96 protein-coding genes and 1 tRNA gene (1 of these 97 running past the window's edge) are annotated in these 115,343 nt (G+C 63.9%); 57 read left to right on the top strand and 40 right to left on the bottom strand.

Annotation, left to right across the window (positions count from 1 at the left end; genetic code table 11):
• The 3 genes from dnaA to gyrB all read left to right on the top strand — a co-directional run bounded on the left by dnaA (position 1) and on the right by gyrB (position 5,547).
• Positions 1–1,542 (top strand): chromosomal replication initiator protein DnaA, encoded by a 1,542-nt coding sequence (dnaA, locus tag AB870_RS00005; RefSeq protein WP_047908597.1) that lies wholly within the window; start codon positions 1–3, stop codon positions 1,540–1,542.
• A 240-nt stretch (positions 1,543–1,782) separates the two neighbouring features.
• Positions 1,783–2,889 (top strand): DNA polymerase III subunit beta, encoded by a 1,107-nt coding sequence (gene dnaN / locus AB870_RS00010; RefSeq protein ID WP_047906436.1) that lies wholly within the window; start codon positions 1,783–1,785, stop codon positions 2,887–2,889.
• Between the two features lie 180 nt (positions 2,890–3,069).
• A complete protein-coding gene (gyrB, locus tag AB870_RS00015) occupies positions 3,070–5,547 on the top strand; it encodes a DNA topoisomerase (ATP-hydrolyzing) subunit B (protein ID WP_047906437.1) in 2,478 nt (825 codons plus the stop codon).
• Between the two features lie 302 nt (positions 5,548–5,849).
• On the opposite strand, the gene AB870_RS25430 is transcribed toward gyrB, so the two are convergent.
• Together AB870_RS25430 and fmdA are read right to left on the bottom strand one after the other, a co-directional pair.
• Positions 5,850–6,188, bottom strand: a complete 339-nt coding sequence (locus AB870_RS25430) for an FmdB family zinc ribbon protein (protein ID WP_047906438.1) — start codon at positions 6,186–6,188, stop codon at positions 5,850–5,852.
• Between the two features lie 24 nt (positions 6,189–6,212).
• The gene (gene fmdA, locus AB870_RS00020) at positions 6,213–7,451 is read right to left on the bottom strand and encodes a formamidase (protein WP_047906439.1); all 1,239 of its coding nucleotides are present in this window, start codon (positions 7,449–7,451) and stop codon (positions 6,213–6,215) included.
• A 48-nt stretch (positions 7,452–7,499) separates the two neighbouring features.
• Between fmdA and AB870_RS26205 the strand changes: the two genes are divergently transcribed.
• Together AB870_RS26205 and gdhA are read left to right on the top strand one after the other, a co-directional pair.
• Positions 7,500–7,889, top strand: coding sequence for a hypothetical protein (locus AB870_RS26205; protein WP_157112180.1), 390 nt, complete (start codon positions 7,500–7,502; stop codon positions 7,887–7,889).
• On the top strand, positions 7,886–9,229 hold the full coding sequence (gene gdhA / locus AB870_RS00025) for an NADP-specific glutamate dehydrogenase (protein WP_047906440.1): 1,344 nt from the start codon (positions 7,886–7,888) through the stop codon (positions 9,227–9,229). Before AB870_RS26205 ends, gdhA begins: the two co-directional genes overlap by 4 nt.
• 30 nt (positions 9,230–9,259) lie before the next feature.
• On the opposite strand, the gene prpR is transcribed toward gdhA, so the two are convergent.
• Positions 9,260–11,320, bottom strand: coding sequence for a propionate catabolism operon regulatory protein PrpR (prpR, locus tag AB870_RS00030; protein ID WP_084663153.1), 2,061 nt, complete (start codon positions 11,318–11,320; stop codon positions 9,260–9,262).
• Positions 11,321–11,580: 260 nt separating this feature from the next.
• Between prpR and AB870_RS00035 the strand changes: the two genes are divergently transcribed.
• The 3 genes from AB870_RS00035 (at position 11,581) to AB870_RS00045 (ending at position 14,709) form a co-directional block, all read left to right on the top strand.
• Positions 11,581–12,462, top strand: a complete 882-nt coding sequence (locus AB870_RS00035; RefSeq protein ID WP_047906441.1) for an isocitrate lyase/PEP mutase family protein — start codon at positions 11,581–11,583, stop codon at positions 12,460–12,462.
• Between the two features lie 107 nt (positions 12,463–12,569).
• Positions 12,570–13,910 carry an MFS transporter gene (locus tag AB870_RS00040; RefSeq protein ID WP_157112414.1) on the top strand — a complete coding sequence of 447 codons (1,341 nt, stop codon included), beginning with the start codon at positions 12,570–12,572 and terminating at the stop codon, positions 13,908–13,910.
• A gap of 262 nt (positions 13,911–14,172) precedes the next feature.
• Positions 14,173–14,709 (top strand): hypothetical protein, encoded by a 537-nt coding sequence (locus tag AB870_RS00045; protein WP_157112181.1) that lies wholly within the window; start codon positions 14,173–14,175, stop codon positions 14,707–14,709.
• A gap of 102 nt (positions 14,710–14,811) precedes the next feature.
• On the opposite strand, the gene AB870_RS00050 is transcribed toward AB870_RS00045, so the two are convergent.
• Together AB870_RS00050 and AB870_RS00055 are read right to left on the bottom strand one after the other, a co-directional pair.
• Positions 14,812–14,896 (bottom strand) — tRNA-Leu (locus AB870_RS00050).
• 194 nt (positions 14,897–15,090) lie between these two features.
• Entirely contained in the window at positions 15,091–16,977 is a 1,887-nt protein-coding gene (locus AB870_RS00055; protein ID WP_047906443.1) for a methyl-accepting chemotaxis protein, read from the bottom strand.
• Positions 16,978–17,472: 495 nt separating this feature from the next.
• Here AB870_RS00055 and AB870_RS00060 point away from each other — a divergent pair, with 495 nt between their 5' ends.
• On the top strand, positions 17,473–18,696 hold the full coding sequence (locus AB870_RS00060; protein WP_047906445.1) for a hypothetical protein: 1,224 nt from the start codon (positions 17,473–17,475) through the stop codon (positions 18,694–18,696).
• Between the two features lie 177 nt (positions 18,697–18,873).
• On the opposite strand, the gene AB870_RS00065 is transcribed toward AB870_RS00060, so the two are convergent.
• Positions 18,874–19,305: a low affinity iron permease family protein gene (locus AB870_RS00065; protein WP_047906446.1), complete on the bottom strand. Its 432-nt coding sequence runs from the start codon at positions 19,303–19,305 to the stop codon at positions 18,874–18,876.
• 222 nt (positions 19,306–19,527) lie between these two features.
• On the opposite strand from AB870_RS00065, the gene AB870_RS00070 reads away from it, so the two are divergent.
• The 4 genes from AB870_RS00070 to AB870_RS00085 all read left to right on the top strand — a co-directional run bounded on the left by AB870_RS00070 (position 19,528) and on the right by AB870_RS00085 (position 22,070).
• A complete protein-coding gene (locus AB870_RS00070; RefSeq protein ID WP_047906447.1) occupies positions 19,528–20,058 on the top strand; it encodes a hypothetical protein in 531 nt (176 codons plus the stop codon).
• Positions 20,048–20,491 (top strand): hypothetical protein, encoded by a 444-nt coding sequence (locus tag AB870_RS26715; RefSeq protein ID WP_047906448.1) that lies wholly within the window; start codon positions 20,048–20,050, stop codon positions 20,489–20,491. Before AB870_RS00070 ends, AB870_RS26715 begins: the two co-directional genes overlap by 11 nt.
• 296 nt (positions 20,492–20,787) lie before the next feature.
• Positions 20,788–21,255, top strand: a complete 468-nt coding sequence (locus AB870_RS00080; protein WP_047906449.1) for a hypothetical protein — start codon at positions 20,788–20,790, stop codon at positions 21,253–21,255.
• Between the two features lie 350 nt (positions 21,256–21,605).
• The gene (locus AB870_RS00085) at positions 21,606–22,070 is read left to right on the top strand and encodes a hypothetical protein (protein ID WP_047906450.1); all 465 of its coding nucleotides are present in this window, start codon (positions 21,606–21,608) and stop codon (positions 22,068–22,070) included.
• A 50-nt stretch (positions 22,071–22,120) separates the two neighbouring features.
• On the opposite strand, the gene AB870_RS00090 is transcribed toward AB870_RS00085, so the two are convergent.
• Positions 22,121–22,777 carry an ABC transporter ATP-binding protein gene (locus AB870_RS00090; RefSeq protein WP_335645725.1) on the bottom strand — a complete coding sequence of 219 codons (657 nt, stop codon included), beginning with the start codon at positions 22,775–22,777 and terminating at the stop codon, positions 22,121–22,123.
• Complete coding sequence (locus AB870_RS00095; protein ID WP_047906451.1) at positions 22,774–23,043, bottom strand: metal/formaldehyde-sensitive transcriptional repressor; 270 nt, start codon at positions 23,041–23,043, stop codon at positions 22,774–22,776. Before AB870_RS00095 ends, AB870_RS00090 begins: the two co-directional genes overlap by 4 nt.
• Positions 23,044–23,152: 109 nt before the next feature.
• Between AB870_RS00095 and AB870_RS00100 the strand changes: the two genes are divergently transcribed.
• From AB870_RS00100 to AB870_RS00110, 3 genes are all read left to right on the top strand, one after another.
• Positions 23,153–24,037, top strand: coding sequence for a nickel/cobalt efflux transporter (locus AB870_RS00100; RefSeq protein ID WP_047906452.1), 885 nt, complete (start codon positions 23,153–23,155; stop codon positions 24,035–24,037).
• A 154-nt stretch (positions 24,038–24,191) separates the two neighbouring features.
• On the top strand, positions 24,192–25,052 hold the full coding sequence (locus AB870_RS00105; protein WP_047906453.1) for a class I SAM-dependent methyltransferase: 861 nt from the start codon (positions 24,192–24,194) through the stop codon (positions 25,050–25,052).
• A 133-nt stretch (positions 25,053–25,185) separates the two neighbouring features.
• Complete coding sequence (locus AB870_RS00110) at positions 25,186–25,758, top strand: DUF1993 domain-containing protein (RefSeq protein WP_047906454.1); 573 nt, start codon at positions 25,186–25,188, stop codon at positions 25,756–25,758.
• Positions 25,759–25,820: 62 nt separating this feature from the next.
• Here AB870_RS00110 and AB870_RS00115 read toward each other — a convergent pair whose 3' ends face one another.
• Positions 25,821–26,699, bottom strand: a complete 879-nt coding sequence (locus tag AB870_RS00115) for a LysR substrate-binding domain-containing protein (RefSeq protein ID WP_047906455.1) — start codon at positions 26,697–26,699, stop codon at positions 25,821–25,823.
• A 218-nt stretch (positions 26,700–26,917) separates the two neighbouring features.
• Between AB870_RS00115 and AB870_RS00120 the strand changes: the two genes are divergently transcribed.
• The 7 genes from AB870_RS00120 to metC all read left to right on the top strand — a co-directional run bounded on the left by AB870_RS00120 (position 26,918) and on the right by metC (position 33,715).
• On the top strand, positions 26,918–27,751 hold the full coding sequence (locus AB870_RS00120; RefSeq protein ID WP_047906456.1) for a transporter substrate-binding domain-containing protein: 834 nt from the start codon (positions 26,918–26,920) through the stop codon (positions 27,749–27,751).
• Positions 27,752–27,766: 15 nt separating this feature from the next.
• The gene (locus AB870_RS00125) at positions 27,767–28,459 is read left to right on the top strand and encodes an amino acid ABC transporter permease (RefSeq protein ID WP_047906457.1); all 693 of its coding nucleotides are present in this window, start codon (positions 27,767–27,769) and stop codon (positions 28,457–28,459) included.
• Positions 28,460–28,461: 2 nt separating this feature from the next.
• The gene (locus AB870_RS00130; protein WP_047906458.1) at positions 28,462–29,154 is read left to right on the top strand and encodes an amino acid ABC transporter permease; all 693 of its coding nucleotides are present in this window, start codon (positions 28,462–28,464) and stop codon (positions 29,152–29,154) included.
• A gap of 52 nt (positions 29,155–29,206) precedes the next feature.
• Complete coding sequence (locus AB870_RS00135; RefSeq protein WP_047908601.1) at positions 29,207–29,974, top strand: amino acid ABC transporter ATP-binding protein; 768 nt, start codon at positions 29,207–29,209, stop codon at positions 29,972–29,974.
• A 107-nt stretch (positions 29,975–30,081) separates the two neighbouring features.
• The gene (locus AB870_RS00140; protein ID WP_047906459.1) at positions 30,082–30,678 is read left to right on the top strand and encodes a cysteine dioxygenase family protein; all 597 of its coding nucleotides are present in this window, start codon (positions 30,082–30,084) and stop codon (positions 30,676–30,678) included.
• A gap of 195 nt (positions 30,679–30,873) precedes the next feature.
• Positions 30,874–32,475: a rhodanese-like domain-containing protein gene (locus AB870_RS00145; protein WP_047906460.1), complete on the top strand. Its 1,602-nt coding sequence runs from the start codon at positions 30,874–30,876 to the stop codon at positions 32,473–32,475.
• A gap of 40 nt (positions 32,476–32,515) precedes the next feature.
• Positions 32,516–33,715: a cystathionine beta-lyase gene (metC, locus tag AB870_RS00150; protein WP_047906461.1), complete on the top strand. Its 1,200-nt coding sequence runs from the start codon at positions 32,516–32,518 to the stop codon at positions 33,713–33,715.
• Between the two features lie 43 nt (positions 33,716–33,758).
• Here metC and blaPNC read toward each other — a convergent pair whose 3' ends face one another.
• The 3 genes from blaPNC to AB870_RS00165 all read right to left on the bottom strand — a co-directional run bounded on the left by blaPNC (position 33,759) and on the right by AB870_RS00165 (position 37,022).
• The gene (blaPNC, locus tag AB870_RS00155; protein WP_053059502.1) at positions 33,759–34,982 is read right to left on the bottom strand and encodes a PNC family class C beta-lactamase; all 1,224 of its coding nucleotides are present in this window, start codon (positions 34,980–34,982) and stop codon (positions 33,759–33,761) included.
• A 271-nt stretch (positions 34,983–35,253) separates the two neighbouring features.
• Positions 35,254–35,727 (bottom strand): DUF3331 domain-containing protein, encoded by a 474-nt coding sequence (locus AB870_RS00160; RefSeq protein WP_084663159.1) that lies wholly within the window; start codon positions 35,725–35,727, stop codon positions 35,254–35,256.
• Between the two features lie 2 nt (positions 35,728–35,729).
• A complete protein-coding gene (locus AB870_RS00165) occupies positions 35,730–37,022 on the bottom strand; it encodes an NAD(P)/FAD-dependent oxidoreductase (RefSeq protein WP_047906463.1) in 1,293 nt (430 codons plus the stop codon).
• 178 nt (positions 37,023–37,200) lie between these two features.
• On the opposite strand from AB870_RS00165, the gene AB870_RS00170 reads away from it, so the two are divergent.
• The 3 genes from AB870_RS00170 to AB870_RS00180 all read left to right on the top strand — a co-directional run bounded on the left by AB870_RS00170 (position 37,201) and on the right by AB870_RS00180 (position 39,563).
• The gene (locus tag AB870_RS00170; RefSeq protein ID WP_047906464.1) at positions 37,201–37,860 is read left to right on the top strand and encodes a TetR/AcrR family transcriptional regulator; all 660 of its coding nucleotides are present in this window, start codon (positions 37,201–37,203) and stop codon (positions 37,858–37,860) included.
• Between the two features lie 101 nt (positions 37,861–37,961).
• Positions 37,962–38,315, top strand: a complete 354-nt coding sequence (locus tag AB870_RS00175; protein ID WP_047906465.1) for a RidA family protein — start codon at positions 37,962–37,964, stop codon at positions 38,313–38,315.
• A 15-nt stretch (positions 38,316–38,330) separates the two neighbouring features.
• Complete coding sequence (locus AB870_RS00180) at positions 38,331–39,563, top strand: NAD(P)/FAD-dependent oxidoreductase (protein WP_047906466.1); 1,233 nt, start codon at positions 38,331–38,333, stop codon at positions 39,561–39,563.
• 16 nt (positions 39,564–39,579) lie between these two features.
• Here the strand turns inward: AB870_RS00180 and AB870_RS00185 are convergent, their stop codons facing one another.
• The 4 genes from AB870_RS00185 to AB870_RS00200 all read right to left on the bottom strand — a co-directional run bounded on the left by AB870_RS00185 (position 39,580) and on the right by AB870_RS00200 (position 45,555).
• Positions 39,580–41,193, bottom strand: a complete 1,614-nt coding sequence (locus AB870_RS00185; RefSeq protein WP_053059503.1) for a C40 family peptidase — start codon at positions 41,191–41,193, stop codon at positions 39,580–39,582.
• 135 nt (positions 41,194–41,328) lie between these two features.
• Entirely contained in the window at positions 41,329–43,806 is a 2,478-nt protein-coding gene (locus AB870_RS00190; RefSeq protein ID WP_047906467.1) for a TonB-dependent siderophore receptor, read from the bottom strand.
• A gap of 124 nt (positions 43,807–43,930) precedes the next feature.
• Entirely contained in the window at positions 43,931–45,022 is a 1,092-nt protein-coding gene (locus tag AB870_RS00195; RefSeq protein ID WP_053059504.1) for a FecR domain-containing protein, read from the bottom strand.
• Entirely contained in the window at positions 45,019–45,555 is a 537-nt protein-coding gene (locus AB870_RS00200) for a sigma-70 family RNA polymerase sigma factor (RefSeq protein ID WP_237170013.1), read from the bottom strand. The genes AB870_RS00195 and AB870_RS00200 overlap by 4 nt, the downstream gene beginning before the upstream one ends.
• 297 nt (positions 45,556–45,852) lie before the next feature.
• Between AB870_RS00200 and uvrA the strand changes: the two genes are divergently transcribed.
• From uvrA to AB870_RS00220, 4 genes are all read left to right on the top strand, one after another.
• Complete coding sequence (gene uvrA / locus AB870_RS00205; protein ID WP_174554710.1) at positions 45,853–51,780, top strand: excinuclease ABC subunit UvrA; 5,928 nt, start codon at positions 45,853–45,855, stop codon at positions 51,778–51,780.
• A gap of 585 nt (positions 51,781–52,365) precedes the next feature.
• Complete coding sequence (locus AB870_RS00210) at positions 52,366–52,674, top strand: DUF4148 domain-containing protein (protein WP_071386812.1); 309 nt, start codon at positions 52,366–52,368, stop codon at positions 52,672–52,674.
• Positions 52,675–53,560: 886 nt separating this feature from the next.
• Positions 53,561–54,886, top strand: a complete 1,326-nt coding sequence (locus AB870_RS00215; protein WP_047906469.1) for an O-acetylhomoserine aminocarboxypropyltransferase/cysteine synthase family protein — start codon at positions 53,561–53,563, stop codon at positions 54,884–54,886.
• 237 nt (positions 54,887–55,123) lie between these two features.
• Positions 55,124–55,975: an undecaprenyl-diphosphate phosphatase gene (locus AB870_RS00220; protein ID WP_047906470.1), complete on the top strand. Its 852-nt coding sequence runs from the start codon at positions 55,124–55,126 to the stop codon at positions 55,973–55,975.
• 35 nt (positions 55,976–56,010) lie between these two features.
• On the opposite strand, the gene AB870_RS00225 is transcribed toward AB870_RS00220, so the two are convergent.
• Positions 56,011–56,901 (bottom strand): LysR substrate-binding domain-containing protein, encoded by an 891-nt coding sequence (locus AB870_RS00225; protein ID WP_047906471.1) that lies wholly within the window; start codon positions 56,899–56,901, stop codon positions 56,011–56,013.
• A gap of 149 nt (positions 56,902–57,050) precedes the next feature.
• Between AB870_RS00225 and psrA the strand changes: the two genes are divergently transcribed.
• Positions 57,051–58,148 carry an iron-containing alcohol dehydrogenase PsrA gene (gene psrA, locus AB870_RS00230; RefSeq protein ID WP_047906472.1) on the top strand — a complete coding sequence of 366 codons (1,098 nt, stop codon included), beginning with the start codon at positions 57,051–57,053 and terminating at the stop codon, positions 58,146–58,148.
• Between the two features lie 222 nt (positions 58,149–58,370).
• Positions 58,371–59,678 (top strand): MFS transporter, encoded by a 1,308-nt coding sequence (locus AB870_RS00235; protein ID WP_047906473.1) that lies wholly within the window; start codon positions 58,371–58,373, stop codon positions 59,676–59,678.
• 138 nt (positions 59,679–59,816) lie between these two features.
• Here AB870_RS00235 and AB870_RS00240 read toward each other — a convergent pair whose 3' ends face one another.
• Positions 59,817–60,071 (bottom strand): hypothetical protein, encoded by a 255-nt coding sequence (locus tag AB870_RS00240; RefSeq protein WP_071386813.1) that lies wholly within the window; start codon positions 60,069–60,071, stop codon positions 59,817–59,819.
• 775 nt (positions 60,072–60,846) lie between these two features.
• Here AB870_RS00240 and AB870_RS25435 point away from each other — a divergent pair.
• Positions 60,847–61,164, top strand: a complete 318-nt coding sequence (locus AB870_RS25435) for a DUF4148 domain-containing protein (RefSeq protein WP_047906475.1) — start codon at positions 60,847–60,849, stop codon at positions 61,162–61,164.
• Positions 61,165–61,582: 418 nt separating this feature from the next.
• The gene (locus tag AB870_RS00250) at positions 61,583–62,782 is read left to right on the top strand and encodes a hypothetical protein (protein ID WP_084663168.1); all 1,200 of its coding nucleotides are present in this window, start codon (positions 61,583–61,585) and stop codon (positions 62,780–62,782) included.
• A gap of 24 nt (positions 62,783–62,806) precedes the next feature.
• Here AB870_RS00250 and AB870_RS00255 read toward each other — a convergent pair whose 3' ends face one another.
• The 4 genes from AB870_RS00255 to AB870_RS00270 form a co-directional block, all read right to left on the bottom strand.
• Positions 62,807–64,267 carry a hypothetical protein gene (locus AB870_RS00255; RefSeq protein WP_053059506.1) on the bottom strand — a complete coding sequence of 487 codons (1,461 nt, stop codon included), beginning with the start codon at positions 64,265–64,267 and terminating at the stop codon, positions 62,807–62,809.
• 3 nt (positions 64,268–64,270) lie between these two features.
• Positions 64,271–64,756, bottom strand: a complete 486-nt coding sequence (locus tag AB870_RS00260) for a hypothetical protein (RefSeq protein WP_157112183.1) — start codon at positions 64,754–64,756, stop codon at positions 64,271–64,273.
• 270 nt (positions 64,757–65,026) lie between these two features.
• Complete coding sequence (locus tag AB870_RS00265) at positions 65,027–66,136, bottom strand: adenosine deaminase family protein (protein ID WP_047906477.1); 1,110 nt, start codon at positions 66,134–66,136, stop codon at positions 65,027–65,029.
• Positions 66,137–66,207: 71 nt separating this feature from the next.
• Complete coding sequence (locus tag AB870_RS00270; protein WP_047906478.1) at positions 66,208–67,557, bottom strand: NCS2 family permease; 1,350 nt, start codon at positions 67,555–67,557, stop codon at positions 66,208–66,210.
• Positions 67,558–67,810: 253 nt separating this feature from the next.
• Between AB870_RS00270 and AB870_RS00275 the strand changes: the two genes are divergently transcribed.
• Positions 67,811–68,839, top strand: coding sequence for a LysR family transcriptional regulator (locus AB870_RS00275; protein WP_084663171.1), 1,029 nt, complete (start codon positions 67,811–67,813; stop codon positions 68,837–68,839).
• A 40-nt stretch (positions 68,840–68,879) separates the two neighbouring features.
• Here AB870_RS00275 and AB870_RS00280 read toward each other — a convergent pair whose 3' ends face one another.
• Both AB870_RS00280 and AB870_RS00285 read right to left on the bottom strand, forming a co-directional pair.
• Entirely contained in the window at positions 68,880–69,971 is a 1,092-nt protein-coding gene (locus AB870_RS00280) for a nucleoside hydrolase (protein ID WP_047908610.1), read from the bottom strand.
• A gap of 86 nt (positions 69,972–70,057) precedes the next feature.
• Positions 70,058–71,188, bottom strand: coding sequence for a porin (locus AB870_RS00285; RefSeq protein ID WP_047906479.1), 1,131 nt, complete (start codon positions 71,186–71,188; stop codon positions 70,058–70,060).
• Positions 71,189–71,631: 443 nt separating this feature from the next.
• Between AB870_RS00285 and AB870_RS00290 the strand changes: the two genes are divergently transcribed.
• Positions 71,632–72,597, top strand: coding sequence for a hypothetical protein (locus AB870_RS00290; protein WP_157112184.1), 966 nt, complete (start codon positions 71,632–71,634; stop codon positions 72,595–72,597).
• 8 nt (positions 72,598–72,605) lie between these two features.
• Positions 72,606–73,313 (top strand): hypothetical protein, encoded by a 708-nt coding sequence (locus AB870_RS00295; RefSeq protein ID WP_157112185.1) that lies wholly within the window; start codon positions 72,606–72,608, stop codon positions 73,311–73,313.
• A gap of 50 nt (positions 73,314–73,363) precedes the next feature.
• On the opposite strand, the gene AB870_RS00300 is transcribed toward AB870_RS00295, so the two are convergent.
• Together AB870_RS00300 and AB870_RS00305 are read right to left on the bottom strand one after the other, a co-directional pair.
• On the bottom strand, positions 73,364–74,650 hold the full coding sequence (locus AB870_RS00300; protein WP_047906482.1) for a DUF445 domain-containing protein: 1,287 nt from the start codon (positions 74,648–74,650) through the stop codon (positions 73,364–73,366).
• Positions 74,651–74,782: 132 nt separating this feature from the next.
• A complete protein-coding gene (locus AB870_RS00305) occupies positions 74,783–76,963 on the bottom strand; it encodes a malate synthase G (protein ID WP_047906483.1) in 2,181 nt (726 codons plus the stop codon).
• 440 nt (positions 76,964–77,403) lie between these two features.
• Between AB870_RS00305 and pepE the strand changes: the two genes are divergently transcribed.
• Positions 77,404–78,117: a dipeptidase PepE gene (gene pepE / locus AB870_RS00310; RefSeq protein WP_084663174.1), complete on the top strand. Its 714-nt coding sequence runs from the start codon at positions 77,404–77,406 to the stop codon at positions 78,115–78,117.
• Positions 78,118–78,445: 328 nt separating this feature from the next.
• Positions 78,446–79,378, top strand: coding sequence for a DMT family transporter (locus AB870_RS00315; protein WP_237170014.1), 933 nt, complete (start codon positions 78,446–78,448; stop codon positions 79,376–79,378).
• Positions 79,379–79,471: 93 nt separating this feature from the next.
• Here the strand turns inward: AB870_RS00315 and AB870_RS00320 are convergent, their stop codons facing one another.
• Positions 79,472–79,894, bottom strand: a complete 423-nt coding sequence (locus AB870_RS00320; protein WP_047906484.1) for a hypothetical protein — start codon at positions 79,892–79,894, stop codon at positions 79,472–79,474.
• A gap of 185 nt (positions 79,895–80,079) precedes the next feature.
• Between AB870_RS00320 and AB870_RS00325 the strand changes: the two genes are divergently transcribed.
• Complete coding sequence (locus AB870_RS00325; protein WP_047906485.1) at positions 80,080–80,415, top strand: DUF2288 domain-containing protein; 336 nt, start codon at positions 80,080–80,082, stop codon at positions 80,413–80,415.
• Between the two features lie 13 nt (positions 80,416–80,428).
• Here AB870_RS00325 and AB870_RS00330 read toward each other — a convergent pair whose 3' ends face one another.
• Both AB870_RS00330 and AB870_RS00335 read right to left on the bottom strand, forming a co-directional pair.
• Positions 80,429–80,812: a hypothetical protein gene (locus tag AB870_RS00330; protein WP_047906486.1), complete on the bottom strand. Its 384-nt coding sequence runs from the start codon at positions 80,810–80,812 to the stop codon at positions 80,429–80,431.
• 48 nt (positions 80,813–80,860) lie between these two features.
• Complete coding sequence (locus AB870_RS00335; protein ID WP_047906487.1) at positions 80,861–81,766, bottom strand: LysR family transcriptional regulator; 906 nt, start codon at positions 81,764–81,766, stop codon at positions 80,861–80,863.
• A gap of 315 nt (positions 81,767–82,081) precedes the next feature.
• Between AB870_RS00335 and AB870_RS00340 the strand changes: the two genes are divergently transcribed.
• Positions 82,082–83,467: an MFS transporter gene (locus tag AB870_RS00340; protein WP_084663178.1), complete on the top strand. Its 1,386-nt coding sequence runs from the start codon at positions 82,082–82,084 to the stop codon at positions 83,465–83,467.
• A 75-nt stretch (positions 83,468–83,542) separates the two neighbouring features.
• On the opposite strand, the gene AB870_RS00345 is transcribed toward AB870_RS00340, so the two are convergent.
• The gene (locus tag AB870_RS00345; RefSeq protein WP_047906488.1) at positions 83,543–84,454 is read right to left on the bottom strand and encodes a LysR family transcriptional regulator; all 912 of its coding nucleotides are present in this window, start codon (positions 84,452–84,454) and stop codon (positions 83,543–83,545) included.
• 209 nt (positions 84,455–84,663) lie between these two features.
• Between AB870_RS00345 and AB870_RS00350 the strand changes: the two genes are divergently transcribed.
• Positions 84,664–85,857 (top strand): MFS transporter, encoded by a 1,194-nt coding sequence (locus tag AB870_RS00350; protein WP_047906489.1) that lies wholly within the window; start codon positions 84,664–84,666, stop codon positions 85,855–85,857.
• A gap of 67 nt (positions 85,858–85,924) precedes the next feature.
• Here AB870_RS00350 and AB870_RS00355 read toward each other — a convergent pair whose 3' ends face one another.
• Entirely contained in the window at positions 85,925–86,755 is an 831-nt protein-coding gene (locus tag AB870_RS00355; protein ID WP_047906490.1) for a TOBE domain-containing protein, read from the bottom strand.
• 311 nt (positions 86,756–87,066) lie between these two features.
• Here AB870_RS00355 and AB870_RS00360 point away from each other — a divergent pair, with 311 nt between their 5' ends.
• The gene (locus tag AB870_RS00360; RefSeq protein ID WP_047906491.1) at positions 87,067–87,303 is read left to right on the top strand and encodes a hypothetical protein; all 237 of its coding nucleotides are present in this window, start codon (positions 87,067–87,069) and stop codon (positions 87,301–87,303) included.
• Positions 87,304–87,425: 122 nt separating this feature from the next.
• On the opposite strand, the gene AB870_RS00365 is transcribed toward AB870_RS00360, so the two are convergent.
• Positions 87,426–89,036 (bottom strand): EAL domain-containing protein, encoded by a 1,611-nt coding sequence (locus tag AB870_RS00365; protein WP_047906492.1) that lies wholly within the window; start codon positions 89,034–89,036, stop codon positions 87,426–87,428.
• A 391-nt stretch (positions 89,037–89,427) separates the two neighbouring features.
• Between AB870_RS00365 and AB870_RS00370 the strand changes: the two genes are divergently transcribed.
• Positions 89,428–90,663 (top strand): MFS transporter, encoded by a 1,236-nt coding sequence (locus AB870_RS00370; RefSeq protein WP_047906493.1) that lies wholly within the window; start codon positions 89,428–89,430, stop codon positions 90,661–90,663.
• 148 nt (positions 90,664–90,811) lie between these two features.
• Here AB870_RS00370 and AB870_RS00375 read toward each other — a convergent pair whose 3' ends face one another.
• Entirely contained in the window at positions 90,812–91,225 is a 414-nt protein-coding gene (locus tag AB870_RS00375) for a hypothetical protein (RefSeq protein ID WP_047906494.1), read from the bottom strand.
• Positions 91,226–91,400: 175 nt separating this feature from the next.
• The gene (locus tag AB870_RS00380; RefSeq protein ID WP_047906495.1) at positions 91,401–92,780 is read right to left on the bottom strand and encodes an aminotransferase-like domain-containing protein; all 1,380 of its coding nucleotides are present in this window, start codon (positions 92,778–92,780) and stop codon (positions 91,401–91,403) included.
• Between the two features lie 148 nt (positions 92,781–92,928).
• On the opposite strand from AB870_RS00380, the gene AB870_RS00385 reads away from it, so the two are divergent.
• On the top strand, positions 92,929–94,161 hold the full coding sequence (locus AB870_RS00385; RefSeq protein WP_047906496.1) for an MFS transporter: 1,233 nt from the start codon (positions 92,929–92,931) through the stop codon (positions 94,159–94,161).
• Here the strand turns inward: AB870_RS00385 and AB870_RS00390 are convergent.
• On the bottom strand, positions 94,115–95,032 hold the full coding sequence (locus tag AB870_RS00390; protein ID WP_047906497.1) for a MurR/RpiR family transcriptional regulator: 918 nt from the start codon (positions 95,030–95,032) through the stop codon (positions 94,115–94,117). The two genes, AB870_RS00385 and AB870_RS00390, sit on opposite strands and share 47 nt — an antisense overlap.
• A 249-nt stretch (positions 95,033–95,281) precedes the next feature.
• Between AB870_RS00390 and AB870_RS00395 the strand changes: the two genes are divergently transcribed.
• The 10 genes from AB870_RS00395 to AB870_RS00440 all read left to right on the top strand — a co-directional run bounded on the left by AB870_RS00395 (position 95,282) and on the right by AB870_RS00440 (position 107,500).
• Positions 95,282–96,625 (top strand): aspartate aminotransferase family protein, encoded by a 1,344-nt coding sequence (locus tag AB870_RS00395; RefSeq protein ID WP_047906498.1) that lies wholly within the window; start codon positions 95,282–95,284, stop codon positions 96,623–96,625.
• Positions 96,622–97,476: a beta-keto acid cleavage family enzyme gene (locus AB870_RS00400; protein ID WP_047906499.1), complete on the top strand. Its 855-nt coding sequence runs from the start codon at positions 96,622–96,624 to the stop codon at positions 97,474–97,476. Before AB870_RS00395 ends, AB870_RS00400 begins: the two co-directional genes overlap by 4 nt.
• A gap of 217 nt (positions 97,477–97,693) precedes the next feature.
• Positions 97,694–99,343, top strand: coding sequence for a methyl-accepting chemotaxis protein (locus AB870_RS00405; protein WP_047906500.1), 1,650 nt, complete (start codon positions 97,694–97,696; stop codon positions 99,341–99,343).
• Positions 99,344–99,388: 45 nt separating this feature from the next.
• Positions 99,389–99,895 carry a chemotaxis protein CheW gene (locus AB870_RS00410; RefSeq protein ID WP_047908614.1) on the top strand — a complete coding sequence of 169 codons (507 nt, stop codon included), beginning with the start codon at positions 99,389–99,391 and terminating at the stop codon, positions 99,893–99,895.
• Positions 99,892–101,310: a CheR family methyltransferase gene (locus AB870_RS00415; RefSeq protein WP_047906501.1), complete on the top strand. Its 1,419-nt coding sequence runs from the start codon at positions 99,892–99,894 to the stop codon at positions 101,308–101,310. The genes AB870_RS00410 and AB870_RS00415 overlap by 4 nt, the downstream gene beginning before the upstream one ends.
• A complete protein-coding gene (locus AB870_RS00420; RefSeq protein ID WP_053059507.1) occupies positions 101,307–101,966 on the top strand; it encodes a chemotaxis protein CheW in 660 nt (219 codons plus the stop codon). Before AB870_RS00415 ends, AB870_RS00420 begins: the two co-directional genes overlap by 4 nt.
• Positions 101,963–104,533: a hybrid sensor histidine kinase/response regulator gene (locus AB870_RS00425; protein ID WP_047906502.1), complete on the top strand. Its 2,571-nt coding sequence runs from the start codon at positions 101,963–101,965 to the stop codon at positions 104,531–104,533. The genes AB870_RS00420 and AB870_RS00425 overlap by 4 nt, the downstream gene beginning before the upstream one ends.
• A complete protein-coding gene (gene cheB / locus AB870_RS00430; RefSeq protein ID WP_047906503.1) occupies positions 104,530–105,537 on the top strand; it encodes a chemotaxis response regulator protein-glutamate methylesterase in 1,008 nt (335 codons plus the stop codon). The genes AB870_RS00425 and cheB overlap by 4 nt, the downstream gene beginning before the upstream one ends.
• A gap of 154 nt (positions 105,538–105,691) precedes the next feature.
• The gene (locus tag AB870_RS00435; RefSeq protein ID WP_237170015.1) at positions 105,692–106,735 is read left to right on the top strand and encodes a response regulator; all 1,044 of its coding nucleotides are present in this window, start codon (positions 105,692–105,694) and stop codon (positions 106,733–106,735) included.
• 15 nt (positions 106,736–106,750) lie between these two features.
• Entirely contained in the window at positions 106,751–107,500 is a 750-nt protein-coding gene (locus AB870_RS00440; RefSeq protein WP_047906504.1) for a glutathione S-transferase, read from the top strand.
• Positions 107,501–107,509: 9 nt separating this feature from the next.
• On the opposite strand, the gene AB870_RS00445 is transcribed toward AB870_RS00440, so the two are convergent.
• From AB870_RS00445 to AB870_RS00460, 4 genes are all read right to left on the bottom strand, one after another.
• Positions 107,510–108,127 (bottom strand): GNAT family N-acetyltransferase, encoded by a 618-nt coding sequence (locus AB870_RS00445; protein WP_084664037.1) that lies wholly within the window; start codon positions 108,125–108,127, stop codon positions 107,510–107,512.
• 135 nt (positions 108,128–108,262) lie between these two features.
• Positions 108,263–109,684 (bottom strand): TAXI family TRAP transporter solute-binding subunit, encoded by a 1,422-nt coding sequence (locus AB870_RS00450; RefSeq protein ID WP_047906505.1) that lies wholly within the window; start codon positions 109,682–109,684, stop codon positions 108,263–108,265.
• A gap of 45 nt (positions 109,685–109,729) precedes the next feature.
• Positions 109,730–110,785: an IS481 family transposase gene (locus tag AB870_RS00455; RefSeq protein WP_047906141.1), complete on the bottom strand. Its 1,056-nt coding sequence runs from the start codon at positions 110,783–110,785 to the stop codon at positions 109,730–109,732.
• 199 nt (positions 110,786–110,984) lie between these two features.
• Positions 110,985–111,908: a LysR family transcriptional regulator gene (locus tag AB870_RS00460; RefSeq protein ID WP_237170016.1), complete on the bottom strand. Its 924-nt coding sequence runs from the start codon at positions 111,906–111,908 to the stop codon at positions 110,985–110,987.
• Between the two features lie 172 nt (positions 111,909–112,080).
• On the opposite strand from AB870_RS00460, the gene AB870_RS00465 reads away from it, so the two are divergent.
• Together AB870_RS00465 and AB870_RS00470 are read left to right on the top strand one after the other, a co-directional pair.
• Entirely contained in the window at positions 112,081–113,271 is a 1,191-nt protein-coding gene (locus AB870_RS00465) for a M20 aminoacylase family protein (protein ID WP_047906506.1), read from the top strand.
• Positions 113,268–114,611, top strand: a complete 1,344-nt coding sequence (locus tag AB870_RS00470; protein WP_084663180.1) for an MFS transporter — start codon at positions 113,268–113,270, stop codon at positions 114,609–114,611. Before AB870_RS00465 ends, AB870_RS00470 begins: the two co-directional genes overlap by 4 nt.
• 118 nt (positions 114,612–114,729) lie before the next feature.
• Here AB870_RS00470 and AB870_RS00475 read toward each other — a convergent pair whose 3' ends face one another.
• Positions 114,730–115,343, bottom strand: the 3' portion of a protein-coding gene (locus tag AB870_RS00475; protein WP_047906507.1) for an acetyl-CoA C-acyltransferase. 571 nt of this gene lie beyond the right edge of the window; 614 of the gene's 1,185 nt are visible here — the last part of the coding sequence; the start codon falls outside the window, past its right edge; its stop codon occupies positions 114,730–114,732.

A 115,343-nucleotide genomic window follows, 5' to 3' on the forward strand; every position in this document is an offset into this window, starting at 1 on the left:
ATGAACGACTTCTGGCAACACTGCGCGACTCGCCTCGAACAAGAGCTGACGCCCCAGCAATTCCGCACGTGGATCAAGCCGCTGGCGCCGCTCGACTTCGACGAACAGGCGCGCACGCTCAAGATCGGCGCGCCCAACCGCTTCAAGCTGGATTGGGTGAAGAGCCAGTTCTCCGGGCGTATCCAGAGCATGGCGTCGGATTATTGGAATGCCCCGATCGAAGTGACGTTCGTTCTCGATCCGAAGGCTGGCGTGCGCGTGCCCTCCTCCACCCCCGCCCCTGCACCGGTGGTCAGCCCGGCCCCCGCGCCCGTGCCGGCGAACGTGGCGCGAGCGAACCCCACGGCGGCTGCCGCGCACGTTGCGGTGGCCGGCGCGAATGGCAATCATGCGGCGGATACCGCGTCGCTCGATGGAGAACGTCCAGATATCGAAGCGAGCGAAGCCGAGGCCGTTCGCCGCAACTGGCGTGTGACCCCGCAGGAGCCGGTGCCGGTCGGCGAAGTCGAGTCGATCTACGAGCGCTCGAAGCTCAATCCGGTGCTCACGTTCGATAACTTCGTGACGGGTAAGTCGAACCAACTGGCCCGCGCGGCGGCGATTCAGGTCGCGAACAACCCGGGTACGTCGTACAACCCGCTGTTTCTGTATGGCGGCGTCGGCCTGGGCAAGACACACCTGATTCACGCGATCGGTAATCAATTGCTGGCCGAAAAGCAGAATCCGCGCATTCGCTATATCCATGCCGAGCAGTACGTGTCCGACGTGGTCAAGGCCTATCAGCGCAAGGCATTCGACGAATTCAAGCGTTATTACCATTCGCTCGATCTGCTGCTGATCGACGATATTCAGTTTTTCTCGGGCAAGAGCCGTACGCAGGAAGAGTTCTTCTACGCGTTCGAAGCGCTGATCGCGAACCGCGCGCAGGTGATTATCACGAGCGACACGTATCCGAAGGAAATCACCGGCATCGACGACCGTCTGATTTCCCGTTTCGATTCGGGACTGACGGTGGCCATCGAGCCGCCCGAACTCGAAATGCGCGTGGCAATCTTGATCAAGAAGGCGCAGGCCGAGGGCGTGGGGTTGTCGGAGGACGTGGCGTTCTTCGTCGGTAAGCATCTGCGCTCGAACGTCCGCGAACTGGAAGGCGCGCTGCGCAAGATCCTCGCGTATTCGAAATTCCATGGTCGCGAAATCACCATCGAACTGACGAAGGAAGCGCTCAAAGATCTGCTGACGGTTCAGAATCGTCAGATTTCCGTCGAGAACATTCAAAAGACGGTCGCGGATTTTTACAATATCAAGGTCGCCGACATGTATTCGAAAAAGCGGCCTGCCAATATTGCACGGCCGAGGCAGATTGCGATGTATCTGGCAAAGGAACTGACGCAGAAGAGCCTGCCGGAAATCGGCGAGCTGTTCGGCGGTCGCGACCATACGACCGTGCTGCACGCGGTACGCAAGATTGCGGAAGAGCGAGGCAAGGACGCGCAACTCAATCACGAGTTGCACGTGCTGGAACAGACGCTCAAGGGGTAACAGCCGGCGGATACGCAGGGGCGCGGGCGGGGTTGCCTGGCTCCCTGTGGATAAGCTGGGTGCGGTTTGGGGGAAACTGGCGTTTTCGGGCACAATAGCGGATCGGCGCACAATGCGTCCCCGACTCGTCCACAGCGTTTTCCGCCCTGTTATCCCGTCAGCAAGCGATTGATTGATAAGGGAATCTTCGGGTTTTCAGCTGAAACTGGCACCCGTTAACAGTTACTACGAAGGATAAATATGCAATTGGTCAAAACTCAACGAGACAATCTGCTGCGGCCGCTGCAAATTGTGAGTGGCATCGTCGAGCGTCGCCATACGTTGCCGATTCTGGCCAATTTGCTCATTCGCAAGCACGGACAGGACATTTCCTTCCTGTCCACAGACCTTGAGTTGCAGATCACGACCACCGCCGACTGCGGTGCCGGCGCCGACGATGTGGCGACGACCGTGGCCGCGCGCAAGCTGCTCGACATTCTGCGCAACATGCCGGACGCCGAAGTGGCGCTCTCGCTGTCGGATAAGCGTCTGACGGTGCAGGCCGGCAAGAGCCGTTTCCAGTTGCAGACGCTGGCAGCGGAAGATTTCCCGACGGTGGCCGAGGCCAACGACTACGCCGCGAGTTTCGCGCTGCCGCAGCGTGCGTTCCGTCAATTGCTGGGCATGGTGCACTTTGCGATGGCGCAGCAGGACATCCGTTACTACCTGAACGGCATGCTGCTTGTCGTCGAAGGCGAGAAGATTGAAGCGGTGGCAACGGACGGTCACCGTCTGGCGTACTGCAACACGACGATTGCGGGCGAGAAGTTTGCGCGTCAGGAAGTGATCATTCCGCGAAAGACGATTCTCGAGTTGCAGCGTCTGCTCGAAGACATCGACGATCCGGTGCAGATCGACGTGGCGCCGAGCCAGGTCAAGTTCCGTTTCGCGAATGTCGAGCTGGTCTCAAAGCTGGTCGAGGGCAAGTTTCCCGACTTCAACCGTGTGATCCCGAAGGGTTACAACAAGAGCTTCGTCATCGGCCGTGAAGAGTTGCATCGTTCGCTGCAACGTGCGGCCATCGTCACGTCGGACAAGTTCAAGGGTGTGCGTTTCCTGGTGAGCGAGAACCAGTTGAAGATCAGCGCGAACAACACCGAAAACGAAGAAGCGCAGGAAGAAATCGAGATCGATTACACGGGCGAGTCGGTGGATATCGGCTTTAACGTGACTTATCTGCTCGACGTGTTGTCGAACCTCAAGGTCGAGCAGGTGAAGGTGAGCCTCGGCGACGCCAATTCGAGCGCGCTGATCACCCTGCCGGACAACGACGAATTCAAGTACGTCGTCATGCCGATGCGCATTTGAGCGGACATTCCGCCATACGCGCCGTCACACATGCGCGAAGGGGCCGAGCGCCCCTTTGGCGTTTCTAGAGAATTATCCTTTTGCGGGATAAGCGGCCTTCGGGGTGCCAAACGTGCGCTGGAGGCGGCAGGTCATGAAGCAGTAATTCGTCAGAAATGACGCAGTAACCGGAAGATTGTCATGAGCGAACAGCAAAAGCAGGCCGAAAGCGGCTATGGTGCAGCCTCCATTCAGATCCTCGAGGGTCTGGAGGCTGTGCGCAAGCGTCCCGGCATGTACATTGGCGACACGTCGGACGGCACGGGTCTGCATCACCTGGTATTCGAGGTGCTGGACAACTCGATCGACGAGGCGCTGGCGGGTTACTGCGACGATATCCACGTGGTCATTCACGCGGACAACTCCATCTCCGTGACGGACAACGGTCGCGGCATTCCCACGGGCATCAAGTTCGACGACAAGCACGAGCCGAAGCGCAGCGCTGCGGAAATCGTGATGACGGAACTGCATGCGGGCGGCAAGTTCGACCAGAACAGCTACAAGGTGTCGGGCGGTCTGCACGGCGTGGGCGTGTCGTGCGTGAACGCGCTGTCGTCGTATCTGAAGCTGACCGTGCGTCGCGACGGCAAGAAGCACTTCATGGAATTCCACCGTGGCGTGCCGCAGAATCGTGAGATCGACGTGGTCGACGGCGTCGAGACGTCGCCGCTCAAGGTATTGGGCGACACGGACAAGCGCGGCACCGAAGTGCATTTCCTGGCCGACGAAACGATCTTCGGCAAGGTCGAATTCCACTACGACATTCTCGCCAAGCGTATGCGCGAGTTGTCCTTCCTGAACAACGGCGTTCGCATTCGTCTGACGGATCAGCGCACGGGCAAGGAAGACGATTTCGCATTCGGCGGCGGCGTGAAGGGCTTCGTCGAATTCATCAACAAGTCGAAGACGGTGCTGCACCCGACCGTGTTCCACGTGGTGGGCGAGCGCGACGGTATCGGCGTGGAAGTCGCCATGCAGTGGAACGACAGCTACAACGAATCGGTGCTGTGCTTCACCAACAACATTCCTCAGCGCGACGGCGGCACGCACTTGACGGGTCTGCGGGCGGCGATGACCCGCGTGATCAACAAGTACATTTCCGAGAGCGAGATCGCCAAGAAGGCGAAGGTCGAGACGACCGGCGACGACATGCGCGAGGGGTTGACCTGCGTGTTGTCGGTGAAGGTGCCGGAGCCGAAGTTTTCGTCGCAGACGAAGGACAAGCTGGTGTCGTCGGAAGTGCGTGCGCCGGTGGAAGAGTATGTGGCGAAGGCGCTCGAGGACTTTCTGCAGGAGACGCCGATCGACGCGAAGATCATTTGCTCGAAGATCGTGGAAGCGGCGCGTGCGCGCGACGCGGCACGCAAGGCGCGCGAAATGACGCGTCGTAAGGGCGTGCTCGACGGCGTTGGCCTGCCGGGCAAGCTGGCGGACTGCCAGGAGAAGGATCCGGCGCTGTGCGAAATCTACGTGGTCGAGGGCGACTCGGCAGGGGGGTCCGCAAAGCAGGGTCGCGACCGCAAGTTCCAGGCGATCCTGCCGCTGCGTGGCAAGGTGCTGAACGTCGAGAAGGCGCGTTTCGACAAGCTGATTTCGAGCGAGCAGATCGTGACGCTGATTACCGCACTGGGTTGCGGTATCGGCAAGGACGATTACAACATCGACAAGCTGCGCTATCACCGCATCATCATCATGACCGATGCGGACGTGGACGGTGCGCACATCCGGACGCTGCTGTTGACGTTCCTGTACCGCCAGGTGCCGGAGCTGATCGAGCGAGGCTACGTGTACATTGCGCAGCCGCCGCTGTACAAGGTCAAGCACAACAAGGACGAGCGTTACATCAAGGACGAGAGCGAGCTGGCGCAGTACATGCTGAAGCTCGCGCTGAACAATGCAGAGTTGACGCCGATGGCGGGCGCCGCACCGATTTCGGGCGATGCGCTGGGCGAGCTGACGCGCAGCTATCAGTTGTCCGATGGTGTGATCGAGCGTCTGAGCCGCGTGTATGAGGCGTCGGTGCTGACCGCGGTGACCGAGGGCGTGGACATCGATCTGACGAGTGAAGAAACGGCGAAGCAGTCGGCTGCAGCGTTGGAAGCCGCGTTGAGCAACGATCCGCTGGCACCGGAGATCACGATCCGCGCGGTGACGGAAGACGTCGAGAACGCCGACCCGGTGGTCTCGCTGCGTGTTGAGCGACGCCATCATGGCAACGTGAAGGTGTCGGTGATCGATCCGGACTTCTTGCAGACGGCGGATTACGCACAATTGCAGAAGACGGCGGAAACCTTCAAGGGCCTGATCGGCGAAGGGGCGACGATCAGGCGCGGCGAGCGCTCGCAATCGGTGACGAATTTCAAGTCGGCGATGAAGTGGCTGATGGCCGATGCCGAGAGCAAAGTCTCGAAGCAACGCTACAAGGGCTTGGGCGAGATGAACGCCGAGCAGCTGTGGGAAACGACGATGGACCCGACGGTACGCCGTTTGCTGCGCGTTCAGATCGAAGACGCGATTGCCGCAGACGGCATCTTCACGACGCTCATGGGCGACGACGTCGAACCGCGTCGCGCGTTTATCGAGACCAATGCGCTGCGGGCGGGGAATATTGATGTTTGATGGTGTTTGTTGAATCGATGGCCTATAACGCGAAGACCGATGAGGCTATGTACACCGTTCAACAATTCCATTTCGAATCGCGTCTATTCCCCGACCAGTGCAAAGCCTGATGGAGTGCGCAACAGACGTCGAAGAATCGACCCGAGACGTTGAGTGAGACGGCTCTGCGGGTCCGCACGTGGTCTGACATGGCAAGGCCCATCAGTCGGAAGACTGATGGGCCTTGTCATTTGATGGAGGAAATTTTCGCGATACCCAAACGAACCTTACGGGCATTACGGGTACCGGAAGCCAACCGGAAGTCAATGACTAATCATCCACGGCCGCCCCTCCGGCCGTTTCAGCCGCCTGGGTGTTTCCGCGCCCGCCAACGTCACCTTCCCCCCGGCGCAACAACGGCACCCCGCACCGTGCCCGCGCGGGGGATCGTCGGCGGACTGCCGTGGCACATTCGCGGCCCGTTCATTCGTCGCGTGTGCCGAGCGGCTCGCGCTTTCCACTAACGCCAGCGACGGCGCCGTGATCACTCTCGATCCCTGTGTCCCGCAATCGGGGCAATGACACGGATTGTCACGATCGGCAATCCGCCGCATCACCGCAAATGTCCCGCAACTCGCGCATTCGAAGTCGTATATCGGCATGGCTTTCTCCTTGGCGGCGGTGTGTCAGGTCTTCGCCAAATCCGGCGAGCAAGGCATATCGACCCCCGCCTTCACATGACGAATCGGCCCATCGGCATTCGGGCGAATATCAAAGTCGAAGATCTGCGTCGGTAACCACAGCGTCGCGCACGCATTCGGAATATCCACCACGCCGCTGATATGTCCCTGTACCGGTGCGCAACCCAGAATCGAATACGCCTGCGCACCCGAATAACCGAATTTCTTCAAATACTCGATGGCGTTCAAACATGCCTGACGATAGGCCACCGTCACGTCGAGATAATGCTGCCCGCCATTTTCGTCGACGGAGATACCTTCGAAAATCAGATAGTCGTTGTAGACCGGCGTGATCGGACTCGGCTGGAACACGGGATTACGAATGCCGTACTTCGCCATTCCGCCCTTGATCACATTCACGCGCATATGCACCCACCCAGCCATTTCGATGGCACCACAAAACGTGATTTCGCCATCGCCCTGACTGAAGTGAAGGTCGCCAACCGAGAGTCCGGCGCCATCCACATACACCGGAAAGAAAATCTTCGAGCCGCGCGACAGATCCTTGATGTCGCAATTCCCCCCATGCTCGCGTGGCGGCACCGTCCGCGCGCCTGAAGCCGCCGCTTTTTCACGCGCGGCACCCGTCAGTTTTCCCATGTGCGCCGTCGCGGCGAACGGTGGATTCGCCAGAGGCGGCACCCGATCCGGCGCTTTCGCGATCAGGCCGGTTTCGCGCGCATTCCACGTCTCAAGCAACGCCGGATCGGGCAGACACCCGATCAACCCCGGATGAATCAGCCCTGCGAAATTCACGCCAGGGATATGGCGCGAACTCGTATAAAGCCCGTGGAAATCCCAAATCGATTTCTGCGCGTGCGGAAAGTGATCCGTCAGAAACCCGCCACCATTCGTCTTCGAGAAAAAGCCGTTGAAACCCCACTGACTATCCGCTTTGGCGCCGATGTCGAGAAGATCCACCACGAGCAAATCGCCCGGCTCCGCCCCTTTCACTCCCACCGGTCCCGACAAGAAATGGACGATGGAAAGATCGATGTCGCGGACGTCGTCCGCACTGTCGTCGTTTTTGATGAAGCCGCCGGTCCAGTCGTAGGTTTCGAGAATGAAGTCGTCGCCAGGTTTTACCCAACACGCCATCGGAATGTCCGGGTGCCAACGGTTGTGCACCTGTTCATTTTCGTAAGCGGATTGGTTCAGATCGACTTTGATGAGAGTTTCAGCCATTGCACTCGCTCCTGGTTGCACACGCCAGTGGGGGGCACCAGCGATTCAATGAACGCCGATTGGCGTCGGGTCACGCAGAGAGATATTCGAGAACGAACTGACATCGACGGTAGCGATACCGTCACAACCACCACACCAACACAACGACGTGCGCTGCGCGAAACGGACCTCACGGCCGGCGCACGGGACTTCGGCCAACCTCGAAATACAGACAAGCTTCGTACAAGAGCCGCCCATCATGGCAATGCGCAACAACAACGATCAACGTTGTCTCACAAACCGCACCGGCAGCACAATTACTTTGCAGTACGTCGAATTTCAGCACGAACTACCGTGTTTGCCCTGATTTTTTTCTTTTTCGATCATATCGCGATCCTAATTGGTGCAAAATACTTTCCCTGCACAAGAATAAGCACCACCGACGGGCATCCGAGATGAAATATCAATCGCTTGACGACTTTCTGCGCGCCACCGGCGAGCGCAACCCTGGCCAACCGGAGTTCCTGCAAGCTGTCACGGAAGTGATGGAAAGCCTCTGGCCCTTCATATCGAAACATCCGAAATACGCCGAACATGGCTTGCTCGACCGTCTCGTCGAACCGGAGCGCACCGTCATGTTCCGCGTGTCGTGGGTCGACGATCATGGCGACGTGCAGGTCAATCGCGGCTATCGCATCCAGCACAGTTCGGCCATCGGCCCGTACAAGGGCGGGCTGCGTTTCCACCCGTCGGTGAACCTGTCCATTCTCAAATTCCTCGCCTTCGAACAGACGTTCAAGAACGCACTCACCACATTGCCCATGGGCGGCGGCAAAGGCGGTTCCGACTTCGATCCGAAGGGCAAGAGCCCCGGCGAAGTCATGCGCTTCTGTCAGGCGTTCGTGAGCGAGCTGTTCCGCCACGTTGGCAGCGATACGGATGTGCCCGCCGGTGACATCGGCGTCGGTGGCCGCGAAGTCGGCTTCATGGCCGGCATGATGAAAAAACTCTCGAACCGCGCGGATTGCGTCTTCACCGGCAAGGGGCTGTCCTTCGGCGGATCGCTGATCCGGCCGGAAGCCACCGGCTACGGTACGGTCTATTTCGCCGAAGAAATGCTCAAGCAATCCGGACGCAGCTTCGACGGTCTGCGCGTGAGCGTCTCCGGTTCGGGCAACGTCGCCCAATACGCCGTCGAAAAAGCGATGGCACTCGGCGCGAAGGTCGTTACCGTCTCCGATTCGAGCGGCACCGTCGTCGACGAAGACGGTTTCACTACCGAAAAGCTCGCCGAGTTGATGGACGTGAAGAACCACCACTACGGGCGCGTGAGCGACTACGCCAAACGCACCGGCAGCAAATTCCTGGCGGGCACGCGCCCCTGGCATGTCCCGGTGGACGTTGCTCTGCCCTGCGCCACGCAGAACGAGCTCGACGCCGACGATGCGCAAATGCTGATCAGCAACGGCGTGATCTGCGTCGCGGAAGGCGCCAACATGCCGTCCACGAACGAAGCCGCCAGACGCTTCGAGAGCCACGGCATTCTCTACGCGCCAGGCAAGGCCAGCAACGCGGGTGGTGTGGCAACCTCAGGGCTGGAGATGAGCCAGAACGCCATGCGTATCTCGTGGCCGCGCGAGGAAGTCGATGCGCGCCTGCACGACATCATGCGCAGCATCCATGACGTCTGTGTGCATCACGGTCGTCGCGCGGATGGCTCGGTGAGCTACGTCAACGGTGCGAACGTTGCCGGCTTCGTGAAGGTGGCAGACGCCATGCTGGCGCAAGGTGTGATCTGAGCGAGACGATCGGCACCGCTTTCCCTCCGCTCACGTCGCGGATTTCATCAACCGCCAGAGTGTCGTGCGGCCGATGCCCAGTGCTCGCGCAGCGGCCGCGCGATTGCCGCCCGACGCCTGCAATGCCGCGATGGCTGTCTCGCGCGTGACGACGTCGCGCCCGAGGCCATCACCGTGCATCGCTTCCCTTCGCACTTCCCGACGCACTTCATGCGAGGGCATCGACCCCGGCCGCAGGCGTTGCAACTCCGGAAACACTTCGTGCAACGTCTGCGCATGGCGCACGGCATCGTTATCGAGATAGATCGCCGCGCGCACGAGCAGATTTTCCAGCTCCCGCACGTTGCCCGGCCAGTCGTAACGCTCGAACAGTGGCGAGAGCACCTGAAGGATCGGCCCGGACGCCCCCATATCCAGCTTGTATTGCGCGGCGTTTCTCGAGAGCAGCGTCGCCGCCAGCAGACGAATGTCGTCACGCCGCTCGCGTAGCGCGGGCAGCGTCACCTGCAAGAGATTGAGCCGGAAATAGAGGTCGGCGCGAAAGCGTCCTTCAGCGACCAGTGCATTGAGATCGCGATGGGTGGCGGCGATCACGCGCACGTCCACCGGCACCGCACGCCCCGAGCCCAGCCGCATGACCTCGCGTTCCTGCAAGACACGCAACAACCGGGTTTGCATCGCCGCCGGCATCTCGCCGATTTCGTCGAGAAAGATGGTGCCGGTGTGCGCGATCTCGAACAGCCCCGCCTTTCCGCCGCGACGCGCGCCGGTGAACGCGCCCTCGTCGTGCCCGAACAACTCACTCTCGATCAGTCCTTCGGGCAGCGCCGCACAGTTGAACGCGACGAACGGATTGCCGCGCCGGGCGCTCGCGTTGTGAATGCCCTGGGCGACCAACTCCTTGCCCGTGCCGCTCTCGCCCGTCAGCAACACCGTCGCATCGTGCGGCGCGCCGGCGCGCGCCAGACGCCGGACCTTCTCGATCTGCGGCGAATCGCCGACAAGCTCCGAGAGTTCGTGCCTCGCAACGAGATGCTTCGGACGCTGCGTGGTGCGCAGCGAACGGTCGATGCGTTGCGCCATCTGGGCGTCCTGCACCGTGACCACGGCCCCCGCGCGCATGCCATGCTCGTAGATCGGCACGCAGCTCGTGATGAAGGCGCGCCCGTCGATATGCGCCAACCGCTCCTCGATGGCAACACCGCTCTCCGACAACTCGCGCAACATCGGCCCGAGCTTGCGCGTGAGCTCGAACTGGCGTGCACCCTGCGTGGCAACGCGCTCCGCATCCACGCCCAACAGCGTGAACATCGCCGGATTGACGGCTTCCAGTTGACCGTTGTCGTCGAAGGCGGCGACGCCATCGCGCATGTGCGCGACGATGGTGTTCAGCCGCATGCGCTTCGATTCCTTTTCGCGACTCACGCGCGCCAGTTCCACGGAGCGCTCGAAGGCCTCTTCCACCGCGCCAAGCGAATACAGGAAGACGTGTTCGAGTCCGGCCTGCTGCGCAAAGTCGCACGCCATGCCCGGACCGATGATGACCTTGCAGCCCTGTTCGGCAAGCGTGTCGACGGCGTGCTGCACTTCGTCCGCCGAGCGGTACGCGCGCTGATGAATACGGATCTTCAGTAACTGGCCGAGATCGTCCAGTTCGCGCGACACCGTCTCGTGCAACACCAGCCCAAGCGGCTGATCCGGCCACGTGGTCGTCGCCCGCGTAATGGCGCTGAGAACGTCGAAGCCGTTGACCTTCACCGTCACCACAGGCACGGACAGATTCTCGCGCAGATACGCGCCATTCGATCCGGCGGCCAATACGACATCGACCGCCCCCGACTCCACGTACGTCTGCAACGCGGCGACCGCCGCGCCATAGCCTTCGCGCACGGCGTAAAACCGTGCACGGTCGGTGTAGCGCGGCGCGACAGTCTCGCACAGCGTCTGCAAGCGGCTGATGCTCACGAGTGCAATGCCGGGACGACGGGCGCGCGGATCCGGCGATGCGGGCGCGATGTGACCGGCATGTAACGTGTGCTGTGCATGACGTGCATGCAGCGGCGGCGGATCGTCGGAAAGGTCGGGGTGCATGACGGTGTCTACGGTATTTGAGCGCGCTGACCACTGGGCGGATCCGTTTCACACTATCGTTTTCGATGTGTTTCAAAAGTGTTTCGTGAAACGTTTCAAGCGCGATTCGCGAATTTTGCCACATCCGCGAGAGCCGGGCAGTTCAGCGCAAGCCCATGATTGCACGGCGGATTTTTTAACATTCTCGAATGGGAACGGAGCTGGCACATACATTGCGAATAGGGTCTCCGCCACCGATAACTCAACTGGAGACCGTCGCCATGACGACCGCGACCGCAAAACGCCGCGCCGAATTCCGCCGCACAGTCGAGGCCCGCCGCGGGCTGCTCGTGCCCGGCGCCTTCAATGCCCTCTCGGCCCGTGTCATCGAAGACGCAGGTTTCGAAGCGCTTTACCTCACCGGTGCCGGCGTCACCAACATGTCGCTCGGCCTGCCCGATCTGGCATTCGTCGGGCTGGCGGAGATCGCCGAGCACACCGCACGTGTGCGCGATGCAGTCTCGTTGCCGATCGTCGTCGACGCCGACACGGGCTTCGGCAACGCACTGAACGTGCGCCACACGGGGCGCGTGCTGGAGCGCAGTGGCGCCGATGCCATTCAGTTCGAAGATCAGGTGCTGCCCAAGAAGTGCGGCCACTTCAACGGCAAAGCCGTGATCGGCGCCGACGAGATGGCCGGAAAGATTCGCGCGGCGGTCGACGCACGCGAAGACGGCAATCTGCAAATCATCGCCCGCACCGATGCGGCGGCTGTCGAAGGCATCGAAGCGGCCATCGAGCGCGGCCACCGTTTCATCGACGCGGGTGCCGACATTCTTTTCATCGAAGCGACGGAAACGCTGGCCGACATCGAACGTTTGCCGGCACTGTTCGAGCGTCCGCAACTCATCAACATCGTCATCGGCGGAAAAACGCCGACGCAGCCACAGCCACGTCTGGCCGAACTCGGCTACGGCATCGTGCTGTACGCGAATGCCGCGCTGCAGAGTGCCGTGCTGGGCATGCAAAAGGCACTGGGCACGCTGCGCGAGAGCGGGCGGCTGGACGAAGACCCGTCGCTGGTCGTGCCGTTCGCGGAGCGTCAGCGTCTGGTGAACAAGCCGTTCTACGACGCCCTCGACAGGCAATACGCCGCCGACTGAGCGCAACGCCCCCCGTTTTCACCGGTAACACCGCATTGCCGCCTTGCCGCATTGTCGAAGTACGGCAACGCTGCACTACGGCATCGAACAACAAGTATTGGAGACAGATTGTGACGCCCCCCTCGGATTCGCTTGCCGCACGTCGATCCCCCACCTCGCCCGCCCCGAACACCTCCGCCGCCGCTCAGCGCGCGCCCGTCAAGCTGGGCTCCATCGTCGGCGGTCTCGCCGGCAATCTGATCGAGTGGTACGACTTTCTCGCGTACAGCATCTTCTCGATCTACTTCGCGAAGGCCTTCTTCCCCGGCGACAACCCCACCGTCCAGTTGATGAACACGGCGGCGATTGCCGCGGTGGGCTACGTGGCGCGTCCGCTGGGTAGCTGGCTCATCGGTCTGTATGCCGACCGGCGCGGCCGCAAAGCCGCGCTCACGGGATCGGTGCTCGCAATGAGCGTGGGGTCGATGATGATCGCGCTCACGCCCGGTTACGCCAGCATCGGCATCTTTGCGCCGATCGTGCTGATCGCCGCGCGCCTGTTGCAAGGGCTGTCGATGGGCGGCGAGTACGGCACGAGCGCAACCTATCTGAGCGAAGTCGCGCCGGAGAATCGCAAGGGTTTTTTCCTGGGCTTCCTGCAAGTGAGTGTGGTGGCGGGGCAACTCGTCGCGCTTGGTCTGATGCTGGTGATGCAGCGCTGGCTGCTCACCGCCGAGCAGATCGAACATTGGGGATGGCGCATCCCGTTCGTGTTCGGCGGCGTGCTGGCGCTCTTCGCGTTGTACATGCGCCGCAATGTGGCGGAGAGCGAGGCGTTCGTCGATAGCGCGAAGAAGCGCGAGACGTCAATTACGCGCGAAGTCCTTGCCCACTGGCGACAGATTCTGCTGGCCATCGGAATTACCATCGGCGGCACCGTCGCGTTCTACACGTTCACCGTCTATATGCAGAAGTTTCTGGTCAATTCCGTCGGATTGTCGAAGGAATCGTCGACATTCGTCTCCACAATGGCGTTGCTGCTGTACATGCCGCTGCAACCGCTCTTCGGGTTGTTGTCGGACGTGATCGGCCGCCGCAAGGTGCTGATGATCTTCGGCGTAAGCACCACGCTCTTCTCCGTGCCGCTGTTCACCGCGCTGAGTCACACCAGGGATCCGCTGACGGCGTTCGCCCTGTCGTTCGGCGGACTGGTGATGCTCTCGGGCTTCACGTCGGTCCACATGCTCGCGAAGACCGAACTCTTCCCGCCGCGCATCCGCGCGCTCGCCGTCGGTTTTCCGTATGCGCTGACCACGGCGATTCTCGGCGGCACGACGGAATTTGTCGCACTGCGCTTCAAGGCCAGCGGCCACGAGTCGTATTTCTACTGGTATGTCACGATCTGCGCGGCCATTTCGCTGCTCGTCTACCTGAAGATGCCCGAGACACGTGGGCGCAAATTCGACTGACGGTCCGATAACGTAGCTGATGTCGCTAAGCTCGCGCGAGGCGATTGCGCGATCTCCCATCGGTAACGCGGGATCGCGCCTGCGCGGGCCCGGAATCCGAAAGCCGCGGGCGTGTATTGCAAAGAATGGCGTGAAATGGGTGACAGGATGGGGTTTTCCATCCCGGATGCCCGCTGCCACGGCGATGCAACGCCCGCGTGTCGAATGCGGCGTGCAGGGCGCTGTGGCGCGTCATACCGTTCGTTGCCACGGAGATGCTTGCATGCTGTTGCCGCTCATTCCGGAACCCGGTCTGGTCCTTCCCTCCGACATGGACGAGGCGTCGCGCGCCAGCGCCACGCCCGATATTGCGCAAGACCTCGCTGGCGTCGTCAATTTCGCCGAGCCGCCCAGCGTCGTGCCGTTCTCGCTGGTCCCGCCTCACCCGGACACGGCCTTCCGGTTCCAGTCGGACTTTCTCGGCATATGCGAAGACTTGTCGGCCGACATCGTGACGGAGTGGGCCAAGGCGGTGCAAGGTGGCGGACGTACGCCGCAATGGCAGGCATTCGTGGTGCGGTGGCAGGCGAAAATGTCCGGCAAGCACAGGCGCTACGCGCTGTTCCATCTGCTCGTGCACTACTTCGGCCGACTGGACCCGAGGCTGCGGCTGCTGGCGTTGGAATGCCTGTTGACGGACGGACCCGAAGGGCATGCCGCCGTGCAGAGAAACTGGAAACGGATCGGATTGGGGAAATTCGCGCGCACGCAATGGCCGTCGGTGCAGCGCGCGCTGCGTGAGGCCGGATTGCTGCGTTGACAGTGATGGCGGGCGGGACGTGGCGGCAAGCGGCGAGGCCGCATTCCTGTGACGTCAACGAAAAAGGCAGAAGATCTTTCGATCTTCTGCCTTCTGAAACCTTGGTGCCGACGGCGAGACTCGAACTCGCACAGCTTTCGCCACTACCCCCTCAAGATAGCGTGTCTACCAATTTCACCACGTCGGCTTTGTCCTGCAAGGGAGCGCGATTGTAACGGGAAAATCGGGTTTTGTGAATGCTTCACTCACGAAACGTCCCCTGTTCGTCCCTTGCGCCCCTTACTCCCCTACGCTCCTACGCCCCTACGCTCCTACGCTCCTTACGCCCGCATTCGCGCGACGCCTTGCGTGCCGCCGGGTGTTGCCACCACGCGCTTGCCTTCAGGCCGCGCGCCGCTGGGCGCCCCCTACCACCGACAGGGCGGGCGGGTGGACGTCGCCGAAGCCGTGAGCGTGCGCGGGATGACCCTCGCGAAGACGGAAGCGTGCCACCGTTTCCGCCAGCATGCGGGCCTGCTCGCTGAGCATCGCCGAGGCGGCGGCCGATTCCTCCACCAGCGCCGCATTCTGCTGCGTCGCCTGATCCATTTCCGACACCGACCTGTCGATCTGGCTGATGCCCGCGCTTTGTTCGGTCATTGCTCCGTGAATCTCGCTCACCAGACGCTGTACGCGGGTGATGCCGTCAACGATCTCGTTCATCGTCGTGCCTGCCGCCTGCACGCGCTCGGTGCCGCTCTTTACGTTCTGTACCGACGTCTCGATCAGCGCCTTGATTTCCTGCGCCGCCGCCGCACTGCGCTGCGCCAGCGTGCGCACTTCGCCGGCGACCACGGCGAAGCCGCGGCCCTGTTCGCCCGCGCGCGCCGCTTCCACGGCCGCGTTGAGCGCGAGAATGTTCGTCTGGAAGGCGATGCCGTCGATCACGCTGATGATCTCCGTGATGCGCTCCGAAGATTGCGTGATCGCTGCCATCGTGCTCACCGCATCGGTGACGACCTGACCGCCGCGCGCCGCCGCCGCGCTGGCGTCGTTCGCCAGCCGCGTCGCATGCTCGGCGGTGTCCGCCGTTTGCTTGACGCTGGAGGTCAGCTCCGTGAGGGCCGACGACGTCTCCTGCAACGACCCGGCGGACGCTTCCGTGCGCTGCGACAGGTCGCGGTTGCCCATCTCGATCTCACTGGTGGCGGAGGTCATCGACGACACGCCGGTTCGCACGTCGAGCATGACGGAGCTGATCTTGTCGACGAACGCGTTGAACGACTTCGAGATTTGCGCCACTTCGTCGTGACCGATAACGTCCAGCCGCTGCGTCATGTCGCCATCACCGGAGCCGATGGTGTCCATCGCATCGCGCACGATCGACAGACGCTTGAACGCGCGTGAGGTGAAGACCGTGGCGATGAGCAGCGCGGCGAGGGTGAGGACCACCAGCGCGATGACGGTTGCCGTGAGGATGTCCGAGAGGCCGGCCGTGGCTTCCGCGCGGTCGAGCGCCACGACCAGATACCAGTCGGTGCCCGGAATGCGTCGGGCCTTGAGCAGCTTGGGCGCGCCGGAGAGTTCCATCGACACCGGTGCCGCGCCGTCGGCGGACATGGCGGCCAGGGAGTCGGCGGTGAGCGTGGGCGACACGTCGGTAGACGGCTTGAGCGAGTACTTGCTGTCCGGGTGAGCGATCACCTGACCGTCGCTGGCGACCACAAGGGCAAGGCTCGACGGCGTGGGGTGCACGGCCTTGATGATGTCCTGCACGCCCGTGAGGGCGACGGCGCCGCTGATAGCGCCGATGGTCTGCCCGTCGCGCACGAGCGGCGCAGTGAAGGCCACGTAAGGAATGCCCGTCGACGAGTCGCCGTAAGGCTTGGTGACGGTCAGCTTGCCGGCGGCCACGGCGCTCTTGTACCAGGGGCGCGCGGTCGGATCGTAGTCGGGCGGCGTGGGCGCCGTGGAGAAGAAGGTTTTGTCCGACCAGCCGACGCTGGTGATCGGGAAGTCGTTGGTTTTGCCCATGAGCTTGACGAGGCCGGCAGGATCGCCCTTCTCCACGACCTGCGACGTCGCCACGACGGCTTGCGCCTTGTCGGCCGACCAGCGCTCGACGGTACCGGCGTTGCCGTTGGCCACGGCCGAGAGCGTGTGTTCGATGCTCGACATCATGCTGGCGCGCACGATCACGTAGGTCGTCACGCCTGAGAGGATCAGTGCGCCGACGACCGTCAGGCAGGTGATGAGCAAAATCCGGGTTCGTAACGAAGTGACTTTCATGGCTTTCGTCGAGAGGCCCCTGAGCGGGCCGTGGATTGGGGGGCGGTTGCGCGGGAGGTCTGCGGGCACCGTTGCAGCGAAGCGGGGACGCCGTTGCATCCTCACTCTCTGCGCTTACGGCGCAACGCGGCGCTAACTTTAATGAGCGCAGATCAATGCCCGTGCGTTGTGCTTCAACGCATGGCCCCATCCCGTTCCGGGGCGGAGCGGCGACGATTTCGGCTCGTGAAACCCGGACTTGCCGCACTGGGCGCCGTCGCCCCTCCCCCCTCCTCCCTCCTCCCTTTCCATGGTTGCCGATGACGCCCTCGACGAATGGCGAATCGGTATCGGGATTGCGCAGCGGGGCGCTTTCCCAACCAGTGGCGGTACGAACTTCACAAGCGCCTTGACGGGGCTGCCCGGCACCAAAGCGGTGTGTCACAAAGCCAAAGGGCACCTCGCTATCGGTGCCAATCTGGAACTCCGATCAACGGAATTTGAAGGAGTCGAATCATGATCAACCGGCTTCATGTCGATGCGGGCGCATTGGCGCGCACCGCACGGATTGCCCCTTTGCAGACCGAATCTGAAAGTCGTCGCCCGAACGCGACGCCAATGGGCAATGACCTGACGGGCGCCAGGCACAGCCCCGCCGATTCCATGGCGCCCGCGCCCGCGGGACGCCGGCTTGCTGCCGCGCCGGCCGGATACCTCCGGTTCGCCTCTGCTGCGGTGGCCGCTGCCGCCAGCGACTTGTGGGAGGCGGCGTGCAAAGGTTACGAAAAAAATTACGACGCGAGAACGCCTGCATCCTTTCATGGGTTGACCGAGTTCGAGAAACGGCTGGTGGTCAAAAGTGCAGTCGATAAGGTATTCGAAAAGGACGCGTGGACAATCGATGGATATTTCAATCGGCTCACGGCAAATGGAGACGTAAAGAAATATCTTGAAAAAACGCTATCGCGGGTAAAACGCGATGAGGTTGAGCAAGTGCTTCTCAAGGATGACAAAATATTTTTCGATAAACGTCGTCATCTCATGCAGCGAATAGATAAATATAAAATGGTATTTGGCGCGGAAACGTGGGAGATGGAAAACGCAAGGAACGACCTATGGAGCGAGGTTCGTGAAGCCGTTTATGAAAATAGAAGCATTACGGTGCCGGAGTCGTTCTTGCAGCTGACCGAAGAGGACAGACGAAAAGTAGCAAAGCTAACGGTGGATTGGATATTCAGCCCGGTGAACGACGAAACGGGAAAGTGGTTCGATCCAGTCGTCGAAATCGAAATGATGCGACCGTATTTGACAAGGACGGTGCCTCATGGAACTTATCAACGAGTGGCCGGACGGGAGAGTCTGAAAAACGTCAAGGAACGTATCATTGCCTACGACATGCGGGAAGCGGACCCCCAGGCAGAGATTAAAAGTGCGAAAAATGAGGTATGTAACGCGGTTCGGAAATCCGTTGCCGACCGGAAAAATCCAATCGGGCCTGCGTCATTCATGAGCCTGACCGAAGAAGGAAAGAAAGAGGTCGCCAGATTATCTGTCAACTGGACGTTAAGTCCGGTGAATGATGAAACGGAATTCTGGTTCTTCGCGCTTGTCGAGAAAGAATTCATTCGGGAATATCTGGAGCATACCGTTTCTCAACGCAAGTATGACGAGGTCGCGCGATCAGGCAGGTTGGAAAGCGTCAGGGAAGCCATTCTGAAACGCGGCATGTTGGCTGGGTGAGGAAGACTGCACATCGCCCGGCGGCACGCCAATGTATCGATTTCGAGGTCGTGGCGTAACTCGCCGGGTACAGCGGTCGCGCCGGCCCATCGATTCGATACGCCGCTAACGAGACACCTCGATGGCCAGGTGAAACTGACGTGCTTTCGCGCCGCGCTTTTCGCCTTCCCGTTGTCTTCACCGTCGCTCGTCATTCGTGCCGTCGACGAGTGGCGAGTCGGTATCGGGATTGCCCTGCCGCAACGCCAGACGCGCCGCGTCGGCCAGCGCTTCGTAGCGTTTGCGAAAGCGCGCCAACTCCTTCTCGTCGAGTTCTTCCAGATCAAGCAACGCGTTGTGCGCCCCTTCCATGGCGCGGATCAACTCGTCGAGCTTGATGTGCATGGCCGCCGTGTCGCGATTCTGCGTGTTCTGGATGAGGAAGACCATCAGGAAAGTGACGATGGTGGTCGAGGTGTTGATGACCAGTTGCCACGTGTCGCTATAACCGAACAGCGGCCCGGTGGCCGCCCATATCAGCACCAGCGCGACCGCCAGCACGAACGACACCGGTCGTCCGGTCAGCGTGGAAAGGTAGCTCGAGAACTTCGAAAACCATTTGCCGTTCATGACCGTCTCCCGTTTTGAAACGATAGACGGATGATGGCACAGGCGTTGCCAGAGGAGGTTCGCCACCCATCGAGGCTATTCCCCATGCGGCTGTGCTATGAACGCCCCAAGTTCCCTCTCGCTGATTCACGGTACCAAAGCTGCAAGTCAAAAAGCGCAAGTGCGCCGCGTTATCGGTGCCAATCTGGAATTCCGATCAACGGAATCTGAAGGAGTGGGAACATGCATCCGATTTCAAACGCGAACGTGGTGACGTCCGCCCTAACGAATGTCGTTCCGGAGGAAGTGAGACGGAACGATACCGTGTTGCTGAGTCGCGACCTCAATGTCGCCGCTCAGGCGACTGCCGGTTCGTCGTTGCCTGCGGCAGAGTCTACGCATGTCTATTCACACGCCAATATCGCGACATGTGCGGTAGGTCGAGTGGATAGCGAGGCGAAGGTTGAAAATGCGAAGCAACAGATGTGGGAAGTGGTTCGTGACGGCGTGGCCGCAGAACACACCATGATCATGCCGCACTCGTTTATTGAGCTAAATGAGGCAGGGCGCAAGCGGGTAACCAAGCTCACCGTCGACTGGGTATTTTCTCCGGTCAATAGTAGTACGGAAAAGTGGTTCGATTGCCTGACGAATAATGCAACGATCAAAGAGTATCTAAAAGACACGGTTTCCGAGGAAATCAAAAATGAGGTCAAAGCCGCCAAATTGTTGAGTGTTCTCGGGGGGCATTTATTACTACGACATGTTTCGTGAAAATGCGAGCCAGAGCGTGGCGACAGGTCCGGTGCCACCTGCGAATCCCGCATCGAAGCCGGTAACGGGTGAGGATAGTGAGGCGCGGGTCGAAAACGCGAAACAGGAGATGTGGCAGTCGATTCGTGATGGCGTGGCGAGGGGTCACGACATGATCATGCCAGCTTCGTTCATGTCGCTGGGTGAGAGCGGGAGGAAGAGGGTCGCCAGGCTGACGGTCGAATGGGTATTTAACCCTGTCAATCCTGGGTGTGAAGAATGGTTTAACAGGTTGGTCGGAAATGAGCAAGTCAAGCCATATTTAAAAGGAACCGTATCTCGTAGTATTTACAGTGGCGTTAACAACTATTGCTCACGTATTATCCCTCACCGCAAGCCGCCGTTGTGGTACGTCCGCGAGAAGTTTGGGCAGCTTGAAATGTTTAGGAAGTGAGTAAGAGCAAGAGGGGCGCTGGCGTTTCATTCAGCAAACCTCTTGCATCGCTTACCTGTCAGGCGTTCAGCTAACGTTAATGATAAAAAACGTTTGAGAGCGCGGAAAAGTCAAGCGTCGTCGCTCGGCTCGCCCGCAAGGAAGACGCGCGGTGCGCCCCCAAGCGCTTTCCTCTCGCTTTGCGTGGGATCGCGCCACGTGATTCCCGAATAGCAAAGACGGCAGGTTGTCTCGCAAAGGGTGGCGCTATATGAGTGCCAAGATGAAGGCTCCATTCACTCAAGGAGTCGAAGGTCATGGACAACATCAACCCGGCGGGAACCACCGGATTGCAGCCGATCAGCTTACCAGAGTCGTCGCCGCAGCAGTCCAATGCCCCCATCGCTACCGATCTCGACAAGGCGCGATCCGCACCGGCGTCGACGTCGATTACCGCTTATTCATCGTCGCCGTTGCCCGACTGGGCTTATTCGACCTGGGCTGCCATGCACGAATCCCAGGATGGTAGAACCTACCGTCACCTGGTCGGAAAGTTGGCGGATGAGCGAAACTGCGACCCGAACGACATATCGGTTGAACTATTGAAGAACATCCATCGCCTCGAATCATCCGTCCGATTCGGCGCATTCAACGCGCTCACGAATTCGCGCCCGATCGACGACCGGTTCCTCGCTATTGGCACTGACGAGTGGCTGAAAAACTTCGCGGAAAAGGACCGGATCGAGGTACTGGATGCGCTTGACCGAATGGTAATCCACGTCTAAGCGCGGATCGACGTCAGCCGGTACTGGTCCCCGTCAGATCGGCAAAGCCGAGGGCCGTCGCCCGGCAGCTTTCGGCCAATTCGTCGTCGTGCGCTGAGAGGAAAACGCAGTGGTCTCTGCAAAGCGTAATGAAAAGGTCGATGGGGCACCGCCCGGGAAGAGCCGTCGAGGCCGTCGCTCGGCTCGCCCGCAAGGATGACGCGCGGTGCGTCCCCAAGCGCTTTCCTCTCGCTTTGCGTGGGATCGCACCACGTGATTCCCGAATAGCAAAGACGGCAGGTTGTCTCGCAAAGGGTGGCGCTATATGAGTGCCAAGATGAAGACTCCATTCACTCAAGGAGTCGAAGGTCATGGACAACATCAACCCAGCGGGAACCACCGGATTGCAGCCGATCAGCTTACCCGAGTCGTCGCCGCAGCAGCCCAATGTCCCCATCGCTGCCGATCTCGACAAGGCGCAATCCGCACCGGCGTCGACGTCGATTACTGCTTGTTCATCGTTGTCGTTGCCCGAATGGGCCTATACGGACTGGGCTGCGATGCATGGATCCCAGGATGGTAATAGCTACGATGAGCTGGTCGAACGGTTGGTATACAAGCGAGATTGTCTTCCGAACGACATATCGGTCGAACTATTGAAGAACATCGCTCGCCTCGCGCCATCGGTCCGATTCGGTGCATTCAAAGCGTTCGTGAATTCGGACCCGGTTGACGACCGGTTCTTGAACATTGCCACTGACGAGTGGCTGGAAAACTTCGCGGAAAAGGATCGGATTGCGGTACGAGATGCGCTTAACGGAATGGCAAGCCACTGATCCGCCTGGATTTCTGAGCCAGATCGGCCATATCTGAGCGCGGATCAACGTCAGTCTGCGCGGGATCCCGTCAGATCGGCAAAGCCGAGGGCCGTCGCCCGGCAGCCCTCGGCCAGTTCGTCGTCGTGCGTCGAGAAGAAGACGCAGCGGTCTTTGCCGAGCGTGATGAAAAGGTCGATGAGCACGGCGCGCGACGGTCCGTCGAGGCCGCCGCTCGGTTCGTCGGCGAGGATCACGCGAGGCGAGCCAAACAGCGTGGCCGTCAGATAGAACTTGCGTCGCGTGCCCGTCGACATCTGGTCGAAGCGCTTTTCCAGGTGCGGCATCAGACTGAAGCGCTCTGCCAGATCCAGCACGTCGGCGCCGAGGGTGGTGCCGCGTTGCGCCGCGCGCTGCTCAAGGAAGCCCAGCCCCGTTTGCGACGGCTCCGTCAGGCAATCGAAAGGCACGACCGCCAGCGCGGCTTTCGCCGCCTCGGGGGCGCTGCGCAACGAATGACCGTCGATCCACACCTTGCCGTCACCGGCATCGATCGTGCCCGCCAGCATGCCGAGCAGCGTGGTCTTGCCGCCGCCGCCTTCGTCGCGCAACGCAAAGCAACCGGCGCCGGCGCGCAGGCCGAGGTTCTCGAAAAGGATGAAATCGTCGAAACGACGTGTGAGTCCTTCGAAGCGGAGCAGCGCTTCCCGATGCATGACGTCGTTCATTTGAGATAAGCCTTGATGACGTGAAGCAGGGGCGCCAGTTCGGCCTCGCGTTGAGCCTGATCCGCCTCGTTGATGACATGATCGACGAGATGGCCCTCGATGACCGCGCCCATCAGGCCATTGATCGCGCCACGAATGGCCGCGATCTGCTGAAGGATCTCGACGCAGTCGCCCTCCTCGCTCAACTGGCGCTCCAGCGCCTGCGCCTGCCCCTGAATGCGACGCACGCGTGCCAGCAATTTGTTCTTGTCCCGGATCGTGTGCACGGTTCGCCGCACTCCTGTCTGTCACGAATTAGATGCGAAAAATGCTAACACGAATATACTGGGGTGGAGTATATTGCGCGGACGACGTTTTTCCATCGAGCGATGTGCCATGACCGACTTCTCCACCCTCCTGCAGCAGGGCAACGCCTGGCTGTTCATTCCGAGCGCGATTCTGCTCGGCGCGCTGCACGGCCTTGAGCCGGGACATTCGAAGACGATGATGGCGGCCTTCATTGTCGCGATACGCGGCACCGTTGCGCAGGCGGTGTGGCTCGGGTTGTCGGCGACGGTCTCGCACACGGCAGTGGTCTGGCTCGTGGCGATGGCCGGGTTGTACTTCGGACGCCACTGGAATGCGCAGGCGACCGAGTCGTACTTTCAGATCGCGTCGGGCGTACTGATCCTCGCCGTTGCCGGATGGATGCTGTGGCGCACGTGGCGTGACAACGCCCACGCCCACCACGCCCACCACGCCCACCACGCCCACCACGCCCACCACGCCCACCACGACCACCACGACCACCACGATCCTCACGCTCCTCACGCTCACGCCCCGTCGGCAAGGGCATTCTCGCGTGCCTCCTTGCAAATGGCCGTCTCGCCGGGCGAGTATCGGGACGCTCACGAACGCGCCCACGCCCGAGACATCGAAAAGCGCTTTTCCGGACGCAATGTCACCACTGGCCAGATCGTCGTGTTCGGTCTGACCGGCGGACTGGTGCCATGTCCCGCGTCGATCACCGTGTTGTTGCTGTGCCTGCAATTGAAGCGTTTCGCGCTGGGCGCGGGGCTGGTGCTGTGCTTCAGCATCGGGCTGGCCGCGACAATGGTGGCGTCCGGCACGTTGGCGGCGCTCAGTGTGCGGCACGTGTCGCGTCGGTGGCGCGGGTTCGGAGAGTTCGCGCGTACGGCGCCGTACTTCTCCGGCGCGCTGATCGTGCTGGTCGGCCTGTATGTGCTGTATCAGGGCCTTTCACACATTTCACCCGTCTGAGGGACTCGCGCGCGCATCGATTTCATGGCGGAACGCTATCGCACGTCGCAAGCAATTGATTCGACGCCGGACGACGCAAAGATACGAACGCACGAGCCTCATGTGAAAATTGCGGATCCGACGGCATCTTCCGTCTCGATTCGCGAGGCACTTCATGACCCATCCGAGCGACATTGCACCCGAAAGCACGGCAGCGCGCGTGGCACTGTGGCGAGCGCTGCATCTTGAAGCCGACGCCGAGCCGCACGTATTCGTCGATAACGTCGGATTGCGATTGCTCGATCCGCCGGACGACTGGCGCGAACGCGGCGACATGCATCCGGAATTCACGCGACCGTTCCGGGCGTCCATCGTTGCGCGGGCCCGTTACATCGAAGATCTCGTCATCGCGCAAATGCGCAACGGCGTGCGTCAGTATGTGATTCTGGGTGCGGGACTCGACAGTTTCGCGCAGCGCCATCCGGAACTCGCCGGATCGCTCACGATCTTCGAGGTCGATCAGCCCGGTCCGCAGCGCTGGAAGCACGATCGCCTCGTCGCATTGGGGTATGGCGTTCAGGACTGGCTGCACTTCGTCCCCGTGGATTTCGAAGCCGGGCAATCGTGGCGTCACGCGTTGCTGGCGAGCGGCTTCGATGCGCAGCAGCCTGCGGTGATCGTCTCCACCGGCGTGAGCATGTATCTGACGCGTGAGGCCAACGCCGCCGCGCTGCGCGAAGTGGCGTCGCTCGCACCGGGCTCGACCTTCGCGATGACGTTCCTCCTCCCACTGGAGATGGCGGATGCCGACGTGCGCCCCGGGCTGGAGATGGCCGCGAAAGGCGCACAGGCGAGCGGCACACCGTTCATCAGCTTCTTCACGCCGCAGGAGATGATGGACTTCGCCAGGGAGCAAGGTTTTTCGAAGGCCCGGCACGTTTCGGCAGCGGCGTTGACGCAGCAGTATTTCGCGAACCGCACCGACGGCCTGCACCCGCCCGCCAATGCCGAAGAACTGTTGATCGCCACGACCTGAGACGTCGCGCGGTGGCATGCCCGCTGTCACGGGCCTCGCGCGTCCTGTCCTGCGAAATGCGGCGTACCACGATAAGCTGCCCCGGCGGCGCGGTTTGCCGCGCCTATCCAGAAAAATCCGCCGGAGGGACCGCATGACGCTGACCGAACTTCTCATCCCCACTTTCATACAGATGCTGCGCGGCCAGTCGGCGTGGCTCGACAAGGCCGCCGCCTACGCCAAGACGCAGGGCAAAGAGGCCGACGCGCTGATGACGCTGCGTCTTGCGCCCGACATGTATCCGCTGGCCGCGCAAGCGCGCTTCGCGAGTTATCTGTCGATGGAGCCGGTGTTCCGCCTGCGCGGCGAAGCGATTCCGCCCAGCGTCAGTGCCATCCAGCGTGAGGGGTGGAACAGCGCTCAGCGTCCCGGGACGTTTGCCGAAGCGAAGGCATGCCTGGCCACGGCCATCTCCTTTCTCGAAGGGCTTCCCGGCAACGCGCTCGACGCCGGCGAATACATCGACATCGCCCTGGAGCTGCCCAACGGTTTGATCTTCGACATGACTGGCGAGCAATATGCGCGCGACTGGGCATTGGCGCAGTTCTATTTCCACACCAACACGGCGTACAGCATCCTGCGTCAGTACGGTGTCGAGCTTGGCAAGGGCGAATACGTCGCGCATGCCCTCGCTTATCTGCGTCCGGGCACGGCGCCCAAGGGCTGAACGGGCCTCGACATGCGCTTGTCCGGCTTGCCGCGGGCGCGGCGCCTTGCGTGGCTATCGCTTCACTCGCCCATGAGAAACGGCGGCCCGAAACGCGTGGCGATGTGTTCCGTCGATTCGAACAACTCGCGCAACACCTGACTCGTGCATGTGGGCTGAACGTAGAGATAGAACGCCACATCGGGCAGCCGGGGCAGGCCGTCCGCTTCGGACAGCACGCGCATGTTCGCGTCGAGCAATTCGGTCGTGCGGGCCGTGACACCCAGGCCCGCGCTGATGGCCGCCTTGATGCCGGTGAGCGTGGGCGAGATGAAACTCGTGCGCCACGCGATGCCCGCGGCGTTGAGCCGCTCGATGGACAGGCGACGGAACAGGCTCAGTTCGTCGGCCATCACGAGGGGCACGGGCGCTGCCGCGTTGAAAATGAAATCGTCCGCACAGATCCACACCATGGGCGAGGTGCGCAGCTTGATGCCGGGAAAGCCCTCGTCGTAACGCGTCGAGATGGCGAGATCGAGTTCGTTCTCGCGCAGGGCGTCCATCAGGTGCGGGCTGCGCCCCACGATGATCTCCAGTTGCAATTCCGCCGACAGTTTCGACAACCGTCGCAACATGCTCGGCAGGATCGACTCCGCCACGTCGTGCGGTGAGCCGATGCGCAACTTCTCCGCCGGCCCGCGCGTTTGCATGACCTGTACCGCCTGATCGTTGAGCGCGAGGATCTTGTTTGCGTACGCGACGAGACGCACGCCATCGGCCGTCATTGTCTTTTGCCGCCCCTGCTTTTCGAACAGCGGGCAACCCATTTCCTGTTCGAGCCGTTGCATCTGCTGCGTGATGGCGGACTGCGTGCGACCCACGCGCGTGGCGGCGGCCGCGAAGGTCTCATGCTGTGCAATCGCCACGAAGGTCCGCAGTAGATCGATATCGAGATTCCGCATGGTCGTCGACGTCAATACTTCAGAGACGTTAATGTTTCTCAGATAAAAATTAAATTGTTCTGGAGGATTTTGGTCGATAACCTGCCTGACACTCAAGCAATATTTATGTGACTGGGGGTGGAAGCCAGCGTTGACTGGTCCCCCGCTAATCGATTTGCGTCATTAGCTTTCCCGCAAATCGATGCACCCTTCGGTCGAACCCAAGGAGACTCAGCATCATGTGGCAACGACACCTCGCCGCCGCCCTGTTCGCGACGCTCGCCATGACGGGCCAGATGAGCGCGGCGCACGCGGATCAACTGGCCGACATCAAGGCGCGCGGCACGCTCGTTTGCGGCACGCAAAACGCCAGCGAACCGTATGCGTTCCCCGACGCCGCCACGCGCAAGATCGTCGGCTTCGACGTCGATGTGTGCAACGCCCTGGCCAAGGGGCTCGGCGTGAAGCTCGAACACCGGGCGCTGTCGACCGATGCCCGCATTCCCGAACTCAAGACGCGTCGCGTCGATGTCCTCGCGGCCGCCGTCGCCTGGATGCCGGCGCGCGCCGCGCAGGTCGATTTCAGCGACCAGTACTTCGTCGCACCGATTCGCGTGCTGGTGCGCGCCGACTCGCCGGTGCAAACGCTCGAACAGCTCTCCGGCAAGAAGATCGCGGCGTCCGAGGGCTCCAGCTCGGCGGCCGTGTCGGTGACCCGTCTGCCCGATTCGAACCTGCTCACCTTCCATGACATCTCGTCGGCATTTCTGGCGCTGCAACAAGGCAAGGTCGAGGGGCTCGTGGCAGGGCAACTGATCCTTGCGCGCTTCGCCAACGAAGCCGCGGCCAAGGGGGGACAGCAGTACCGTCTGCTCACCAGGCCGGTATTCGAAGAACGTTGGGGAGTGGTGATGAACAAGGGCGAACCGGCGCTGCGCGATGCCGTGAACAGGATTCTGGTTGACTACGACAAGTCGAACGGCTTGCAGGAGAGCTTCGAGAAGTGGCTCGGCAGCAAGTCGGTCTACAAGTTCACGCGCGACTACAAGGTCGAGCCGATCAAGGTGCAGTGAGCGAGACGTCGCGCAATGTTCGATCTCTCGTTTCTGCTCGAAGACGGTTACCTGAAGCTGTTTCGCGACGGCGTACTGACAACGTTGCGGCTGTTCGCGGTCTCCGGTCTGCTGGCGATCGTGGTGGGTGTGCTGCTCACCACGTTGCGCGCCTTGCCGGTGAAGCTCTTCAAGGGCTTCGTGATCGTGGTGGTGGAGTATCACCGCAACGTGCCGGTGCTGGTGCAGATCCTCGTGTGGTACTTCGGTGTGCCGCAACTGCTGCCGGAAGGCGCGCGTGACTGGATCAACGCCGGCAACACGGAGTTCTTCTTCGCGACGGTGGCGCTGGCGCTCAATGCCGGGGCCTTCATCTCGGAAGACCTGCGCTCCGGCCTGCGCGCGATTCCGCACACGCAGCAGGAAGCCGCATGGTCCATCGGCCTCACGTACTTGCAGTCGTTGCGCTACGTCATTCTGCCTCAGGGCATTCGTGTGGCGTTGCCCGCGCTGCTCAACCAGTCGCTGCTGCTCTTCAAGAACAGTTCGCTGGCGATGGCGATCGGCGTGCACGAGCTGCTGTATCGCACGCGTCAGATCGATAACCTGACGTTTCGCACCTTCGACGTGTTTCTCGTGGCGACGATCCTCTACCTGATCGGCACGCTGTCCCTGATGGCGCTCTCCGAGCACTTCGCCAAACGCCGCACGGCGCCCTCGGGAGTCTGACGATGTACGAGATTCTTCACGACTATCTCGCGCTGTTTGTCGTCGGCAGCTGGCCTAACGGTCCGCTGGGCGGGGCGGCCATCACGCTGATTCTGTCGGCGCTCGGCCTGTTGATTTCGTTTCCGATCTCGGTCCTGATCGGTCTTGCGCAGGTCTCGCCGTGGCGCTGGATGCGGCGTATTGCCGGTATCTGGACACGGCTCGTGCGCGGCGTTCCGCTGCTGATGATCATTTTCTGGGCGTACTTCGCCGTGCCCCTGCTCGTCGGTGCCGAGGTATCGGCGTTCACGACGGCGGTGTGCGCGATCATCGTCTACGAAAGCGCATTCCTGTTGCAGATCGTACGAGCGGGCCTCGAAGGCTTGCCGCGCGGCCAAATGGAAGCGGCACGCTCGAACGGCCTGTCGTGGCTGCAAAGCATGCGTTACGTGCAGCTGCCGCAGGCGCTGGCGAACATGCTGCCGTCCATCGTCAATCAGTTCGTGTCGATCATCAAGGCGACGTCGCTCGCCTATGTGATCGGCGTGCCGGAACTGACGTATTCGGCCGCGCAGGTCAACACGATCACACTGACCAAACCGCTGCAAACGTTCCTCGTCCTCGCAGCTTTCTATTTCGTGTTGTGTTTCGCCATTTCGCGCTTCGCCGGCTGGCTGGAGCGTCGCATCGCCCGCCAGCGCGCCGGTATGGCGTGACGGCATGGACGACACAACCGCAGGGTTCAAGAAGGAGAACGCGATCATGAGCATGCTCGCATTCGAGAAAGTCGATAAGTTCTATGGCGAACACCATGTCCTCAAGGGCATCGACGCCACCATCGGGCGCGGCGAAGTCGTCGTTGTGTGCGGCCCGTCGGGTTCGGGAAAGTCGACGCTGATCCGCACCGTCACGCGCCTCGAAGCCATTCAGAAGGGATGCATCCGCTTCGAAGGCAAGGACGTCAATGCGCGCGACGTAAAACTCAATCAGTTGCGCGCGCGCATCGGATTCGTCTTCCAGAGCTTCAATCTGTTTCAGAACCTGTCGGTGCGCCAGAACCTGATGCTCGGGCCGACGAAGGTGCTCGGCATGTCGCGCGACGAAGCGCTCGCGCAGGCGGAGTCGCTGCTCGCGAAGGTCGGCCTCGCGCACAAGATCGACGCCATGCCCGCGAACCTCTCGGGGGGCCAGCAACAGCGCGTGGCGATTGCACGGGCCCTCGCGATGAAGCCGCCGCTCATGTTGTTCGACGAGCCGACGAGCGCACTCGACCCCGAGATGGTGCAGGAAGTGCTGCAAGTCATGCGCTCGCTGGCCGACGATGGGCTCACCATGATGATCGTCACGCACGAGATGGGATTTGCCCGTGACGTGTCGAGCCGGGTGTGGTTCATGGATCAGGGGCAGTTGCTCGAAGACGCGCCGCCGTCCGAATTCTTCAGCCGGCCGAAACATGCGCGCGCCCAGCGCTTCCTGCAGGACGTATTGCGCCCATCACCCGTGATCGGCGTGCCGCGCGAAGCGATGCCCGCATGAGCGTATCCGGCGCCGGTCCCCGTTAGCGTTAGCGAGCCCCTACCGATACACGACAGTGCCTCACCCGGCATCTCACATAACAACGCACTCCGGAGAACACTTCCACCATGTCCACGCCCCAACTTTCCGAACAGCGCAAGGCCGCTGTCAGCGAGGCCATTGCCGCCATGAAAGCCGCGCTGGCGCCCGCGGGCGAAACGCGCCCGGCCCTCGCCGCAGTCCTCGAACAGGTCAAATCGCTCGCGGCACGCACGGCGCTGTGGAGCGAGGCCGATTTTCCGCCCCCGTCGGACGGCGAATTGCAGGCGCGCTATCTGATTCACGAAGACGCCGACAAGACTTACGCGCTGTACCTGAACGTCATGCGTCCCGGCAAGAAGATCACGCCGCACAACCACACGACGTGGGCATGCATCGCGGCCGTGGACGGCGTCGAATACAACTACGTCTACCGGCGCACCGACGACGGCAGCACGCCGGGCGTGGGCACGCTCGAAGTGAGCGACACGGTCGTGGTCGATCCGGGCAACGGCATTGCGCTGGCGTCGGACGACATCCACGCCGTGGAGATCCAGGGCGACGCGCCGATCCGCCACCTGCACATGTATGGCCGCGCGCTGGAAACGCTCACCGAGCGTATCACCTTCGACCTCGCCAAAGGCACGTATCAGGTGATGGACATCGGTGTGAAGACACGCCGCTGACGACGCCGATGCCCAAGTGGCCGCCAACGCGCGCGTCGGCGGCCACCGGCAGTACACGACAGCCCTGACGGCGCGAAGTCCCTTCGTGCCACCCGCAACACACCGCCCTCGCCGGCGGTGCGGGCGAACTCATCCCTGCGCTTTGGCTCCGGCCAGGCGGGAACCGACAACCGACTTAACGTTACGACATCGGCCATGACATCGTTCACTCCTCATCTTGTGCCACCTGCCCGACTCAAGGAATGGCTGCACGACGGCGCCGAGATCGCCGTTTTCGACGTGCGCGAGCACGGCCAGTACGGCGAAGCGCATCTTTTTTACGGCGTGACGCTGCCGTATAGCCGGCTCGAAATCGACATCGTTCGCCTCGCACCGCGCCGCAATGCGCGGGTCGTCGTGTACGACACCGATCAGAGCGTGGCCGTGCTGGCGGCGCAACGCCTCGATGCGCTCGGATACACCGACGTGTCCGTTCTCGAAGGCGGCACCGACGCCTGGCAGGCGGCGGGTTTCACGTTGTTCGCCGGCGTGAACGTGCCGTCGAAGACGTTCGGCGAACTGGTGGAGCTGACGTATCACACGCCGCGCGTGACGGCGCGCGAACTGGCCGCCATGCGCGAGCGCGGCGAGAATGTGGTGATCCTCGACGGCCGGCCCGTCAACGAGTATCTGAAGATGACGATTCCGTCGTCGATCTGCTGCCCGAACGGCGAACTTGGTTACCGCATTCGCGAACTGGTGCCGGACACGACCACGCCTGTCGTGGTGAATTGTGCCGGCCGCACGCGCAGCATCATCGGCGCGCAGACGCTCATCAACCTCGGTATTCCGAATCCGGTGATGGCGCTGGAGAACGGCACGCAGGGCTGGTATCTCGAAGACTTGCCGCTGGAGCACGGCAGCACGCGCCGCTATCCCGATGCGGTGGCCCCGGCCAGCCTCGCGCAGATGCGCGAAGCCAGCGGCGCGCTGGCCGAGCGTTTCGCGGTTCCGGACGTGGACACCGCAACGTTTGCGCGGTGGGCGCAAGATACGTCGCGCACGTTGTTCCTTTGCGACGTTCGCACGCCGGAGGAGTTCGCCGCGGGAACGCTGCCGGGCGCGCAGCATACGCCGGGCGGCCAGTTGATTCAGGCGACGGATCAGTACGTGGGCGTTCGACATGCCCGTGTGGTGCTGTTCGATAACGACGGCGTGCGCGCCCCGATCGTTGCGAGCTGGTTGCGTCAACTGGGGCACGATGCCTATGTGCTGCGCGGCGGCCTCGCCAGTGGCGCGTGGTTGGCCCTGCCGGACACCGGCGTACGCGCGACCCTGCCGGAGGTCGACGTTGCAACGCTCGCGTCTGCCCTGGCGGACGGCCGCGTGAACGTGATCGACCTGCGTCCGAGCATGAGTTTCCGCCGTGAGCACGTTCCGGGTTCGCAATGGGCGATTCGTCCGCGTCTCGCGAATTTGCCTGCCGGGGCGGACGTTGTCGTGATCGCGGACGAGCGCGGTGTGGCCGAGCTGTTCGTGGCGGACTGGCGGCGCGAACATGCGCAGGACACGCGCGCCTTCTCGCTGCTCGCGGGGGGCTTCAAGGCCTGGTCGGCGGCGGGACAACCGGTCGAGACGTCGCCCGATTCGCCGCCGGACGCCGAGTGCATCGACTATCTGTTCTTCGTGCACGACCGTCACGATGGCAACAAGGCGGCAGCGCGTCAGTATCTGGCGTGGGAGACGGGTCTGCTCGCGCAGCTCGACGAGCGCGAGCGCGGTGCTTTTCGTGTTGGTGCCCCCGCCGCGGCGAAGTAAGCTGTGAATCCGTTTTCCTGAAGCCCCGACCTTGAAGACCATGTCCCGACAAACGCCCCCTGTCCGTCATCTTCGCCTCGCCACGCGTCTCGCCAAGGGCGGTACCGATACCACCGTCGCCGGCGGCCGTGCCGTCAATCCGCCAGTCGTGCGCGCGTCCACCGTGTTGTTCGACTCGATGGACGATCTGAACGACGCGCGCCGCCGCCGCGGCACCGAGCGCATGTTCACGTACGGCGCGCGCGGCAACCCGACGGGCTTCGCGCTGGAAGATGTGGTCGCGGGGCTGGAGGGCGGGTATCGCACGCGTCTTTTCCCCACGGGGCTGGCCGCGATCTCGATGGTGTTTCTCGCGTACGTGCGCCCCGGCGATCACGTGCTGATCGCGGACTGTGTGTATCAGCCGCTGCGCCATTTCGTCGAAACGTTCCTCAAACCGTGGGGCGTTCACGTCACGTTCTTCCGCGCGGACGGCAGCGACGCCGCCGAGCACATGACTGCGCGCACGAAGCTGATCTACGTCGAAGCGCCGGGCTCGCTCGTCTACGAGATGTGCGACATCCCCGCGCTGGCCGACCTGGCGCATCGCCATGGGGCGTTGCTGGTGGCGGACAACACGTGGGGATCGGGCGTGCAGTGCCGTCCGCTGATGCTGGGCGCCGACATCTCGGTGATGGCCGCGACGAAGTACCTGAGCGGCCACTCGGACGTGATGATGGGGACTGTCACCACGACGGAGGCGGTCTGGCAGACGCTCGCGACGATGGCCGACGCACAGGGCGTTGCCGTGAGTCCGGACGACGCATACCTCGTGCTGCGCGGCACCCGCACGTTGGCCGCGCGGTTGCAGATGCATGAGCGCCATGCGCTGGAGGTCGTGCATTGGCTCGACGGTCTGCCCGACGTGGCGCGCGTGTTCTGCCTCGCGTTGCCGACCGACCCGGGGCATGCGCTTTGGCAACGCGATTGTCTGGGCACGAACGGTCTGGTGTCGTTCGAATTCGCCAATGCGACGCCTGCGCAGGCGGATCGTTTCGTCGACGCGCTCACGCTGTTCGGCATCGGTGCGTCGTGGGGCGGCTTCGAGAGTCTGGCAACCGTGTCGAACGTGGCGGGAACCCGCACCTGCGAGGACTGGTCCGCCGCTGGCCCGATCGTGCGGCTGCATATCGGTCTGGAAGACCCGCAGGATCTGATCGACGATCTGGCCGCAGCGTTCGGGAAGGTGTTTGGCGGGTGACCGGCGTGCCGCCTGTCCAGCGCCGTCAGTGCCGTCGGTGCCGTCACTTCGCCGGGGCTGGCGCGGGGCGCGTACCGTCAAGGGTCGTGAGGATGACGTGAGCGGCGCGAATGCGTTCGTCCATCGCGTAGTTCTTGTTGGCGAGCAGCACGATGCCCATCTGCTTGGACGGCACGAAGGCCACATAGGCACCAAAGCCGTTCGTCGAGCCGGTCTTGTTCACCCACGAGACCGGTGACGGCGCCATCGGCGGCGTGAGTTCGCGCGCGGGCGTCGGCTCGTATGCCATGCGCGACGAGTTACCGTCGAGCAGCGTGTCTACGGAGACCGGGAAGGGATATTGCTCCCAGATCAGGTCCTGGGTCATCGGTGTGTCGAAGAAATAGCTTGTGCGCGTGGCATAGATGGCGTGACGCAGGCGCCGCTCGTACACCGTTTCGCCGAGATTCGCGCGCACGAAACGCAGCAGATCGCTTGCGGTCGTTTTCACCCCGTAAGCCTCCTGCTCGAATACGCCGGGGTTGACGCGCACCGGTTGCCCATCCTTATAGCCCCACGCGTAGTTCGCTTGCTGATCCTCCGGCACGCGCAGGAACGTATGTTTCAGACCGAGCGGCTTGAAGACGTGGTCGCTCATCAGCGTGGCGAATTCGCCGTGCATGGCGCGCGCGGTGAGCCAGCCGAGCGCGCCGATGCTGACGTTCGAATACGTTCGCACGGTGCCGGTCGGCTTCGCCGGTTTCCACGCCTTGAGGTATTGCGTGATCTCGTCGAGGTTGCCGGCGTTGTCCGGCACCTGGAGCGGCATGCCGCCCGTGGTGTGGGTGGCAAGGTTGAGCAGCTTCACGTCGCCGAATGGTGTGCCTGCGAATTCGGGGGCGATGCGGCTGGTCTTGTCGGTGAGCGAGAGCATGCCGGCCGCCTGTGCGTAAGCGGCGAGCGTAGCGGTGAACGTTTTGCTCACGGAGCCGATTTCGAACAGCGTGTCGTTCGTGACGGGTGTGTTGGCGGCTTTATCGGCGAGCCCGTAATCGAAAACATACGACTGCCCGTCGAAAACGATCCCGACGGCCATGCCCGGAATGTCCTGACGCGCCATGAGCGGCACGATGGTCTTGTCGACCAGCGACCTGACCGCTTCCTGTCGGGGGTTCGCCGGCACTTGCGCGCCGGTCTCGGCGGCGTAGGCGCGCGCGCTGAAACCCATCCAGCCGATCGCGGCGGTCGCGGCGAGCGCCGCGCAGAGTGTGAGGTAGGGCTTGATCATCGAGGGTCGTCTCCGTATGAGGGCATATCGGGGCGTACATTCTGAACCCCTGCGAGCCATGCCCGAAGCGTAAACCCAAATGGGAGCCGACTTGCGAGAGTGCGATGTAACCGACGTAACCCATGGAACGCTCGGAACGAGCGCGACGAACCCACGTCGCCCGCGGCAAAAAAACCGCCCTGAGGGGGCGGCAACACGCTGAAATCTAACGGGGGGAGGGGGACTGCATTTCAGCGCGTGGGTGTTTCTGCGCGGTGACGCAACGCGCGTGTTACAACGCCGGTTCCAGCTCGCGGTTTTCCGATTCGCGCATTGCACGAATGGCTTCCGCCGAGATCATTGCGTCCGCATTGAGCGGGGGGATGTCGCCGAACAGCGGACGGTAGACGAAGTCGCCGACGTCGATCGCCTCGTTCGTCAACGCACACACGCCTGGGTGATGCGCTTTGCGGATGCGCCAGATCTGCGCCCCGTAGTTGCCACCGGTGGCGTCGTTCCACGACACCGTGATCGTCAATTCGCTGGAGATCTCCAGGACGCGCACGATCGGTGCGCGGCGCGTGTAGGGAATCACCGGCCGGCACACTACCGGCTCGGCGTCGAGCATGGCAACGGTGTGCTGCCAAACGCCCTGGTCGCGTGCCGCGCGCGACGAGCGCGAGGCACGGGAAGTCGTGGACGTGGGGCTTCCAGGGGCGCGGCTGCTGCCGCTTCGGTTCGGGCAATTGGTTCGGTCGCTTCGCATGATCAGGCCAGCCGGATGCGCGGCCCGCGAAGGCCGCCGAGTTTTTCAGCGCTCAACAACACCGTCGCACGGGCGAACCCGTGCAGGGCGTGCTGGTGACGCCGATACAACATGGCGTGGCTCCACTGCGCAAAGCGTCCGCGCACGATGCCACCTTTGAAAAAGCCGAATCGCCCGAGCGCGCCGGACGCGTTGTAGCCAGACAGCGACAACGACGCGCCGGGATCGCGATAAGCGAACGGCGGAATTGCGCGGCCTTCAAGCCACGCACCGAGATGACGGCCCAGATGCGCCGCCTGTTGTGTTGCCACCTGTGCCGTGGGCGGCAATGCGCGTTCACCCTGTCCCGGCGTGAGCGACGCACAATCGCCAAGCGCGAAAATGCGCTCGTCCTGCGCCGTCTGCAACGTGGCGCGCACGACGACCTGATTCGCCTCGTTGGTCGTCAGCCCGCCAATGCCGCGCAAGCAATCCGGTGCCTTCACGCCTGCGGCCCACACCAGCAGGTCGCCCGGAATGAGCTGGCCGTCGTCGCGATAAAAACCATCGCGATCGGCACACACCACGCGCGTATCCGTCAGCACACGAAAGCCCAACTGTTCGAGCTGGCCGTGCGTGCGCGCCGAGACGTCCGGCGGAAAAGCGCCCAGCAGCCGTGGCCCGCGTTCGACGAGCGTGAGCTTCAGCCGCTCGCAGATCCGCGGATCGCCATAGCCGGTCGCGAGCGCGAATGTACGGCTCAACTCCGCCGCGAGCGCCACACCCGTGGTGCCGCCACCGGCAATCACGATGCGCAGGGCGTCGTCGTTCACCGCGCTGCGCAGCGATTCGCAATGCAACGCCGCGTTGAATGCTTCGGCCTGGGGCTGACTGTCGATGAAATGACAGACGTCGCGCACGCCCGGTACGCAGGCGTCGTCGGCCTGCGAGCCCAGGGCCAGCACCAGCGCGTCGTACGGCACACGGCGCTCGCTCAGCAGGCGCTTGCCGTCATGACCCTCCATCTCCTCCAGCACAATCTCGCGACGTGTCCGATCCAGCCCGCTCATGCGTCCCGCCTGATACGTGAAACCATGGCTGCACGCATGAGCGAGATACGCGATCTGCGTGTGAGCCACGTCGCGCGTGCCCGCCGCCACAGTGTGCAGCATGGGTTTCCAAAGATGGGTGGGATGACGGTCGACAAGTGTCACGCGCGCAGCACCGGCACGACCGAGCGTTCTACCCAGACGCGTTGCCAGCACCAGGCCGGCGATACCGCCACCGACGATCACGATTCGGTTTGCGCGAGACATTTGGGGGGAAATGTCAAATTCAACAAGTGATGAATAAGCGCATAATAACGAGCGTGTACCCGGCATGTCAAATAGGAAGTCTCTGGGCAGGCAGGCGCGTCCGGGTCGGGTAGACTTGGCGCATTGCCCCGACGTGCTTGCGGCAATACTCTCGCAAATTCGACCAACCCATCACTCAATGACTCCGACAAAAGCCATCTCGCAACCCGAACCGCCCCGCAAACGCACGCGTGGGCGTCCAACGTGCGACTGCACGCATGGTGCCGACGCGTTGCTGCTCAACGCCCGCCGCATCTTCGCGCAGCGAGGGTTCTATGCGAGCAGCGTGAGGCAGATTGCGGAGGCGTCGGGCGTCGACGCTGCATTGATTTCGCACCATTTCGGCTCGAAAGAGGCGCTGTGGATCGCCGTTGTCGACCAGATTGCAGGATTGACGCGTTCGATGGTCGAGCAGACGATCGCACTGCGCGACGCACCGCTGGCACCGTTCGAGCGCATCGAGCAGGCGGTGCGTGTGTTCGTGGAGGCGGTATTCGAGAACCCCGACGTCGGCATGTTCTTCTCGACCGCGGCTACCGAGGAAGGCGAACGGCTGGACATTCTCACGCAGCGGCTCGTGCGTCCGTATCGCGACGCAATGGTGCCGCTCGTCGCCGACTGGCTCGCCGCGCAGCAGCGTCCGGTGTCGGACGCGGACGTCATGTTCTTCATGCTGACCTCGGCGATCAGCAAGACCGTGTCGTATCGCCACATGATGGGCCCGTTTCTGCCGCCCGAAGGCATGGCCGACCTCAAGCGCACCGTGCTCGACTGCGCGATGGCGCTGATCCGGCAGTGATGCCGCATTGATGCTGTCGATGGAGGGCGTCCGCAAGCGTCGTATAAGATAGCGGCACCCGGGCCGGCCCCGGCCCGTTTCTTTCTCTTACGGTGCCCCCTATGTCGAACGAAATCAAACGTCTGCACACCAACGCTCGCATGAGCCAGATCGTGATCGCCAACGGCGTGGTGTATCTGGCCGGTCAGGTCCCGGATACGGCCAACGTGTCGGTCACGCAGCAGACGACTGAAATTCTCACCCGCATCGACTCCCTGCTCGCCGAAGCCGGTGTGAGCAAGTCGCGTCTGCTGACCGCCAACATCTGGCTATCGGACGCCAGGCACTTTGCCGAATTCAACGCCGTGTGGGACGCCTGGGTGCCCGAAGGCCACGCTCCGACGCGGGCCTGCGTGCAGTCGCCGCTCATGCGCGCCGGCCTCGAGGTCGAAATCGCCGTGACCGCGCTGGCGTAACCACACCGCACGCCCATGACGTTCGACGCGCTGGTGCTTGGTGCCGGTATCGTTGGCGTTTCCGTCGCCGTGCATTTGCAGCGACGCGGCATGTCGGTCGCGCTCATCGACCGCAAATCGCCCGGTAACGAAACTTCCTTCGGCAACGCCGGGCTGATTCAACGCGAAGGCGTGTATCCCTACGCGTTTGCGCGCGACGTCGGCACGATACTGCGCTTCGCTGCCAACCGTTCCACGGACGTGCGTTATCACCCCTCGGCCATGGGAGCGTTCGCGCCTTTTCTCGCGCGGTACTGGTATCACTCGGAGGCCTCGCGCCACGCGGCGATTGCGCGCGACTACAGCACGCTGGTCGCGCATTGTGTGACCGAACATCGGACGTTGATCGCGGCGTGCGGTGCGCAACATCTGCTGCGCACCGGCGGTTGGGTGAAGGTGTTTCGCACCGCCGCCGCGATGGACGCCGCGCAGCGCGACGCCGAACGCTGGCGCAGCGAATACGACGTGCCTTTCGAACGCCTCGACGTGCAGCGATTGCGCGACGAAGAGCCGTCTCTCGCGCACACGCTCGTGGGGGGCCTGCGTTACACGGCATCGGATTCCGTCAGCGATCCGGGCGCGCTCGTGACCGCGTACGCGCGATACTTCGAATCGTTGGGCGGACGTGTGTTCACGGGGGATGCCACCACCTTGCAGCCGCATTGGTCGGTGCAAACGGAAGCGGGACGTCTCGAAGGCCGCCGCGCCGTCGTGGCGCTCGGCCCGTGGGCCGATACGGTAACGCGCCCGTTGGGATACCGGTTCGTGCTGGCCGTCAAACGCGGCTATCACATGCATTATCGGGCACAACCGGAAGCGACGCTCAATCAACCGGTGCTCGACGCGGAACATGGTTTTCTCATCACGCCGATGACGCGCGGCATTCGCCTCACGACGGGTGTCGAACTGGGATTGCGCGACACGCCGCCCACGCCGGTGCAACTGACAGCCGTCGAACCGCTGGCGCGGGGCACGTTTGCGTTGGGCGAGCGCATCGACCCGGTGCCGTGGCTTGGGTGTCGCCCATGCACGCCCGACATGAAGCCGGTCATCGGTCCCGCGCCCCGCCATCGCGATCTGTGGTTCGCGTTCGGCCACGCACATCATGGATTGACGCTCGGTCCGGTGACGGGACGCCTCATCGCCGAAATGATGACGGGCGAGACGCCGGTCGTCGATCCTACGCCGTTCGGCGCCGAGCGCTTTTGAAACGGCTGCCGCAGCGTTACTGCGGCATCTCCTCCTCGGAGTCGACGCTCGGCGAATGCGCGGTATTGCCTGCGTCGTCAACCTCGCCGCCGATCACACTGATCTCGAACAACGGCTTGCTCGCCTGTGAACGCACTTCGGGGTCCTCGGGGAAGGTCTTGAGCAGCGGCAGGATGACAGCGCCGCCGATCACGTTGCGACGGCTGTTATCGGCTGGCGACAGACCCCAGAGGTTCTGGTAGGTCATCGGCACGCTCGCGCCCGCGGGCCCGGCCGGCGTCGCATTTCCCAGATACAGCATGATGTGCCCGTTGATGTGGATCAGCGTCATGAGCGCACGGCCACGTTCGGCGAGCGTGCGCAGGCGCGTGTCGATGTCGGCGGCGCGCAGGTCGGTGCGCCGCCCCGCGCGCAACTGGTCGGACGAGTGACGCGGCAGCCACACGCCGAACGGTGCGAAAAGACTGCGTGTCTCGGCGGAGCAGTCGTTGTAGAACAGTGTGTTGCCCCAGCCGTACGGCCGCCCGATCTGCTGCTTCATCACCTGCGCCAGATGCCTCGGTGTCAGTGTCCAGGGCATCGGCACGACGCTCGACGCGTCGAGCGCCGTCATGCGGATCTGTGCCCGGCGTCGCACATCGGCCACCGCAAACATCGCCATCTGGCGACCGTCACGCGCCCGTGCGAGCGGCACGTTCGCGCGCACGATGGCGCCCAGATTGCGCGTTGCCGCCTCGCGCCAGACGGCTACGAACCGCTCGTCGACGGAGGCCACCGTGCGCGCGTCGACCCAGCCGATCAGATCGGGCGAATAGACGAGCAGCCACGCGCCGTCGCGGCTGTGCGCCAGCGTGTAGACGGGGGTGCCCGGACGCAGCGCGGAGTCTTGCAGGGCATCGAATGGATAGCCCTCGCCCGCCTCGCGAAAATCGTAGAACGCCGGGTCGTTGGTTGGCAGCAGGCGCACCAGTGCATTGTCGACGGTGATGCCGCGACGTCGCGGATCGTATGCCCAGTTGGCGTGATCGGCATTGAGTTGTGCGAGCGCCATGTTCGTTTCGATGGCGCGAATCCATGCGGACGTATGGGGCTGGAAGTTCTCGCCGTACGTCTTGCGAACGCCCGGACGATCGTTGTCGAAGCGCCGGACGCGGCGGCCTTGCGAATCTGCGAGCTGTGCGGCGCCGGCGGCATCGAGCAGCGAGGTCGCCAGCCACGCGCCGTTCCAGGGCGAAGCGTCGCGCGGCCCGACACCGAAATAGCGCGCGCGAAAGGCGTCGAATCGCTTCGCCTGTTCCTGCGTGGACAGCAACGGCCGATCGTAGCCGGGGGCGTCGGGCGGGATCCATCGATCGACGTTCTGATCGTAATGCTCGATGGGGAAGCGGCCCACGTTGTAGCGCGCGGCCGGCGAGGGGGGCGCCGATGACGACGGCGCGGGCGGTTGCCCGGGCGTACCCGCGCAGGCCGCGAGTACGAGTAAAGACAGGAGGGGCGCGACAGCGGCCGCGCGGCGGCGGTGCCTGCGCGTCGTGGCCGCGCCGGTTGCCCCGGTATTGCGCTTCACGAAAAAGATCACGGCGAAGATGGCGCGCCGCATCGTGCCGCGTACCGTGAGAATTGCGCCCATGTCGTGCAAAGGAGAGCCCGAATTTCGTCATGCTACTCCATCGACATGGGCGCCGGATTGAGCGCCGGATTCAGCGCGGTGTTGACGTCTTGCCGGTATGCAGTACCAGCAGGTCGTGCGCGCCGTCCCCCCGCATCACCAGCGAGCCGTGACGCTTCCGAGCACCGTGCGGCCCGTGCCGTAATAGCACTGTACGGTGGTGTTGCATCCCGCGACGTAGGTGCGGTCGAACAGATTGCTCGCATTGAGTTGCACTCGCCAGCGCCAGCCGATGTCGGCGTGCAGCGACGCGTCGACGAGCGTCACGCTGGCCACCGAAAACGAGTTCGCGCTGTCGCCGGCCGTCTGTCCGATGTAACGGATGCCCGCACCTGCGCCGAGCTTCGCGTCGCCTACGCTGCCGAAGTTGTAGTCCGCCCACAGCGACGCCATGTTGCGCGGCACGCCATACGGGCGTTTTCCCAAATCGGTGTTGTTGCTGCGCGTCACCTCCACATCCTGATACGTATAGCTCGCTACCATGTTGAGCCGGGACGTCAGGCTCATGCGTGCTTCGAGTTCCACGCCGCGTGAGCGCACTTCGCCGGTTTGAATCGTGTTGCGTGTGTTTGCCGGGTCGGCGGTCGAGACGTTCTGCTGGGTCAGGTTGAAGAGCGACGCCGTGAAGATCGCGTCGGTATTGCGCGGCTGGTACTTCAGGCCGATTTCGTACTGCTCGCCCGTCGTCGGCAGCAGCGGCGCGCCCGCCAGGTTGGTCGAGAGCGTGGGCAGGAACGACGTCGAGTAGCTGAAATACGGCGACAGACCGATGGCCGATTCGTACAGCAGGCCGGCGCGCCATGTGAACTTGTTCGGCGTTTGCTCCACCGATGTCCGGGCGATATTGTTGTCGGTCGTCGACCAGGTGAAGTCTTCCCGGCCGCCGAGCGTGAGATACCAGCGATCCCAGCGAATCTGGTCCTGCAGGTACAGGCCGAGCTGCGTTTGCGTCTGGTCGGTGCTGGTCGTCGGATTCGCGGGCAGCACGCCTTTCACGCCATAGACCGGTGCGTAGAGGTCGAGCGACGGCGCACTGCCCGTCCACACGCGGTTCAGGAAGCGTTGCGTCTGAAAGTCCACGCCGCCCACCAGCTTGTGCGCGACGGGGCCGGTTCTCAGGTCGTACTGCACGTTGTTGTCCAACTGCCAGCCGTTGAGGATCGGCGCGGCCTGATACGCGGTGCGCTGGTACGTGCGCTGGTCGGCGAGCAACGCGGTTCCGTAGATCGACTTGTAGTCGAGATCCATGTGCGTGAAGCGTGCGGTCGAGCGCAATTGCAGGGCGTCGTTCACGCGATGTTCGAAGCGGTAGCCGGTGGCGACCTGTGTCTTGCGGTAACGGTCGAACGACGGATCGCCCGTGAGCAGTTCGCGATCGATGCGTCCCCAGCGCGACGGGTTCACCATGCCGAGCGCCGGGCCATAGCTGACCGATGACCCCATGTTGTCCTGCATGTAATTGACGAACCACGTAAAGCTCGTTTGCGCGTTCGGCCGCCAGGTGATCGAGGGCTGAATCATGAGCCGGTCGTCGCTCACGTTATCGGTCTGGGCGTTCGACATCCGGCCGAGTCCCGTGATGCGATACAGCAGGGTGCCGTCTTCATTGGCCGGGCCGGTCATGTCGACGCGCAACTGCCGGCGATCGAACGTGCCGTAATCGATGCCGATCTCACGATACGGCTCCGCGCTCGGGGCCTTGCTCACCAGGTTGACGAGGCCGCCGAGGTTGCCCGCGCCGTAGAGAATCGAGCTTGGGCCGCGCAGCACTTCCACGCGTTCGAGCGTGTACGGATCGACACGCACGGCCGCATAGCTGCCCGGGCGGTTGGCGATCTGCGGCACGCGCAGTCCATCCCAATAGACGTCGGCATTAAAGCCGCGAATGTAGAACCAGTCCGCTCGCGTGTCGCTGCCATAGGGGTCGGCGTTCACGCCGGCGGCGTACTTCAGTGCGTCGGTGACGGTCTGCACGGCCTGATCGTTTATCTGATCGCGCGGGATCACACTGATCGACTGTGACGTCTGCATGATCGAGGTGTCCGACTTCGTCGCGGTGTCGCTGCGGGTGGCCACGTAACCGACGACCGGGCCGCGTGCCACGTCGCGTTCCGCGCGGGCGTTCACGGTGGTCTGCGGCAGGGCGACGGCAGGCCCCGAGTCCGCACTGCCGGCAGCGTTGGGGCCGGGCGCGACGATGTAGCCGCCGTTGGGCTGGCCGGTGGCCTGCAGGCCGGTCCCTTCGATCAGAAGGGCGAGCGCGAGCGACGGCGTGTAGGTGCCCGACACGCCTGCGGTGCGCTTGTCGGCGATTTGCGCGGCGTCGTAGGAAATCATCAGGCCGGTCTGCTGCGCGAAGGCGACGAGTCCCTGTTGCAGCGAGCCTGCGGGAATATGCAGCGACTGCGCGGCGCGCGCGGTGGTGGCGGACGACGCGGGCGTGCCAGGCTGGGCCTGCGCCTGCGACGCGGTGATCGCTGCAGCGGCGAACCATGTGCCGGCGGCGAGCGCGATCGCCCGGCGGGCGGTGACGGTTTCAGCACGCACGCGCGTGGGGCTGACGTGAGAAGACATGACGGCGGATTCCTTTCGTTGGAGCATCGAAACATCGAAATGGGCTTTCCTGTCTATGCCCCGCGAGATTCGAAAACCCCTCATTCGACGTCACAATTTCCGGCGTGCCGACGCCTCGGCCGTTTCAGGTGTGTGTGCGCTCGCCGCCGATGGCGCGCAATGTGGGTGAGCCGGACGAGTTCGGCAGGCCATCCGCCGATCGGCCGGTGCGTGTGCCGGGCTGAAGGCGCACGAACCAGCGGGTGTAGCGCTGGACTGCCACCGGCAACGTGCGCGCGAGCATGTCGAGGACACGGTCGGTGTCGTCGACCGGATAGATGCCGGACACGCGCAGCCCCGCCACTTCTGGGGCGCATCCGAGGTGGCCGCGCCGGTATCGGCCCAGTTCGGTGAGGAAATCGCCGAGCGGCATCGCGTGCACGACGAGCATGCCCTGCGTCCATGCCGCTGCGGCGTTGGCGACGCCCGCATCGTCGAAGCGTGAGCGAAGCGCCGTGGCGTCGAAGGTCGCGCCCTGCCCCGCGGATAGCACCGCGGCGGCATCGGCGCGTTTGGCCGGCACGACTCGCACGGCACCCTCGAGTACCGCGACGGCGGCGCTGTCGTCATGCTCGCGCACCACGAAACGCGTGCCGAGCGCCTGAAGGCTGCCGTGCGATGTATCGACGAAGAACGGGCGGTGTCCATGATCGGCGTCGGCACCGGTGGTGATGGCGATCTCGCCGCGCACGAGGCGCAGGCGGCGCACGTCCTGCGAGAACTGCATGTCGACGGCGGAATCCGTGTTGAGTGCGAGAACGGTGCCATCGGCAAGCTGTACGGTACGTCGTTCGCCGATGCCGGTGTTCAGATCCGCCCGCCACGCGCGCACGGCATTCGAATCGCTCGCCGACCAGACGGCGCCGGTCACGCCTGCGACGGCCATCAGTCCGAGCAGGCGGCGCCGGCCCGGATTGGCGCGTGCGCGTATGAGCGTTCGGTGTGCGAGCAGCGGGGGAATCGTCCGAAGATGCGTGCCGAATTCGACGAGACGCTGCCACGCGAGGGCGTGTCGCGGGTCGGCATCGTGCCAGTGTTGCCATTCGGCCCGGGTCGCGGCGCGCGCCCGGACGTCGACGTCGGGGTCGGCATCGGCGGCTTGCAGACGCACGAACCATTCGGTTGCCGCCAGCGTAATGGCTTCCGGCAGCGGGGCCGGGGGGATCGCGTGACTCATGCGGACGTTCCCCCGAAGCAACAGGCGTGGAGCGCTTTGACGATATGGCGCTGCACGGTGGCGATGGAGATGCCGACGGACTGCGCGATCTCGCGTTGGCCGAGGCCGTCGAGCTGCGACATGAGAAAGACACGGCGCACGACAGGCGGCAGGCCGTCGAGGCGGCGGTCGATGTCGATGAGCGTCTGAAGCACGATGGCGCGGGTTTCGGGATCGGGCGCGACGGCCTCGGGCTGGGCGGCGAGCGCTTCGAGATAGGCGGCTTCGATCTTGCGATGGCGGTGCAGGTTGGCGACGAGTCCTTGCGCGACGACGGTGAGAAAAGCACGCGGCTCGCGAGGGCAGACCGGCGTGTCCTTGCTGAGCAGGCGCACGAAGGTGTCATGGGCGAGGTCTGCGGCGTCGCCGTGGTTGCCGAGTTTGCGGTGCAGCCAGTTGCGCAGCCAGCCGTGATGGTCGTGATAGAGCGCCGTCACGCCGGATGCCTCGGCGCGTGCATGGTCTTGGCGTCCCCCGTTGTCGTCACGCATCATGGTGGTGGCTTGGCTGCTTCGGCACGCAACCGTCGCTGATCTAGCCGCTTTTCAGGTTAATGATAATCATTCGCATCATATCATGACCTATCGTGCGGTGACGCTTTCGGAGGGATCTGGCCGGGGGCGTGGAATTAAAACCACCCCGAGCATGGGAATGGATGGGTGCTGTACAAACATACAGTACAATCGTTGCGTGCCGGGCGACGTATGGATGCTGTCAGCGACTGTCGTATCGGCCTGATAGAGTAGTGACCCCAAGGCGCGTATGCGCTCTCCCGTCTGCCCAGAGACCAAGTGGATAAGCCCTCCAAACCCGATCCGTCGGCCGGCCACGCCATCCGTATTCGTGGCGCCCGCCAGCACAACCTCAAGAACCTCGACGTCGATCTCCAGACCGGCGAGATGACGGTCGTGACCGGTCCGTCCGGTTCCGGCAAGTCGAGTCTGGTGTTCGACACGCTGTTCGCCGAAGGCCAGCGGCGCTATGTCGAGACCTTCAGTGCCTACGCGCGTCAGTTCCTCGACCGCATGGACCGTCCGCAGGTCGACCATGTGGAGGGCGTGCCGCCCGCCATTGCCATCGATCAGACCAACCCCGTGCGCAGCTCGCGCTCGACGGTCGGTACGATGACCGAACTCAACGACCACCTCAAGCTGCTGTTCGCCCGTGCGGCCGCATTGTTCGATCGCGAGACGGCGCAGCCGGTGCGTCACGACACCCCCGAGACGATCTACGCCGATCTGATGGCGCGCACCGCGCAGAGCGATCCGCGCCTGGTCCTCACGTTTCCGGTGGAACTGCCCGGCACGGTCACGCCAGACGAAGTCGAGCAATGGCTTTCGGCGTCCGGCTACACGCGCGTGCAGGCCGAGCGCGAAGTCGCGACCGCGCAGGGCTCGCGCAAGGTGCTCGACGTCGTGGCCGACCGGTTTCGTTTGCAGAACACCGAGAAGGCACGAGCGATGGAAGCCATCGAGTCGTCGCTCAAACGCGGTCGTGCGCGCCTGAATGTCTACGTGCTGGCCGACGAGGGCGAGCCGGAAATCTGGCGCTATTCGCAGGACCTGCATTGTCCCGACAGCGATCTGCACTACGCCGATCCGCAACCTGCGCTCTTCTCGTTTAATTCCGCCTACGGCGCCTGCGAAGCCTGCCGCGGTTTCGGCCGGGTGATCGGCGTCGATCTGGGGCTGGTGATTCCCGACGAGCGCAAGACGCTGCGCGGCGGCGCGGTCAAGACCATTCAGACGCCCGCGTGGAAGGAGATTCAGGACGACTTGCTGGAGTATGCCGGCAAGGCCGGGATTCCGCGCGATACGCCCTGGTCGAAGCTCTCGCCCGAGCATCGCGAGTGGGTCATTGAAGGCGACCCCGACTGGCGCGGCGAATGGAACAAGCAGTGGTACGGCATTCGTCGCTTCTTCGGCTATCTGGAGTCGAAGGCGTACAAGATGCATATCCGTGTGCTGCTCTCGAAGTACCGCAGCTACACCACGTGTGAGACTTGCGGCGGTGCGCGCCTGAAAACGGAAGGTCTGCTGTGGCGACTCGGCTCGAAGGAGAACGCCGATGCCGTTCTGCCTCCCGCACAACGCTTCATGCCGCGCGGGGTGTCCTGGTCGCGCGAGCAGCTCGAAGCGCTGCCCGGCCTGACCATGCACGACCTGATGCTCATGCCGATCACACGGGTGCGTCAGTTCTTCGATTCGCTCACGCTTGCGTCCGGCCTGCTCGACGACGCGCTCAAGCTGTTGCAGGAGGAAGTCGGCACGCGTCTTAAGTATCTGTGCGACGTCGGCATCGGCTATCTCACGCTCGATCGCCAGAGCCGCACGCTCTCGGGCGGCGAGGTGCAGCGTATCAATCTGACGACGGCGCTCGGTACGTCGCTCGTCAACACACTGTTCGTCCTCGACGAGCCGAGCATCGGCCTGCATCCGCGCGACATGGATCGCATCGTGGCCGCCATGCACCGTCTGCGCGACGCGGGCAACACGCTCGTCGTGGTCGAGCACGACCCGGCGGTGATGCTCGCTGCGGACCGCGTCATCGACATGGGGCCCGGGCCGGGCGAGCGCGGTGGCCAGATCGTTTTCGACGGCACGCCGGAAGACGTGCGCCGGGCCGACACGCTCACCGGCAGCTATCTCGGGGGGCGCAAGCACGTCGCGAATGCGTCGAACTGGCGCGCCCGGCCCGTCGATGACGCCACCCCGCGCCTCACGCTGACCGGCGCGCGCGAGCACAATCTCAAGCGCGTCGACGTCGACATTCCGCTCGGCCGCCTCGTGTGTGTGACCGGCGTTTCCGGTTCCGGCAAGTCGACATTGGTGCAGGACATTCTGAGCCCCGCACTGGCCCGTCACTTCGGCGACCCCACCGAAGCGCCGGGTGCGCACGACGAACTGATCGGTGCGGAGCAATTGTCGGGCGTGGTGTTCGTCGACCAGTCGCCCATCGGCAAGACGGCGCGCTCGAACCCGGCAAGCTATGTCGGCGCGTTCGACGAGATTCGCAAATTGTTCGCCGCCGAACCGCTCGCGCTGCAACGCGGCTACAACGCGAGCACGTTCAGCTTCAACTCCGGTAACGGGCGTTGCCCGACGTGCGGAGGCTCGGGCTTCGAGCACGTGGAGATGCAATTCCTGAGCGACGTGTATCTGCGCTGCCCGGATTGCGACGGCAAGCGGTATCGCGCCGAAGTCCTGGATGTGAAGATTCAACGTGCCGTGCCCGGCGAGGCGATGCGCGAACTGAGCGTGTCGGACGTACTCGAACTGACGGTCAACGAAGCCGTCAAGCTGTTCTCGTCGGATCGCGACGTGCGGCGCGTATTGCAGCCGATCGTCGACGTCGGCCTCGAATACGTGAAGCTCGGCCAACCCGTGCCGACGCTCTCGGGCGGCGAAGCGCAGCGTCTCAAGCTCGCCGGTTTTCTCGCGGAGGCCGCGCAGAAGAAGACGGCGAGCGGCCAGAAAGTGGCGCATCGCGGTCGTCTCTTCATTTTCGACGAACCCACGACCGGCCTGCACTTCGACGACATCGCCAAGCTGATGCGCGCCTTCGGCAAGCTGCTCGACGGCGGCAACTCGCTGCTCGTCATCGAACACAATCTGGACGTGGTACGCGCTGCGGACTGGATCATCGATCTGGGACCGGAGGGCGGCGAAGGCGGCGGCGAAGTGCTGTGCGCCGGCACGCTCGCGCACGTTCTCGCGTGCGAGGGCTCGCACACGGGGCGGGCGCTGGCCGACTACGAGCGCACGGTGGTGGCGCCGGCGCTGGCCGCAGCATCGGGCCGGACCGGCGGCAACGCGGGCATGCCGCTGCAAACCGCATTGCGCGCCGAGCGTGCCCGTCGCAAGCCGGCGGGCGGCGACGACATTCGTATCGTCAACGCCCGCGAACACAACCTCAAGTCGCTCGACGTGGCGATTCCGCGCGGCAGGTTCAGCGTGATCACCGGGGTGTCCGGCTCGGGCAAATCCACGCTCGCGTTCGACATTCTGTTCAACGAAGGACAGCGGCGGTATCTCGAATCGCTCAACGCTTATGCGCGCTCCATCGTACAGCCGGCGGGGCGTCCGGAAGTGGATGCCGTGTACGGCATTCCGCCCACCGTCGCCATCGAGCAACGTCTGTCGCGCGGCGGACGCAAGAGTACCGTTGCCACGACCACGGAAGTCTGGCATTTCCTGCGTTTGCTGTACGTGAAGCTCGGGATTCAGCATTGCATTCATGACGGCGCGCCCGTCACGGCGCAGAGTCCCGATTCCATCGTGGCGCAACTGATGCGCGACCGTCGTGGCCAGCATGTCGGTCTGCTGGCGCCGCTCGTCGTCGGACGTAAGGGGATCTACACGGATCTGGCGAAATGGGCCAAGGCTCGCGGACATTCTCACCTGCGGGTGGACGGCGTCTTTCTGCCGGTGGACCCGTGGCCGAAGCTCGATCGCTTCCGGGAGCACACCATCGAATTGCCGGTTGGCGACGTGGTGATCGTGCCGGAGAACGAAGGTATGCTGCGCACGTTGCTCGCGGCGGCGCTGGAGCTGGGCAAGGGTGTGATGCACCTGCTCGCCCCGCTCGACGGCCTTGGCGACACGATGGGCGACGAACAGCCGGGTGAAGGCGTGGGCGAGATCGAGGTGTTCTCGGTCAAGCGTGCCTGCCCGGTATGCGGCACGAGCTACCCGGACCTCGATCCGCGCATGTTTTCGTTCAACAGCAAGCACGGCTGGTGCGCCACGTGTGTGGGGACCGGGTTGGCGCTCACGCGCGAGCAACGCGAAGCGTTCGACGACACCGTTCTCAATCAGGACAATCGCGGGCGCGAGCATTCGTTGCCCTCGCAGGATCAGGAACCGGAAGACGTGGGGGATCAGCCGTGTCCGGATTGCCATGGCGCACGTCTGAATGGCGTGGCACGTGCCGTCACGTTCGACGGCCACGCGATCTCCGATGTCGCGCAATGGACCGTGACGGACACGCGTCAGTGGATTGAGCGCCTCGCACTGAAGGGCCGCGACGCGAGCATCGCGCGCGATCTGATCAGTGAAATTCAGGGGCGTCTGGCATTTCTCGAAGAAGTCGGACTCGGCTATCTCACGCTCGACCGGGCCGCGCCCACGCTCTCGGGCGGCGAATCACAGCGCATCCGTCTTGCGGCGCAGCTCGGCAGCAACTTGCAGGGCGTGTGCTACGTGCTCGACGAGCCGACCATCGGCCTGCATCCGCGCGACAACGGTATCTTGCTCGGCGCGCTGCGCAAACTCGGCGATCAGGGCAATACGCTGGTCGTGGTGGAGCACGACGAGGATACGATTCGCCGCGCCGACCACATCATCGACATCGGCCCGGGGGCGGGCAAGCGCGGCGGTACGCTCGTCGCGCAGGGCAATGTAGCGGATCTCGCGTCGCATCCCGATTCGTTGACCGGCAAGTTTCTCGCGCATCCGTTGCAGCATCCGATTCAGCCGCGCCGCGAAGTCGTTGCGCCGGCGAAGGGAGTCGACGCGGTGCCGCCGAACTGGCTGACGGTGCATGGCGCAACGCTTCATAACCTGAAGAACGTGACGGCCTGCCTGCCGCTTTCCCGTCTCACGGCCATTACCGGCGTGTCGGGATCGGGCAAGTCGACGCTCGCGCGCGACGTGCTGATGACGAACCTGCTCGATGCGGTGGGCCGTTCGGTGCTGTCGTCGCCCGCCGAGCGACGCGCACGCAAAGGGACGGTTCGCCATGCCGTGAAAGCCGACGGCAAGCCGCGGGTGAAGTCGGAAGCACCGGCGCAGGCGCGTCAGCCGGTGGTACATGCCTGGCACGGGTGCGAGTCGGTGACTGGCTGGGAGATGATCGACCGCGTGCTGGAAGTCGACCAGACACCGATCGGCAAGACGCCGCGTTCGTGTCCTGCCACGTACATCGGCTTCTGGGATACGATCCGACGGCTCTTCGCCGACACGCTCGAAGCGCGGGCGCGCGGCTATTCTGCGTCGCGCTTCTCGTTCAACACCGGCGAAGGCCGTTGCCCGGCATGCGAAGGACAAGGCGTTCGGACCATTGGCATGAGTTTCCTCGCGGACGTGAAGGTGCTGTGCGATGTCTGTCATGGGCAGCGCTTCAATGCCGAGACACTGGCCGTGACATGGCGCGGCAAGAGCATCGGCGACGTGCTGACGATGGAAGTGGACGAAGCCGTCGAGTTCTTTGCGTCGATGCCGAGCATTGCACATCCGCTGCAACTCATGAAGGACGTCGGGCTCGGCTATCTCACATTGGGGCAGCCGTCGCCGACGTTGTCGGGCGGCGAAGCGCAGCGCATCAAGCTGGTGACTGAACTGACCAAGGTGCGCGACGACATCACGCGACGCGGGCAGAAGTCGCCGCACACGCTGTACGTGCTCGATGAGCCGACGGTCGGTCTGCACATGGCGGACGTGGCGCGTCTGATCAACGTGCTGCACCGGCTGGTGAACGGCGGGCATACGGTCGTGGTCATCGAGCACAACCTCGATGTGATCGCCGAAGCCGACTGGATCGTCGACATGGGACCGGAGGGCGGCAAGGACGGCGGGACCGTGGTTGCCGCGACCTCGCCCGACGCGCTGGCCAGGGTCAAGGCGAGCCACACCGGTATTGCGCTCAAACCCGTGCTTGCGCAGACGGCAGCGTCCGGAGCGACGGCGGCAACGCCGCAGGAAGCTGCCACGGCGAAGTAAGGGATACGGGCGCAAGCGTGAGGCGGGTAGCGTTGGAGAAGGCGCCGCCCGCCGCATCGACTCCACGGACCTCGGTGGCTCGAACCGAACCGGGCCAATGCTGCGTGCCGCGCTCGTCGTGGGCGCCGACGGCGCGCACCCGTGGGTGCGCAGCACCGCCGGGCCATGCTGCCGATAGCGGAATACGCCGACGACTTCACGGGACGCCTGACGCGAGCATCCCCGTTTTTTGTTGGCGCATCATCTCATGGCACGCAGCGCCCTACTTTCCACAGCCCGACGTAGCCCGTTTACCCATCTCATTGCGCTGATCGTTCGGTGCTTTGGTCGATTTTAAAATATATTAATCAATATATTGTTCGGTTGGATCTAGATCATTAAATCTCCACGAACGCACCGAATGTGAGTGCTCGCTTGCAAGTGTGAGCAGCCAACCGAGGTTCTCTCGAAATCTTTCCAATTATTTCTAAATCGGAAATTAGAAATAGACAATTATCGACTTTATTGCGATTGATGAGAGCAATAGACTGCAACTGTCGACGATGAATTGAACATCGCCTCTTTCAGACAGACAGGAGAATCATCATGAAGCGCACTCTTATTACCTCGGCTCTGGTTTCCGCAATGCTGGCTGTTTCGGCCGGTTCGGCTTTCGCCAGCGACGCGTTCGACGGTCCCTCGGAATTCTCGTGGGTCCCGCAAACCAGCGTGCTGACCCGCGCACAGGTTCGTGAAGAACTGGTGCAGGCCCAACAGGCCGGTCTGGTCGTGCAACACGACGCCGTCTACCCGAAGGCAGCGCCGAGCGCTCAGCCGGCTGCGGCGAGCGCCCCGGTGACCATGGGTTCGGTCGGTGGCCTGCAACGCGCCGGTACGACCTACTTCGGCAATTAAATCGGTACCCATCGCTTTCGCGAATCGCTGCACTTGCCGTAACACCGTAAGCCTGCGCCGATAAGGTGCATCGCCTCCGGATCGCAGTCTCCGATACCAGATCGGCCGCCTCGTTTGCGGCCGATTTTGTTTTGGGCGCTCGCATTTCGTGGGCGCCGGAAAACTGAACGGCGCTTACCGTCCGCCGCGCGAACGTTGTATTCGGGGCGGGGACCGACCGGATGACGTTCGCTCGCGTTGCCCCCGAAGTCGACGGGTGTGAATAACCCTGTCGATAACGCTGTGAACAAGCTGTGTTGTAGTTGTGGGCAACCCTGTGGACGATCAGGGGATAGCTGGTGGATAGCCAGTGGAAAGGCGGTGGAAAATACGGGAAAACGACGGGGATAACCTGTGGATATGTGGTAAGCATACGGTGAACAAGTCCTGCATAACCCGGGGCAAGCCAGTGGATTTCCTGTGGAGATCTGCCGTTTTTCTGTGGGCAAGTTTGTGGATTAGCAGTGGACAGATTCGATTCGGCTGGTGCGGTTGCCACCTCCAGCATGCCTGCCCGGCGAGACGTCCTCTCAATAACACCGGACGCACCCAGAAATCCGCTGGCCGACTGTCTGCGCCAAAAATTCGATGATGCGTACGATGGCGTTGTCGCATGCTTCGGGCTGGGGACCCATCATCGGTGCGCCCCTGGCGGTGACGTCTTGCACGAAGGTTGCTGCCCGGCGTGGCTTTGGCCCGGACGTCGATCACAAACATTTGTCACTTAGCATTCGCCAATCGGAGATAAGGCGTGATGCCGTCACCGCTTAGAATGTCATCGGATACCGAATCAATCCATCCGAGCGTTCCTCCCGTGGAACGTAATGCCCGTCCGGAGACATTCGACATGAGCGACAAAAATAATGGCAACGAAGGCACGCCCGGCAGTCCGGCAACCCCGCCATGGCGGCTGGAGACGTTGGCCGTGCACGGCGGCTACCGTCCGGATCCGACCACACGCGCCGTGGCCGTTCCGATTTATCAGACGGTGGCCTACGCCTTCGACGACACGCAACACGGCGCCGATCTGTTCGATCTGAAGGTGCCGGGCAACATCTATACGCGCATCATGAACCCCACGCAGGACGTGCTGGAGCAGCGGGTCGCGGCCCTCGAAGGCGGTGTGGCGGCGCTGGCGCTGGCCTCCGGTCAGGCGGCGGTGACCTATGCAATCCAGACAATTGCGGAAGCGGGCGACAACATCGTCGCGGCCAGCACGCTCTATGGCGGCACCTACAACTTGCTGGCGCACACGTTGCCGCTATCGGGCATCACCACGCGTTTTGCCGATCCCCGTGAACCGGAATCGTTCGAGCCGCTCATCGATGACAGGACCAAAGCCATTTTTGCCGAGTCGGTCGGCAACCCGCTGGGCAACATCACGGATATCGCGAAGCTCGCGGAGATCGCCCATCGTCACGGCATTCCGCTCATCATCGACAACACTGTGCCGTCGCCCTACCTGCTGCGCCCGTTCGAGCACGGCGCGGACATCGTCGTCCACTCGCTGACCAAATATCTCGGCGGTCACGGCACGAGCATCGGCGGTGCCATCGTGGATTCGGGCAAGTTCCCGTGGGCGGAGCACAAGACGCGCTTCAAGCGTCTGAACGAACCGGACGTGAGCTATCACGGCGTGGTGTACACGCAGGCATTCGGCCCGGCGGCGTACATCGGCCGCGCGCGCGTGGTGCCGTTGCGCAATACCGGCGCGGCCATCTCGCCGTTCAACGCGTTCCAGATCCTTCAGGGCATCGAGACGCTCGCGCTGCGGCTCGAACGCATTACGGATAACGCGCTCAAAGTCGCGCAATTCCTGAAGACGCACCCGAAAGTGGAATGGGTGAACTATGCAGGGCTGCCGGAGCACCCCGAACACGCACTGGTGGACAAGTACCTGTCGGGCCGCGGCCCAGGCATTCTCACCTTCGGTGTGAAGGGCGGACGGGCGGCCGGCGCCGCATTTCAGGACGCGCTGCAACTCTTCACGCGGCTGGTGAACATCGGTGACGCCAAGTCGCTTGCCACGCACCCCGCGTCCACCACGCACCGCCAACTCTCTCCGGACGAACTGCGCAAGGCCGGCGTGAGCGAAGAGACGGTGCGCCTTTCCCTCGGTATCGAGCACATCGACGACCTGCTAGCCGACCTCGATCAGGCACTTCGCAAGTAATCGCCGACGCGCCGGGCGGCCGTCGTTCCAACTGGCGCAACGCCAGGCGGCACGAGGTGTTCCGCTCCGGGCCGCGACTCGCCGAGACGCTTCACGTCCTCATTTTCCGCCAAGATTGCCGGAGTATCATGCGCCGCATCCGGCTGGGGGCAGGCAGCCGGTGCCGCCGCCATGTGACTGTCACTAAACGGTCACAATAACGGCGTACTGTCCTTGCCCATTTCTCAAGGATTACGCATGGACTATTTGCAAGTGCTCGTGCTCGCCGTCGTACAAGGCGTGGCGGAGCTGCTTCCGGTGTCGAGTTCGGCACACGTCATCATGGCCGAGAAGCTAATGGGGCTCGATCCGTCGACGCCCGCCATGACGCTGTTGCTCGTCATGCTGCACACCGGCACGATGCTCGCGGTCATCGTCTACTTCTGGAAGTCGTGGCGCGAGCGCTACTTCTCGTCGAAGCACGATTTCATCCATAACGCGAAGCAGGTCGTCGTTGCGACGGCCTTCACCGGCGTGATCGGTCTCGCGCTGATGTTTTTCATCGAGAAGGTGCTCATGCGCGGCACCGGCCATGCGGAAATCGAGCACCTCTTCGGCAACCTGTACATCATCTCCGCTGGCCTCGCGATGGCGGGCATTCTGATTCTGATCTCGGGCAGCAGGCGTGCGCCGATGGGCGACCGTCCGATGCGCGGCGCGGATTCCGCGTGGATCGGCGCGGTGCAGGGCATCTGCCTGCCCTTTCGTGGTTTTTCGCGTTCGGGTTCGACCATTTCGACGGGCATGCTGCGTGGCCTGGACAAGCGGCGCGTGGAGGAATTCAGCTTTGCGCTGGCGGTGGTGCTCACGCCGCCGGTGATTGCCAAGGAAGCGTACCGTCTGTACAAATCGGGCGGCGCGCAATCGCTCTCGGGGCATTTCATGTCGGTGCTCACGCCGAGTCTCGTGGGCATGGGCTTCAGCTTCCTCGCCGGTCTCGTGGCGCTGCGCTGGCTGTCGCGCTGGCTCGAACACGGCCGGTGGTACCTGTTCGGCATCTACTGCCTCGTGGCGTCCGCCGTCGTGCTTGCGGCAAGCCAGTATCTGTAAGCCGCCGGAGGGCAGCCCTCGCGGCTGCCCTCGTATCAAACCAGTCCCGCCACGACGTCCATGAACGCGGCGATGGCGCGCGACTCACGACGCTCCGCCAGACACACCACGACGGTGGTGGTCTCCACCTTCGCATCGCCGATCGCCACCGTTGCGAGCCGCGCGTCGGGCGTGTGTTCGCGAGCGGACACGGCGGCGATGCCGAGCCCCAGGATGACCGCTTCGCGAATCGCTTCGCGGCTGCCGATCTCCATCGCCACTTTGGGGACCACACCGGCTTCCTGCATGGCGGCCTCCAGCGCGTGGCGCGTGGTCGAGCCCGCTTCGCGCATGAGCAGCGGTTCATCGGCCAGATCGGCGAGCTTGACGCTGGGACCCGCGCCGCGCCCACGACTGCCGCGACCCTGGGCAAAACGATGCGTGCGCGGCACCAGCAGTACGACCGGATGCGTGCGATACGGCACCGCATGAAGCCGTACATCGTCGTGATATCGCGCGAGCACCGCGACGTCGGTGCGATAGGCCAGCAAGCTCTCGATCATCTCCTCCGAATTGCCCGAGCGCATCGAGATACGAATGCCCGGATACCGCGGCTGGAATGCCGCGACGATCTCCATCGCGTGGTGCGGGCCGACCGCGCCCAGCCGTAATTCCCCCGTGCGCAGGCCGCCATGCTCCTTGAGCAGGCCGAGTGCTTCGGCTTCGTCCGAAAAGATGCGCAGGCTCACCGCGTAAAGCGCCTTGCCCGTGGGCGTGAGCGTCAATCCACGACCATGACGATAGAACAACTCCACTCCGTAAGTGTCTTCGAGCGCGCGAATCTGCGTCGTCATCGTTGGCTGACTCACGTGCAGCGCCTGGGCGGCGCGCGTAACGCTGCCGTGACGCGCCACGGCGTGGAACGAACGCAACTGGGTGATCCGCATGCCTCAAGCTCCCGTGACAAGGTATAGGTTTTACCAATATGTCGGCGAAAAAATGTGAATTGGAAGTATAGGACGCCGCTCTCCATAATCCAGCTCAATCTTCGTCAATCGATCGCAACGCCTTCCGGCGCGGCGGCGCTTAAGCCACCATGACTGCACGTTCACGCTTCCATAATCCGGTCGACGTCCACTTCGGTGCGGGTTCGCTTGGCGCTCTGCCGGAACTCGTCGGCAACCGTCGCGCAGTGCTCGTCACGATGCCCGAAGCAAGGGCGCTCGGCATGACGGGACAGATCGAGGCGCTGCTCGGCCGGCGGCTTGCCGGTGTGATCGATCAGGTCAGCCCGAACCCGGACGTGCGGGAGCTTGCGCCGATGTACGGCGACTTCTGGCGACGCTACGCGCAGTGCGAAGTGATCGTGGCGCTGGGCGGGGGCAGTGCGCTGGACACCGCCAAACTGCTGATGGTCGCAGGCGACGACGACAAGTTCGCCACGCTGGTCGATGCACTCGACGCGGGCGGCACCTTCCGGCCCACGCGCATCAAGCGGCTTATCACCATCCCCACGACCGCGGGCACCGGCAGCGAAGTTACGCCGTGGGCCACGCTGTGGGATCGGCACGTCAAACGCAAGAAGTACTCGCTGCATCTGCCGCAGACGTGGCCGGAGGCGGCCATCGTCGACCCCTGCCTGACACGCTCGCTGCCATACGCCGTGACGTTGCAAAGCGGTCTCGATGCGCTCTCGCATGCGCTCGAAGCGATCTGGAACGTCAACGCCAATCCGGTCTCCGACACCTTCGCCGTGACAGCTGCTCGGGACATGATGCGCGTGCTGCCCAAGCTCATGGTGTCGCTCGACGACATGACGCTGCGTGCGCAGGCGGCGCTGGCCGCGCTTCAGGCGGGCATGGCCTTCTCGAATACCAAGACGGCGCTCGCGCACTCGATTTCATACGACATGACGATTCGCCACGGCTTGCCGCACGGCATTGCGTGCTCGTTCACCCTGCCCGCGGTCATGCGTCTGGCGATCGGCAGGCGTGCGGATCGCGACGCCGTGCTGGCGCGCGTGTTCGACGGCGATATCGACGGCGCCCCCGAGGCGCTCACGGCATTCCTCAACGGTCTGGGCGTGGCCACCGAATTCTCCGCCTATGGCGTGAGCGGGCCGGAGTCCGCGGAGATGATCGCCGCTGCCCTCGACGGTCCGCGTGGACGTAATTTCATCGGCGCCGTCGCCTGATCGACAGGGCGACACCGCGCCGGTTTCGTTCTCGCGCAGTTGCTGTTGCATGAGTGTTTTCGAGTCTTACCCGTAGTCCCCGCAATACCCATTATCAAAACGATAGCCGCTCACCGGATCTCCGGCATGCGTGGCACAAGAGGCATCCAGGAGACAGACGCCCGGCGCAGATCGGTGCGTCGCAGCGCGCCGCCGGGGCGCGGCGCATCAACAGGAGGCGCAATGGAACAGGTTCTCACCGGAGTTGGCGCGCGGGATGCCGTCAACGCCGAAAAAGCGGTGCGCACGGTCGCGCTGGCCAGCCTGATCGGCACGACCGTCGAGTGGTATGACTTCTTTCTCTACGGCACCATCACCGGGCTCGTCTTCAACAAGCTCTTCTTTCCCAGCGGCGACGCCTTCGTTGCCACCGCGCTCGCTTACACCGTCTACGCCGTGGGCTTTGCCACCCGCCCGCTGGGCGGCATTCTCTTCGGCCATTTCGGCGACCGGCTCGGGCGCAAGCCATTGCTGATCGTCACACTCACCATCATGGGCGTGTCCACGTTCCTGATCGGTCTGGTGCCGACGTACGACAGCATCGGCATTGCCGCCCCGTTGATTCTGCTGTTTCTACGATTGCTGCAAGGCATCGGACTGGGCGGCGAATGGGGCGGTGCGGTGCTCATGGCATTCGAGTATGCGCCGCGGGACAAACGCGGGCAGTTCGCGGCGTATCCGCAGATCGGTCTCGCGGTGGGGCTGTGCCTGTCGACCGGCGTGGTTGCCCTGCTGTCGTCTACGCTTACCGACGAACAGTTCATGTCATGGGGCTGGCGGCTCGCGTTCATGCTGAGTCTGGTGCTCGTGGCGGTCGGCATGTTCATCCGGCTGCGTGTGCTGGAGACGCCGGAGTTCGCCCGGATCAAGGACAGCCAGCACGTGGCGCATGTGCCGCTCTCGGAGATCGTGCGCGACTATCGCCGCAACGTGTTGCTCGGCTGGGGGGCGCGATATATCGACGGCGTGGTGTTCAATGTGTATGCGGTGTTTGCGATCTCGTATCTCGTCGGCACGCTGCACTTTCCGAAGACGCCGATCCTGCTGGCCGTCACGCTGGCCGCTTTGGTGCTGGTCGTGACGATTCCGTATGCGTCGAAACTCTCCGATCGCGCCGGGCGGCGCCGCGTGTTTGCCGCGGGAGCGCTGGCATGCAGCTTGTCGTCGATTCCGGCGCTGGCCGTCATGCACTACTCGGGCAACGTCTGGTGGGTGTCGCTCGCGGTGATCGTGCCGCTCGGTGTCGTGTATGCGTTCGTGTACGGCCCGGAAGCGTCGATGTTCTGCGAGTTGTTCGACACGCGGGTGCGTTACACCGGCATTTCGGTCGTCTATCAGGTCTCGGGGATCGTTTCCAGCTCGATTACACCGTTGGTGGCGGCGACGCTGCTCGAATACGGCGGTCACAAGCCGTGGTGGATCGCGGTGTACGTGCTGGTGGTGGGGTGCCTGTCCGCTGCGTGTGCGAAGGCGATGAAGCGGACCTACTGAAGGGGCGTCGAGGCAGGGGGTGTGAAATCCCGTGTGACGCAGGTCCACGGGGATACGGCAGGCCGGCGGATGGCTCCCCGGCTTGCCGTTTTTTTACGATGCCGCCCGGTAATGGCCTGTTGGCGGCCTACCGACGGCTTACTGGCCGAAGTAGATCGAACCGGCGCGATTCACGCGCCCCGGCACTTCGTACACGGGCGAGACGACCGAACCCTGTTGAGCGGCCACCGGGCCCGGCTGTGCCTGAACCTGGGTTTGCGCCTGCGCTTGTTGCTGGCTTTGCTGCGGCTGCGCGGCTTGTTGTTGCGTATTCTCGGCGGCGTTCGCGCCGGTGAAGGCGCCGGCACCGAACAGTGCGACTGCAAAGGTCGAAGCGATCAGCACTCGTTTCATTTTCATTTCTCCTGTCTGGCGAGACGTCCACCGTGGGCGCCGTCATTGCCGCCAATCTACGCCGGCGGCACAGGGAGAAAAATGCGTTCCCGGAAAAGGACGCATTGCTGAAAACGAAATAATGAAACGCGGCGGGACTCGTCGCGCCAAGCGGCCGACTCACGAGCCGGCCCACGAGCGCCCGCCGAGGCGGGCAAAATCAGCGACGTGTGAACTGCGTAGCGCGTACGCGGGCTTCCTGCTGGCGACGCGACCGCGCGGCACGGCTGCGCAGGTACGAGGCGGTGAGCAACGAAGTGCTCGCCAACAAAAGGAAAGAACCGAGGGCAGCCATGGTAGTGCTCCTGTAAACCGGCATCGTCCGCGGTGCGGCGCACCCTGCGAGCCACGATGCCGGCTGACTTCATCATGTTGTCACTCTACTGCTGACGCACTTTGCGATAAAGCCCATTTGAGCAAACACGCTGTTTCGCGTAGCGTCATTGCGCCTCGATTCGTCCCAAAAACCGGATAAAACCGTGACGAATTTGGCAGACATATTCGGCTCAACGGCTTCAAATGGTTGATTTTCAATAGTTTTTTCGAATCGGACGATCGGTTGCATTTCGTAGACGTTCAGTTGCGAAAAAACCACGGGTTTTCCCTAAGATTCACTCATGCCAACGCGACGGACACCGCAACGCAGCAAAACGAAGCGCCTCCGGCCTCGACGCTGATGATGCCCCGACCGCTAGCTGAATCCGAAGTATCCAACCAAATTGACAGGAGTCTCACCATGAACACCCGTATCCTTGCCGCCGTTGTTGCCGCTGCTTCGTTTGTCTCGGCTTCCGCTTTCGCCGATGCCCGTTATGACGACAACACTCCGAATCTGCCGGTGGCGACGCAAAGCCAACTGAGCCGTGCCGACGTGCGCGCCGAACTGATTCAGGCTGCCGCCGACGGTCAACTGCTCCAGACCGAAACCGGCGCTTCGCTGGTGGCGGCATCGCATGCCGACACGACGGCACCGGCCGCCGCTGCGCTGACCCGCGCCGACGTGCGTGCGCAACTGAGCGACCGTAACGTGTTTGCGCAGGACAGCCGTTCGTAATTCACGGCACCCGCAGCACCTGTATGACCCCTGTAGTCCCGCAGTAGAACGCAGTAGAAGACAGCAGTACGGCAACACCGAGGCGTCGTCCCCAGGCGATGCCAGGCCGCCGGCCCGCACAAGGGCCGGCGGCTTTTTCTTGCCGGGACGCGCGAGGGCGGTCGATGCCCCGCTCGCTGCGGACACGAGGCGACAGGCGTCGCGCCAAATACAGAAGCCCTCCGGATTGGCGTCCGTAGAATCCGCCCAGCCGCATGGTGAGCGACGCTGCGATGCACCGGCGGCACGGCCTGCATCGGCGGCTGTCCTTTCCCTCTGCTCTCTTCGCTCCCTCCTTCTCATTCTCATGTTGCACATCGATCCCCACGCCCCATTACCGCGGGCCATTCCCCGCCGTCCGTCGAATGCCGATGGCGCCATGTTCGCGGTTGCCCTGCGCCACGCGCGCGTGCTCGGATTGCACGACGAGCGGGTGCTGGAGGACTGGAACGCGCGTCGCCTCGCGAGCGGTGCGCCGTGTCGACGCGAGGCATCGCATGCTGCGCCGTCAAATGCCCGGTATTACTTCCTGCGCTCGCCCGAGGTAGCGCGTATCGAGCGCCATCCCATCGCTCCGCCCGCGCCAAAGCGATACCTCGGTTTCGACCGCGTCGCGCAGTCGTTAAGGCATGTCGCCATTGCGGTGAACATGACGATGCGCGAGCGCCTGCATGTCGATCCGCTGGAAGTTCAGGTGAGCGTTTTCGGGGGACGCATGCACATCGCGTCGAACTTTCACGCCGGGCGCATTCGTGAAGCGCTGCATCTCGCCCTAACCGACGATACGCTGATGTCGGGCGCGCCGCGGCGTCCTGCACCGGGCGACGTGCGCAACTGGGACGCGATGGTGGCGTCCCGGCGAGTGCGCGACATCGCCAAGCTCAGACATCGCTACGTGCAGGGCCACGCGCTGGATCGCGTGCGCACGGCTGCGCGCGATGAAGCGATGGCGGGCGTGGGCGTGCCCGCGCACGGCTCGCCTTCGGGACAGGAGATGCTCCGGCAACTCGACGACGCGTTCGACACACTGCGGCGGGTGTTGCGAGACGCCGCCAGCGCATCGCCCACGTTTCGCGATCTCGTCGTGCATACGCCAATGCGGGATGTTCCGAAACTTGCGTCGTTGCCGCCGGGGGCGACCGAGACCATGCACGCGGAGCAGTGTATCCAGACGGCTATCGCCACGCATGCGCAAGCGTGGCATCGCGAAGCGGTCGCCCGCCTGGGGCTGGCATCCGACACGCTGATCGTGGTGCCGATGGCAGGCCGCTTCGTGCCCTGCGCCGCATGCGCCGAAGTCGAAGCGCAGAGCCGCACGGACGGTGGTCTGTTCGATCCCGCGAATGGGCGCTTTGTACTGCATCGCAGTAGCCGTCGCATCGGCAAGGCGTTCGCCAACGAGGTGCAGCATATTGCACAGGCCACATTGGCGAAGACGCCCGCCCTGGCGGCGCACCGCGCGCAGCTCATCGCGGACCGTTTCGTCACCGCCCCGCAAACGTTGCGCGCCTATGGCACACCTGTCGTGCTGGATTACTCGCTCGATACGGAAAGCGAGAGTTCGGGCGACGACTCGTGAGCGTCGCCCGGGCGATGTCCCGGCCTAGTCGCGCGCCTCGTTCGACGAGGCGACGCCAGCATCGGCGGGCGCACCGATGCGTTGCGCGTCGTCCTTCAGGCGCGCGAGCGTCGTCGCGCCCAGCGCCGTGTCGTTCAGATCGGCATACGCTGCCCGGTCGCGGTAATGAAGCATCTCGCTGCCATCGGTCACGCCGATCGATGCCGACATGATCTCGTGATACGAGTGATGGTTCTTCGGAGGCATCAGATTCGCCATCATGACGATGCGGGCGTCGGCAAGCGAGGGCCAGTCGGAGACGTCCGTGGAGTACGACGCCATCTCCTTGCACTGCGCATAGTGATTGAGATAGCGCAGTGTATGACCGCTCGGACCCGAGATGACGGGCTTGTCGTGCAGGATGGCGCCAAGGGCGAATTTCGCGATCTGCGGATCGTCGCGATCAGACGTTCTCACCATGTTCGAACGATCGCCCGTGCGGTGCTGACGCACATCCGGCCCCACCGGATTCAGATCGCGGCCGTTGGCTTCGTCGCGTGTGTACTCGGCCGTGCTCCAGGTGATGTCGAGTGCGTCGTGCAGCAGACGCTTTCGCTCCTCGATGTCGCACTTGAACATGTAGCTCACGACGTCGTCCGTCGCCGCAAATCCTGCGTCCTCGTACACGCGCGCGACGCCCGCTCTGACGAGCGCCGCGCGGAAGACATGTTCGTCGGAAGGCGCATTTCGCAGGGCGTCCCAGCGCGCTTGCATGACGGCCTTGATCCGCTCCGGCAATTGTTTGGGCGACTTGATCTCGGCGATGGGGACGTCGAACTCGCGAAGATTCCACGGATGCATGGGGTTTTCCGGGTGGGGCGCCGCGTTGAACATGTTGCGGCGGCGCTTCGGGTTCGGCGCGTCGGGCGCGTCGTAGTGCGGCGCTTCGGCCTTGATGAGCGTGGCCAGCACGTGGGCGTCGAGCGTATCGTGCGAATGCAGACACTCGTGCGCACCGCCGATGCCCACGCGCTCGGCGAAGATCTTCGCTTGAGCGGCCGCGTCGAAATCGTCGTAACGCATCGGTGTACCGGTCAGCGCGCGAATGCGACGCGCCACATCGCGTATGCGCGGATCGTCGCACAGGGCCTCTCCCAGCTTTCGCTCGAATTCCACGCGCGCTGCCGCCTTGGGGTAGTACGGCTCGCAGTCGAACAGATTCCGTCCCGCGTCGTCACTGCGGTAGCGCTCGAAGGTCTGACTATCGGGCAACGAGTTGAGCGACGCCAGCGATTCCGTCGACTCGGAGCGCGTTTTCAGTCCCTTGTCGAAGTGCAAGGCGGGCATGGGTTGCTCGGGGGCCATCTGCACTTGCCGCTCCAGTGCCCAATTGTCGAATTCGCTTGCGACGCGCGCACGATTCAGAAACTGGACACTGCGTACGGCGTCCAGAAGATTGTCGCTGGAATGAACGCGTGAAATGTCGGACTGCACTCTCAACATCATGACTTAATGAACCTCGTGTCTTAAAAATTCGATCAGCGTGCGGTATTCGGAGAAACCAACGTCGAGCCGGCTTTGCGCGCCCTCGGCAATGCCGTCGTATTCGATGTTTGTGACGCCGAACAGCAAGCAATCCTGCGCTTGCGCCACGAGCCGCGCCGGTGCATGAGCGTCTGCCGCAAAGCAGTTTGCCGTGATCGAGCCGATCAGATCGGGATGGTGCTGCGCGGCGGGCGGGACGCCGATCCGGAAGTAGAGATCGAACGTGTCGACGGAGCCGTTCTCGCGGAAGTAGACGGCGTCGCCGTTTTCCAACATGACGCCGGCGCCGGGCGTGGCCTGCGCGCGAAGGCCGGGCAGATCGAAGCGGCGGCCGATGGCGTCCAGAAAATCGTTCAGCCGGCGTCGCGGCATTGGGGAATCGGGCAAACGCCCGGGTGACGCATCGTAGGGCACCGCGTCGTTTTTCGGCGCACGGAAATGGGATGGCATGCGGCTTTTACCGAATCATTGTGAAAAGAGCGGCGCATGTTATCGGCTAGCCGTCACCGCGAATAGACAGGCTCCCGCTTTTGGGGTGAATCATGGGGATTGGCGCCGCTTTTTCCCGGCTGTGGCATTCGCGCGATTCGTGTCGGATCTCTGCGTTGCGTCCGTTCGTTTGATTCTGAAATCGCCGGGCGGCGCGCCCGTCGAGGCCGAAAAAAAACCGCCCGAGGGCGGCTGAAGGTCGGGTGAGACCCAGAAAAACGAGGGCGATATTCAGCCCGCCAACGAACGGGCGAGCACGTCGCGGGCGCTGTCGAAATCCGACGCGAAGCGACGGTGCCAGTCTTGTCGCGTGCTGTCGTCGATCCATGCGCCGTCGAGGCCGTTTTGCATGAAGCCCCGCAAGTCGTCGAGCGTGAAGCCGAAGTGGCTGTACATCAGCTCCCAGGCCTGCGCCGGATTGACCTTGTGCAGGGTCGGATCGTCGGTGTTCGGGTGAATCTTCAGCCCGAGGCCCGGCATGCGGCGCATCGGGTGATCTTCCGCCCAACGCTGGGGGGAGAGCGTGCGCAGGTAGTACGAGTTCGTCGGCACGACGGTGAAGACGATGCCGCGCCGGGCGCATTCGCGTGCGAAATCCGGCGCGTCGACGATGGTGTAGCCGTGATCGATACGATCGCATTTGAGCAGCTCGAGCGCAGTTTCGACGTTCGTCCAGGGCATTCCGAATTCGCCCGCATGTGCGGTCGTCCTGAATCCGGCGAGACGCGCGTTGCGATAGGCTTTCCAGAACAATTCGGGCGGCCTGTCGTTTTCACGATAGTCGATGCCGATACCGATCACTTCGTCAGCGCGATGCGCACGCATCCATTCGACCATCTCGACAGCCTCGCTCGCCTCCGCCTCACGGTCGATGCTCGGAATCAGACGCCCGACGATGCCGTGGTCGCGCTCGGCGTCGCGAATGGCGGCGACGATGGCATGTTGCGCGTCGGCATACGGAAGGCCGGACGTGCGTACGGTGCCCGTGGGATTCCAGAAGAACTCGCTGTAACGGACGTTGTATGCGGCAGCGTCGGCCAGATATTCGTACGCGATGCGATGCAGATCGTCCGGCGACGTCAGCAGATACCGGTCGAGTGCGCGCAGTACGCGCAGCACGCCCACGGGCTTCTCGCCGCGGGTGTAGAACGCGTCGATCTCGGCGCGCTCCAGCGGTGCCTTCGACTTCTCGGCGAGCGCCACGAACGTGTCGTGACGCACCGCACCCAGCAGGTGGCAATGCAGTTCGACCTTGGGTATCGCGCGAAAGAAGGTGCGATGCGCTTGCTGAATCTGCACGCCGGTGCGTGCGGCGGGCACGTGGCCCGGTGTCTCTGTCATATCGTTCCGTCTTGATGATTTCACGGCAAAACCGACGCGGCCGCACGGGCCGGCCATGGGCGGCACCAGGGTCAATGACGCCCCACGACCGTCCAGAAGTAATACGCCAGCGGCAGCGCCAACACGTAAAGCCCCCACGGCAGCTCCTTGAAGCGACCCATGAGCGCCTTGACCAGCACGTAGCACAGCAAGCCCCCCGCGATACCGGTGCCGAAGCTGTTCGAGAGCAACGTGAGCAATACCATCGCAAGCACGGGGAAGGCGTCGCTGAAGTCGTCGAACGGCACATGGCGAATCGTGCTGAACATCGACAAGCCGATGAGGATCAGCGCAGGCGCGGTGGCTTCCTTGGGGATCGCCAGCGCGACCGGCACGAAGAAGCACACCAGAGCGAACATCACGGCGGCGGCAATGGACGTGAGCCCCGTGCGGCCGCCCGCTTCGACCCCCGCGGCCGATTCGACCAGCGCCGTGAGCGCGGGAATGCCCAGCAGCGCGCCGCCGGTTGCGGCAATCGAATCCACGAGAAACGGCCGGTTGATGTTCTCCATGTTGCCGTGTGCGTCGAGCAGACCGGCTTTGCCGCCAACGGCGAGGGTGGTCCCCAGTGTGGAGAAGAATTCCGCCGCGAAGAACGCGAACAGGTAAGGCAGTGCGGAGATCGTCAACGCGCTCTTGAGGTCGAGGGCAAACGCCACGGGCGCGATGCTGTGCGGCAGCGACATGAACGACTCGGGCACCTTCGTCACGCCCAGCGGCACACCGGCGATGGCGGCGATGAGAATCGACCAGAGGATGGCACCGGGGACCTTGCGGCCTTGCAGCAGCACGGCCGCACCGAGTCCGATCAGGGCGACGAGGGTGCCCGGCTTGCTGAAGTCTCCCAGCGCGAACGCGTTCGTCCTGGCGTTGGCGACGACCATGCCGGCGTTGCGCACGCCCAGCACCGCGATGAACAAGCCGATCGACGCGCCGAGACCCAGCTTGATCGCCGTCGGAATCAGGCGCGCCACCACACTGCGCGCCCCGATCACCGTCAGCAACAGGAACAGCAGGCCCGACAGGCACGCGATGGCGATCCCGGTCTGCCAGGCCACATGTTCGGTGGCCGCGAGCGTGACGCCCACGATGACCGAACCACCGATGCCGGGGCCGACGACGAACGGCAGGTTCGCGTAGAAACCCATCAGCACCGAGAACATGACGAACACCAGTATCACCGCGGTAGTGCTTGCGCCGCGATCCATGCCGCCCGTGGCGAGCAGCGACGGGATCACGACCAGCAAATATGCCGCCGCAAGGAAAGTCGTGATGCCGGCAAGCACCTCCGTGCGCACGCTGGAGCCGCGTGCGCCGATGGCGAAGCGGCGCTCCAGCCAGCCGCCCGGGGCCGTAGCCGTAGCCGTCTGGCCCGGGGGCATCGAAGGTGCGCTATCGTGCATATCACGCTTGGGAGTAGAGGTCTGCATAGGCCAAGAATAGAAGGTCTCTGGGTGGCACTTTACGTGCGCGCGACTATAAATAAAAAATGAAATTACTTATGATTCGATAATTCGAATCTATTCTGTGCGACACGCGCGGATTCCCGGGCACGCCCCGGTCTCCGGCGGCGTCGCGGTCCTGGTGTCTTGCCATCACGCATGACAAAGCATGACAAAACTTGAGGAGCGCGCCATGGCGTCTTCGTCCCGACGTCCCGAGAACGCTGTCGCCAAGGCCGAAGCGTCGTCCTGCGCGAAGGCGGTACCGGCAACCGGCCCCGCTGCTGCTGCGGCGGCGCACGTACCGCCTCTGCCCGCGCTCACGCTGCGTCAGGTGCAGTACTTCGTGGCGCTCGCCCATTCGCGCAGCTTCACGCAGGCGGCGCAGGCGCTTTCCGTCACGCAGCCCGCGCTGACCGCCGCCATTCGGCAGATCGAGTTCCTGCTCGGCGGGCGGCTGTTCGAGCGTTCCGCGCATCGCCTGACGCTCACCGACGCCGGCGCGACCATCCTGCCGCTCGCGGAACGCCTGCTCAATGCCGCGCGCGGGACTTTCGACGACATGACGAGCACCTTCACGCTGCAAGCGCAGACGGTGCGCATCGGTTTCATTCCGTCGGTCGCCGCGCGTTTGTTGCCGGTACTCGGGAGCTTGCGCGATTCGCATCCGAACGTACGCTTCGCACTCTCCGACTTGCCGAACAGCGAGCTGGTCGCCGCACTCGCGCGTGGCGAGATCGATCTCGGCGTGGGGATTCGCGACGAGGCGGACGAAGCGGGTCAGGCGGCCAATACCGAAGGCTTTCGCTGCGACGATCTCTTCGACGACGAAATCGTGCTCGTCGCGCGTCACGACGATCCCCTTGCCCGGGCCGGATCCGTCAGTTGGTCGCAACTGACCGAACGCGATCTCGCCGTGTTCGTACGCGGCAACGTCAGCGACTCGCTCCAGCGTACGGGCGGCTCGCAAAACCTGCGGCTCGAACCGAAGTACCGCATGGAGTACACCGAACCGCTCTACGCGCTGGTGCGCAGCGGTCTCGCGCTGGCGATCCTGCCGCGGCTCTACACGCTGCATCTGCACGATCCGGCGCTTGTTGCGCTCGACGTCATTGCCCCGCGCGTCACGCGTACAGTGGCGCTCATATCGCTCGTCGGTAAGGAGCGGGGGCCGCAAGTGAGCGCATGCCGCGAGTGGATCGCGAAGCATCTCGCCACATGACCGGCCTTGCCATGCGCTTGCCGCCGGCCGCGGCCGCCCGTCAGGGCAGGCGTGCGATGCGTTCGAGCAGCAAATCGTAGAAGCGCCCGGCGTCGATGTCAGTGAGCCACGTCGCGTTCGGCGCGCGCTTCGTGCGGCCGTTCCAGTCCACCACCGTCTCGCCCAGTGTGAGCTGGCCGGTGGTCTCCACCGCCACGTTCACGCGGCGGCCGCCGTACATCGTCGGGTCGAGCAGATAGCCGATGGTGCAGGGGTCGTACATCGGGGCTTCTTCCACGCCGCGGCGGCGCTTTTGATATGCGACGCCCGCGGCGAGAATGTCCGCGACGATCGGGCCGCAGCGATTCTTCAGCGCACGGAACGGCTCGATGCGCGCCGGCGTGATGAGCGCTTTCAGGCTAACGTCGCGCGGCACCACCGTCACCGGCACACCGGCGCCGAGCACGATGCTCGCGGCTTCCGGGTCGACGAAGATGTTGAACTCGGCAGCCGGCGTGTAGTTGCCGCGCTCGAACCATGCGCCGCCCATGAGCACGATTTCACGGATCGCCTTCGCGCCCTCCGGGGCCGCCGTGAGGGCGGTCGCGAGATTGGTCAGCGGGCCAATGCCGACGAGCGTCACGCTGCCGGGGGGCGCCGCCCGCAGGGTATCGATGAGATATGTCACGGCATGGGCTCTTTCCAGCCCGCCGCGCGGCTCGTGCAGCGCGACACCGTCGAGCCCGGAACGTCCCATGACATTCGCGGCCGTCACCAGATCGCGCATCAGCGGCTTCGGGCAGCCGGCGTAGACCGGCAGCGACGTCGTCTTGCCGGCCCAGTCGCGCACGATGCGGGCGTTGCGCTCGGTCAGGTTCAGCGGCACGTTGCCGCCGACGACCGTCAGCGCCTTGAGGTCGATCTGCTCAGGCGAACCGAGTGCGAACAGGATGGCGATGGCGTCGTCCTGACCGGGGTCGCAATCGATAATGACCGCGCGACGTGGCGAGCCGTCGGCCGTGAGCGGCGACGCGCCTTCGGTCGACGTCATTTTCGCGAAGGCGCTGCCCGCGCCGGTCGCGCCCATCGTAACAAGCGAGGCGGCAAGCGAGGTGCGCAGGAATCGGCGGCGGCTGTGTCGCTCGCCGGCCATATCGTGCATTGGATTCGATTCGTTCATGGTCGTCGTTTGGTCGAACTTGCGAAGCGAAGAACGCGCATCCGGGCGCGCCCGCGGTATCAGAACGTGTGACGCATGCCCAGCGTGATGGCCATCTGGCGCTTCGTGCTCGACGCCGCGTAACCGAAGAGCTGCGCGACCTGCGCGTCGCCTGCGGCCTGCTGGGCGTTGAGCGTGAGCGCGACGTCCGTACGCCTGGACAGCCAGTAGTCGGCTTGCAGGTTGATCTGATGCCATTGCGGACGCGTGTTGATTACATCGTACTTGCCTGCCGTGAAGCCGTACGCGGCGCCCAGCACGAGGGCCGGCGTCACGTTGTAGTTCAGCGTCAGGTTGTAATTCTGGAGATGCAGGTGCGAGTTGTCGAGATACGTGTAGTGCACGTCCGAGAACATCGCGCCGATGAGCGCCGGGCCCCAGCGGTAGAAGCCGCCCGTGGCGAAGATGCGTTGCTGGCTGGCGAAGACGTTGGCACGCGTGGCGCTCTTCGAGAAGATCAGCAGCGGGCTGGCGTAATCGTTGGCGATGGCGCCGTCGTTGTTCGTGCCGCTGAACGGGTTGTTGTACTGCGCGTAGGCGGCGTTCCAGTCGAAGTTGCCGTACTTGTAGCCGAGGCCGAAGCTGTAGGCGTTGTTGTTGCGAAAACCGGTGGCCGAGTTCGAGAAGCCATACTGCGCCGTGCCATGGAAGCCGCCGACGCTCGGGCTGACCCACTTCACCGAGTTCTGCATGCGGATGTCGTTGTATCCGTTGTCGTTGTCGCCAATGTTCACACCGTTACTCGAAATGATGATCGGGCCGACGTAATCGTGAATGGTGTCGTACTGACGGCCGAGCGTGAGCGTGCCCCACTGCTTGTCGGACAGACCGACGAACGACTGACGGCCGAAGGCGCGGCCGTTCTGCGCGCCGGTGCCGTTCACGATGCTGAAGCCGGCTTCGAGCGTGAAGATGGCTTTGGTGCCGTTGCCGAGGTCTTCCGAGCCACGGAAACCCCAGCGCGGATTCTGGTTGGTGCCCGAGAGCGCCTGCCACGTCTTGCTGCCGCCCTGGTTACTCACGTACCCCACGCCGCCCGAGATCAGGCCGTAAATCGTAACGTTGCTCTGTGCGTGTGCGGCGCTAGCGCCGAGTCCCATTGCTGCGGCAAAGCCGGCAAGGCCCAGGCGGGCCAGAATCGTGGTCTTCATGAGGTGTGGCGTTCTCTAATGTCGGTGTCCGCGCGCCTGCGAGAGTGGGCGCGGTTCGGACCGAACTATAGGGAAGGGGCTTGTATAAATATAATTTTGATTTTTTATATATCGATAAATTGAATCGATATAAGCGCGTGGGGCTCATGGGGACTGGGGGATGCCCCAAGGCGGGGTGATGCTGCGAGCGTTGCGTCTGTCCGACAGCTGGCTGCGCGAGCAGGCGTGCCACGAGCGAACACGGGGCACCGTCTCGCCCGGCTTCGCATCTCGCGCTCGAAACCGGCAATGGCATGAGCGAATTCCGCAAAACGCCCGGCGAATCGTTTCCTATGTTTGTACCGTACCGCACGTTGGGTCATGTCGGATATCCACCGGAATCTGCCTCTCGAATCCGCTGGGACATCGCTTTCCTCCTCCCCCATCTCGTCAGGAGAACTTCAATGGAAATTAGTCAGGTCAGCGGTATCGCGAGCGCGAGGTCTGCGGCAGTCCCTTCGTCGTCGAATATGGTCAAGACGGACAACGAATTGAATGATCGCTTATTGGCAGCGCTTGAGTTGGGGCCTTCCGTGTCGGTCGTTGGCGAATGGCCGCAGGCCCATGGATACAGTCGATGGGATTTTGTCTGTGCCATGCGTGACGATATTGAAAGACTGCGCGGCCAGCGCGGGACTTTTACGATTGCGGCGAATCCCGCCGGCGGAATCGGCTTCGAAGCGCTCAGGATCGCGAGCGCGCTAGGCATCGGAACGCTGGCGATCTATGAGAGTGCCGATGTCGTGCCCAACACACCATTTTGGGAGCGGGAAATTGTCATAGAGAGCGCGCAGGGCGGCGCGCCGACGCAAACGCCGGAAGGTAAGCGCGATGTATTTGGCACCCTGCAGGCGCTGCACCCCAGCTCGGGGGCGCTGCTGGCATACGGCGGCGGCGATGCAATGACTTCCGTTGCCGAGGCATGGTTCTGCGGATATTCCGTGTTCGTCGAGACGAAATTCATGGCGCCGGACAAACGAAACACTCTGGTGCAGGATTTCCTGAAGCGCACGCATATCCAGACGATGGCGCATGCGCATGTCAATGGATATCAGACCGTACACACCTCGACGGATCCGAAATACTTCTACGAAACGGAGCCCGATGCCGAGTCCCTCTTTCGTCAGAACGACACTGGCTGGTTGGAAAAAATCGGCGATTTTCTTGGGGCAGAGGCCAAGAAAAAATGGCTGCGCCCGGTCCAAATTCCCGAGGAAACGCCGCAAGATCACGACGATGCGGAACGTAATTTTTTTCCTCATTCTGTCAGGAGAAATTCATGGAAGTCGGACAAGTCGGCCGGGCCGCACGAATCATTGGGACAGAGGTGCAATCGTCAACCAGCATCGTCAGAACCGATCGGGAACTAAAGGAGCGGGTGACGACGCTTCTCGATGGCAGGAACTCCGTTTCTGTCGTCGGTGAGTTTCCCGGCACTGCGGCATTTCCAGAGGAGGTCACACAAGATGTGATTGACACCTTTGAAAGACTTCTCGGTCAGGGACGAAATTTCACGGTTGTCGCGAATCCGGGCGGCGACTTCGGCGCGATCGTGCTCAAAGAAGCAAAGAACATGGGCATCCGGACGCTGGCAATTTATGAAACCGGGGATATCTTGATTAGCGAGAAAACGTGGGATGACGAAATCGTCATTCAGGGCAACGGTGGGGCACCGACATTGATGCCCGAGTGCCAATTCGCGGTGTTCGGCCGCATGCAGGAATTACACCCGCGAACGGGGGTTTTGCTTGCCTATGGGGGTGGGGGCGAGTCGGTGGCCGAGGCGTGGAGCGGCAGATATCCGGTGTTCTTTCAGGACGAATTCATGTCGCCGCGCGATAAAGCGGCATACACCGAGAATTTGTTGAAGAAGACGATGGTGCGCAGGATGGAATATGCGCATTGCGATGGGTATCTGTTGGGCAACGACAAGGGACAACATCCCTGGTTCTTCGAAATGGATTTGGCGCCGGAGCGCCGTCATATGCTGGAATCCGACGATCGTCATTGGTTTGTCAAAATCGTCGATGCGTTGTATCTGGATCCGCAACAAAAATGGCGCGGCAGTTTCAGCGTCCACGAATGACATCGGGGAGCCGCACATTGCCATCGACGGTTAATCGCTGCTAAGCGCTGCTAAGCGCCGCGCGCAAGCAATACCGGCGCCTGTGCCACCAGATACAGCACGGCGCCGATGAGACCGCCGACGAGCGTGCCGTTGATGCGGATGTATTGCAGGTCTTGCCCCACGCTGAGTCGAATCTGCCGTGACAGATGTTCCGCATTCCAGCCATGCACCGTTGCGCGGATGTGTTCCGTCACGAAGTCGGCGAAACCTGGGGCCATGCGTTCGGCGGCGTCTCGCAGTTGCGCGTCGAGCGCCTTGCGTAACGATTCGCTGCGTGCGAGTTCCTGCCCGATCCACGCGGCGGCACCCGTGATCTTCGCGCCGATCACCGAGTCGCCGCGCGCCAGATCCCGCTTCACCCAGCTGCGCCATTCGCTCCACAGGCCGCCCACGTAGGCGTTCAGCGCCGTGTCGCCTTTCAACTGTGCCTTGAAGCCGTCGAGCTTCGCCTGGACGTCGGCATCGTGCTTCAGGCGCTCGATCAGCCCCGCAACCGCCCGGTCGAAGGCCTGACGCAACTGGTGGGACTCGTCTGCCTCCATCTGCGCGAGCAGGCGCGTCACCGCCGCCGAAATCATGTCGGAGCCCTTGTTGCCGATCCATTCCGAGGGCAACACCTTTTCCTTCTTTGGATGATCGGCCTTGAGCCATTCGACAATGCGCGCCGAGATGAACTGGCGCGTCTGCGGCTCGTTGAGCAACTCGACGAGATAGTCCAGCGTCTCGTCGAGCAATGCCTGATGGCGTCCCTCGCGCGTGAGCGTGTCGAGAATCGCCGCCGCCGATTGCGACAGGTCGAGCCGGTCGATCATCGTGTCGAGTGCACGGCGAATGAAGGCCTGTACGTTGCGCTCGTCCATCACGTCGAGCACACCGCTCGCAACCTTGACGAGCACAGCACTCAACTGACGCGTGTTCTCGTACGATCCGAGCCAGCGTGTGAGGGCATCTGCCGGGTTCTGCTGTTCGATCAGCCTCACGACGGACGGCGTATCGAGAAACTTCTCGCGCACGAAGCGGGCGAGGCCGTCGCCAAGGGCGTCTTTCTTGCGGATCAGGATGTTCGTGTGCCGCGAGAGCCCGGGGATCGGAATACGCCGGAACAGCGCCTCGACGGCGAACCAGTCCGCAAGGCCGCCGACCATTGCCGCTTCGGCCGCCGCGCGAATCCATCCGGTGAGGAAATGCACCGGCATGAAGAGCGTGGCGATAAAGATCGCCAGCGCAACGAGAAGGAACGAGAGTGCACGCCGTTCGGCGCGTTGCAGGGCGATGGCGGGATCGATGACATCCATGCGCGACCGGTTCCTCAGAAAACGAAGACGCCTGACAGGTTACCCCGTCAGGCGTCTCGTGATAAGTCCGGCGTTCTGCGCGCTATCTGCGCGCCCCACCGCGGACTATCCGTAAGCGACTGCGCTCATGGCTCAACCGCGGTGCTTCGCCTTCAGTTCCAGACGGTACTTGTGCAGCAGCGGCTCGGTATAGCCGTTCGGTTGCGTCAGTCCTTCGAACACCAGCGCGCTGGCGGCCTTGAATGCCAGCGAGCGCTCGAAGTTCGGCGCCATCGGCACGTAGTGCCTGTCACCGGCATTCTGCTTGTCGACCACCGCTGCCATGCGCTTCATCGTCTCTTCGACCTGCTCGCGCGTAATCACGCCGTGGCGCAGCCAGTTCGCCAGATGCTGGCTCGAAATACGCAGCGTGGCGCGATCTTCCATCAAGCCGATGTCGTTGATGTCCGGCACCTTCGAGCAGCCCACGCCCCGGTCGATCCAGCGAACGACATAACCCAGAATGCCCTGCGCGTTGTTTTCGATTTCCTTGCGGATCTCTTCGGCGCTCCATTCGGCCTTGGCCACCACCGGGACTGTGAGCAGGCCGGCGAGCAGCGCATCGCGTTCCTTCGCGTAATCGATCTTCTCAAGTTCCTGCTGGACGGCCTGCACGTCGACCATGTGATAGTGCAGCGCGTGCAGCGTGGCGGCGGTCGGCGACGGCACCCATGCGGTGTTCGCGCCAGCCTTCGGATGCGCGATCTTTTGTTCCAGCATCGCGTGCATCAGGTCCGGCATGGCCCACATGCCCTTGCCGATCTGTGCGCGGCCGCGCAGGCCGGCGGCGAGACCCACGAGCACGTTGCTCTTCTCGTAGGCCGTGATCCAGGCGGAGGACTTCATGTCGCCCTTGCGCATCATCGGGCCAGCTTCCATCGCGGTGTGCATTTCGTCGCCCGTGCGGTCGAGGAAGCCCGTGTTGATGAACGCCACGCGCGCGGCCGCCGCTGCGATACAGGCCGGGAGGTTGACGCTGGTGCGGCGCTCCTCGTCCATGATGCCCATCTTGAGCGTGTTGCGCGGCAAGGCGTACAGGTCTTCGATGCGGCCGAACAGTTCGTCGGCGAAGGCCACTTCGGCCGGGCCGTGCATTTTCGGCTTGACGATGTAGATCGAACCCGTGCGCGAGTTCAGACGATGCTTGCGGTCGTGCAGCGAGGCGAGCACGGTGACCACGCCGTCGAGAATGCCTTCCGGAATTTCACGGCCTTCGCGGTCGGTGATCGCCGGGTTGGTCATCAGGTGGCCGACGTTGCGGATGAACAGCAGCGAGCGGCCGTGCAGCTTCACGGGCTTGCCGTCGGCGCCGGTGTATTCGCGGTCGGCGTTCAGACGGCGCGTGAAGGTCTTGCCGCCCTTTGAGACTTCCTCCGTCAGCGTGCCCTGCATCAGGCCCAGCCAGTTGCGATACAGCTCGACCTTGTCGTCGGCATCGACGGCCGCGACCGAGTCCTCGCAGTCGATGATGGTCGTGACGGCGGCTTCGACGAGCACGTCCTTGATATGGGCGGCGTCGGTCTTGCCGATCGGATGGCTGGCGTCGAACTGAATTTCGAAATGCAGGCCGTTGTGCTTGAGCAGCACGGCCGTGGGCGCGGCGGCGTCGCCCTGGAAGCCGACGAACAGGGCCGGCGTGGCGAGACCCGTCTTGCCGTTCGTCGTCGTGACGACGAGCTTGCCGTTCTCGACGCTGTAGCCGGTGGCGTCCTTATGCGAGCCAACCGCCAGCGGTGCGGCCTGGTCGAGGAACCCGCGCGCGAAGGCGATCACGAGTTCGCCGCGCTTCGGGTTGTAGCCGGCGCCCTTCTCTGCGCCGCCGGTCTCGGGGATGGCGTCCGTGCCGTAGAGGGCGTCGTACAGGCTGCCCCAGCGCGCATTGGCGGCGTTCAGGGCGTAGCGGGCGTTCGACAGGGGCACGACCAGTTGCGGGCCGGCCTGCTCGGCGATTTCGTAATCGACGTCTGCCGTGGTGGCCTTCACGCCGGCCGGTGCAGGCAGGAGATAGCCGATCTTTTCGAGGAAGGCGCGGTAGGCGGCAGCATCGGCAATCGGACCCGGGTTGGCGCGGTGCCAGTTGTCGAGTTCGCCTTGCAGACGGTCACGTTCGGTGAGCAGGGCGCGGTTCTTCGGGGCGAGGTCATGGACGATGGCGTCGAAGCCTTTCCAGAACGCGTCGACATCGACGCCGGTGCCCGGCAGGGCTTCCTTTTCGATGAACGCGATCAGATTGTCTGCGACCGTCAGGCCGCCACGCTGGGAAGTGGAAGTCATGATGCTGTACTCGAGTTTGAAAACCAGGTTGACGCGACTCCGTCCGCCCTCTTGCCGGGTGTCCGGCGCATTTCGCGACGGACCGATCGTCAGGAGGACAGACGTTAAGGGGCAGTCTTATATAAGAGTCTGAGTGTAATCCTTCTCCGGTCACTCGGAAACCCGGTATTTCGAGTCCCGGCACCGCCGCAGCTTATAGGTGGCATAAGGGTTTGCGTATGACATCGACGCGACGAGGCTTTGCGCCCGGTCGCCGATTTTTCGTGTGCAGTTGCAGCATTCGGTATGGCGTTTCACTTTATGAGAAACGCAGACGATCGAATGAGGATGTGCGCGAGCGGCGTGGACACGCGGGATTTTGTTCGCTCCCGCGGCGGGTACACTCGGTGTTTTCGCCGAGTGCGTACCCCCAGGACCATCCGCCCAAGGAGGCAAGCGTCGTGAAACAGATCTTGATGATGAGCAGTTCCCGCAAGGGTCAATCGGCCTATCTGGAACATGCGGGGGATCAGGTGAACGCGGTGCTCAGGGGCCGCGCGAAGCGCGTGTTGTTCGTGCCTTATGCGGGCGGCATCACCTTTGGTTTCGACGAGTACGAGTCGCGTGTGAAACCGTCCTTCGAGCGTTTCGGATACGAGCTGGAGTCCATTCATCGATACCGGGATGCACGTGCGGCCGTCGAGCAGGCGGAAGCCGTGGTGATCGGTGGCGGCAATACGTTTGTGCTGCTCGACCGCATGTACAACGCGGGCATTGTGGGATTGCTGCGCGAGCGCGTGAGCGCTGGCATGCCGTATGTGGGATGGAGTGCCGGGGCGAACGTCGTGTGTCCGACCATCCGCACGACCAACGACATGCCGATCGTCGAGCCGCCGACACTCAAGGCATTGGGCGTGGTGCCGTTTCAGGTGAATCCGCACTTCATCAGCGGCAAGCCAGCGGGTCACAACGGCGAGTCGCGCGAGGAGCGTCTTGCGGAATATCTGGCAATCAACCCCGACGAAGGTATCGTCGCGATTCCCGAGGGCGTCGCATTACATGTGCATGGTGATAGCGCTACGGTGCTCGGCGAATTCGACGCTCTGCATTTCAAGCAAGGCGGCGTCATCGACAAGATCGCGACAGGCAGCACGTTCGCGTTGGCATCGATTTGAGTTGGGTGCCGTGTCGTTGTATTTGACGGATGGCTCCGGGGTGCCGGAGCATCCGTAAATTCTGAAAATATGAGTTTTTGCGCCAAGTTTCGGTAGTGAGGCGCTGTCCTGCTGGCAAAATTCCCACTCGTTTTCCGATGCGCTCTCCCCCCGGAGCGCAATGACTGTCGATGACGCGAGCGAGTGGTAACCGTTCGTGAACGGTACATGTAAAGGGGGGAATCTTGGCTCGGAAGTACACGAATCTCAGGCTTACCGGCGAGCAGAAAAGAGACCGGCCCGCCCGCGTGACCTTTGTCAACTTCGTCCGCGAAGCGCGGAGAGTCTGATGATGGCAGAACTCAAACATTCGTCTGCAAAGTGGTTCGCCACAAACGCAAAGGGCTTCGGATGCGAGGTTTTTGCGTTGATGGCCGCCGTTCTCAATGGAACGATCGGCGTGCTCACGCGAACGGCGTTCGATCAGGGGGCGACCCCGGCGTCGGTGGCATTCTGGAAGTGCTTCGGCGCGTTCGTGCTGGTGTCGGCATATTGTGTTTGCCGACCCGAATATCGCACCCTCACCGTCAGGCTCGCGCCGCGTTGGCCACAGTTCGCATGCCTTGCGTTTCTCGGGATCTTTTGTCTCTACTTCTTCGAGACGAAAGCGTTTTCCCGAGCATCGATTCCGCTCGTCTCGTTCCTGACCTATGCTGCCGGCGGTGCAACCGTCGTGCTTGCAGGACGCTATCTCGGCGAGCGGCTCACCCGCCGAAAGATCGTTGCGTTCGCCGCGATGGTCGCTGGCGTGGGCGTCATGAGTTTTTCCGAGACGGATGTCAGTGGCACGGCGTCCGGTATCGGGCTGGCCCTGGCCGGCGGCTGCGGTTACGCCCTGTTCATCTTCTTTTCGAAATGGTTTCGTGCCGGTGCAGGCCCGTCGCAACTGGTGTGGCTATTCGGGTTTGGAAGCGTGTTTCTGCTCATGCCGCTGATTCAGGAGGGCTTCACGGCGCCCGACGGCATGCAGTGGGCGACACTTGGTGTGCTCGTCCTGTTGCCGACGTTCGGCGGCTTCTACTTCACGACGCGTGCGGTGGAGCGAGGGCAGGCCAGCAAAGTGCAGATCATTGAGACAAGCGATCCGCTGTTCGCCACCGCGTTCGGCTTTTTTCTCTTGGGGGACGGGCTCACCTATGCGGGCGCGCTCGGCGCGGCATGCATTGCCATCGGACTCCTGACAGCTGTCTGGCAGCCAACGAAAACCGCCGCCCGGGGGTGAACCTCGGGCGGCGGTTTTCGGGCACGTGTCATTGGCGCAAGGTGCGGCAATCCTGCGGCTCAGCATCAGGTGGACGTCAGCGACGCCATGCGATCAGGCGTCGTCGTCGAGCCAGGGCACTTCGACGTCGGTCAGGAACGCGACCATCGCGAGCGGGCGTGCTTCGTGGCGACCCATCTTGCCATCGGCGCGATGCCATACGACCCGGAACGTCTCGGGATGCTTGTCGGCGATGAGTTGCACCGTGCGCAGCTCTTCCTCGTCCGCCTCTTCGATGGGGCCGTCGAACGACAGCACCAGCGCCTGGGGCCACACGCCGTCTTCCGGATCGTAGACCTTGTCGCCGTTCGGCACGTCTACCACCGCCTCAACGCCGATGGTTGCCGACGCTGCCACGATCATCTCGCCAAGCGCTCGCAGCAGCGCCGTCGCACGGGCGGAGTTGATCTGGCGCATGGCGAGATCGCCACGCGTCAGGGCCTGTTCCAGCTTGGGGTCGGTTTTTTGTTTGGACATGCGGTTCCTCGGTAAAACGTTAGCCACCTCGCGGCGACCGGCCATGTCAGTGCGACACCGGCCCACGCGCGGGGTTCCGATGCTACCACCGTCGCGCTCGCCGGGGCGCATTACAATGCGGGTTTCATCACTCGCACAGCCGCCCGCCCGCCGTCATGGATTCTTCCAAACCCGCCGATTCCACCATGTCCGCCGCGTCTGCCACCCCGGGGTCCGGCTCCCAGGCCAGTGACGTTTATCTGCGCCTGCTGGGTGAGACCGCCAAGATCGACTGGAAGGATCTGGAATCGTTCTTCGCGCGCGGTGTCCTGCTGTTCGTCACGCCCGGCGTCGACCTCGTGTCGGTTGCCGAGGCCATTGCCAACGACGACAAGGCCGCGGTCACCCAATGGCTGACGTCGGGCATGGTGCAGCGCATGCAGGCCGAACAGGCCGCGAATTTCGCCGCGCGCACGCCCGAACTCTGGGCCGTGGTCGTTGCACCGTGGGTGTTGGTGCAGGAACGCGGCGCCGTCGCCTAAGCCCGCGATCGCGTTATTCCGTGATGCCCGCTTCAACGAGGCGTCGCGTGCAATCCTCCAGCAGATCCTGGGCCACCGCAGACGCATACGCATAGTCCGCGTCGAGCGATTCCGTCATTTCATGTGCCGTATAGAGGCCGGCTTCCCGCGAGAGCGTACCCGCCAGCTCGCGGGCGAAGTCGTCGCTCAGCGTTGAGAGCAGTCGCCGCTCGTCCAGCGGCAATTGCAGCTTCGAGCGCGATAGCCACATTTGCGCGAGCGTTGCCCCCTGCTTGTCCGTCATCCACTGACCATGCTCGTAGAACGCCGAGAGACGTTCGGCCGTCAGCGCGAACAGTAGCGCGCGGCGGGTGTTGAAATTCAGACGAATCGGCGGGTTAGGCGTAGCTTCCGACATGACGGCAGCCGCAATATGCGGACAAAAACGAGATCAGCGGCAAAGGTATCACGCGAACAGTCGCAGTAGCGCATTGCGCGCGTGGCGAATCAGGTCGGTCTCGTCGGCACGTCCCGGCAGCAGGTGGAACTCCGCGCGCGGCAATGCCGGTAAGCCGAGCGACGGCGGGCAGACGACCAGATCGGGTGTGAGCGCCGATTCGTTCAGACACGAGATGCCCAGCCCCGCGCCGAGTGCCAACTGCATGCCCGCCACACCGGCGGCCGAATGGGACACGCGATAGGGGACCTTGTGCCGCTCCAGCACATTGACCACAAGCGTTTGCAGCGCGCACGGGCGCGGCAGCGTGACCAGCGGCAGCGGCATGTCGACCGGCTCGCGCAACGTTGCCGACATCGCCCACACGAGCCGCTCCCGCCGGACCAGCGTGGCAGACGTGCTGGCGCCGGCAGCGCCGTCGTCCGCGCCGTCGTCCGCACCGACATCCCCGTTCATCAGACGCAGGGCCAGCCCGACGTCGAAATGCTCGCCGGTGAGCGCCGTGCGCTCGATCTGCGAGCTTTGCATGGCGCTGACGTGAAGCCGCAGGCGGGGGTACAGACTCGTGAAGCGCTTGAGCACACGCCCGACATCGTGCGGACGGTAGTAGTCGGTGATGGCGATGCGCAGTTCGCCGTCGAGCAATACTCCCTGCAAATCTTCGAATGCCGCTTCCGACAATGCCGCGATCTGACGTGCGTAGGCCACGAGCCGCGTGCCGGCCGGTGTCGGGCGCATACCTTTGCGCGAGCGCACGAGCAGCGGTTGCCCCGCGCGCGCTTCGAGCTTCTTGAGTTGTTCGCTCACCGTCGACTGCGACAGGTAAATCTGTTCGGCCGCCGCCGAAATACTGCCGGCGTCGTGAATGGCGATGAAGGTACGTAGCTGAGTCAGATCGAAGGCACGGGCGTTCATGGCGGCTCTCGAAAGGAAGGGCGTCGAGCGTATGGCGGACGGTTGGATTGCACCGTAGTTAATCCGGAAAACACGATATAAGCCATCGAATTTTCCCGCTTTTCCGATGGATTATACGTCCGTAGCATGCGGAGCATGGCGTACCGATTCATGCCACGCCGATGCATATCAGGCGGGACGCGCCGGATTCACAGCATTCACAGCATTCACAGCATTCACAGCATTCACAGCATTCACAGCATTCACAGCATTCACCGGATTCCCTGACTTTCCTCTTTGAGCCGCGGCCCCAAAGGTCCGCGCACCGTGTCACTCATGAACGAACGCCTGTGTACCGCGCCCGCCTCGCGGGCAAATGCCCGCCCCGCTGCCTCACTGTCTGCCGCACCTTCGGCGCCCATAGCACCCATAGCGCCCGCAGCATGGACTCACACCGCCCCGAACCTTGGCCGCAACCATCGCTGGAAAGTGCTGGGTGTCGGTGTCGCGGCCAATTGCAGCTTTGCTGCCGCCATGGGCGGCATTCCCGCGACCGCCGTGCAGATGCGAAGCGACTACGCATTGGGAACCGCCGATCTCGGCCTCGTGCTCGGGATGATCGGTCTGGGCATCGCCGTTTCCGAATTGCCGTGGGGCATGCTCACGGATCGCTGGGGCGACAGGCGGGTGCTGCTCGTTGGCTTGCTGGTGACGGCGGCCGCGCTGCTCGGACTCGGTCTCTGGGGCGTGCCGACGGCGCATTTCGTCCCGTCGATGCCGATGCTCGCGGCGGGCATGCTGGCCGTCGGTGTCCTTGGCGGCAGCGTGAACGGTTCGAGCGGTCGCGCCGTCATGCGCTGGTTCCACGACAGCGAGCGCGGTCTGGCGATGAGCGTACGGCAATGCGCAGTGCCGATGGGCAGCGGGATCGGTGCGCTGGTGCTGCCCGGCACCGCGCTGCACTTCGGCTTCGGCGCCGTGTTCGTCGGGCTGGCCCTCGCGTGCGTTGCGGCAGCGGGCATGGCGTGGCGATGGCTCCTCGACCCGCCGGAGGAACCGCACGAGCCGACGCGCGCGACTGGCGCGGCGTCCGGTGCACAGCGCGCCACGACCTACTCGCCGCTTCGCGATGCGCGTTTGCTGAGCACCGCGTTGGGCATGGCCATATTGGTCATGCCGCAAGTCGCTGTGGTGACGTTCGGTACGGTGTTCCTGCACGACTTCGCGCATGCGAGCGTGCTGACGATCTCGCTCACGCTGGGCGCTGTGCAGGCCGGCGCTGCCATTACGCGCGTGTGGAGTGGACGCTACACCGACAGGCATCGCAATCGTCCCGCCTATCTGCGCACCTGCACGATGGCCGTGGGCGTGGTATTCGCGATGCTGGGATTGCTCGTGGCAATGCTCTCGATGCGTGCCGACTGGCTCGCGCTCGGCACGCCGCTCCTGATTGCGCTGCTGATCGCGGGGGGCGTGGTGGCATCCGCCTGGCATGGCGTTGCGTTCACCGAACTGGCGACGCTTGCCGGCGCATCCCGCGCAGGCACGGCGCTGGGCATCGGCAACACCGGAGTTTTCCTCACGATGTTTCTCACGCCGCTGACCATTCCGCTGCTGCTGCCGGTCGGCGGATGGGGGCTGGTCTGGGCGGGCGGTCTGGTTTGCGCGGCGCTCGCCTGGCCGCTTTTCGTATGGTCGCATCGCACGGCGAAGCCGGTGTGACCGGGCCGGCATGATGAGACCGGCGCGATGAGGCTGGCGCGATGAGGCCGGTGCGCCGCCGCTCGACGTTCGTGCTCAACAGGGCAGGTGCACGTTGTCCACGAGGAAGTCGAGAAATGCGCGAACGCGCGCGGGCAAGTGTCCGCCTTGTCCCACATAGACGGCATGCACCGGTTCCAGATCGCCGGGGTTGTAGTCTTCAAGCACGGCCACGAGACGCCCTTCGCGCAGATCGGCGTCGACGTGATACCGGGAGTGACGCGCCAGTCCGACGCCCTGAAGCGCGAGCTTTCGCATGGTCTCGCCGTCGCTCGTCAGCACGTTACCCGCGGGCGGGTACATCGTGACGCCACCCGCGCCGTCGAGAAACGGCAAGCCTTCGATGTGACGCTCGAAATTGAACGCCATGACGTTGTGCCGGATGAGGTCGGCCGGCGTTTGCAGGGGCGCGCTGCGCGCGAGATAGTCCGCAGACGCGACAACATGCATGCGACTTTCGCCGAGTTTGCGCGCGACAAGCCGGGAGTCGCGCAGCGGCCCGGCCCGCACGGCGACGTCGGCGCGTTGCGAGAGCAGGTCGACGACCGTGTCGGTGAGTGTCAGATCGAGCCGTATTTCGGGGTACTTCGCCAGAAATGCCGGGATGACCGGCAGCAAATAGAGCGTCCCGATAGGCACGCTCGAATTCACGCGCAGCAAACCTCGCGGTACGGCCCCCGCCGCCGCTTCGCGTTCCGCCGCATCGATATCGGCGAGCACACGCAGCGCACGCTCGTGAAACGCTGTTCCCTCCGGCGTGAGTTGCAAGCGTCGCGTGGAGCGGTTGAACAAACGGGCTCCCAAACGCCCCTCAAGCCGGGCAATCAGCTTGCTGACCGCCGAAGGCGTCATGTGAAGCGCGCGCGCCGCCGCGGAGAAGCCGCCCAGCTCGACTACGCGCGTGAAGACCTCCATATCGCCGGAGCGGTTGACGTCCTGTCGGCCCATCGGATTTTCCTCGACTTCTACGGTGACCGCCCGCGCGGTCCGCGGATGTGGCGATGACGCACGCTGCGTAGTTTTGTGACATGGAGTCACAAATGATTTTCCTTCGCGCAGTCTATTTCATCAATGCGGGGACGTCTATATTCCGGCCATCGGCGTGCCGCGTGCGTAGATGAGGTGCGCCACCTCTCATCTCAGAACAGGAGTCTTCCGTGCCCATCGCTCTTTACGCTCTCACGGCCGGTGCCTTCGGCATTGGCGTGACGGAGTTCGTCATCATGGGTCTGCTGCTTAACGTCGGCGCCGATTTCGGCGTGTCGATCGCCGCAGCGGGCCTGCTTATTTCCGGCTACGCGCTGGGCGTCGTGGTCGGCGCACCCGTCATGACGACCGCGACGGCCCGCTGGCCGCGCAAGACGGTGCTGCTCGTGCTCATGGCCATCTTCACCGTCGGCAACGCGGCCTGTGCGCTTGCACCGAGCTACGGGGCGCTGATGGCGGCCCGCGTGCTGACGTCGTTCGCACATGGCACGTTCTTCGGGGTCGGTTCGGTCGTGGCCACGGGCCTCGTGCCGCGCGAGCGTCGCGCGTCGGCCATTGCCGTGATGTTCACGGGGCTGACGGTGGCCAACATTCTCGGCGTACCGTTGGGCACCTGGCTCGGACAGCATTTTGGCTGGCGCGCCAGCTTCTGGGCGGTGACACTGATCGGTGCCCTCGCCCTGCTCGTGATCGCTGCTTTCGTGCCGAAGATCGCTGCGCCCGAGCATGCCGGCGACTGGCGTGCGGACCTGCGTGCGTTGGGGCGTCGCCCGGTATTACTGGGTCTGCTGACCACGGTGCTGGGATGGGTGGGTGTGTTCGGCGTGTTCACTTACATTGCGCCGCTGCTCACCGAAGTGACGGGTTTTTCCGAAGCTGCGGTTTCCCCGATCCTGTTGATCTTCGGCGGCGGTCTGGTCGTCGGCAACCTGCTCGGCGGCAAGCTGGCGGACCGCCGCGTGGTGCCGACGGTGCTGGGCAGTCTGCTCGCGCTGTCGGTCGTGCTCGGACTGATGACGTTCGCGCTGCACTCGCACTGGCTGACGATCATGTTCGTGGCACTGCTTGGCGCTACGGCGTTCGCGACGGTGGCGCCGCTGCAACTCTGGGTGATGGAAAAGGCGTCGGGGGCGGGCGAGAGTCTGGCGTCGAGCTTCAATATCGCGGCGTTCAATCTCGGCAACGCCATCGGTGCATGGCTTGGCGGCTTCGTCATCGAGCATGGCCCGGGCCTGTCGGCGGTGCCGTGGGTCGCGGCGCTCGTGCCGCTCGCCGGGGTCGGGGTTGCCTTGCTGAGCCTGCGTCTGGATCGCCGGGATGCCGAACGTCGACCGGCACCGCATTGCGAAGCGCCTGCGAGGTAATCGGACGCCGCACCGATTGCGAGTCCGCTCAGGACGTGCGTCGGGCCGACGGCCTGTCGTCACACCATCACGCCATCACACCGATAATGACGCTGGCCGCCGCGAAAGCGGCCGTCGCGCCGACGCCGACCGTCAGACCTCGCGCCTTCAGCGTGTCCTGCGGCATGACCGCCGCGAGCCGGCTGCCGCCCGGCAAGGCCAGAATCACCTCCGCCTGACCGGCCTCGTCGGTCACGACTTCCACAGTGCCGGACAGCCGGTTGGCCGTGGGCAATCCGGCCAGATCCGCACCTCTCGCCATCTCGATCCACGGCGCTTTGATGAGCGCGAACGCGTGGCCGCCCGCCGCCAGCCCGAGCGACTGCGTACTGTGATGCGTAAGCGACGCCGTGATCGCCTCGCCGCCGGGCAGCGTCAGGGTGACTTCGTCGTTCACCCCGCAGCGCCGGATCTGAGTGATCGTTCCGTGCAATTGATTGCGCGCACTGGTCTGAAGGCCGAGCCGGGCGATGACCGGCCACTGTTCGTCGAAGTGCTCCAGATCGTTGGCGACGCGCGCCAGAAACTGGGTTTGCGCCGCTTCCACGGCGCGAAATGCGGCGACCAGCCTGGCCCCGCGCGGCGTAAGGCGTGTGCCGCCGCCGCCGCGCCCGCCGGTGCTGCGCGCGACCAGCGGTTCGCCGGCAAGCTGGTTCATGGCATCGACGGCATCCCACGCGGCCTTGTAGCTCATGCCCGCAGCCTTGGCTGCGGCCGTAATCGACCCGTGCGAGGCAATGTGCTCAAGTAAGGCAATGCGTGCCTGGCCGCCGAGCGGCGACGTGCCGCGATGCAGCCATAACGACCCGCTGACCTGCAAGGCATTATCAGTTTCGTTGTGCAAAACGTCGTCCGTCATTGAAAAAGGTTCGGAAACCATAATGATTTTTTTGATCAAACACAGCAGGTGGCCGCATTGTAGAGGGTGGGGCGAACCAGCGTGCACGGCGGCTGGACGGGGAACTGTTGCGGCGCACCAACGAAGCGCGCTTCGAACGTTCGTTTGGGGGACGAATGGGGGACGTTTCTCCTCTACATTGAATTTGCCGCATGCCCCCCCAATGCCGGTCGTATTGCTTCAGGCCTGAAACGTCGGGCGGGAAGCGGGATGACCGGGAATGCGACGTTGCCGAAGTGCCCACTCACCTGACACAACAGAAACGGGGTGAAATGATGCGCGTCAGGAATATCAAGGAAACGGTTGACGGGGCTCGATACTATCGTCTGGTTCGCACGCTGCCCAACGGCAAGCGCCATCAGATGCAAATCTCTTTCTCCGCGGGTGAAATGCGCTTCAGAAGTTTCGTCGCGCAGCGATTGTGGCTGCTGCGCGCCGAAATGCGGGACAGCACACGGGCGGCCGCCGCGCCCGCACCACGCAGCAACATGCCGCAGCTGGTCTTTTGACCCGACCCAGGTGTTGACGGACAAAGCGCCGGCCCCGTGTCTTCGCGGGCCCGGCGCTTTCGTTATGCCTGCCTGATCTTCATGCTCGTCTTTATGCGCTTCGCTCCTTCCGCCTGAACCGTCTAGCCCGCCTTGCGCGGCGTGAGGGGAGCGGGCGTCGCTGACGCAGTTGTCGTCTTTACCGCCGTCAACCCTGTACCTGCGTGGGCGATGGCGTATTGCACCAGTTCGTCGAATGCGATCGGGCGCGCAAACAGATAGCCCTGTGCATACGTGACGTTACGCCCGCGCAGGTAATTCGCCTGCATCTCGTTCTCGACCCCTTCCGCCACGATGGTCATGTCCAGCCGCTCGGCCAGGTGAATGATGGAATCGCAGATGTTGCGCGTGACCACGTCCTCTTCCGTCACCGGCAGGAATTCCTTGTCGATCTTCAGATAATTGAAGTCGTAGCGCTTGAGATAGCCGATGGAATTGTTTTCGGCGCCGAAGTCGTCCAGCGCTGTCTCGATGCCGCGCCGCTGCAATTCGGCCATCACGTTGCGCGCGGCCGCCGTATCGCGGATCACGTACCGTTCGGTGATCTCCGCGACCATCGGATAGGTGTGATTGAGCGACCCGTAGTAACGCTCGATGTCGTGCAGGATCGTCGTGTCGCGCAAATGCCGTTCGGCGAGATTGATGCCGATATGAAAGCCCTGCGGCAACGCGCCCTTCGCCACATCGTTACGGATCTGACGCAGCAATGCGCGCGTGAGATCGATGATGAGGCCGTTGTCTTCGGCAATGGGAATGAAGGCGTCGGGCCGCACCAGACCGGCCACCGGGTGATGCCAGCGCATCAGTGCCTCGGCGCCCGCGCAACGTCCGGTCGCCAGTTCCATGACCGGCTGGTAATACACCTTGAATTCGTTGCGCTTGATGCCGTGTGCGATCTGGCGCTTCATGAACTGCGCGGGGCCGAGATGGCGGAACGTCAGCACCGCAAGCAGGAATGCCACGATGCCGCCGAACGCCAGAAAGATCGGCGCCTGCTGCGTGGCGAGCGACTGCATCAGCGAAGGACTGCCGGCGAGCGACGTCGTGAAATGCTCGGAGGTGAGCGATACCTGCGCGCCCCGGGTCGCAATGCCCGCCGACTCCAGTCGCGGGCCTTCCGACGTGAGCGCGACGTTGCCCACGGTCATCGCCGTCCAGGCCAGATCGCTGTTCTTCACGCTGTGCAGCGTTTCGGTGAGATAGATGCCGTCGACGAAGCCGAGCACGCCGTCGGTGGCGGAGGTCGGCACGTAAAGTGCGAGCGCCGGCATATCCCGCACGTAGGGCGTGCCGCTCACCAGCAGCGTGTGCGTGCCGGTAAGCATGGGCACGAGATCGGCGGGCAGCGGCATGTTCAGCGCGGCGTTGGAGCGAATGACCGACGAACAGTAAAGCTGCCCGCGCGAGACGAGCCAGATGGAACGGAAGTACGGGCTCAGGGTGCCGGCGGCCTGAAGCGACGTGCTGACCTCGCTGCACGACCGGCCGACCCATGGGGTCGCGCCACGCAAGGTGTTTTCGGCCTGCGAGACGATGCGTTCGATGGCGTCGCGCTGGCGCTCGGCCTCCTCATGCAGGATCGACTGCGACATGTGATAAATGCGCAGCCAGCCCAGAAAGAGGACGACAGCGAGCGTGACCGCCACGACAAGTCCGGTCACCAGCCACTGCACGACTCTGGAGTGTTGAATCATGTTTGCTGCCAACCAAGGAAAGCGGAGGGCCCAACGTGGACTGCGGTGCTGCACGGCACAACTCGTCAACTGACTCTACACGAATCCCCGACGGTGTCCGACCCCCGATAAACCCGCACAACGCCCGGCAGGCGTGCGCGAGACGGCCTTGCGGCGGTCTTACGTCATCTCGCAATGGGGCGTTGGGACCGTATTCAGCGTGGTACTCCGATGGCGTAATCGCGACAAAACTTGGCGTAACGGCGATTTACGCATGCTCTACACTTCACTCATTAACTTTCCGGCAGAAATTGGGACTAATCCCAACTTTCGTGCATAGGTGTGCCAATCGGCACGAAACCGGCGGAAAGCACACGTTTTCTCAAGCCTTTGACGTCATTTCACCCATCCCATGTCGAGTCAACCTGCAACGTCCCTCTCCGGCGCCAGCTCGCCGGCGGCGCAGGGCGCGGCGTTCCGCGTGCTGTCTGCCATCAGCTTTTCCCATTTGCTCAACGACATGATTCAGTCGTTGATCCTGGCCATCTACCCGCTGCTCAAGTCCGGTTTCAATCTGAGTTTCGGTCAGGTCGGTCTGATTACGCTCACGTACCAGATCACGGCATCGCTGCTGCAACCGGTCGTCGGGCTCTACACCGATAAGCATCCCAAGCCCTATTCGCTGCCGGTCGGCATGGGCTTTACGCTCGTGGGGCTGCTGCTGCTGGCGGTGGCGCCGAACTTCGGCATGCTGCTCGTCGCGGCCGCGCTCGTGGGCATGGGCTCGTCGGTATTCCATCCGGAATCGTCGCGCGTGGCGCGTATGGCCTCGGGCGGACGCCACGGCATGGCGCAGTCGTTCTTCCAGGTCGGCGGCAACGTCGGGTCGTCGCTCGGTCCCTTGCTTGCGGCGCTGATTATCGTGCCGAACGGCCGTGGCAGCGTGGCGTGGTTCTCGGTGGCGGCGCTCGTCGCGATTTTCGTGCTGTACCACGTGAGCCGGTGGTACGCCGTGCAACGTGCGGCGAGCAAGGGCAAGCCGGCGGCGCGCCGGGGCGGTGCTCACCAACTGTCGCAAGGCAAGGTGCTGTTCGCCATCGGCATTCTGCTGGTGCTGATTTTCTCGAAGTACTTCTATCTCGCGAGCATCAGCAGCTATTTCACGTTCTATCTGATCAGCAAGTTCCACGTGTCGGTGCAAAGCGCACAGGTGCATCTGTTCGTCTTCCTGTTCGCCGTGGCGGCAGGCACGATGATCGGCGGTCCGCTGGGCGACAAAATCGGCCGCAAATACGTGATCTGGGGGTCGATCCTCGGTGCTGCGCCGTTCACGCTGATGCTGCCATACGCCAGCCTGTTCTGGACCGGCATTCTGACGGTGCTGATCGGTCTGATTCTCGCGTCGGCGTTCTCGGCGATTCTGGTCTATGCGCAGGAACTGATGCCGGGCAAGGTTGGCACGGTATCGGGGCTGTTTTTCGGTTTCGCATTCGGCATGGGCGGCGTGGGCGCTGCCGTGCTGGGCCAGTTGGCCGACTCGACGAGCATCGACTTCGTCTATCACGTGTGCGCCTTCCTGCCGTTGCTCGGAATCGTGACGATCCTGCTGCCGGACGTCGAAGGGCACAAGAAGACGGCCGCCGCCTGAGGTCGCTGCGTCCAAGCGCGTTCGCGTCAAGAAAATCGCCGGTTCCGGGATCCCGGAACCGGCGATTTTTCGTCGGGCGATGCGCTCGACGCGGACAACACCGGCCACGCAATCGAACCGGGCATTGTGGCGTATCGACGCCGGCGAATTACGGCGTGCCGCGCTTTTGCAACTGCCAGCGAGCGTTTTCGCTCGCCTTGCAGGCGGGCAGCTTCAGCGTGACTTCCTGACGCTTGGCGGTGAGCAGCACGACCAGATCGCGGCAGGTTTTCTCGCCGTCCTTGTGGGTGTTGGTCGGCGTGAGCTGGGCGGCGATGGCAACGGGATTGCCCGTGCCCTTGTTGGTCCACTCGGAGGATTCGTTGTCCTGCTTGTTGGACAGCGCCGCACCGGCGGCCTTGGCCAGCGACTCGTTGTCGGCCTTGCGCATATAGGCCAGCGGCGAATTGCTCATGAAGGAAAGATTCGACGCGGCAAACGCGGGCACAGCCACGCTGGCGCCGATGACGAGCGCCGTGCCGAGCACCAGCGAGCGGGCGCGAGAGGAGCGGATTAGCGACATTCGGAGTCCTTGATATTGTCGACGGGGGACGAAGCCTGCGCGATGCCGTGCCGAACATCACGTCCGGTGGGCGGCGGCAGGGGGCACGACGATCATAAAAGAAACCGGCAACGGCGTCATCTCGGCGCCGTCTTGGCGCTGCCCCAGTGTTATCGCACCGGATCGGCGCCAGGCGTCACGGCCGTCTCGCGCCCGTGATGACGTCGGCAACATGCCCGAGCGCGGTTTTCAGCACGGCGTCGCTGTCCGGCGAGCCGAACGCGACACGGATCGCCGACGGCGCCGGCTCGCCGGGCGCGGCGAAGGCATCGACGGGCGTGACGGCGACGCCGCGCGCGTGCAACGCCGCGACGACGTCGTCGCAGCGCATAGGCGCGGGCACCGGGACCAGCCGGTGAAACGCCCCGGCATAGCCCGTCGACCCGCAGGCCGCCAGACATTGCATGGCGATGGCCTGACGTTGCGCTGCCAACGCGCGCTTGTGCAGGATCCACCGGTCGATTGTGCCGTCGCCCGGCCAGCGCGACGCCAGCTGTGCCATCAATGGTGCGGCACTCCATACGCTCGCGCGCATGGCGGCGTGCACGCGTGGCAGCCATGCGGGCGGTGCGACGAGATAGGCGATGCGAAGTCCCGGCGCCGCGGGCTTCGAGAGGCTGCATACCTCGAACGTGCGCTCGGGCGCGAGCAGGCGAAGCGGCGGCGGGGCGTCCGCGACGAGAAAGCCGTAAGCGCTGTCGTCGATGAGCAGCAGATCGTGACGGCGTGCCACGTCGACCAGCGCCATGCGTTGCGCCAGCGGCATGATGCATCCCAGCGGGTTATGCAGCGTCGGCATGGTGTAGACGGCGCGAATGCGGCCCCCATGGGCGCGTTCCGCGCCGGTCCGGCACAGCCTGTCCAGCGCCACCGGATCGAGCCCGCCCCCTGTCACCGGTACAGCGACGAGCGGCACGTCGCGCATGGCCGCCAGCGCCTTCCAGCCGGGATACGTCAACGCTTCGACGGCAACGGGCTCGCCGGCCCGGCACAGCGCCAGTTGCAGAACGTCGAGCGCATGCTGCCCGCCCGCACACACCACCAGTGTGTCGGGCGAGACGCTCACCGCGTCGCGCCGCGAGAGCCATTGCGCCGCGGCGCGACGGTCGGACGAATGGCCGTCGTGCGGCGTATGGGCGAGCAACGCACTCAGGTCCCCGCCGGACGCCATCTCGCGCAACGCCTGCCGCAACACGTCGGTCTGCTCCGGCAGCACCGGATAGTTGAACGCCAGATCGACGCCATCCAGCCTTGCGGGCGCCGGCGCCCACTGGGCAAACGCGGCGGCGGCCCCGACAGCGGGCGAACGCACGAACGTGCCGCGCCCTACTTCACCGATCGCCAGCCCGCGTCGCGCGAGTTCGGCGTACACGCGCGTGACGGTGGAGACCGCAAGCCCATGCCTCTCTGCATACTCGCGCTGCGGCGGCAAGCGAGTGCCCGAAACAAGATCGCCACAAGCCATTGCTTCGGCGAGGCGTTCGACATGTTGGAGGTAACGGGCGGGAGCGGCCATGACACCGGAGGGAGAGGCGTGAGACGGAGAAGGGTCGATGCGGATTGTTATCAGGACAATTCAATAATTGCACTGATTTTCCGGGCCGACAATACTGGCGACTGCGCTGAAGACCGTGTCGTCCCTCCCTTCCTCTCTTGACTGTCCTATGTTCGCCTCGCACCGTCTGCCGTCGCGCCGGGCCATCCCCCTGCTCGCCGTCCAGCTGTTCCTCGTGACGTTTTCCGTCAACCTTCAGGCCCCGCTCGTCCCCCACTATGCAGCGGCGAGCGGCCATGGCACGGGTGCGCAGGCGCTGGCGTTCGCGTGCTACGTTGGTGCGCTCGTACCGGCGTTGCTGTTCCTCGCCGGATTGTCGGACCGCGTGGGCCGCCGCTTGCCGCTGGCCGTCGCCCTGTTGCTGGGGCTCGCCGGTACCTGGCTGACGTTGCGCTGGCCGACGCTCGTGGCGCTCGGCGGCGCCCGCGCGTGCTACGGATTGGCGACGGGGCTGGTGGCGGGCAGCGGCACCGCCTACATGACGGAGTTATACGGCGAGCGCGAAGACGCCGCGACGCGTGGCGCGGCGCTGGTTGCTGCGGCCACGTCACTCGGTTTCGGCACGGGCGCGCTCGTCACCGGGCTGTGTCTGATCGCCGCGCCGTCGGTGCTGCCGCCGTTGAGCCTGTGGGCGTATCTGCCGTTCGCGCTGGTCGCTGCGCTGGCCGTGGCGGCGTTGCCCGCACCGGCGCGTCACCCGGACATGCCGTGGCTGCGTTGGCCGGTGCTCGCCCCCGGCACGGTTGCGCTGGGCGTGGCCATCCTGCTCGCGTGGGCGGCAGTGGGTGTGGTCATCGGCGTGGTGCCGTCGGCGCTGGCGGCGCACGGCCACGCCGCGTGGGCGGGATTTGCGACGTTCTTCGTCGTCTCGACAGGGTTGCTTTTCCAGCCCGCGGCGCGCCGCATGGCGCCTGTACGAGCCGTGCGTGCCGGTCTCGTGCTGGTGCCGCTCGGGTTCGCCGTGCTGGCGTTGGGGGTGGTGTACGTCAATCTGCCCGCGCTGCTCGCGGGGGCGGTTATCGCCAGTTCCGCGTGCTATGGCTTCACGTATCTGGGCGGGCTGGCTGCGGTCAATGCCGCTGTCGCGCCTGCATTGCGCGCCCGGGCGGCGGCGGGGTACTTCCTGTTTGCGTACTTCGGATTTTCCGTCCCGGTAGTCACGAGCGGCTGGCTGGCCGATCGCTTCGGTATGCCCGTTGCACTCGCGCTGTTCACCGCGGCGTTGATCGCGGGGAGTGCGGCGCTCGCACTGACGCTGCGCCGCAGATCCACCGAAGCGGCAACAACGGCAACCGCTACGCGTCCGGTTTGCGCCCCGGCTGCGCGCCGCTTGCGGGACTGACGTAGGCGCCCGTGCCATGCAACTGGTCTTCGGCCAGTTCCAGCGCGCGCACCGCACCGCGCCCCTTGCGGGCGAGCAGCATCTCCACGAGCGTTTCCACCACCGCAATGCCCGCCGTGATCGACGGGAAGAACGACGGACTCTCGTGCGAGAACAGCACCGTCACGTCGGCGTCGAGCGCGAGCGGGGAGACGGTCGAGTCCGTGAGCGCGAGCACGCGGGCGCCGGCCGCACGGGCGGCGCGCGCCACGATCAGCGCTTCGTTCGAGTACGGCGCGAAGCTGACCACAACGACCACGTCGCGCGCCGAGAGCGCCCGCAATTCCATCTCCAGCGTGCCCGCTTCACCGCGAATCAAATGGACGGTGGGCCGGAACAGCCGATAGACGTACTGGAACGTGAACGCAATCGGGAAGCACGCACGAAAGCCCGCGACATGAACGGTGCCTGCATTGGCGAGCAGATCGACGGCCGCGCCGAGCGAGGCGTTGGCGCCGGCCTCCGTCAGGTCGAGGTTATTGTGCTGCACCCGGAACATCTCGGGCACCATGCGCGCGGCGTCGCCCTCGCGGATCACCTGCCGGGCACGGCTCGCGTAGGGTTGCGGGCCGAGACGAATCGACTCCAGAAACAGCTCGCGAAGCCCATGCCATCCGTCGAAGCCCAGATGCTGCGCGAGCCGCACGAAGGTGGCCGGTTGCACGCCGGCCTCGGCGGCAATCGCGCGCATGGAACTGATCGGTACCCGTTGCGGATGATCGAGGAGAAAGCGCGCGCCCGCCTGGAATTGCGGACTGAGCTGAGGGTAACGCTCGCGCAGCAACGTGTTGAGTTGGTCGAGCGTTTGCGGCAGCGCTGTGGCTTGTGTCATTGGGGGATGGCAACACGGCGACGAAAGAATGTAACGATTGTTGCATGAAATGCCGCCACCACGCACGCGCTTTCCCTTGGGGCCGTGCTCTGCGATGAAACCGCGAGGGCGGCAATGGTGTTGCGCGAAGTGTTGCGCTCACAAAGCGACTGAAACATATGTTGCAAACAGAGGGCGATACGCCTACACTGAGCAGCATCGCGACACCCCATTACCGTCTCGCAGCATCTTTTCGTCAGAGGTTCAGGCATGACTCATGTGTTTCACCGCAATCCGCGCCAGACGTTGCCCACCGCAGTCGGCGGCCAGGGAATCGAGTTGATCGACAGCAACGGCAAGCGTTATCTCGACGCGTGCGGCGGGGCGGCCGTCTCCTGCCTGGGTCACGGGCATCCGCGCGTGATCGAAGCGATGCAGCGACAGGCCGCGCAATTGGCCTACGCGCATACGTCGTTCTTCACAACGGACGTTGCCGAGCAACTGGCCGATACGCTCGCGGCGAGTGCCCCCGGCGATCTGAAGCATGTGTACTTCGTGAGCGGCGGCTCCGAGGGCGTGGAGGCGGCGCTCAAGCTGGCACGTCAGTACTTCGTCGAAATCGGCCAGCCGCAGCGTCAGTACTTCATCGCGCGCCGTCAGAGCTATCACGGCAACACGCTCGGGGCGCTGGCCATCGGTGGCAATGCCTGGCGACGCGAACCGTTCCTGCCGTTGCTGGTGCCGGCGCATCACGTCTCGCCGTGCTTCGCGTACCGCGAACGGCTCGATGGCGAGAGCGACGCGGCGTACGTGCAGCGACTGGCGGACGAACTCGAAGCGAAGATCCTCGAACTCGGCGGCGACAAGGTGATCGCGTTCGTCGCGGAGACCGTGGTCGGCGCGACCGCGGGCGCGGTGCCTCCGGTGGGCGACTACTTCAAGCGCATTCGCGCCGTGTGCGACAAGTACGGCGTGCTGTTGCTGCTCGATGAAGTCATGTCCGGCATGGGCCGCACCGGTTATCTGTTCGCGTGCGAGGAAGACGATGTGACGCCGGACATCCTCGTCATCGCCAAGGGGCTTGGGGCGGGGTATCAACCCATCGGTGCGATGCTTTGCTCGGACAAGATCTTCGACGCCGTGGTCGGCGGCTCGGGATTCTTCCAGCACGGGCATACCTATTTGGGCCACGCGATGGCGTGCGCGGCGGCGCTGGCCGTGCAGCGCACGATCGCCGAAGAGGGCTTGCTCGAGAATGTGAAGGCGCGCGGCGAGCAACTCCGTGCGCGCCTGCGCGAGGTCTTCGCCGATCACCCGAACGTGGGAGACGTGCGCGGGCGCGGGCTGTTCGTCGGCGTGGAGTTCGTCGCCGACCGGGCCACCAGACGGACGCTGCCGGCGCAGGACAGGACACACGCCCGTTTGAAGGCCGCTGCCAAGGAACGCGGCCTGCTGATCTACCCGATGGGCGGCACGGTCGACGGCGTGCATGGCGATCACGCCCTGATTGCGCCCCCGTTCATCTGCCAGCCGGAAGACATCGATCGCATCGTCGAGCGTCTCGCGCTGTCGGTTGCCGACGTGACCGGCGTGAAGGCCGGGGGCCTGGCATGAACACGCCGGTGGCGCGGCACTACGCGCTGGCCGTTGCGCCGAACGGCGCCCGCCGTACGCACGCCGATCACCCGGCGCTGCCGATGACGCCGGACGAGCTCGGCGCGTGCGCCAAGGCATGTCTCGATGCGGGCACGGCGATGATTCACTTGCACGTGCGCAAGGCAGACGGCACTCACAGCCTCGAAGTGCCCGATTATGAAGCCGGTATCGCCGCGGTGCGCCGCGCCGTCGGCAATGAACTGGTGTTGCAGGTCACGACCGAGGCGGTCGGCATTTACACCCCGGCGCAGCAGATCGCGACGGTGCGGGCGTTGCGTCCCGAAGCGATCTCGGTCGCCTTGCGCGAAGTGTTGCCCGATGCCGCCCATGCGAGCGCCGCGCAAGCGTTTTTCGCCTGGCTTTGGCAGTCGCAGATCACGACGCAGTACATTCTGTACGACACCGCCGACGTGGCGCAGTACTGGCGCCTGCGCGCGAGCGGCGCGATTCGTCCCGGGCGGCACTGGGTGTTGTTCGTGCTGGGTCGTTACAGCAAGGGCCAGTTGTCTTCGCCATCCGACCTGCTGCCGTTTCTCAACGCCTGGCACGCCGGAGTCGACGCGCAGGGCGAGGCGTCGGCCGAAACCCCCTGGGCCATGTGCGCGTTCGGCCCGCGCGAGGCGGAGTGCGCGCTGGCGGCAGTGTTGCAGGGCGGCCACGCCCGGATTGGCTTCGAGAACAATCTTTATCTGCCGGATGGCAGCCTCTGCCCGGACAATGCCGCGTCGCTCGGCGTGCTGACGTCCGCGGCCCGCCCGCTGGCGCTCGCGCCCATGACGGCGAACGCCTTGCGCGAATTGACGCGCTGATCGCCAGCGGCTTCGCGCGACGGATTCCGGCATCCGTGCAGCGGGCTACCCGGGCACAAGCGGTGCCCGGGAGTGTGCGACGGATCGGAAATAAACCCAAATACAAGGCCTGACCGGCGTTGTCCGGCCGGGCTGCTGTAATAGAATCGGCGTAACCTCAAAAAGGCCCGCGTCGTCCTCCTCCGGCACCGGGCACGAATCCGAACGGGAGCGCGGCGTGAAACACTGGTCGATCCGACATCGCATTCTGGCCAGTTTTGGCCTGATCCTTGCCTTGATGGCCCTCATGGCGGGCGTCGCCTATACGCGCCTAACCGCTATCGAAGCGGACGCGCGCAGTGTGGAAGACGACTCTGCACCGGGTCTCTACTACAGCACGATGCTGCGCGGTGCGTGGTTCGAGAGCTACCAGTTGCTCCAGCAGGTCGTCGCCATCGACGACAACGACAAGACCCGTGCGGTCGATCTCGACGCGCTGCGCGCGGCCGACACCCGCATCGACGGCTGGATCAAGGATTACGGTACCACCGTCAACCGAGCCATCGACCGGATTCAGTACGACGAAGTGCGCGGCACACGCAGCCAGTACGGCCGCATCAGTACACAGGTGCTCAAGCTGGTCGCGGACGGTCAGATGCCCGCCGCACGCGCGATGCTCACCGACCAGCTCTATCCCGAGTGGGGCCGCGGGCGCGCCGCCATCCAGCGCCTGGTCGACACCAACAAGACCTATTCGGACGAAGCCACGCACAGCATCAGCGAAGCCGTGCTGGCCGCCAAGGCCACGCTGCTCATTACGCTGGCCGTGGCGTTGGCGTTCGCCGTGCTCGCGGGGTGGATGCTGTTCCGCGCGATCAGCGTGCCGCTTGCCAGCGTGATGCAGATTCTGGAGGTCATGCGCTCGGGCGATCTGACCCGGCGGCTCAATCTGGAGCGTCGTGACGAATTCGGTGCGCTGGAGTCGGGCTTCAACCGCATGACGGACGAACTGACGGGGCTCGTCGGGCAAGCCCAGAAATCGGCGCTGCAAGTGACGACGTCGGTGACCGAAATCGCCGCAACGTCGCGCCAGCAGCAGGCGACGGCGTCGGAGACGGCGGCCACGACCTCCGAGATCGGCGCGACGTCGCGCGAGATTTTCGCCACGTCGCGCGATCTGGCGCGCACCATGACCGAAGTCGCAGGCGTGGCCGATCACGCGGCAACGCTCGCGGGCACGGGGCATGTCAGCCTCACCCGCATGGAAGACGCGATGCGTCACGTGGTCGAAGCGGCTGGCTCCGTGAACGGCAAGCTCGGCATCCTCAACGAGAAGGCGGGCAACATCAATCAGGTCGTGACCACGATCACGAAGGTGGCCGACCAGACCAATCTGCTCTCGCTCAATGCGGCCATCGAGGCGGAGAAGGCGGGCGAATACGGCCGCGGCTTCGCCGTGGTGGCAACGGAGATTCGTCGTCTTGCCGATCAGACGGCCGTGGCGACATACGACATCGAGCAAATGATCAAGGAGATCCAGTCGGCGGTGTCGGCAGGCGTGATGGGCATGGACAAGTTCGCCGAGGAAGTGCGTCGCGGCATGGATGAAATGCGTCAGGTGGGCGACCAGCTCGCGCAGATCATCTCGCAGGTGCAGACGTTGCCGCCGCGCTTCCAGGTCGTGAACGAAGGCATGCAGGCGCAGGCCACCGGGGCGGAGCAGATCAATCAGGCGCTGGTGCAGCTCTCCGAGGCCGCGCAACAGACGGCCGAGTCGTTGCAGCAGTCGAGTCAGGCCATCGAAGAACTCAATCACGTGGCCAATGGCCTCAAGAGCGGCGTGTCGCGGTTCAAGGTGCAGACACTCCCGCCGACCGGGCTGGTCTGACGTCGACGGCACGTTTGCCGTCATTTGCTCATCGCGGACACCGACATGCTGTTCCTGCGTTTCGCCATCGCGACCGATCATTACGTCATCGAAGCCGGCCATGTCGCCGAGGTGCTGCCGTGGCTTGCCCTCAAACGCCTGCCGGCCGCGCCTGCGTGGGTGGCCGGGGCGTTCAGCTATCGCGGCGAATCTGTCCCGGTCATCGATATGACGCGGCTTGCTACCGGCGTGGGTGCGCCTGAGCGCCGGTCCACCCGTCTGGTGCTCGTCCATTACCCCGCGCCCGGCCCGCAGGCGAGACGCCTCGGTGTGCTCCTCGAGCGCGCGACCGGCACCATGCGTGCGGACGTCGAGGCGTTCCGATCCAGCGGTGTCGACTTGCCTGAGGGGCGTTATCTCGGGCCGGTGCTCGATACCGAAGACGGCCTCGTGCAATGGGTGCGTGTCGACCAACTGTTGACCGGCGAGGCGCGTGCGCTTCTCTTCGATGCCGCCCAGGCGGCGCTGGCCGATGAGGCTCACGGCGCCGGCGGCGCGGGGGTACCGGCATGAGTCACGTGCGAGATATCGAACGCTTGTTGCGCGACACCATGGGGCTCGATGCCGAAACGCTCGGGGCCCATGCCATCGAACGCGCGGTGCGCGCCCGTCTTGTCGCGCTGTCGCCCGAATTGCAGGACCCCCCGCCTTACACGCGCTACTGGCAGCGATTGCAGCAATCGCCGCAGGAGCTTCAGGCGCTGATCGAAACCGTCGTGGTGCCCGAGACATGGTTCTACCGCCATCGCGAGGCCTTCACGGCGCTGGCGCAAATGGCGCAGGAAGCGCGCGCGTCGCGCCGCGACACACCGCGTGAGGGGCAACCGTTGCGACTTCTGAGTCTGCCGTGTTCGACCGGCGAAGAGCCATACTCGATCGCGATGACAATGTTCGATGCGGGCTTCGGCGCGAACGATTTCACCGTCGATGCGGTGGACATCAGCGAACGGGCGCTCGCCGTGGCACGCCAAGGACTGTACGGTCGTAATTCGTTTCGCGGCCCGCCGGACACGATGTTGTTCCGGGACAGGTACTTCACGCCCGAAGAAGACGGCTTTCGCGTCATTGGCGCACTGCGCGCACGGGTGCGCTGGCATGCGGGCAATCTCTTCGATCCCTCGCTGATCGATCGGCTGGGTACGTTCGACTTCGTCTTCTTTCGCAATGTGCTGATCTATTTCGATCGCGACGGACAGCGCCGGGCCATCGCGGCATTGGAACGACTCATGCGCATGGGCGCGACGCTTTTCGCAGGACCCGCCGAAGGCGGCGCGCTGACGAACAACGGCCTCGCGCCGACCGGGCACGTACAGGCATTTTCGTTCCGGGTGGCCGGACCGGTGAGCGATGTGGTGGCGGCCGGAATGGCATCCGCAGGGGCTTCCGTGCGAAGCTTCGGACCGCCGCCGCCATCGCCGCCTGCTTCACCTTCGCCTTCGTCTACGGCGGCCTCCACTTCCCGGAGACCTCCGGCATCGCGCGTATCCCTCGCGCCGCTATCCACCCGTTCGATGACGCCCGCCGCCTCCAAACGGGGCGATACCGCGGCTAAGGCCGATGTCGACGCCCAGTTGGCACAGGCGCGCGTGGCGGCCGACGCTGGCGATTTCGTGCGCGCCGTCGCCGTATGCCGTACGGTGCTCGCGGCCGATCGCGCCAATGCACAGGCCGAGTATCTGCTGGGACTCGTCGAAGATGCGCGCGGAGACTCGCAAGCGGCGCTCGTCCATTACCGGCGGGCGCTGTATCTCGACCCGGCGCATTACGAAGCGCTCGTGCACTGCGCGGCATTGCTCGACGCGCGCGGCGACGCGCCGGGGGCGCGCCGACTGCTCGAACGCGCAGGACGCGCCGAGCGCACCGACGCTGCGAAGCCGTCCTCCGAAACGCATGATCCGGTACAACGCCACGGGACCCGACATCGATGACCTCTCGCGAACTCGCGCCTGACGCCGGCCGCGGTCCCGGCGCGCTCGACCCGGCATCGTCGCCCACGGTCAAACCGGACGCCGGCACCCTGCACCGTCAGGCCGCCGAATTACTCGACCGGTTGCCGGTCGTGCCGGTCGATCCAGCGCCCTGGCGCACCGCACCCGGCGATGACGAGATCGTGCGTGGGGCGTCCTTGCTGCTCTTCCGGCTGGCCGACGAGTGGCTGGCGCTTCCCACGTCGGCCATCGAAGAGGTCGCGCCGATGCGCGGCTGGCATACGGTGCCGGGGCATCGTCAGCGCGCGTTGCTTGGACTCGTCAATTTGCGCGGCGCGCTGGTGCCGTGCCTGTCGCTGGGCGAACTGCTCGGCGTGCAACCGGCGCCGCAAACGCAGCGCGCGCCGTCGAACATGTTGCGGGCGAGTACGGCACGGCTGCTGGCGCTGCGCCATGGTCATCACCTCAGTGCGTTTCCCGTGACGGAGGTCCACGGCACGATCAAACCCGCGAGCGCGGCGTTGGGCGCGGTACCTGCGACGGCGTTGGGCGCCTCCGACGGCTTTGCGATCGCCGTTCTGCCCTGGCGCGAGCATGTCGTCGGGGTGCTGGATCCGTTGCGCGTAGGAGCGGCGTTCGACAGGAGCCTCGCATGAGCGACGACCTTCGGAATGCGACGCTGCTCGATCTGTTCCGCATGGAGACGGAGACGCAGGCGCAGGTGTTGGGCGACGGCCTGCTGGCGCTCGAACGTGCGCCGACCGACGCGTCGCGCCTCGAAGCCTGCATGCGGGCCGCGCATTCGCTCAAGGGCGCGGCGCGTATCGTGGGCGTCGAGGCCGGCGTCGCGCTCGCCCATGTGCTCGAAGATGCTTTCGTTGCGGCACAGCGCGGCGCGCTCGTATTGGACGTGCCGATCATCGACCGCCTGTTGCAGGGAGTGGACCTGCTCATGCGCCTTGCCCATCCGCCAGGGCGCGACCCGAATTGGGCGCAGGGCGCAGGCAAGGCGGAAATCGATACCTTTGTCGCAACGCTTACCGAGACGCTGGCGTCGCTGGCGGAAGGCGGGCCGAAGAATGCGTCGACAGGCGCGTCGCCGGACGAACTCACGGCATTCGATTACGCCAGTTACGGTACGCCCGCCGACGATGCGCGAGCCGCGTCGGCAACGCCTTCGTTGTCCGCGGCCGGTGAGGCATCCGCAATGTCGGCAATGTCGGCAACGTCGCCAACGTCGCCAACGTCCGCCGCTTCGCCCGCGAGCGCAGGGTCATCGGCCTTGCATGGCGGCGACCGGCGCGAGACGTTCGACGATGCGCGCAGCATGCGCGACATGCACGACATGCGCGACATGCACGACATGCACGACATGCACGACATGCACGACATGCACGACATGCACGATATGCCGGATATGGACGGCGCAGGTGCAGGCAAAGGCGACGCCTCGGGCAACGGGTCACGCGCGTTGCGCGTCTCCGCCGAGAACCTGGATCGTTTGTTGCGCCTGTCGAGCGAGGCGTTAGTGGCATCGCGCTGGTCGCAGCCATTCGCGCAGTCGTTGCGGCGGCTCAAACGTCATCAGCACGATGCGGACGAAGCGCTCGAGCGCGTAAGCTCCGCGCTTGCGCGGGTGGCCGGGCGTGCCGACGAAGACCGTCAGGTGCTGCTCGCGGCGCTGGCCGACCTGCGCCGTGCGCTCGGCGCCGGCGGACAGTTGCTCGCGGAGCAGGTCCACGAACTGGACGAATTCGACCGGCGCTCGACGCAACTGTCGCAGCGTTTGTATGACGAAGCGCTCGCCTGCCGCATGCGCCCCATCGACGACCGTCTCGGCGGCTTCGCCCGCATGGTGCGCGATCTCGGGCGCACACTCGGCAAGCCCGCGCGGCTGGAAATTCGCGGCGCCGACACGCAGGTCGACCGCGACATTCTCGATCGGTTGGACGCGCCGCTGGGCCATTTGCTGCGCAATGCCGTCGACCACGGGCTCGAAAGCCCGGAAGTGCGCGCGGCGGCGGGCAAACCGAGCGAGGGTGTCATTACGCTGAGCGCACGGCACAGTGCGGGGCTGCTCCTTGTGAGCGTGGCCGACGACGGCGCCGGCATCGATCTCGAGCGCGTGCGTGAGGCCGTCGTCAAGCGCGCACTGGTTACGCCGGAGACCGCGCAGCGGCTCGACGACAACGAACTGCTCGAATTCCTGATGCTGCCGGGCTTCACGTTGCGCGATACGGTGACGGACGTCTCCGGGCGCGGTGTCGGTCTGGACGCCGTGCGCGCGATGGCGGCAATGGTGCGCGGCACGGTGCGCATCGAACACGCGCCGGGGCGAGGGACCAAATTCGTCATGCAATTGCCACTGACGCTCTCGGTGGTGCGCAGCCTGCTCGTCGAAATCGCCGGTGAACCCTACGCGCTTCCGCTCGCCAGTTTGTCGCGCACGCTGGCGCTGCCGCAGGCGCGTATCGAGCGGCTCGAAGGGCGTGCGCATTTCACGCTGGACGGCAGGCAGATCGGTCTGGTGAGCGCGCAGCAGGTGCTGTGCGGTACGGCGCCGGCCGGCGTCGAGGGCGACCAGCCGGTGGTGGTATTCGGCGAAGGCGAGACGCGCTACGGACTGGCCGTCGACAAATTCCTCGGCGAGCGCATGCTCGTCGTGCAACCGCTCGACGTGCGTCTGGGCAAGCTGCCCAATATTGCGGCGGGCGCACTCGCGGAAGACGGTTCGCCGCTGCTCATCATCGACACCGCCGATCTGGTGCGCTCGATCGCAAAGGCTGTGGAGACGGGTGCCCTGGAGCGACTGCCGATGCGCGCGGCGCTGGCGAGCGGCCGTGCACGCAAGCGCGTGCTGGTCGTCGACGATTCGTTGACCGTGCGCGAGCTGGAGCGCAAGCTGCTTGCCGCGCGCGGCTACGATGTGAGCGTTGCCGTCGACGGCATGGACGGCTGGAATGCCGTGCGCAGCGAGACGTTCGATATGGTGATCACGGACGTCGACATGCCGCGCATGGACGGCATCGAGCTGGTGACCCTCATCAAGCGCGACACGCGCACGGCCGAATTGCCGGTCATGATCGTTTCATATAAGGATCGCGAGGAAGATCGACAGCGCGGACTCGATGCGGGCGCCGACTATTACCTCGCGAAGGGCAGCTTCCATGACGACGCATTGCTGCGTGCGGTCGTGGATCTCATCGGGGAGCCGGGGTCATGAAAATCGGGATCGTGAACGATTCGGTCATCGCGGTGGAAGCGTTGCGACGCACGCTGGCACAACGGCCGGGCCTTGATGTCGTGTGGATTGCGCACGACGGCGCGCAAGCGGTGCAAATGTGCGAATGCGCTACACCCGATCTGGTGCTGATGGATCTCGTCATGCCGGTTATGGACGGGGTGGCGGCCACGCGCGAGATCATGCGCCGCGCCCCCTGCCCGATTCTGATCGTGACATCCGATGTGGGGCACCACGCGAGCCTTGTGTTCGATGCCATGGGCGCAGGCGCGGTGGATGCGGTCGACACGCCGGTATTGGGCGGATCGGACCTTGCACGGCCGGCGTCGTCGCTACTCGCGAAGATCGAAGCGATCGCGGCGCAACAAGCCGATGCCGTAGCGCCGCAACCGGCGATGCCGTCGCGCGTCACGTCGGGCACCGATGCGCTGGTCGCCATCGGCGCGTCCGCGGGCGGACCGGCCGCGCTCGCGACGCTGCTCGGCCGGTTGCCCGAGAACTTCGGTGCGGGAGTCATCGTCGTACAGCATGTGGACGACGCTTTCGCTCCCGGCATGGCCACGTGGCTCGACCAGCAGACGTCGCTCACGGTCCGGCTGGTGGAGGCGGGCGAGCGACCCTCGGCGGGCACCGTACTGCTCGCCGGCGGCAATCGGCATCTGCGGGTGGACGCGAGCGCCCGCTGCGTGTATACCGACGAACCTAGGGATGCGGTGTACCGGCCGTCCATCGACGTGTTTCTGCACAGCGTTGCCGAGAACTGGCGTTCGCGCGCGGTCGGTGTGCTTCTGACGGGCATGGGGCGTGACGGTGCCGCAGGACTCGGCGCGATGCGCGCGCAAGGTTTCATCACGATGGCGCAGGATCGGGCCACGAGCGCGGTGTACGGCATGCCGAAAGCGGCGGCCGAAGCCGGTGCGGCCTCGCAGATTCTGCCGCTGCCGAGCATTGCGCCGCAACTGGTCGCGCTTTTCGGCACGGTATAGATCGCGAGAAGGGTAGCAACAAGGCCTGCGAGAATGGTCGCGCGAATGATTGCGCGGAATGATCGGGCGAAGGTTGCCGAAGGCAGCGCAGCCGCACAAGAACAGCCACGTGCGTAACGTGGTAGCAGAGTCAATAAGGAGAGGGGCAAAAACTATGACGACAGCGCCGCGCGAACCCAAGTCGGACCCGCGACCGATCGGCTCGGAGGGCAGCCTGAGCGATTCGTCGGCAATGGTGTTGCTCGTCGACGACCAGGCCATGGTCGGCGAAGCGATCCGCCGCGCTCTGAGCGGCGAATCGAACATCGATTTCCACTACTGCGCCAATCCCGACGATGCCTTGCGTGTGGCCGAACAGACTCGCCCGACCGTTATTCTTCAGGATCTCGTGATGCCGGGCATCGACGGGCTGTCGCTGGTGCGTCAGTATCGTGCCAGCCCGCTTACGCGCGACATTCCGATCATCGTGCTTTCGACCAAGGAAGAGCCGACCGTCAAACGCGAAGCATTTGCGGCCGGCGCCAACGATTATCTGGTCAAGCTGCCCGATACCATCGAACTCGTTGCCCGCATTCGCTATCACTCCCGCTCGTACATGAACCTGCTGCAACGCGACGAAGCGTATCGCGCGTTGCGCGAGAGTCAGCAGCAACTGCTCGAGACGAATCTCGAACTGCAGCGTCTCACGCATTCCGACGGCCTGACGGGGTTGGCGAACCGCCGTTACTTCGACGAGTACTTCGGCGCGGAATGGCGCCGCGCGCTGCGCGAACAGCGCGAGATGGCGCTGCTCATGATCGACGTCGACAACTTCAAGATTTACAACGACACATACGGCCACATTGCGGGCGACGACGTACTGCGTCGCGTGGCACGCACAATGGCCGACGCCGCGTCGCGCCCGGCGGACCTTGCCGCGCGCTTTGGGGGCGAAGAGTTCGTGATGGTGCTGCCCAACACGTCGGCCAGCGGGGCGGCGGCGATCGCGGAGAAGGTGCGCGCGCAGATCGAAGCGATGGCGATTCCGCACGTGGGATCGGCCAACGGCCGGCACGTCACGATCAGTCTCGGCGGCGCGGCGCTGGTGCCGCGCACGCACATGGCGTCGACCTCGTTGATCGAGTCGGCGGATCTGGCGCTGTATCGCGCCAAGCAACAGGGCAAGAATCGCGTGGAGATGCAGCCAGGCGCTTCCTGAGCCTGAGGAGGGCGCATGACCTTCGAGCTGTTCTATTGGCCGGGCCTGCAAGGGCGCGGCGAGTTTGTCCGCCTCGCTTTCGAGGCCGCGGGTACCCCCTATGTGGAGATCGTGCAGGGTGACGAGCCCGGTCAGGGCTTGGACGGTCTGCTGCACACCATGGACGATCCCGCGTGCATGGACCCGCCGTTCGCCCCGCCTTTTCTGCGCATCCGCCACGCCTCGGGCCACGAACTGATCGGCCAGACGGCCAACATCCTCGCGTATCTCGGACCGCTGCTGGGTCTCGTTGGCGAAACGCCGCGCGCGAGGCGATGGGTGAATCAATTGCAGTTGACGATTGCCGATCTCGTGGCCGAGGTACACGACGGTCATCACCCCATCGCCAGCCGTCTCTACTACAGCAATCAGAAAGCGGAAGCCCGCAAACGGACGGCGGATCTGATCGACTACCGTCTGCCCAAATTCTTCGGTTACTTCGAGCGGGTGCTGGCACGCAATCCCCATGCGGGCGGATGGCTGTCCGAAGGCGCGATGTCGTATGCCGACCTGTCGCTGTTTCAGGTGATCGAAGGGCTGTATTACGCGTTCCCGCGCGCCATGTCGGGGTTCGCGAGCGCGTTCCCGCGTTGTCGGGCGGTGCGTGATGCCGTCGCCCGCGAGCCGCTCGTTGCGGCGTATCTGGAATCGCCCCGCCGTATCCCGTTCAACACCTCAGGCATTTTCCGTCACTATAAGGAACTGGACCGCGCATCGCCGTTTTGAGCGGACGGTCTATTCCGGCAGCGTGGCGTCGCCGGCGTTGAGCGCGCGCTGCATGAGAACGGTATCGACCCAGCGACCGAACTTGAAGCCGACGGACCTGAGCATGCCCGCATGCTCGAAACCGCACGCGGCATGCAGGGCGAGCGAGGCGCGATTGCCGCTGTCGCCCACGTTCGCGATCAGTTGACGCCACGGACCGCCTTCGCATCTTGCGATGAGCGTGAGCAGCAGTGCACGACCGACGCCCTGCCCGATGGCGTCGGCGGCGATGTAGACCGAGTCTTCCAGCGTGAACCGATAGGCCGAGCGCGGCCGGTAATGTGTCGCGTACGCGTAGCCGAGTATCTTGCCGTCGCGTTCGGCGACGAGGTACGGCAAACCCGCGTCACACACCTTCGCGCAGCGCTCGCGCATCTGCGTTTCATCCGGCGGCACTTCTTCGAACGATGCCGAGCCTGTGCGCACGTGATGTGCGTAGATAGCCGTGATGGCCGGTAAGTCTTCGTCGCGCACCGCACGCACGGTGCACGCGCTACGCGCGAGTTCGGTGCCGGCGCGGCGGGGCGTATCCCCCGATGCTGCGGGGTCAGCCGAAGACGACGAATGCGTGAGATTGGACGACGACATACGAACGAGCCAGTGCATTGAAGTGATGACGGGCCGGCGTTCCGGTCCCTGATTGCCGCTAGTTTGCGCCGTTACGATCTATAAGAAAAGCTTGCGAAGATTATGAGACGCATAAGCGTTACTTTGAGGTGGCGCTCATGCCCCATTCGGTTCGGGCGGCACACCGCCCGCGCGCTGCACAGCATCGCTGCCCGCTACACTCGTGGCGCCCGGTTGCGCGTTCATCGCATCGAGGCGCTGACGCACGAAGCTGATGTGCTCGCGAAGCACGTAAAACTGATCGGCATAGGCGAGCGGAATCTTCAGTCGATTGACGGCCGCCTCGATGGTATCGAGCCGTTGGCGCAGATTCGGATACTCGATGTGCGCGTCGTCCGCGAGCGCCTCGCGCTCCAGCGCGATGAGTCCGCCATACCACCGGTACAGACGCGATTTCACGCGCCAGCTATACAGCGACGGCACCAGCCGGAACGCCGGAATCAGCACCACGATGATCGGCACCAGCAACACGACGATCCGGTCGGCAAGGCTGGCGATCCAGAACGGCAGATGACGGTACAGGAAGCCCTTGCCCGATTTGTAGTAGCGCGCGGCATCGTCGGAAATCGGAAATTCGTGCACCTGTGCCGAAGGAAACTCCCCGGCGCGTTGCAGCAGATTCGCTTTGCCGTGGACTTCACGCGCGGCTTCGACCAGCAGATCGGAGAGCGCCGGGTGCAAACTTTCGCGGGCGACGAGTTCGACGGTGGGACTGATGACGTGGACCGGTTGCGCGGGCAGATTGCGCCCGAGATCGAAGACACCGCGTGGCAACGTCAATTGATTGAGATAGGTGAAGCGTCGCGTGTAGGCATCGGCCTGCGCGAAGTCCATCAGGCGAATGCCGGGCGTTCGGATGAGCTTGCCCATCGTCGGCCCCGTGGCGGAGTCGCCGGTGAGCATGGCGGCGTCCACCCGTGCGTCAATCAGTGCTTGCGCGGCTTCCTGCCCGTCGTAGGCAGTGAGTTTCGTAGGGCCGCCCGGTTCGATGCCGTTCGCTTTGAGCAACGTGAGCGAGAGCGCGCGTGCGCCGCTGCCCTCCCGGCCGATGGCGATGCGCTTGCCGGCGAAGTCCGACAGTTTGGTGACGCGTTCACCCCGATAGAACACCGAGATCGGCGCGTAGAACATGCTGCCCAGCGAGACGAGTCCGTCGATGTCGAGTCCTTGCGACACACCGCCCTGCACCAGTCCGAGGTCGACAGGCTGATGCTCGTCGGCCAGACGTTCGACGTTCTGGCGCGACCCTTCCGATGGCAGCACATTGAGTGTTATCCCGTCGCGCGCGAGGATGGTCTTGTAGCGCTGCGCGGCCGTCCAGAACGAACTGCCTTCGGGGCCGGCGCTTAACGTGATGGTGCGCGGCGGGGCCGGTTGCACGAGCCATACGGCAAGCCAGATGGCGGCAATCGCGACAAGAACCACGGGGCCGAAGGAGACGGCGAGATCCCGCCAGGAAATCGCGACGAAGCGCGCGCGGAGTCGCCGATGGGCGGGTTGGTTAGAGTCAGTCGTCATTAATGTGTATTAGCTGAGACTTGATCTGACAGGTAGTCGGAAGGATTAAGCGGTCACGGCAGCTGAATGAGGAATGAGTTTCTCCTTGGCGAGCGAGAGAGAATCGAGGAAAGTCTGCATGGGCGTCTTGCCATAGCACCATCGACCTTGATGTTCTCGCCGCGTGTTGTACTCGTCAAGCCAGTGGTCGAGGTCGGCCTGCAGTGCGGGGATGCAGTCGTAGATTTTCCTGCGAAAGGCGATGCGATAGAACTCGTTGAGCATCGTCTTGTGCAACCGCTCGACGATACCGTTGGTCTGGGGCGACCTGGCCCGAGTACGGGTGTGGTCGATGTTTTCCACCGCCAGATAGAGCTCATACTCGTGATGCTCGGGGTTACCGCAATATTCGGTGCCACGATCGGTCAGGATGCGCATAAGCGGGATGCCGTGGCTATCGAAGAAGGGCAGAACGCGGTCGTTGAGCAGATCAGCCGCCGGCAGTGGCGTCTTGCGATCGTAGAGCTTGGCGAATGCGACCTTCGAGTAGGTATCGACGAACGTCTGCTGGTAGACCCGGCCCACCCCTTTGAGCGTGCCGACGTAGAAGGTGTCCTGAGCGCCGCAGTAGCCGGGACACTCTGACTCGAATTCGCCGTGCGTTTCTTTCTCAAGCTTGGCCCGCTCGAGCGAGGCGAGCTGGGTCTCGGTGAGCACCAGCCCTTCCTGCGCAGATTTGGCCTCCAACGCCGTCAGGCGTTTGTTCATGGTCTCGAGGTCGTGACGTAGCCAGATGCTGCGCACGCCCTGAGGCGAGACGTGCAGCGCATGACGCTTGAGCACCTCATTGGCGATGCGGATCTGGCCGTACGCGGGCAACTCCAGGGCCAGCTCGACCACTGCGGCTTCGACCTGCGGATCCACGCGATTCTTGGGCTGCGGGCGCCGCCGAGAGATTTCCTGCAGGGCGGCTTCGCCGCCCGTCTCGTACAGTTCTTTGAATCGGTAAAAACTGTCGCGTGAATAGCCCATCACGCGACACGCTTGACTGACATTACCGAGCTGGCGGGCTAGCTCGAGAATTCCGACTTTGGCACGAATGACTTTCTGATCTTGCGTCATGGTGGACTCCTTGCGGTTCAGGGACCGCAACGTTGCCGTCACTGGATGCGACGAACAACGCTGTGCCCCGGGAGAAACCGACAGCTGTCAGATTTAGTCTAGGCTATTACAATTAATGAATCGGGCGGGCTTGTCCAACACCCGGCCGATCATACGCCATCTACGGGGACAAATTCCTTTCTCACCCATCGCGGGCGCGTCAGCGGTGGGCGAGACTTTGCGCGAGTTGTTTCCAGAGGTGGTCGGCGGCGGGCGAGAGACGCCGCCCGACGCGCGTCATCATCTGACTGGAGAAACCGGCCGCAATCGGATGATCGATGGGCACCGCCACCAGTTCGCCGAGTTCGATGCCGCGCCGCGCGGTGATTGCCGACATGAACGCCACGCCGAGCCCCGCCGCGGCAAGTGTCTGCGCGGTGTTGAACAGATCGACGCGATACGCCGGAATCACATTCAGACGCGCGGTATCGAGCACCGAATGCACGAACTGCTGCACACCGTGCGCTTCGGTCATGAAAATGAGACGCTCGTGGACCAGCTCCGAGGGCGGCACGTTCGCCATCTTCGCGAACCGGTGCGTGGGTGCGACCACGGCGCACAGCGCCTTTGCCGCGAACGGGTGGATGCGCATGGCGGGATCGTCTTCCGAGCGGGCGCACAGGCCGATGTCGACCACGTCGTCGCGCACGAGCGAAAGGACGACTGGCGTGGGGCCGGAGCGGATCTCGACGAGAATGTCCGGATAGCTCATCGAGAAGCGCTGCAAGGCCTGCGCGATCAGACGGCCGATGAACCCTTCGCCGACACCGATGGCTACGCGTCCGCGCTTCAGATGCCGGTATTCCTCCAGGCGCGCGGACAAGTCGCGCTGACGTCGCTGGCCGTCACGGTAGTAATCGATGAGCACCTGACCGATTTCCGTGACCATCACATTGCGTCCGCGCCGCTCGATAAGCGGAAAACGCAGACGCCGCTCCAGCGCCGCGATCTGCCGGCTGACCACGGACGGGTTCACGCCGAGCGATTCGGCGGCCATGCGCACGCCGCCCGTCGCGGCGATTTCGGCTAAGTATTTGAGCGGACGCTCGCCGATGTCGTCCATCCATGTATCGCTGGTCATCATTCGCCAACCCCTTGAATCGACGGCCGTTTTTGCGGGCGGCACCGGCATTGCCGGGACCTTGGGCCGCACTGGATTGTTGCCTTGAAGGCAACATTTTGACGTGCTTTGCGTCATGGGTGCGAAATTTCGTCGGTGCAATACTCCGCGTTATTCAAAAAGAGAGGAGCCCCCAATGCGCGAGATTCGCTATTGCGAAGTGAGCGATCTGGCCGACGTGCGCGAGCAGCTGGCCGACATTCGTCACCATATCCACCAACACCCCGAGCTGTCTTACGAGGAAGTCGATACGTCGCGTTATGTGGCGCAAAAGCTGGAAAGCTGGGGATATCGGGTCACGCGTAACGTCGGCGGCCACGGCGTGGTGGCCTCGCTCACGGCCGGGTCGAGCCGGCGCACGGTCGGCGTGCGAGCCGACATGGACGCCCTGCCGATTCGCGAGCAGACGGGGCTGGCGTACGCCAGCGTGCACGACGGCAAGATGCACGCGTGCGGCCACGACGGTCACACGGCCGTGTTGCTCGGTGCGGCCCAGCAACTCGCCAGAACCCGCAATTTCGACGGCACGGTCAATCTGATTTTCCAGCCGGCGGAAGAGGCGGGCTCGAACAGCGGTGCCGAGCAGATGATCGCCGACGGCTTGTTCGAGCGTTTTCCGTGCGACGCGATTTTCGGTTTGCACAATCACCCGGGCGTCGCCACGGGCACCTTCGGTTTCCGTGCCGGCCCGCTCATGGCCGCGTGCGATACGGTCAGGATTCGCATTCACGGTCGTGGCGGCCATGCGGCGCGTCCGCATCTGGCCGTCGACCCGGTGGTGATCGGCAGCAGCCTTGTGATGGCATTGCAGACCGTGGTCGCGCGTAACGTCGATCCGACCGAAGCCGCCGTGGTGACCGTCGGTACGTTCCATGCAGGCTTCGCTCCGAACGTGATTCCGGAGGACGCTACGCTGGAACTGAGTGTGCGCTCCTTCTCGGCGACGGTGCGCGCGACGCTCGAAACGCGTATCTGCGCGCTGGTGAAGTCGCATACCGAAGGATATGGGGCGAGCGCGGACATCGAGTACATCCGCGGCTATCCGGTGCTCGTGAATAGCGAAGCGGAAACCGAATTCGCGCGTGGCGTTGCCGAGGAACTGGTCGGCGCCGGACAGGTTATCTCGCCGTTCCCGCCCATCGCGGGCAGCGAAGACTTCGCGTACTACCTGCAAAAGGTGCCGGGTTGCTTCATCCGTCTCGGTAACGGCGAGGGCAAGCCGATGCTGCACAACGCCAAGTACGACTTCAACGACGACAATCTGACCATCGGTGCCGCCTTCTGGACGCGTCTGGTCGAACGCTTTCTTGCCAAGGACCGCGCATGAGCATCGCAACGCAATCGCAGCCGCAACCACAGCTTCAACCGTTTCCGGCAGACGGCGCGCAGCCGTCGCCGGCGACATCGATGTCTGCCTCACAGCAACGCAAGATCGTTTTCGCGGCCGTCATCGGCAATTTGCTGGAATTCTTCGACTTCACGGTCTACAGCTACTTCGCGCTGACCATCGGCAAGCAATTTTTCCCGGCGGACGATCCCATCACGTCGTCGCTGCTCGCGTTCGCGGTGTTCGCGGTGGGCTTCGTGATGCGCCCGCTCGGTGGCATCGTGCTCGGCCGCTACGCCGACCGCGCCGGCCGCAAGCCCGCGCTGACGCTGACCATCTTGCTCATGGCGATCGGCTCGGCCGCCATCGGCCTTGCGCCGACGTACGCCCAGATCGGTCTGGCTGCACCGTTGCTGATCGTGAGCGCACGGTTGCTGCAGGGCTTTGCCCAGGGTGGCGAATTCGGTGCGGCGACGGCGACGCTGCTCGAAGTCGGCGGCGCGAAAAGCCGTGGCTTCCGGGCAAGCTGGCAGTTGGCGAGTCAGGGTGCGGCGGCACTGCTTGGTTCGGGACTCGCGGCAAGCCTTGGTTTCCTGCTCTCGGACGACACCATGCACAGCTGGGGCTGGCGCATTCCGTTTCTGCTCGGCACACTGATCGCACCGGTCGGTATCTATTTGCGCCGTCACATTCAGGAAGAGCCGCCGAAGGCAAAGACCGTTGCCGGACGCGACGATCCCAGACGTGGCCTGTACGTACGTAACTGGTTCCTCACGATCTTCTCGATCGCGGGCATGTCGGTGTCCACGTACGTGATGATGTATTACATGCCGACGTACTGCATTCAGTACCTGGGGCTGCCGCCGAAGATGTCGATGCTGGCGGGCGTTGCGGCCAGCACGATCTCGCTGGTGATGTGCCCGGTCTACGGCATGTGGTCCGACAAAATGGGCAAGCGCAAGCCGCTCACGATGCTCGGACGCGTGGCACTGATCGTGCTGCTGTACCCGGCGTTCTGGGTCATGACGCACTACCCCTCGCTGCCGGTCGTGCTGGCGGCGCTGATCGTACTGATGTTCTGCTACACGATGGGGTCGGCTCCGGCATATGCGCTGATGCCGGAGAACTTCCCGAAGCATCTGCGCGCGGGTTACATGTCGAGCGCGTACGCGATCTCCGTGTCGGTGTTCGGCGGGACGGCGCAGCTCGTCGCCGGCTGGCTGATTCGCGTGACGGGCAACAAGATGGCCCCGGCGTGGTACATGATCGCCTGCGTAGTCGTGTCGCTCATCGCCGTGTCGATGTTCGAAGAAACGGGGAGCAAGGTGCTGGACGAGTAAAGGCGGGAGAGTCGACCGGGGCCTGGGAAGTTCGGCACCCCGGCCGTTGGTACGCATCGGTTTCGCGGTTTCGCGTGCGTGACTGCATCTGCGCGAGCCCGCCGCGGCGTGAGCGACGCTACAGCCGCTCGAAAATGGCGGCGATTCCCTGGCCGCCGCCGATGCACGTCGTCACGAGGGCATAACGCGCGCCGGTGCGCTGGAGTTCGTGCACAGCCTTGGTCACCATGATGGCGCCGGTTGCCCCGACCGGGTGACCGAGCGCAATGGCCCCGCCGTTCGGATTGACGCGCGACGCATCGAGGCCCATCGACTTCAGAAACGCCCCCACGACCGACGCGAACGCCTCGTTGACTTCGATCACGTCAATGTCGCCGCAGCGAAGATCCGCTCGCTTGAGCACCTCGCGCGTGGCCACGACCGGCCCGATGCCCATCTCCGCAGGCAACACCCCGACCCGTGCATGAGCGACAAGGCGCGCGAGCGGCCGCATGCGCCGGATCTGCGCGTTTCTCAGCGTCGTTATCAGCACCGCGCACGCGCCGTCATTGATGCCCGATGCATTGGCCGCCGTGATCGTGCCGTTCTCGCGGCGAAATACCGGCTTGAGCCGGGCGAAATCGTCGGCGCTCGGGCACGCGCGCACACGTTCGTCGCGCGTGAAGGTCGAGGGCTTTCGTGCGGTGCCGACTTCGACCGGCACGATCTGCGCGTCGAAGTAGCCACTGGCGA

Source organism: Pandoraea faecigallinarum (assembly GCF_001029105.3).
Classification (GTDB): Bacteria; Pseudomonadota; Gammaproteobacteria; order Burkholderiales; family Burkholderiaceae; genus Pandoraea; species Pandoraea faecigallinarum.

Bases quoted from the DNA above. Each gene is read 5' to 3' on its own strand.
- AB870_RS00395 (WP_047906498.1), top strand. From the start codon at position 95,282: ATGACTCATGTGTTTCACCGCAATCCGCGCCAGACGTTGCCCACCGCA.
- AB870_RS00055 (WP_047906443.1), bottom strand. From the start codon at position 16,977: ATGAAAGTCACTTCGTTACGAACCCGGATTTTGCTCATCACCTGCCTG.
- AB870_RS25435 (WP_047906475.1), top strand. From the start codon at position 60,847: ATGAACACCCGTATCCTTGCCGCCGTTGTTGCCGCTGCTTCGTTTGTC.
- AB870_RS00170 (WP_047906464.1), top strand. From the start codon at position 37,201: ATGACTCCGACAAAAGCCATCTCGCAACCCGAACCGCCCCGCAAACGC.
- AB870_RS00455 (WP_047906141.1), bottom strand. From the start codon at position 110,785: ATGACGCAAGATCAGAAAGTCATTCGTGCCAAAGTCGGAATTCTCGAG.
- AB870_RS00100 (WP_047906452.1), top strand. From the start codon at position 23,153: ATGACCGACTTCTCCACCCTCCTGCAGCAGGGCAACGCCTGGCTGTTC.
- AB870_RS00330 (WP_047906486.1), bottom strand. From the start codon at position 80,812: ATGTCGGAAGCTACGCCTAACCCGCCGATTCGTCTGAATTTCAACACC.
- AB870_RS00080 (WP_047906449.1), top strand. From the start codon at position 20,788: ATGGACAACATCAACCCGGCGGGAACCACCGGATTGCAGCCGATCAGC.
- AB870_RS00280 (WP_047908610.1), bottom strand. From the start codon at position 69,971: ATGGCCGGCGAGCGACACAGCCGCCGCCGATTCCTGCGCACCTCGCTT.
- AB870_RS00090 (WP_335645725.1), bottom strand. From the start codon at position 22,777: ATGAACGACGTCATGCATCGGGAAGCGCTGCTCCGCTTCGAAGGACTC.
- AB870_RS00255 (WP_053059506.1), bottom strand. From the start codon at position 64,267: ATGATGTTGAGAGTGCAGTCCGACATTTCACGCGTTCATTCCAGCGAC.
- AB870_RS00130 (WP_047906458.1), top strand. From the start codon at position 28,462: ATGTACGAGATTCTTCACGACTATCTCGCGCTGTTTGTCGTCGGCAGC.
- AB870_RS00315 (WP_237170014.1), top strand. From the start codon at position 78,446: ATGATGGCAGAACTCAAACATTCGTCTGCAAAGTGGTTCGCCACAAAC.
- AB870_RS00135 (WP_047908601.1), top strand. From the start codon at position 29,207: ATGCTCGCATTCGAGAAAGTCGATAAGTTCTATGGCGAACACCATGTC.
- AB870_RS00265 (WP_047906477.1), bottom strand. From the start codon at position 66,136: ATGACAGAGACACCGGGCCACGTGCCCGCCGCACGCACCGGCGTGCAG.
- AB870_RS00340 (WP_084663178.1), top strand. From the start codon at position 82,082: ATGAACGAACGCCTGTGTACCGCGCCCGCCTCGCGGGCAAATGCCCGC.
- metC (WP_047906461.1), top strand. From the start codon at position 32,516: ATGTCCCGACAAACGCCCCCTGTCCGTCATCTTCGCCTCGCCACGCGT.
- AB870_RS00415 (WP_047906501.1), top strand. From the start codon at position 99,892: ATGAGTCACGTGCGAGATATCGAACGCTTGTTGCGCGACACCATGGGG.
- AB870_RS00445 (WP_084664037.1), bottom strand. From the start codon at position 108,127: ATGTCGTCGTCCAATCTCACGCATTCGTCGTCTTCGGCTGACCCCGCA.
- AB870_RS00270 (WP_047906478.1), bottom strand. From the start codon at position 67,557: ATGCCCCCGGGCCAGACGGCTACGGCTACGGCCCCGGGCGGCTGGCTG.
- AB870_RS00110 (WP_047906454.1), top strand. From the start codon at position 25,186: ATGACGCTGACCGAACTTCTCATCCCCACTTTCATACAGATGCTGCGC.
- psrA (WP_047906472.1), top strand. From the start codon at position 57,051: ATGACTGCACGTTCACGCTTCCATAATCCGGTCGACGTCCACTTCGGT.
- AB870_RS00085 (WP_047906450.1), top strand. From the start codon at position 21,606: ATGGACAACATCAACCCAGCGGGAACCACCGGATTGCAGCCGATCAGC.
- AB870_RS00175 (WP_047906465.1), top strand. From the start codon at position 37,962: ATGTCGAACGAAATCAAACGTCTGCACACCAACGCTCGCATGAGCCAG.
- AB870_RS00410 (WP_047908614.1), top strand. From the start codon at position 99,389: ATGCTGTTCCTGCGTTTCGCCATCGCGACCGATCATTACGTCATCGAA.
- AB870_RS00045 (WP_157112181.1), top strand. From the start codon at position 14,173: ATGCTGTTGCCGCTCATTCCGGAACCCGGTCTGGTCCTTCCCTCCGAC.
- AB870_RS00460 (WP_237170016.1), bottom strand. From the start codon at position 111,908: ATGATGACCAGCGATACATGGATGGACGACATCGGCGAGCGTCCGCTC.
- AB870_RS00285 (WP_047906479.1), bottom strand. From the start codon at position 71,188: ATGAAGACCACGATTCTGGCCCGCCTGGGCCTTGCCGGCTTTGCCGCA.
- AB870_RS00120 (WP_047906456.1), top strand. From the start codon at position 26,918: ATGTGGCAACGACACCTCGCCGCCGCCCTGTTCGCGACGCTCGCCATG.
- AB870_RS26205 (WP_157112180.1), top strand. From the start codon at position 7,500: ATGAACGCCGATTGGCGTCGGGTCACGCAGAGAGATATTCGAGAACGA.
- AB870_RS00375 (WP_047906494.1), bottom strand. From the start codon at position 91,225: ATGTCGCTAATCCGCTCCTCTCGCGCCCGCTCGCTGGTGCTCGGCACG.
- AB870_RS00380 (WP_047906495.1), bottom strand. From the start codon at position 92,780: ATGGCCGCTCCCGCCCGTTACCTCCAACATGTCGAACGCCTCGCCGAA.
- AB870_RS00385 (WP_047906496.1), top strand. From the start codon at position 92,929: ATGTTCGCCTCGCACCGTCTGCCGTCGCGCCGGGCCATCCCCCTGCTC.
- AB870_RS00250 (WP_084663168.1), top strand. From the start codon at position 61,583: ATGTTCGCGGTTGCCCTGCGCCACGCGCGCGTGCTCGGATTGCACGAC.
- AB870_RS00145 (WP_047906460.1), top strand. From the start codon at position 30,874: ATGACATCGTTCACTCCTCATCTTGTGCCACCTGCCCGACTCAAGGAA.
- AB870_RS00065 (WP_047906446.1), bottom strand. From the start codon at position 19,305: ATGAACGGCAAATGGTTTTCGAAGTTCTCGAGCTACCTTTCCACGCTG.
- AB870_RS00185 (WP_053059503.1), bottom strand. From the start codon at position 41,193: ATGGGCGCAATTCTCACGGTACGCGGCACGATGCGGCGCGCCATCTTC.
- AB870_RS00290 (WP_157112184.1), top strand. From the start codon at position 71,632: ATGGAAATTAGTCAGGTCAGCGGTATCGCGAGCGCGAGGTCTGCGGCA.
- AB870_RS00345 (WP_047906488.1), bottom strand. From the start codon at position 84,454: ATGGGCCGACAGGACGTCAACCGCTCCGGCGATATGGAGGTCTTCACG.
- AB870_RS00240 (WP_071386813.1), bottom strand. From the start codon at position 60,071: ATGAAACGAGTGCTGATCGCTTCGACCTTTGCAGTCGCACTGTTCGGT.
- AB870_RS00220 (WP_047906470.1), top strand. From the start codon at position 55,124: ATGGACTATTTGCAAGTGCTCGTGCTCGCCGTCGTACAAGGCGTGGCG.
- AB870_RS00470 (WP_084663180.1), top strand. From the start codon at position 113,268: ATGAGCATCGCAACGCAATCGCAGCCGCAACCACAGCTTCAACCGTTT.
- AB870_RS00320 (WP_047906484.1), bottom strand. From the start codon at position 79,894: ATGTCCAAACAAAAAACCGACCCCAAGCTGGAACAGGCCCTGACGCGT.
- AB870_RS00235 (WP_047906473.1), top strand. From the start codon at position 58,371: ATGGAACAGGTTCTCACCGGAGTTGGCGCGCGGGATGCCGTCAACGCC.
- AB870_RS00105 (WP_047906453.1), top strand. From the start codon at position 24,192: ATGACCCATCCGAGCGACATTGCACCCGAAAGCACGGCAGCGCGCGTG.
- AB870_RS00165 (WP_047906463.1), bottom strand. From the start codon at position 37,022: ATGTCTCGCGCAAACCGAATCGTGATCGTCGGTGGCGGTATCGCCGGC.
- blaPNC (WP_053059502.1), bottom strand. From the start codon at position 34,982: ATGATCAAGCCCTACCTCACACTCTGCGCGGCGCTCGCCGCGACCGCC.
- AB870_RS00115 (WP_047906455.1), bottom strand. From the start codon at position 26,699: ATGCGGAATCTCGATATCGATCTACTGCGGACCTTCGTGGCGATTGCA.
- dnaA (WP_047908597.1), top strand. From the start codon at position 1: ATGAACGACTTCTGGCAACACTGCGCGACTCGCCTCGAACAAGAGCTG.
- AB870_RS00275 (WP_084663171.1), top strand. From the start codon at position 67,811: ATGGCGTCTTCGTCCCGACGTCCCGAGAACGCTGTCGCCAAGGCCGAA.
- AB870_RS00195 (WP_053059504.1), bottom strand. From the start codon at position 45,022: ATGAGTCACGCGATCCCCCCGGCCCCGCTGCCGGAAGCCATTACGCTG.
- cheB (WP_047906503.1), top strand. From the start codon at position 104,530: ATGAAAATCGGGATCGTGAACGATTCGGTCATCGCGGTGGAAGCGTTG.
- AB870_RS00035 (WP_047906441.1), top strand. From the start codon at position 11,581: ATGACGACCGCGACCGCAAAACGCCGCGCCGAATTCCGCCGCACAGTC.
- AB870_RS00435 (WP_237170015.1), top strand. From the start codon at position 105,692: ATGACGACAGCGCCGCGCGAACCCAAGTCGGACCCGCGACCGATCGGC.
- AB870_RS00190 (WP_047906467.1), bottom strand. From the start codon at position 43,806: ATGTCTTCTCACGTCAGCCCCACGCGCGTGCGTGCTGAAACCGTCACC.
- AB870_RS00070 (WP_047906447.1), top strand. From the start codon at position 19,528: ATGCATCCGATTTCAAACGCGAACGTGGTGACGTCCGCCCTAACGAAT.
- AB870_RS00355 (WP_047906490.1), bottom strand. From the start codon at position 86,755: ATGACGGACGACGTTTTGCACAACGAAACTGATAATGCCTTGCAGGTC.
- AB870_RS00225 (WP_047906471.1), bottom strand. From the start codon at position 56,901: ATGCGGATCACCCAGTTGCGTTCGTTCCACGCCGTGGCGCGTCACGGC.
- AB870_RS00440 (WP_047906504.1), top strand. From the start codon at position 106,751: ATGACCTTCGAGCTGTTCTATTGGCCGGGCCTGCAAGGGCGCGGCGAG.
- gyrB (WP_047906437.1), top strand. From the start codon at position 3,070: ATGAGCGAACAGCAAAAGCAGGCCGAAAGCGGCTATGGTGCAGCCTCC.
- gdhA (WP_047906440.1), top strand. From the start codon at position 7,886: ATGAAATATCAATCGCTTGACGACTTTCTGCGCGCCACCGGCGAGCGC.
- AB870_RS00125 (WP_047906457.1), top strand. From the start codon at position 27,767: ATGTTCGATCTCTCGTTTCTGCTCGAAGACGGTTACCTGAAGCTGTTT.
- AB870_RS00425 (WP_047906502.1), top strand. From the start codon at position 101,963: ATGAGCGACGACCTTCGGAATGCGACGCTGCTCGATCTGTTCCGCATG.
- AB870_RS00300 (WP_047906482.1), bottom strand. From the start codon at position 74,650: ATGGATGTCATCGATCCCGCCATCGCCCTGCAACGCGCCGAACGGCGT.
- AB870_RS00215 (WP_047906469.1), top strand. From the start codon at position 53,561: ATGAGCGACAAAAATAATGGCAACGAAGGCACGCCCGGCAGTCCGGCA.
- dnaN (WP_047906436.1), top strand. From the start codon at position 1,783: ATGCAATTGGTCAAAACTCAACGAGACAATCTGCTGCGGCCGCTGCAA.
- AB870_RS00305 (WP_047906483.1), bottom strand. From the start codon at position 76,963: ATGACTTCCACTTCCCAGCGTGGCGGCCTGACGGTCGCAGACAATCTG.
- AB870_RS00200 (WP_237170013.1), bottom strand. From the start codon at position 45,555: ATGATGCGTGACGACAACGGGGGACGCCAAGACCATGCACGCGCCGAG.
- AB870_RS00400 (WP_047906499.1), top strand. From the start codon at position 96,622: ATGAACACGCCGGTGGCGCGGCACTACGCGCTGGCCGTTGCGCCGAAC.
- AB870_RS25430 (WP_047906438.1), bottom strand. From the start codon at position 6,188: ATGCCGATATACGACTTCGAATGCGCGAGTTGCGGGACATTTGCGGTG.
- AB870_RS00210 (WP_071386812.1), top strand. From the start codon at position 52,366: ATGAAGCGCACTCTTATTACCTCGGCTCTGGTTTCCGCAATGCTGGCT.
- AB870_RS00180 (WP_047906466.1), top strand. From the start codon at position 38,331: ATGACGTTCGACGCGCTGGTGCTTGGTGCCGGTATCGTTGGCGTTTCC.
- fmdA (WP_047906439.1), bottom strand. From the start codon at position 7,451: ATGGCTGAAACTCTCATCAAAGTCGATCTGAACCAATCCGCTTACGAA.
- AB870_RS26715 (WP_047906448.1), top strand. From the start codon at position 20,048: ATGTTTCGTGAAAATGCGAGCCAGAGCGTGGCGACAGGTCCGGTGCCA.
- AB870_RS00360 (WP_047906491.1), top strand. From the start codon at position 87,067: ATGATGCGCGTCAGGAATATCAAGGAAACGGTTGACGGGGCTCGATAC.
- AB870_RS00465 (WP_047906506.1), top strand. From the start codon at position 112,081: ATGCGCGAGATTCGCTATTGCGAAGTGAGCGATCTGGCCGACGTGCGC.
- AB870_RS00370 (WP_047906493.1), top strand. From the start codon at position 89,428: ATGTCGAGTCAACCTGCAACGTCCCTCTCCGGCGCCAGCTCGCCGGCG.
- AB870_RS00365 (WP_047906492.1), bottom strand. From the start codon at position 89,036: ATGATTCAACACTCCAGAGTCGTGCAGTGGCTGGTGACCGGACTTGTC.
- AB870_RS00420 (WP_053059507.1), top strand. From the start codon at position 101,307: ATGACCTCTCGCGAACTCGCGCCTGACGCCGGCCGCGGTCCCGGCGCG.
- AB870_RS00335 (WP_047906487.1), bottom strand. From the start codon at position 81,766: ATGAACGCCCGTGCCTTCGATCTGACTCAGCTACGTACCTTCATCGCC.
- prpR (WP_084663153.1), bottom strand. From the start codon at position 11,320: ATGCACCCCGACCTTTCCGACGATCCGCCGCCGCTGCATGCACGTCAT.
- AB870_RS00160 (WP_084663159.1), bottom strand. From the start codon at position 35,727: ATGCGAAGCGACCGAACCAATTGCCCGAACCGAAGCGGCAGCAGCCGC.
- AB870_RS00390 (WP_047906497.1), bottom strand. From the start codon at position 95,032: ATGACACAAGCCACAGCGCTGCCGCAAACGCTCGACCAACTCAACACG.
- AB870_RS00450 (WP_047906505.1), bottom strand. From the start codon at position 109,684: ATGACGACTGACTCTAACCAACCCGCCCATCGGCGACTCCGCGCGCGC.
- AB870_RS00260 (WP_157112183.1), bottom strand. From the start codon at position 64,756: ATGCCATCCCATTTCCGTGCGCCGAAAAACGACGCGGTGCCCTACGAT.
- AB870_RS00140 (WP_047906459.1), top strand. From the start codon at position 30,082: ATGTCCACGCCCCAACTTTCCGAACAGCGCAAGGCCGCTGTCAGCGAG.
- AB870_RS00325 (WP_047906485.1), top strand. From the start codon at position 80,080: ATGTCCGCCGCGTCTGCCACCCCGGGGTCCGGCTCCCAGGCCAGTGAC.
- AB870_RS00060 (WP_047906445.1), top strand. From the start codon at position 17,473: ATGATCAACCGGCTTCATGTCGATGCGGGCGCATTGGCGCGCACCGCA.